105 protein-coding genes and 1 pseudogene (2 of these 106 only partly in view) are annotated in these 112,912 nt (G+C 62.8%); 39 read left to right on the top strand and 67 right to left on the bottom strand.

The window, feature by feature from the left end:
• Positions 1 to 805, bottom strand: the 5' portion of a protein-coding gene (locus GTP55_RS03835) for an AraC family transcriptional regulator (RefSeq protein ID WP_161043651.1). 110 nt of this gene lie to the left of the window's left edge; the window shows 805 of its 915 coding nt (coding positions 1–805); the start codon lies at positions 803 to 805; its stop codon lies beyond the left edge, outside the window.
• A gap of 96 nt (positions 806 to 901) precedes the next feature.
• On the opposite strand from GTP55_RS03835, the gene GTP55_RS03830 reads away from it, so the two are divergent.
• Positions 902 to 1,795 (top strand): SDR family oxidoreductase, encoded by an 894-nt coding sequence (locus GTP55_RS03830; RefSeq protein WP_161043650.1) that lies wholly within the window; start codon positions 902 to 904, stop codon positions 1,793 to 1,795.
• Here GTP55_RS03830 and GTP55_RS03825 read toward each other — a convergent pair.
• The 10 genes from GTP55_RS03825 to aptA all read right to left on the bottom strand — a co-directional run bounded on the left by GTP55_RS03825 (position 1,758) and on the right by aptA (position 15,900).
• Positions 1,758 to 3,140 carry a tetratricopeptide repeat protein gene (locus GTP55_RS03825; RefSeq protein WP_229257720.1) on the bottom strand — a complete coding sequence of 461 codons (1,383 nt, stop codon included), beginning with the start codon at positions 3,138 to 3,140 and terminating at the stop codon, positions 1,758 to 1,760. The two genes, GTP55_RS03830 and GTP55_RS03825, sit on opposite strands and share 38 nt — an antisense overlap.
• Before the next feature lie 7 nt (positions 3,141 to 3,147).
• Positions 3,148 to 4,821 (bottom strand): putative bifunctional diguanylate cyclase/phosphodiesterase, encoded by a 1,674-nt coding sequence (locus tag GTP55_RS03820; RefSeq protein WP_161043649.1) that lies wholly within the window; start codon positions 4,819 to 4,821, stop codon positions 3,148 to 3,150.
• Between the two features lie 81 nt (positions 4,822 to 4,902).
• Entirely contained in the window at positions 4,903 to 6,180 is a 1,278-nt protein-coding gene (locus tag GTP55_RS03815) for a Zn-dependent hydrolase (RefSeq protein ID WP_371868283.1), read from the bottom strand.
• Entirely contained in the window at positions 6,146 to 7,540 is a 1,395-nt protein-coding gene (hydA, locus tag GTP55_RS03810; protein ID WP_161043647.1) for a dihydropyrimidinase, read from the bottom strand. The genes GTP55_RS03815 and hydA overlap by 35 nt, the downstream gene beginning before the upstream one ends.
• An 11-nt stretch (positions 7,541 to 7,551) precedes the next feature.
• Positions 7,552 to 9,036 carry an NCS1 family nucleobase:cation symporter-1 gene (locus GTP55_RS03805; RefSeq protein WP_161043646.1) on the bottom strand — a complete coding sequence of 495 codons (1,485 nt, stop codon included), beginning with the start codon at positions 9,034 to 9,036 and terminating at the stop codon, positions 7,552 to 7,554.
• Positions 9,037 to 9,183: 147 nt separating this feature from the next.
• The gene (gene preA, locus GTP55_RS03800; RefSeq protein ID WP_161043645.1) at positions 9,184 to 10,473 is read right to left on the bottom strand and encodes an NAD-dependent dihydropyrimidine dehydrogenase subunit PreA; all 1,290 of its coding nucleotides are present in this window, start codon (positions 10,471 to 10,473) and stop codon (positions 9,184 to 9,186) included.
• Positions 10,473 to 11,840 carry an NAD(P)-dependent oxidoreductase gene (locus GTP55_RS03795; protein WP_161043644.1) on the bottom strand — a complete coding sequence of 456 codons (1,368 nt, stop codon included), beginning with the start codon at positions 11,838 to 11,840 and terminating at the stop codon, positions 10,473 to 10,475. The genes preA and GTP55_RS03795 overlap by 1 nt, the downstream gene beginning before the upstream one ends.
• A gap of 18 nt (positions 11,841 to 11,858) precedes the next feature.
• The gene (locus GTP55_RS03790) at positions 11,859 to 13,352 is read right to left on the bottom strand and encodes a CoA-acylating methylmalonate-semialdehyde dehydrogenase (protein WP_161043643.1); all 1,494 of its coding nucleotides are present in this window, start codon (positions 13,350 to 13,352) and stop codon (positions 11,859 to 11,861) included.
• Between the two features lie 22 nt (positions 13,353 to 13,374).
• A complete protein-coding gene (gene ald / locus GTP55_RS03785; RefSeq protein WP_161043642.1) occupies positions 13,375 to 14,490 on the bottom strand; it encodes an alanine dehydrogenase in 1,116 nt (371 codons plus the stop codon).
• A 93-nt stretch (positions 14,491 to 14,583) separates the two neighbouring features.
• A complete protein-coding gene (gene aptA, locus GTP55_RS03780) occupies positions 14,584 to 15,900 on the bottom strand; it encodes an omega-aminotransferase AptA (RefSeq protein ID WP_110847187.1) in 1,317 nt (438 codons plus the stop codon).
• Between the two features lie 190 nt (positions 15,901 to 16,090).
• Here aptA and GTP55_RS03775 point away from each other — a divergent pair, with 190 nt between their 5' ends.
• Positions 16,091 to 17,551, top strand: a complete 1,461-nt coding sequence (locus GTP55_RS03775; RefSeq protein ID WP_161043641.1) for an aminotransferase-like domain-containing protein — start codon at positions 16,091 to 16,093, stop codon at positions 17,549 to 17,551.
• On the top strand, positions 17,539 to 18,198 hold the full coding sequence (locus GTP55_RS03770) for a TetR/AcrR family transcriptional regulator (protein ID WP_161043640.1): 660 nt from the start codon (positions 17,539 to 17,541) through the stop codon (positions 18,196 to 18,198). The genes GTP55_RS03775 and GTP55_RS03770 overlap by 13 nt, the downstream gene beginning before the upstream one ends.
• Here the strand turns inward: GTP55_RS03770 and GTP55_RS03765 are convergent.
• Positions 18,158 to 19,216 (bottom strand): FxDxF family PEP-CTERM protein, encoded by a 1,059-nt coding sequence (locus GTP55_RS03765; RefSeq protein ID WP_161043639.1) that lies wholly within the window; start codon positions 19,214 to 19,216, stop codon positions 18,158 to 18,160. The two genes, GTP55_RS03770 and GTP55_RS03765, sit on opposite strands and share 41 nt — an antisense overlap.
• A gap of 375 nt (positions 19,217 to 19,591) precedes the next feature.
• Here GTP55_RS03765 and GTP55_RS03760 point away from each other — a divergent pair, with 375 nt between their 5' ends.
• Genes GTP55_RS03760 through GTP55_RS03745 form a run of 4 tightly spaced genes read left to right on the top strand, consistent with a single transcriptional unit; the run spans position 19,592 to position 22,023 of the window.
• The gene (locus GTP55_RS03760) at positions 19,592 to 19,843 is read left to right on the top strand and encodes a hypothetical protein (protein WP_161043638.1); all 252 of its coding nucleotides are present in this window, start codon (positions 19,592 to 19,594) and stop codon (positions 19,841 to 19,843) included.
• Positions 19,840 to 20,769 (top strand): sensor histidine kinase, encoded by a 930-nt coding sequence (locus GTP55_RS03755; RefSeq protein WP_161043637.1) that lies wholly within the window; start codon positions 19,840 to 19,842, stop codon positions 20,767 to 20,769. Before GTP55_RS03760 ends, GTP55_RS03755 begins: the two co-directional genes overlap by 4 nt.
• Positions 20,766 to 21,530 carry a LytR/AlgR family response regulator transcription factor gene (locus tag GTP55_RS03750; RefSeq protein ID WP_161043636.1) on the top strand — a complete coding sequence of 255 codons (765 nt, stop codon included), beginning with the start codon at positions 20,766 to 20,768 and terminating at the stop codon, positions 21,528 to 21,530. The genes GTP55_RS03755 and GTP55_RS03750 overlap by 4 nt, the downstream gene beginning before the upstream one ends.
• Before the next feature lie 55 nt (positions 21,531 to 21,585).
• Complete coding sequence (locus GTP55_RS03745; RefSeq protein WP_161043635.1) at positions 21,586 to 22,023, top strand: VOC family protein; 438 nt, start codon at positions 21,586 to 21,588, stop codon at positions 22,021 to 22,023.
• On the opposite strand, the gene GTP55_RS03740 is transcribed toward GTP55_RS03745, so the two are convergent.
• The 7 genes from GTP55_RS03740 to xapA all read right to left on the bottom strand — a co-directional run bounded on the left by GTP55_RS03740 (position 22,020) and on the right by xapA (position 30,713).
• Entirely contained in the window at positions 22,020 to 23,240 is a 1,221-nt protein-coding gene (locus GTP55_RS03740; protein ID WP_161043634.1) for a nucleoside deaminase, read from the bottom strand. The genes GTP55_RS03745 and GTP55_RS03740 overlap by 4 nt on opposite strands.
• A complete protein-coding gene (locus GTP55_RS03735; RefSeq protein WP_161043633.1) occupies positions 23,240 to 23,647 on the bottom strand; it encodes a cytidine deaminase in 408 nt (135 codons plus the stop codon). Before GTP55_RS03735 ends, GTP55_RS03740 begins: the two co-directional genes overlap by 1 nt.
• A gap of 93 nt (positions 23,648 to 23,740) precedes the next feature.
• Positions 23,741 to 25,066: a thymidine phosphorylase gene (gene deoA, locus GTP55_RS03730; protein WP_161043632.1), complete on the bottom strand. Its 1,326-nt coding sequence runs from the start codon at positions 25,064 to 25,066 to the stop codon at positions 23,741 to 23,743.
• A 118-nt stretch (positions 25,067 to 25,184) separates the two neighbouring features.
• A complete protein-coding gene (locus tag GTP55_RS03725) occupies positions 25,185 to 27,566 on the bottom strand; it encodes an aldehyde dehydrogenase family protein (RefSeq protein ID WP_371868280.1) in 2,382 nt (793 codons plus the stop codon).
• A 14-nt stretch (positions 27,567 to 27,580) separates the two neighbouring features.
• Entirely contained in the window at positions 27,581 to 28,543 is a 963-nt protein-coding gene (deoC, locus tag GTP55_RS03720) for a deoxyribose-phosphate aldolase (protein ID WP_161043631.1), read from the bottom strand.
• Complete coding sequence (locus GTP55_RS03715) at positions 28,540 to 29,733, bottom strand: phosphopentomutase (protein ID WP_161043630.1); 1,194 nt, start codon at positions 29,731 to 29,733, stop codon at positions 28,540 to 28,542. The genes deoC and GTP55_RS03715 overlap by 4 nt, the downstream gene beginning before the upstream one ends.
• Before the next feature lie 140 nt (positions 29,734 to 29,873).
• The gene (xapA, locus tag GTP55_RS03710) at positions 29,874 to 30,713 is read right to left on the bottom strand and encodes a xanthosine phosphorylase (protein ID WP_161043629.1); all 840 of its coding nucleotides are present in this window, start codon (positions 30,711 to 30,713) and stop codon (positions 29,874 to 29,876) included.
• 214 nt (positions 30,714 to 30,927) lie between these two features.
• Between xapA and GTP55_RS03705 the strand changes: the two genes are divergently transcribed.
• The 6 genes from GTP55_RS03705 to GTP55_RS03680 all read left to right on the top strand — a co-directional run bounded on the left by GTP55_RS03705 (position 30,928) and on the right by GTP55_RS03680 (position 35,634).
• Positions 30,928 to 32,058: a carbohydrate kinase gene (locus GTP55_RS03705; protein WP_161043628.1), complete on the top strand. Its 1,131-nt coding sequence runs from the start codon at positions 30,928 to 30,930 to the stop codon at positions 32,056 to 32,058.
• Positions 32,059 to 32,062: 4 nt separating this feature from the next.
• Positions 32,063 to 32,974, top strand: a complete 912-nt coding sequence (locus GTP55_RS03700; protein WP_161043627.1) for a pseudouridine-5'-phosphate glycosidase — start codon at positions 32,063 to 32,065, stop codon at positions 32,972 to 32,974.
• Between the two features lie 110 nt (positions 32,975 to 33,084).
• Complete coding sequence (locus GTP55_RS03695; RefSeq protein WP_161043626.1) at positions 33,085 to 33,993, top strand: LysR family transcriptional regulator; 909 nt, start codon at positions 33,085 to 33,087, stop codon at positions 33,991 to 33,993.
• A 99-nt stretch (positions 33,994 to 34,092) separates the two neighbouring features.
• The gene (locus tag GTP55_RS03690) at positions 34,093 to 34,854 is read left to right on the top strand and encodes an alpha/beta hydrolase (RefSeq protein ID WP_161043625.1); all 762 of its coding nucleotides are present in this window, start codon (positions 34,093 to 34,095) and stop codon (positions 34,852 to 34,854) included.
• Between the two features lie 103 nt (positions 34,855 to 34,957).
• On the top strand, positions 34,958 to 35,179 hold the full coding sequence (locus GTP55_RS03685; protein ID WP_161043624.1) for a hypothetical protein: 222 nt from the start codon (positions 34,958 to 34,960) through the stop codon (positions 35,177 to 35,179).
• Positions 35,173 to 35,634 (top strand): PIN domain-containing protein, encoded by a 462-nt coding sequence (locus tag GTP55_RS03680; protein ID WP_161043623.1) that lies wholly within the window; start codon positions 35,173 to 35,175, stop codon positions 35,632 to 35,634. Before GTP55_RS03685 ends, GTP55_RS03680 begins: the two co-directional genes overlap by 7 nt.
• 16 nt (positions 35,635 to 35,650) lie before the next feature.
• Here GTP55_RS03680 and pcp read toward each other — a convergent pair whose 3' ends face one another.
• Genes pcp through GTP55_RS03660 form a run of 4 tightly spaced genes read right to left on the bottom strand, consistent with a single transcriptional unit; the run spans position 35,651 to position 40,354 of the window.
• Entirely contained in the window at positions 35,651 to 36,301 is a 651-nt protein-coding gene (gene pcp, locus GTP55_RS03675) for a pyroglutamyl-peptidase I (protein ID WP_161043622.1), read from the bottom strand.
• 41 nt (positions 36,302 to 36,342) lie between these two features.
• Entirely contained in the window at positions 36,343 to 37,299 is a 957-nt protein-coding gene (locus GTP55_RS03670; protein ID WP_161043621.1) for a DUF979 domain-containing protein, read from the bottom strand.
• Complete coding sequence (locus tag GTP55_RS03665) at positions 37,296 to 37,985, bottom strand: DUF969 domain-containing protein (RefSeq protein ID WP_161043620.1); 690 nt, start codon at positions 37,983 to 37,985, stop codon at positions 37,296 to 37,298. The genes GTP55_RS03670 and GTP55_RS03665 overlap by 4 nt, the downstream gene beginning before the upstream one ends.
• Before the next feature lie 47 nt (positions 37,986 to 38,032).
• Complete coding sequence (locus GTP55_RS03660; protein ID WP_161043619.1) at positions 38,033 to 40,354, bottom strand: TonB-dependent receptor; 2,322 nt, start codon at positions 40,352 to 40,354, stop codon at positions 38,033 to 38,035.
• Positions 40,355 to 40,827: 473 nt separating this feature from the next.
• On the opposite strand from GTP55_RS03660, the gene GTP55_RS03655 reads away from it, so the two are divergent.
• The 4 genes from GTP55_RS03655 to GTP55_RS03640 all read left to right on the top strand — a co-directional run bounded on the left by GTP55_RS03655 (position 40,828) and on the right by GTP55_RS03640 (position 45,490).
• Positions 40,828 to 41,823: a BMP family lipoprotein gene (locus GTP55_RS03655; RefSeq protein ID WP_161043618.1), complete on the top strand. Its 996-nt coding sequence runs from the start codon at positions 40,828 to 40,830 to the stop codon at positions 41,821 to 41,823.
• An 88-nt stretch (positions 41,824 to 41,911) separates the two neighbouring features.
• Complete coding sequence (locus GTP55_RS03650; protein ID WP_161043617.1) at positions 41,912 to 43,441, top strand: ABC transporter ATP-binding protein; 1,530 nt, start codon at positions 41,912 to 41,914, stop codon at positions 43,439 to 43,441.
• Complete coding sequence (locus tag GTP55_RS03645) at positions 43,438 to 44,511, top strand: ABC transporter permease (RefSeq protein ID WP_202423517.1); 1,074 nt, start codon at positions 43,438 to 43,440, stop codon at positions 44,509 to 44,511. Before GTP55_RS03650 ends, GTP55_RS03645 begins: the two co-directional genes overlap by 4 nt.
• A gap of 7 nt (positions 44,512 to 44,518) precedes the next feature.
• Positions 44,519 to 45,490 (top strand): ABC transporter permease, encoded by a 972-nt coding sequence (locus GTP55_RS03640; RefSeq protein ID WP_161043616.1) that lies wholly within the window; start codon positions 44,519 to 44,521, stop codon positions 45,488 to 45,490.
• On the opposite strand, the pseudogene GTP55_RS03635 reads toward GTP55_RS03640, so the two are convergent.
• Positions 45,487 to 45,834, bottom strand: a pseudogene (locus GTP55_RS03635) (NUDIX hydrolase); the annotation flags it as partial. The gene GTP55_RS03640 and the pseudogene GTP55_RS03635 overlap by 4 nt on opposite strands.
• Between GTP55_RS03635 and GTP55_RS03630 the strand changes: the two are divergent.
• Positions 45,833 to 46,000 (top strand): hypothetical protein, encoded by a 168-nt coding sequence (locus GTP55_RS03630; RefSeq protein WP_202423515.1) that lies wholly within the window; start codon positions 45,833 to 45,835, stop codon positions 45,998 to 46,000. The pseudogene GTP55_RS03635 and the gene GTP55_RS03630 overlap by 2 nt on opposite strands.
• On the opposite strand, the gene GTP55_RS03625 is transcribed toward GTP55_RS03630, so the two are convergent.
• The 3 genes from GTP55_RS03625 to GTP55_RS03615 are packed head-to-tail and all read right to left on the bottom strand — an operon-like array spanning position 45,990 to position 46,915.
• Positions 45,990 to 46,364 (bottom strand): c-type cytochrome, encoded by a 375-nt coding sequence (locus GTP55_RS03625; protein WP_229257719.1) that lies wholly within the window; start codon positions 46,362 to 46,364, stop codon positions 45,990 to 45,992. The genes GTP55_RS03630 and GTP55_RS03625 overlap by 11 nt on opposite strands.
• The gene (locus GTP55_RS03620) at positions 46,365 to 46,610 is read right to left on the bottom strand and encodes a hypothetical protein (RefSeq protein ID WP_161043615.1); all 246 of its coding nucleotides are present in this window, start codon (positions 46,608 to 46,610) and stop codon (positions 46,365 to 46,367) included.
• Positions 46,607 to 46,915, bottom strand: coding sequence for a type II toxin-antitoxin system HigB family toxin (locus GTP55_RS03615; RefSeq protein ID WP_161043614.1), 309 nt, complete (start codon positions 46,913 to 46,915; stop codon positions 46,607 to 46,609). Before GTP55_RS03615 ends, GTP55_RS03620 begins: the two co-directional genes overlap by 4 nt.
• Before the next feature lie 47 nt (positions 46,916 to 46,962).
• On the opposite strand from GTP55_RS03615, the gene GTP55_RS03610 reads away from it, so the two are divergent.
• The gene (locus GTP55_RS03610; RefSeq protein WP_371868279.1) at positions 46,963 to 47,868 is read left to right on the top strand and encodes a transporter substrate-binding domain-containing protein; all 906 of its coding nucleotides are present in this window, start codon (positions 46,963 to 46,965) and stop codon (positions 47,866 to 47,868) included.
• A gap of 71 nt (positions 47,869 to 47,939) precedes the next feature.
• Here the strand turns inward: GTP55_RS03610 and GTP55_RS03605 are convergent, their stop codons facing one another.
• The 10 genes from GTP55_RS03605 to puuE form a co-directional block, all read right to left on the bottom strand.
• Positions 47,940 to 49,004, bottom strand: coding sequence for a S1/P1 nuclease (locus GTP55_RS03605; protein ID WP_161043613.1), 1,065 nt, complete (start codon positions 49,002 to 49,004; stop codon positions 47,940 to 47,942).
• Positions 49,001 to 50,224, bottom strand: a complete 1,224-nt coding sequence (locus GTP55_RS03600) for a phospholipase D-like domain-containing protein (protein ID WP_161043834.1) — start codon at positions 50,222 to 50,224, stop codon at positions 49,001 to 49,003. Before GTP55_RS03600 ends, GTP55_RS03605 begins: the two co-directional genes overlap by 4 nt.
• Positions 50,224 to 51,921 (bottom strand): bifunctional metallophosphatase/5'-nucleotidase, encoded by a 1,698-nt coding sequence (locus GTP55_RS03595; RefSeq protein ID WP_161043612.1) that lies wholly within the window; start codon positions 51,919 to 51,921, stop codon positions 50,224 to 50,226. The genes GTP55_RS03600 and GTP55_RS03595 overlap by 1 nt, the downstream gene beginning before the upstream one ends.
• Positions 51,922 to 52,053: 132 nt before the next feature.
• Positions 52,054 to 54,447, bottom strand: coding sequence for a TonB-dependent receptor (locus GTP55_RS03590; protein WP_161043611.1), 2,394 nt, complete (start codon positions 54,445 to 54,447; stop codon positions 52,054 to 52,056).
• Between the two features lie 444 nt (positions 54,448 to 54,891).
• Positions 54,892 to 56,328 carry an amidohydrolase family protein gene (locus GTP55_RS03585; protein ID WP_161043610.1) on the bottom strand — a complete coding sequence of 479 codons (1,437 nt, stop codon included), beginning with the start codon at positions 56,326 to 56,328 and terminating at the stop codon, positions 54,892 to 54,894.
• 12 nt (positions 56,329 to 56,340) lie between these two features.
• Positions 56,341 to 57,657, bottom strand: coding sequence for a guanine deaminase (guaD, locus tag GTP55_RS03580; protein WP_161043609.1), 1,317 nt, complete (start codon positions 57,655 to 57,657; stop codon positions 56,341 to 56,343).
• Between the two features lie 30 nt (positions 57,658 to 57,687).
• The gene (gene xdhC / locus GTP55_RS03575; RefSeq protein ID WP_161043608.1) at positions 57,688 to 58,731 is read right to left on the bottom strand and encodes a xanthine dehydrogenase accessory protein XdhC; all 1,044 of its coding nucleotides are present in this window, start codon (positions 58,729 to 58,731) and stop codon (positions 57,688 to 57,690) included.
• A complete protein-coding gene (gene xdhB / locus GTP55_RS03570; protein WP_161043607.1) occupies positions 58,731 to 61,064 on the bottom strand; it encodes a xanthine dehydrogenase molybdopterin binding subunit in 2,334 nt (777 codons plus the stop codon). Before xdhB ends, xdhC begins: the two co-directional genes overlap by 1 nt.
• A gap of 11 nt (positions 61,065 to 61,075) precedes the next feature.
• Positions 61,076 to 62,545, bottom strand: a complete 1,470-nt coding sequence (gene xdhA, locus GTP55_RS03565; protein ID WP_161043606.1) for a xanthine dehydrogenase small subunit — start codon at positions 62,543 to 62,545, stop codon at positions 61,076 to 61,078.
• A gap of 7 nt (positions 62,546 to 62,552) precedes the next feature.
• Positions 62,553 to 63,506 carry an allantoinase PuuE gene (puuE, locus tag GTP55_RS03560; protein ID WP_161043605.1) on the bottom strand — a complete coding sequence of 318 codons (954 nt, stop codon included), beginning with the start codon at positions 63,504 to 63,506 and terminating at the stop codon, positions 62,553 to 62,555.
• 110 nt (positions 63,507 to 63,616) lie between these two features.
• Between puuE and uraH the strand changes: the two genes are divergently transcribed.
• Positions 63,617 to 63,970: a hydroxyisourate hydrolase gene (uraH, locus tag GTP55_RS03555; RefSeq protein ID WP_161043604.1), complete on the top strand. Its 354-nt coding sequence runs from the start codon at positions 63,617 to 63,619 to the stop codon at positions 63,968 to 63,970.
• Here uraH and GTP55_RS03550 read toward each other — a convergent pair whose 3' ends face one another.
• On the bottom strand, positions 63,971 to 65,923 hold the full coding sequence (locus GTP55_RS03550) for an alpha/beta hydrolase family protein (protein WP_161043603.1): 1,953 nt from the start codon (positions 65,921 to 65,923) through the stop codon (positions 63,971 to 63,973). It lies immediately after the preceding gene.
• Positions 65,924 to 66,026: 103 nt separating this feature from the next.
• Here GTP55_RS03550 and GTP55_RS03545 point away from each other — a divergent pair, with 103 nt between their 5' ends.
• Both GTP55_RS03545 and GTP55_RS03540 read left to right on the top strand, forming a co-directional pair.
• A complete protein-coding gene (locus GTP55_RS03545; RefSeq protein WP_229257718.1) occupies positions 66,027 to 67,520 on the top strand; it encodes a tetratricopeptide repeat protein in 1,494 nt (497 codons plus the stop codon).
• Positions 67,511 to 68,143: a VOC family protein gene (locus GTP55_RS03540; protein ID WP_161043601.1), complete on the top strand. Its 633-nt coding sequence runs from the start codon at positions 67,511 to 67,513 to the stop codon at positions 68,141 to 68,143. Before GTP55_RS03545 ends, GTP55_RS03540 begins: the two co-directional genes overlap by 10 nt.
• Here GTP55_RS03540 and GTP55_RS03535 read toward each other — a convergent pair.
• On the bottom strand, positions 68,137 to 69,468 hold the full coding sequence (locus GTP55_RS03535; protein WP_161043600.1) for a chloride channel protein: 1,332 nt from the start codon (positions 69,466 to 69,468) through the stop codon (positions 68,137 to 68,139). The genes GTP55_RS03540 and GTP55_RS03535 overlap by 7 nt on opposite strands.
• A gap of 111 nt (positions 69,469 to 69,579) precedes the next feature.
• Here GTP55_RS03535 and GTP55_RS03530 point away from each other — a divergent pair, with 111 nt between their 5' ends.
• Positions 69,580 to 70,050: a MarR family winged helix-turn-helix transcriptional regulator gene (locus GTP55_RS03530; protein WP_371868278.1), complete on the top strand. Its 471-nt coding sequence runs from the start codon at positions 69,580 to 69,582 to the stop codon at positions 70,048 to 70,050.
• 2 nt (positions 70,051 to 70,052) lie between these two features.
• On the opposite strand, the gene GTP55_RS03525 is transcribed toward GTP55_RS03530, so the two are convergent.
• The gene (locus GTP55_RS03525; protein WP_161043598.1) at positions 70,053 to 70,694 is read right to left on the bottom strand and encodes an NrsF family protein; all 642 of its coding nucleotides are present in this window, start codon (positions 70,692 to 70,694) and stop codon (positions 70,053 to 70,055) included.
• On the bottom strand, positions 70,691 to 71,275 hold the full coding sequence (locus tag GTP55_RS03520) for a sigma-70 family RNA polymerase sigma factor (protein ID WP_161043597.1): 585 nt from the start codon (positions 71,273 to 71,275) through the stop codon (positions 70,691 to 70,693). The genes GTP55_RS03525 and GTP55_RS03520 overlap by 4 nt, the downstream gene beginning before the upstream one ends.
• A 115-nt stretch (positions 71,276 to 71,390) precedes the next feature.
• On the opposite strand from GTP55_RS03520, the gene GTP55_RS03515 reads away from it, so the two are divergent.
• From GTP55_RS03515 to GTP55_RS03485, 7 genes are all read left to right on the top strand, one after another.
• Positions 71,391 to 71,993 carry a cytochrome b/b6 domain-containing protein gene (locus tag GTP55_RS03515; RefSeq protein WP_161043596.1) on the top strand — a complete coding sequence of 201 codons (603 nt, stop codon included), beginning with the start codon at positions 71,391 to 71,393 and terminating at the stop codon, positions 71,991 to 71,993.
• Between the two features lie 73 nt (positions 71,994 to 72,066).
• A complete protein-coding gene (locus GTP55_RS03510; RefSeq protein ID WP_371868282.1) occupies positions 72,067 to 72,798 on the top strand; it encodes a molybdopterin-dependent oxidoreductase in 732 nt (243 codons plus the stop codon).
• 55 nt (positions 72,799 to 72,853) lie between these two features.
• A complete protein-coding gene (locus tag GTP55_RS03505; RefSeq protein ID WP_161043594.1) occupies positions 72,854 to 73,084 on the top strand; it encodes a pentapeptide MXKDX repeat protein in 231 nt (76 codons plus the stop codon).
• A 44-nt stretch (positions 73,085 to 73,128) separates the two neighbouring features.
• Complete coding sequence (locus tag GTP55_RS03500) at positions 73,129 to 73,458, top strand: FlxA-like family protein (protein ID WP_161043593.1); 330 nt, start codon at positions 73,129 to 73,131, stop codon at positions 73,456 to 73,458.
• Positions 73,459 to 73,587: 129 nt separating this feature from the next.
• A complete protein-coding gene (locus GTP55_RS03495) occupies positions 73,588 to 74,877 on the top strand; it encodes an HlyC/CorC family transporter (protein ID WP_161043592.1) in 1,290 nt (429 codons plus the stop codon).
• Positions 74,878 to 74,997: 120 nt separating this feature from the next.
• A complete protein-coding gene (gene pilB / locus GTP55_RS03490) occupies positions 74,998 to 76,728 on the top strand; it encodes a type IV-A pilus assembly ATPase PilB (protein ID WP_161043591.1) in 1,731 nt (576 codons plus the stop codon).
• A 12-nt stretch (positions 76,729 to 76,740) separates the two neighbouring features.
• Positions 76,741 to 77,964, top strand: coding sequence for a type II secretion system F family protein (locus tag GTP55_RS03485; RefSeq protein WP_161043590.1), 1,224 nt, complete (start codon positions 76,741 to 76,743; stop codon positions 77,962 to 77,964).
• Here the strand turns inward: GTP55_RS03485 and GTP55_RS03480 are convergent.
• A complete protein-coding gene (locus GTP55_RS03480; protein WP_161043589.1) occupies positions 77,947 to 78,726 on the bottom strand; it encodes a sensor histidine kinase in 780 nt (259 codons plus the stop codon). The two genes, GTP55_RS03485 and GTP55_RS03480, sit on opposite strands and share 18 nt — an antisense overlap.
• 156 nt (positions 78,727 to 78,882) lie before the next feature.
• On the opposite strand from GTP55_RS03480, the gene GTP55_RS03475 reads away from it, so the two are divergent.
• From GTP55_RS03475 to GTP55_RS03460, 4 genes are all read left to right on the top strand, one after another.
• Positions 78,883 to 79,755: a prepilin peptidase gene (locus GTP55_RS03475; RefSeq protein ID WP_161043588.1), complete on the top strand. Its 873-nt coding sequence runs from the start codon at positions 78,883 to 78,885 to the stop codon at positions 79,753 to 79,755.
• Positions 79,752 to 80,360 carry a dephospho-CoA kinase gene (gene coaE, locus GTP55_RS03470; protein WP_161043587.1) on the top strand — a complete coding sequence of 203 codons (609 nt, stop codon included), beginning with the start codon at positions 79,752 to 79,754 and terminating at the stop codon, positions 80,358 to 80,360. The genes GTP55_RS03475 and coaE overlap by 4 nt, the downstream gene beginning before the upstream one ends.
• A gap of 101 nt (positions 80,361 to 80,461) precedes the next feature.
• Positions 80,462 to 81,217 carry a cell division protein ZapD gene (zapD, locus tag GTP55_RS03465; protein WP_161043586.1) on the top strand — a complete coding sequence of 252 codons (756 nt, stop codon included), beginning with the start codon at positions 80,462 to 80,464 and terminating at the stop codon, positions 81,215 to 81,217.
• An 11-nt stretch (positions 81,218 to 81,228) separates the two neighbouring features.
• Positions 81,229 to 81,402 carry a DNA gyrase inhibitor YacG gene (locus tag GTP55_RS03460; RefSeq protein ID WP_161043585.1) on the top strand — a complete coding sequence of 58 codons (174 nt, stop codon included), beginning with the start codon at positions 81,229 to 81,231 and terminating at the stop codon, positions 81,400 to 81,402.
• 6 nt (positions 81,403 to 81,408) lie between these two features.
• On the opposite strand, the gene GTP55_RS03455 is transcribed toward GTP55_RS03460, so the two are convergent.
• The 6 genes from GTP55_RS03455 to argJ form a co-directional block, all read right to left on the bottom strand.
• Positions 81,409 to 82,125, bottom strand: coding sequence for an anti-sigma factor (locus tag GTP55_RS03455; protein WP_161043584.1), 717 nt, complete (start codon positions 82,123 to 82,125; stop codon positions 81,409 to 81,411).
• Positions 82,122 to 82,676 (bottom strand): sigma-70 family RNA polymerase sigma factor, encoded by a 555-nt coding sequence (locus GTP55_RS03450; RefSeq protein ID WP_161043583.1) that lies wholly within the window; start codon positions 82,674 to 82,676, stop codon positions 82,122 to 82,124. Before GTP55_RS03450 ends, GTP55_RS03455 begins: the two co-directional genes overlap by 4 nt.
• A gap of 19 nt (positions 82,677 to 82,695) precedes the next feature.
• The gene (locus GTP55_RS03445) at positions 82,696 to 83,232 is read right to left on the bottom strand and encodes a DUF3455 domain-containing protein (protein ID WP_161043582.1); all 537 of its coding nucleotides are present in this window, start codon (positions 83,230 to 83,232) and stop codon (positions 82,696 to 82,698) included.
• Positions 83,233 to 83,336: 104 nt separating this feature from the next.
• Positions 83,337 to 83,726, bottom strand: coding sequence for an NUDIX domain-containing protein (locus tag GTP55_RS03440; protein ID WP_161043581.1), 390 nt, complete (start codon positions 83,724 to 83,726; stop codon positions 83,337 to 83,339).
• Positions 83,723 to 84,592, bottom strand: coding sequence for an ATP-binding protein (locus GTP55_RS03435; RefSeq protein ID WP_161043580.1), 870 nt, complete (start codon positions 84,590 to 84,592; stop codon positions 83,723 to 83,725). Before GTP55_RS03435 ends, GTP55_RS03440 begins: the two co-directional genes overlap by 4 nt.
• Position 84,593: 1 nt before the next feature.
• Positions 84,594 to 85,844, bottom strand: coding sequence for a bifunctional glutamate N-acetyltransferase/amino-acid acetyltransferase ArgJ (gene argJ / locus GTP55_RS03430; protein ID WP_161043579.1), 1,251 nt, complete (start codon positions 85,842 to 85,844; stop codon positions 84,594 to 84,596).
• A 329-nt stretch (positions 85,845 to 86,173) separates the two neighbouring features.
• On the opposite strand from argJ, the gene GTP55_RS03425 reads away from it, so the two are divergent.
• The 3 genes from GTP55_RS03425 (at position 86,174) to GTP55_RS03415 (ending at position 89,885) form a co-directional block, all read left to right on the top strand.
• Positions 86,174 to 87,391: a porin gene (locus tag GTP55_RS03425; protein WP_161043578.1), complete on the top strand. Its 1,218-nt coding sequence runs from the start codon at positions 86,174 to 86,176 to the stop codon at positions 87,389 to 87,391.
• Between the two features lie 16 nt (positions 87,392 to 87,407).
• Positions 87,408 to 87,815 carry a type 2 periplasmic-binding domain-containing protein gene (locus GTP55_RS03420; protein ID WP_110847251.1) on the top strand — a complete coding sequence of 136 codons (408 nt, stop codon included), beginning with the start codon at positions 87,408 to 87,410 and terminating at the stop codon, positions 87,813 to 87,815.
• A gap of 111 nt (positions 87,816 to 87,926) precedes the next feature.
• On the top strand, positions 87,927 to 89,885 hold the full coding sequence (locus tag GTP55_RS03415; RefSeq protein WP_229257717.1) for a sensor histidine kinase: 1,959 nt from the start codon (positions 87,927 to 87,929) through the stop codon (positions 89,883 to 89,885).
• A 7-nt stretch (positions 89,886 to 89,892) separates the two neighbouring features.
• On the opposite strand, the gene GTP55_RS03410 is transcribed toward GTP55_RS03415, so the two are convergent.
• Positions 89,893 to 90,930 carry a DUF4351 domain-containing protein gene (locus GTP55_RS03410; RefSeq protein WP_161043576.1) on the bottom strand — a complete coding sequence of 346 codons (1,038 nt, stop codon included), beginning with the start codon at positions 90,928 to 90,930 and terminating at the stop codon, positions 89,893 to 89,895.
• Between the two features lie 163 nt (positions 90,931 to 91,093).
• On the opposite strand from GTP55_RS03410, the gene GTP55_RS03405 reads away from it, so the two are divergent.
• Positions 91,094 to 91,513 (top strand): DUF4019 domain-containing protein, encoded by a 420-nt coding sequence (locus tag GTP55_RS03405; protein WP_161043575.1) that lies wholly within the window; start codon positions 91,094 to 91,096, stop codon positions 91,511 to 91,513.
• Between the two features lie 13 nt (positions 91,514 to 91,526).
• Here the strand turns inward: GTP55_RS03405 and GTP55_RS03400 are convergent, their stop codons facing one another.
• Entirely contained in the window at positions 91,527 to 92,714 is a 1,188-nt protein-coding gene (locus tag GTP55_RS03400; protein ID WP_161043574.1) for a sensor histidine kinase, read from the bottom strand.
• An 82-nt stretch (positions 92,715 to 92,796) separates the two neighbouring features.
• Positions 92,797 to 95,580: a preprotein translocase subunit SecA gene (gene secA, locus GTP55_RS03395; RefSeq protein WP_161043573.1), complete on the bottom strand. Its 2,784-nt coding sequence runs from the start codon at positions 95,578 to 95,580 to the stop codon at positions 92,797 to 92,799.
• A 211-nt stretch (positions 95,581 to 95,791) separates the two neighbouring features.
• On the opposite strand from secA, the gene GTP55_RS03390 reads away from it, so the two are divergent.
• Positions 95,792 to 96,289 carry a DciA family protein gene (locus GTP55_RS03390; protein ID WP_161043572.1) on the top strand — a complete coding sequence of 166 codons (498 nt, stop codon included), beginning with the start codon at positions 95,792 to 95,794 and terminating at the stop codon, positions 96,287 to 96,289.
• Positions 96,290 to 96,293: 4 nt separating this feature from the next.
• Here GTP55_RS03390 and lpxC read toward each other — a convergent pair whose 3' ends face one another.
• The 16 genes from lpxC to GTP55_RS03310 all read right to left on the bottom strand — a co-directional run.
• Positions 96,294 to 97,229 carry a UDP-3-O-acyl-N-acetylglucosamine deacetylase gene (lpxC, locus tag GTP55_RS03385; RefSeq protein WP_161043571.1) on the bottom strand — a complete coding sequence of 312 codons (936 nt, stop codon included), beginning with the start codon at positions 97,227 to 97,229 and terminating at the stop codon, positions 96,294 to 96,296.
• 23 nt (positions 97,230 to 97,252) lie between these two features.
• Positions 97,253 to 98,095, bottom strand: coding sequence for a DMT family transporter (locus GTP55_RS03380; RefSeq protein WP_161043570.1), 843 nt, complete (start codon positions 98,093 to 98,095; stop codon positions 97,253 to 97,255).
• Positions 98,096 to 98,347: 252 nt separating this feature from the next.
• Entirely contained in the window at positions 98,348 to 99,223 is an 876-nt protein-coding gene (locus GTP55_RS03375) for an extracellular catalytic domain type 1 short-chain-length polyhydroxyalkanoate depolymerase (protein ID WP_161043569.1), read from the bottom strand.
• Positions 99,224 to 99,299: 76 nt separating this feature from the next.
• A complete protein-coding gene (locus tag GTP55_RS03370; RefSeq protein ID WP_161043568.1) occupies positions 99,300 to 100,502 on the bottom strand; it encodes a sensor histidine kinase in 1,203 nt (400 codons plus the stop codon).
• Positions 100,495 to 101,184 (bottom strand): response regulator transcription factor, encoded by a 690-nt coding sequence (locus GTP55_RS03365; RefSeq protein WP_161043567.1) that lies wholly within the window; start codon positions 101,182 to 101,184, stop codon positions 100,495 to 100,497. The genes GTP55_RS03370 and GTP55_RS03365 overlap by 8 nt, the downstream gene beginning before the upstream one ends.
• A 39-nt stretch (positions 101,185 to 101,223) precedes the next feature.
• Positions 101,224 to 101,727 carry a peroxiredoxin gene (locus GTP55_RS03360; RefSeq protein ID WP_161043566.1) on the bottom strand — a complete coding sequence of 168 codons (504 nt, stop codon included), beginning with the start codon at positions 101,725 to 101,727 and terminating at the stop codon, positions 101,224 to 101,226.
• Positions 101,728 to 101,808: 81 nt separating this feature from the next.
• Positions 101,809 to 103,035 carry a cell division protein FtsZ gene (gene ftsZ / locus GTP55_RS03355; protein WP_161043565.1) on the bottom strand — a complete coding sequence of 409 codons (1,227 nt, stop codon included), beginning with the start codon at positions 103,033 to 103,035 and terminating at the stop codon, positions 101,809 to 101,811.
• A gap of 171 nt (positions 103,036 to 103,206) precedes the next feature.
• Positions 103,207 to 104,439 carry a cell division protein FtsA gene (gene ftsA, locus GTP55_RS03350; RefSeq protein ID WP_110847264.1) on the bottom strand — a complete coding sequence of 411 codons (1,233 nt, stop codon included), beginning with the start codon at positions 104,437 to 104,439 and terminating at the stop codon, positions 103,207 to 103,209.
• A gap of 14 nt (positions 104,440 to 104,453) precedes the next feature.
• Entirely contained in the window at positions 104,454 to 105,257 is an 804-nt protein-coding gene (locus tag GTP55_RS03345; protein ID WP_161043564.1) for a cell division protein FtsQ/DivIB, read from the bottom strand.
• 7 nt (positions 105,258 to 105,264) lie between these two features.
• On the bottom strand, positions 105,265 to 106,224 hold the full coding sequence (locus tag GTP55_RS03340) for a D-alanine--D-alanine ligase (protein ID WP_161043563.1): 960 nt from the start codon (positions 106,222 to 106,224) through the stop codon (positions 105,265 to 105,267).
• Positions 106,225 to 106,227: 3 nt separating this feature from the next.
• Positions 106,228 to 107,619: a UDP-N-acetylmuramate--L-alanine ligase gene (murC, locus tag GTP55_RS03335; protein WP_161043562.1), complete on the bottom strand. Its 1,392-nt coding sequence runs from the start codon at positions 107,617 to 107,619 to the stop codon at positions 106,228 to 106,230.
• A complete protein-coding gene (gene murG, locus GTP55_RS03330) occupies positions 107,616 to 108,695 on the bottom strand; it encodes an undecaprenyldiphospho-muramoylpentapeptide beta-N-acetylglucosaminyltransferase (protein ID WP_161043561.1) in 1,080 nt (359 codons plus the stop codon). Before murG ends, murC begins: the two co-directional genes overlap by 4 nt.
• Complete coding sequence (gene ftsW / locus GTP55_RS03325) at positions 108,692 to 109,912, bottom strand: putative lipid II flippase FtsW (RefSeq protein ID WP_161043560.1); 1,221 nt, start codon at positions 109,910 to 109,912, stop codon at positions 108,692 to 108,694. Before ftsW ends, murG begins: the two co-directional genes overlap by 4 nt.
• Positions 109,912 to 111,501, bottom strand: a complete 1,590-nt coding sequence (gene murD, locus GTP55_RS03320; RefSeq protein ID WP_161043559.1) for a UDP-N-acetylmuramoyl-L-alanine--D-glutamate ligase — start codon at positions 111,499 to 111,501, stop codon at positions 109,912 to 109,914. The genes ftsW and murD overlap by 1 nt, the downstream gene beginning before the upstream one ends.
• The gene (mraY, locus tag GTP55_RS03315) at positions 111,501 to 112,670 is read right to left on the bottom strand and encodes a phospho-N-acetylmuramoyl-pentapeptide-transferase (RefSeq protein ID WP_110847271.1); all 1,170 of its coding nucleotides are present in this window, start codon (positions 112,668 to 112,670) and stop codon (positions 111,501 to 111,503) included. The genes murD and mraY overlap by 1 nt, the downstream gene beginning before the upstream one ends.
• A 2-nt stretch (positions 112,671 to 112,672) precedes the next feature.
• Positions 112,673 to 112,912, bottom strand: the end of a protein-coding gene (locus tag GTP55_RS03310) for a UDP-N-acetylmuramoyl-tripeptide--D-alanyl-D-alanine ligase (protein WP_161043558.1). 1,146 nt of this gene lie beyond the right edge of the window; 240 of the gene's 1,386 nt are visible here — the last part of the coding sequence; its start codon lies beyond the right edge, outside the window; its stop codon occupies positions 112,673 to 112,675.

Raw genomic sequence — 112,912 nt, 5'->3', positions numbered from 1 at the left:
CCGACACCGGCTGGCTGGAATGCACCAGCCGGTCGCCGGCCAGCAGCATGCGCCAGCGCGTCAGGTATTCCATCGGCGACGCGCCCACCGTCTGCTTGAACTTCAGCGCCAGCGTGGAGCGCGACATGCCGACGTGCTGCGCCAGCGTCTCCAGCGTCCAGCGCTGCGCCGGATCGCTGTGCAGCGCGCCGATAGCGCCGCCGATCTGCGGATCGGCCAGCGCATACAGCCAGCCGACGCCATTGCTCTCCTCTTCCGCCAGCACCAGCCGCAATGCCTGCACCAGCATCATGTGCGCCATGTGCTGCGCAATCAGCACGCAGCCGGGCCGGCGCTCCTTCAACTCCTGCACCAGCTTCTCCAGCGACCAGCGCAGCGATTCGCGGTCCGACTCCTTGTGCACGTGCGAGATCGGCGGCAGCGCCTCCAGCAGGATGCTGGTATGCCGGCCGTTGAACACGAAGTGTCCGCCGACCAGCATGCAATCGCCGCCGCCATTAATGACGCCTACGCCGGCCTCACGCCGCCGGCGCAGCAGTTCCAGCGCATCCTGCGGCGGCAGCGCCAGATCGCTGGCCAGGCGGAACGGCAGGCCGCGCGGCAGCAGGAAGCACTCGCCGGCCTTCAGCAGCACCGGCTCGGCCACGCCCTGCACCGCCAGCCAGCACTGGCCGGAGACCACGGCGTAACACTTGATGCCCTCATGTTTCTGGAATTGCAGCGACCAGTCGCCGCCGGCGTCAAAGCCGCCGGCCATATAGCTGCGCGGTTTGAGCAGGGAGAGTACGTCTGATAAGGGATCCATGATTCGGACGATCGCAAAGAAAATACGGATTCTATAGCATGGATCGTCCTGCACGTATCTTCTATCATGCATACCATCGACACCAGGGAGATGCACATGAAAGTATTCGTCACAGGCGCCACGGGCTGGGTAGGTTCGGCCGTCATTCAGGAACTGCTGGACGCCGGGCACGAGATATTGGGACTGGCGCGCAGCGAGGATGGCGCCGATACGTTGCGCCAGCGCGGCATCGCCGTGCATCGTGGCGACCTGTCGGACCTCGACGTGCTGGCCGCCGGCGCGCGGGCTTGCGATGGCGTGATCCACACCGCCTTCATCCATGACTTCAAGGACTTCAACGCCGCCGGCGAGACCGACCGCCGCGCCATTGAAGCCATGGGTGAAGCAATGGCCGGCAGCGGCAAGCCGCTGATCACCACCTCCGGCAGCGCGCTGCTGCCACATGGCCGCGTGGGCACCGAAAACGACGCGCCCGATCCGGCCGGCCCGGCGCAGCACCGTACAGCGTCCGAGCAGCTCACGCTGGCACTGGCGGCGCGCGACGTGCGCTCAACGCTGGTACGCCTGCCGCCGTCGGTGCACGGCGACGGCGATTACGGCTTCGCGCCACGGCTGGTGGACATCGCCCGCGCCAAGGGCGTATCGGCTTACATCGGTGAGGGCAATAACCGCTGGCCGGCCGTGCATCGGTTTGATGCAGCGCGACTTTACCGGCTGGTGCTGGAACATGGCACGGCCGGTGCGCGCTATCACGCCATTGGCGAACAAGGCGTCGCTACGCGGGAGATTGCGGAGGTGATCGGCAAAGGGCTTGGTGTTCCGATCGTCAGTCTCGCGGCGGAAGAAGCACTGGAGCACTTCGGCTTCCTGGCGCGCTTCTTTGGCGCGGACTGCCCGGCGTCCAGCGCGCAGACGCGCGAACAATTGGGCTGGCAGCCTGCCGGTCAGGGGCTTATTGAGGATCTGGCGCAGCACTACTTGCGAGACTGACCAGCGCCGCCGCCACCTGCTCGATGACCGGCGCCCAGCCGCCACCGCGCGGCTGGCGGAACAGGCGCATGGACGGATACCACGGCGTGTCGTCGCGGTCCGCCATCCAGCGCCAGTCGCAACGATAATCGGGTAGCAGCAGCCAGCAAGGCTTGCCCAGCGCGCCAGCCAGGTGCGCCACCGCCGTGTCCACGGCGATCACCAGATCGAGATTGGCGATCAGCGCCGCCGTCTCCGCAAAGTCCTGCAAGCGCGAGGCCAGCGGATGCACATACATGCCCACCGGCGGCGTCAACGCCTCCGCCTCGCCGGGACCTTTTTGCAGGCTGATGAAATGCACAGCGTCAGATGCTGCCCCCAGCGGGGCAAGCGCCATTAGCGATGGCAGCGAGCGGTCCGCATCATTCTCGAAGTTGGCGTTACCGCGCCACGCCAGGCCAACGCGCGGTCCCTGCTGCGGCAGCGCATCGCGCCATTGCGCGACCAATTGCGGCTCTGCGTGCAGATACGGCACGTCCGCCGGAATGCTGGCCATCTCCGTGCCGAACAATCCCGGCAAGCGCATCGGACGCGTCCAATAATCCCATCCGCCGGGCAGTGCATCACCCAGCGCATGCACGCGATCCACGCCCGCCAGCGTGGCGAACAACCGCTGCAAGCCGGGATGACAAACCATCTCCACCCGCTCCGCTCCGCGCGCCTTGAGCATGGCCGCATACCGGCAGAAATGAATCATGTCGCCATGCCCCGCCTCCAGCCCGATCACAATCGACTTGCCGTCCAGCGGCTCGCCATTCCAGAACGGACAGTCGAAGGACAGTGGAAAACGGTCGAACTGCCAGCGCGCCTCCAGCATGCGCCAGCCTTCTTCAAAGCGCGCCTGCCGCAGCAATAGATAACTGAGATTGAACTGCGCCCGCGCATGCTCCGGATCGAGCGCCAGCGCCTGCCGGTAGCAAGCCTCGCCCTCCGCCTCGCGATGCGTACACACCAGCACCGCACCAAGCTGGCTCCACGCGGTCGGCGAATCCGGCGCCAACTCCGCCGCCTTGCGCAGCGCCGCTTCCGACTCCGCCAACCGCTTTTCCTTGAACAGCAACGCGCCCAGGTTCTGATGCAGCTGCGCGTGATCCGGCATCAGACCAAGCGCCTGCCGATAATGAAACTCCGCCTCCGCCACCGCGCCCTGCTGCTCCTTCAGATACCCCAGATTGGCGCGCGCCGCGACATGCCAAGGTTGCAGCGCCAGCGCTTGCAGATAACAAGCCTCCGCACCGGCGTAGTCGCCGGCGGTCATGCGATGGTTGCCATCAATGTAAGCCTGTTGCGGATCGGTGTACATCATCGCGTATTCAACGGCACAGGAAGGCCGTCAATTGATCCTCGGGCAGCGGCTTGCTGAGCAAATAGCCTTGATAGAAATGGCATCCCTCCTCGGTGACAAACGCCAGCTGTGCCTCGGTTTCCACACCTTCCGCCAGCACCGTCATCCCCAGCGTCTTCCCGAGGGCGACGATCACGCGCACAATGGCTGCGCCGTGCCCTTCCGTCAAGGCGCCCCAGATGAAGGAACGGTCGACCTTCAACTGCGACAATGGCAGGCGATGCAGGTAGGACAACGATGAATAGCCGGTGCCGAAATCATCCAGCGCGAAACTGACGCCCACCGCGCGCAGGCGCTGCATCTTCGCCACCGTGCACTCCACATCATTGAGCAGCAGGCTTTCAGTCAGTTCCAGTCGCAACCGCTCCGGCCGTGCGCCGGTCTGCGCCAGCACCTCCAGCACTTGCTCGCAGAAGTCCGGACGATGGAACTGGACCATGCTGACGTTGACCGATATTTCCAGCGCATCGGTGGCCGGGTCACCAGCCCAGCGCACCAACACGCGGCAGGCCTCCCACAGCACCCAGCGTCCGAGGGGCAAAATCATATTGGTCTCTTCCGCCACCGGAATGAACTCCGCCGGCGACACCAGGCCGCGCTGTGGATGGCGCCAGCGGACCAGCGCCTCCACGCCCGCAATCTGCCCACGCATACCCGCCAGCGGCTGGTAATGGAGCTCGAACTCCTGGTTGGCCAGCGCACGCCGGATGTCGGCTTCCAGCTGCGCGCGCAGCGTCACGCGCGTCTGCATGGCCGGGTCAAATAGGACGAAGTTGTTACGCCCCGCCGCCTTGGCCTGATACATGGCGAGATCGGCGCGCTTGAGGATCTCTTCCACGCTGAGCGGCTCGCCGCAAAACAACGCCACGCCGATGCTGGGCGTGCTGTAATGTTCGATGCCATCGACATCGAACGGCGCATCAAACGCCCGCAAGACCCTGGCTGCGCGCTCTCGCGCCGAGGCCTCGCCATCCAGGCCAAGATCCGCCAGTAGCACCACAAACTCGTCGCCGCCAAGGCGCGCCACGGTATCGCACTCCCGCACCGCGTCATGCAGGCGGCCAGCCACCAGCTGCAACAGCATGTCCCCCTTGTCGTGGCCGCGCGTGTCGTTGATACTTTTGAAGTCATCCAGATCGATAAACAGCACTGCGCCGACGGTCCCGTCGCGCCGGGCCAGCGCGAGCGTCTGCTCCAGGCGGTCCATCAGCAGTTGCCGGTTAGGTAAGCTTGTCAGTTTGTCGTAAAACGCCAGGTGGTGAATCTCGGCCTCGATGGCCTTGCGTTCGCTGACGTCGCGGAAGTAGATCGTCAGTCCCTCTTCCGACGGATAGGCGCGCACTTCGGTCCACAGGTTCAGTGGCGCATAATGCTCTTCAAAGGTGACCGGCTTGTTGGTATCAATCGCCTCGTGATAGGCGCGGTAATACGTGCCGCCCACCGCCTCGGGGAAAATCTCCCAGACATTACGTCCCACCACATCGCCACGCAACACCTCCAGCAGCAGTTCGGCGTTGCGGTTCAGGTAGCGAATCTCCCAGGCATGGCCGAGCATCAATACCGCATCGGAGATGCTTTCCAAAGTGGCGGTAAGGCAGGCCGCGTGCAGCGCTTCCGTATGGGGCTTGGGAGGTGATTGCATAATAACCGGCCGGCATCGTGGCCGGCATTCTGATCTGATGCAATCAGTATGCGCCCGAGTGGTCCGGCGGTCAAACCGAGGTTACGCTACCCTGGCGCGTTCCAGCATGGCGTGCAGCAGCACATTGCAACCTGCTTCCAGATGCTCGGCCTTGGCATCCTCGATCTCATTGTGGCTGATGCCGTCCTTGCAAGGTACGAAGATCATGCCGGACGGCGCCAGACGCGCAGCATAGATAGCGTCATGGCCGGCGCCGGACACCACGTCCATGGTCGAATAGCCCAACTTTGCAGTCGCATTACGAACTGCATCCACGCACTCCGGATGGAATGGGCACGGCGGATAGTAGGATACGCGCTCGATCTCGATCTTCAATCCCGACTCGCTGCGGGTCTGGTCGATAAACGCCAGCATCTCCTCGTGCATGGTATTCAAAAGCTCATCGTTCACGTTGCGCAGATCGATGCTGAATTTGACTTCGCCAGGAATCACGTTGCGGCTGTTCGGGAACACCTGCACCATACCCACCGTGCCACGGCCATACGGCGGATAGCGATTGGCGATGGCAACGACTTCCTGCATGATCTTCGTAGCCACTTGCAGCGCATCCTTGCGCAGTCCCATCGGCGTCGGGCCGGCGTGGGCTTCCATGCCGGCGACCACGCAGTCATACCACGACAGCCCCATCACCGCCGGTACCACGCCGATCACCTTGTCGGCATCTTCCAGCACCGGGCCTTGCTCGATGTGCGTTTCGAAGTAAGCACCGATAGGATGATCGCCCGGCACCTGCGGGCCTTTGTAGCCGATGCGCTCCAGCTCTTCGCCGACGGTCTTGCCATCGACGTCCTTGGCCGCATACGCCGTCTCCAGCGAGAACGCGCCGCAGAACACGCCGGAACCCATCATCACCGGCACGAAGCGCGAGCCCTCTTCATTGGTCCAGAAGGCGACTTCAATCGGCGCCTCGGTCTTGATGTTCAAGTCGTTCAGCGTGCGCACCACTTCCAGCCCGGCCAGCACGCCGTAGTTGCCGTCGAACTTGCCGCCGGTCGGCTGGGTGTCGATATGACTGCCGGTCATCACCGGCGGCAGCGCGTTGTTAGCGCCATCGCGGCGCATGAAGACATTGCCGATCTGGTCGATGGTAATCGACAGACCCGCCTCCCTGGCCCAGCCGACCACCAGGTCGCGGCCCTGCTTATCCAGATCCGTCAACGCCAGGCGCTTGACGCCGCCCTTTTCCGTCGCGCCGATTTTCGCCAGTTCCATCAGCGATGCCCACAGGCGGTCACCATTAATCTTCATGTGCTGCTCCTTAACCTTAACGGGCCGACGTCGCCTTGAACGCCGGACGATTGATATAGCGGCCCGCGCCCTCCACCGCCATCAGCACGCCGCGATGGAAAACGACGTTACCGGCAGACAGCGTGGTGCTGGGAATTCCTCGTACAGTGCGGCCTTCAAACACGTTGAAGCCACCCTTGGCGAATTGCGTCAACGCCGAAATGGTGCGCGTCCCCTCGGGGTCCCACACCACCACGTCCGCATCCGCGCCCGGCGCGATCACGCCCTTGCGCGGATAGATATTGAAAATCTGCGCCGTGTTGGTCGACGTGATCTTGACGAACTCCGATGGCGTCAGCATGCCGCTGTTGACGCCCGCATCCCACACCACCGACATACGGTCTTCCACGCCGCCGCAGCCGTTCGGGATCTTTGTAAAATCATCCTTGCCCATCGCCTTCTGCGCGGCGCAGAAGGTGCAGTGATCGGTCGCCGTGGTATGCAGGTTCCCGCCGCGCAGCCCTTGCCACAAGGCCGCCTGGTGATGCTTGCTGCGGAACGGAGGACTCATCACGTGGCCGGCGGCGAATTCCAGGTCATCGCTCTGGTACACGCTGTCGTCGATCACCAGATGGCCGGCCAGCGCCTCGCCGTACACGCGCTGCCCATGTGCGCGGGCGCGGGTGATGGCTTCCAGCGACTCTGCGCACGACACGTGCACGATGTAGACCGGCGTATTCATCACGTTGGCGATGGCGATCGCACGGTTGGCCGCTTCCGCCTCCACTTCCGGAGGCCGCGACAGCGGATGCGAACTTGGCCCGGTCAGGCCCCGCTTGATCAAATCCTGCTGCAACTGGTACACCAGCTCGCCGTTCTCCGCATGCACGGTCGGCATCGCGCCCAGCTCCAGGCAGCGGCGGAAGCTCTTCACCAGCGTTTCGTCATCGGCCATGATGGCGTTCTTGTAGGCCATGAAGTGCTTGAAACTGTTGACGCCATGGTCGCGCACCAGGATTTCCATGTCGCGATGGACCGTCTCATCCCACCACGTAATCGCCACGTGGAAGGTGTAGTCGCCGGCCGACTTTTTGGCCCACTCGCGCCACTGGTGGTAGGCCTCGATCAGGTTCTGCTTCGGCGCCGGAATCACGAAATCGATAATGCTGGTGGTACCGCCGGCCAACCCAGCGGCGGTGCCGGTGTAGAAGTCATCCTGCGTCACCGTGCCCATGAACGGCAGGTTCATGTGCGTGTGCGGATCGATCCCGCCCGGCATCACATACTGGCCGCCGGCGTCGATCGCCTTGGCGCCGGATGGCACTTCCAGGTTCTCGCCGACGGCGACGATCTTGTCGCCATCGCACAGCACATCGGCGCGAAAGGCGCGGTCGGCGTTGACGACTGTGCCGCCACGGATGATAGTTTTCATAAAGCGTCTCCTTACGGGTGGGCCGCTGTCCGCACTGCGGATACGGTTTTCCCTTTCATCAGAACCCCATACACCACGGCCGAAATGGCGATGCCAACGAACCATGCATAGGTATAAATCGTTTTAAACGTTTCCGACACACCGGGGAAAGACGCCGGGAACGCCGCGTTGAGGAAGCCGGGAATATTCGGCAGCACGCCAATCACAAACGCCACCAGCGCCGCCGTATTCCAGCCCTTGCCATACGAGTATTGACCATCTGCGCGATACAGGTCGCCGACGTTCAGTTCCGTCTTGCGCACCAGGTAGTAGTCGACGATCAGCACACCGGCGATAGGCCCCAGCAGCGCCGAGTAGCCAATCAGCCAGGTGAACACATAGCCTTGTGTGGATTCGAGTATCTTCCACGGCATCATGAGGATGGCGATGGCGGCGGTGATGTAGCCGCCGGTTTTGTAGGTGATCTTGTTTGGCGCCAACGCCGAGAAGTCATACGCCGGGCCAACCAGATTGGCGGCCAGGTTGACCGACACCGTATCGATCAGCAGGATCACCAGCGCCACCAGCACCGCAACGCCGGTCATGCGGCTGGACAGTTCGACCGGGTCCCAGATCGCCTTGCCGTACAAGACCACGGTGGCCGAGGTCACGATCACCGCCATCGCCGCCAGCAGTCCCATCGGCACCGGCAGGCCGACGGTCTGGCCGATCACCTGGTCGCGCTGGGTTTTGGCGAAGCGCGTAAAGTCGGGAATATTCAGCGCCAGCGTAGCCCAGAAACCGACCATCGCCGTCAGCGAAGGCCAGAACGTGGTCCAGAACTGGCCGGCTTTCCTGCCGCCTTCGACAAACTGCGATGGCGCCGACAGCAGGTCGCCGAAGCCGCCGGCCTTGCTGTGCACCCAGCCAAGCAGCACGAAGCAGATGGCGATCTTCAGCGGCGCGGTATAGGTTTCCAGTTTGCGGATCGACTCCATGCCGTGCACGATGTAGTAGAACTGGATGGCCCAGAAAGCCAGGAAGCAAAGCAGCTGGCTGCCGTTGATGCCCAGGCCCGCGATCTTCGCGCCGCCAACTTCCCCGCCCATCATCACGCCGATCAGCGTGTAGATCATCGAGCCGCCGAACCAGGTTTGAATGCCGTACCAGCCGCAAGCGACGATGGCGCGCATCAGCGCCGGCAGCTTGGCGCCCGAGGTGCCGAACGACGCACGCGCCAGCACCGCATACGGAATGCCGTACTTGGTGCCGGCGTGGCCGATCAGCAGCATCGGCAGCAGCACGATGGCATTGGCCAGGAACACCGTCAGCACCGCCTGGTATCCCGACATGCCGCCTTCGATCAAACTGGCGGACAAAGTGTACGCCGGAATGCACATCACCATGCCAACCCACAGCGCCGAGAAGTGATACCAGCGCCAGGTACGCTGTGCCGCCGTAGTCGGCGCGAGGTCTTCGTTCCAGAGTTGCGTGCTGCCAGGGGATTCAATGCTCACGAGGCGTTCTCCAAAGGGTTGATGTCTCCGTACACCACTGCAAGTTCCGTACCTTGAGCTTGCGCTCGCCCCGCACTGCGGTCCGCCGGGGTCTGACCCCGCATGGGGTCAGACCCCTTTCTGCCTTGGGGTACGCATGTGCCGCCGCTACGCAGCCTCTACCACCTTTTCCGCACGCGGATTGCGTGGGTCCTGCGTCCAGTTCATGTATGGCTTGCCGGTATCCTGCGGCACCATCGTGATGCAACCCTGCACCGGACAGGTGATCTCGCACAGATTACACCCAACGCACTCCTGCTTGTTCACTTCATACGTGCGCACGCCGGTCACCGCATCGATCAGCTGATTGATCGACTGGTGCGACGTATCTTCGCACGCCACGTAACAGCGCCCGCACTTGATGCAGTCGTCCTGGTTGATCTGCGCGATCACCTGATAATTCATGTTCAGGTATTTCCAGTCGGTGGTGTTGGGCACCGCCTTGCCGACAAATTCGGCGACGCTCTTGTAACCCTTCTGATCCATCCAGCGCGACAAGCCGTCCTTCATCTCTTCAACGATGCGGAAGCCATGCAGCATCGCCGCCGTGCACACCTGCACGCAGCCCGAACCCAGCGCCATGAACTCCGCCGCATCGCGCCAGTTGCCGATGCCGCCGATGCCGGAAATCGGCAAGCCCGCCGTTTGCGGATCGCGCGCAATCTCGGCCACCATGTTCAGCGCAATCGGCTTCACCGCAGAACCGCAGTAGCCGCCGTGCGTGCTGGCGCCGCCGACGATCGGAAACGCCACCATCTGGTCCAGGTCCAGATGCGTGATCGAGTTGATCGTGTTGATCAGCGACACCGCATCGGCGCCACCCGCCTTTGCGGCGCGCGCCGGCGCGCGGACATCGGTGATGTTCGGCGTCAGCTTGACGATCACCGGCAGCCTGGTATTCTGCTTGCACCAGCGCGTGACCATCTCCACGTATTCCGGCACCTGCCCCACCGCCGCACCCATGCCGCGTTCCGGCATGCCGTGCGGGCAGCCGAAATTCAGTTCGATGCCGTCTGCGCCGGTAGCTTCCACCAGCGGCAGGATGTCGGCCCACAAGCGCTCCTCGCAAGGCAGCATCAGCGACACGATGATCACGCGGTCCGGCCAGTCCTTCTTCACCTGCGTAATCTCTTCCAGGTTCAGCGCCAGCGAACGGTCGGTAATCAGCTCGATGTTGTTGAAGCCGAGGACTTCGCGGTTCTTGCCGTAATGCGCCGAGTAGCGCGACGACACGTTGACGGCCGCCGGATCTTCACCCAGCGTCTTCCACACCACGCCGCCCCATCCCGCTTCAAATGCGCGCACCACGTTGTAGGCCTTGTCCGTTGGCGGCGCGGAGGCCAGCCAGAACGGATTGATGGACTTGATGCCGCAGAATTCTATGCTCAGGTCAGCCATTATGCAGCCTCTTTTAAACCGTTGATGTCTTGATGGATGGCGTGCGCCGCCAGCTTGCCGTGTTGGACCGCCTGCACCGTCAGATCCTGCCCCGGCGCCACGCAGTCGCCGCCGGCGTAGATGCCCGGCAGGACGGTGCGGAACTGAGCGTCGACATAGATCTTGTCACCGTCGCGCTTCAGCGTTTTCGCCAGCGAATCGCTGATGCTGACTTCATCCATGCTCTGGCCGATGGCCTTGAAGATGGCGTCGGCCGCGATCTCGAACGTCTCGCCGGTACCGGCCAGGCGGCCGTTGACCACCGCCGTTTTCTCGAAGCGCATGCCGCGCACGCGTCCCGCATCGTCCAGCAGCACCTGCTGCGGCTGTGCCCAGGTGCGCATGCGGACCTGATTCTCTTTGGCGATGTGCTGTTCGTGCTCGGTGGCGCTCATCGCCTCAAAGCCGCGGCGATAGACCAGCGTCACTTCATCGGCGCCAAGGCGCTGGATCTGCACCGCCATGTCGATCGCGGTATTGCCGGCGCCGATCACGATGGCGCGCGATGGCACCGGCAGCTTGCTCAGATCATCCGACTGACGCAGCTCGGCGATGTAATCGACCGCAGCCAGCAGGCCAGGCGCATCTTCGCCGGTCAGGCCCATTTGCTTGCTGGCGCCGAGGCCCAAGCCCAGGAACACCGCATCGTAACCGGCATGCAGGTCACGCAGCTGCACGTTGACGCCCAGCGCCTGGCCATGCTTGATGGTGATGCCGCCGATCTGCAACAGAAAATCAACTTCTTTCTGCGCGAAGTTATCGGTCAGCTTGTACTTGGCGATGCCGTATTCATTGAGGCCGCCGGATTTTTCGCGCGCCTCATAGATCACCACATCATTGCCCAGCATCGCCAGCCGGTGCGCGCACGACAAGCCGGCCGGACCAGCACCCACCACGGCGATCTTCTTTCCGGTGGCGGCAAAGCGCTTGAACGGATGCTCTTCCAGTTGCATATTGTCGATGGCGTAGCGTTGCAGCAGGCCGATTTTGACCGGCTGCCCTTCCGCATCGTGATTGCGCACGCAGGCGTCTTCGCACAGGATTTCGGTCGGGCAGACGCGCGAGCAGCTGCCGCCGAGGATGTTCTGCTTGAGGATGCCGACGGCGGCGCCGTTAATATTCTCGTCGTGGATGTTACGGATAAAACTGGCCACATCGATCTCCGACGGGCAGATGCGCGTGCACGGCGCGTCGTAGCAGTACAGGCAGCGCGATGCTTCAATCGCAGCCTGCCGCGCAGTCAGTGCCGGAGCCAGGTCGGTGAAGTGTTTAGCCAATGACTCATTGGCTTCCTTCGATGTCGGCAGATAGCTAATCGATTCGATCATGGTGTCCTCGGTGGCGAATTATTTCATCTGTGGGAATGCAAATTCCGCGCCAGCGCTGGCGGTGTTGGGCCAGCGCTGCATCACCGCTTTGTGGCGCGTGTAGAAGCGCACGCCTTCCGGACCATAGGCATGATGATCGCCAAACAGACTGCGCTTCCAGCCGCCGAAACTGTTGAACGCCATCGGCACCGGCAGCGGCACATTCACGCCCACCATGCCGACTTGAATCTGCCGCACGAATTCGCGGGCCACGCCGCCGTCGCGCGTGTAGATCGCTACGCCGTTGCCGTACTCGTTGCGGTTGATCAGCTCTACCGCCGTGCCCACGTCCGGCGCGCGCAGCATGCACAGCACCGGGCCGAAAATCTCTTCCTTGTAAATCGTCATATCCGGCGTGACGTGGTCGAACAACGTGCCGCCGATGAAGAAGCCGTTCTCGCGTCCGACCACCTTGTGATCGCGTCCATCGACCACCAATTTGGCGCCTTGCTCAACGCCCTCGCCAATCAAGCGCTCTATACGCTGCTTGGCTGCGCTGCTGACGACCGGCCCCATTTCAGCATCCGACGCCATACCGTCGCGCACTTTCAGTGCAGCGGTGCGCTTTGCCAGTGCATCGACAATCTTGTCGCCTGCATCGCCGACGGCGACAACCACCGAAATCGCCATGCAACGTTCTCCGGCCGAGCCGAAAGCGGCACCCATCAGCGCATCCACCGTCATCTCCATATCCGCATCCGGCATCACCACCATATGGTTCTTGGCGCCGCCCAATGCCTGCACGCGTTTTCCCGCAGCGCAGCCGCGCGAGTAGATATATTCCGCAATCGGCGTCGAGCCGACAAAGCTGATCGCCTGCACCACCGGATGATCGAGCAGCGCATCAACAGTCACTTTATCTCCCTGCACCACATTGAACACGCCATCCGGCAAACCGGCTTCCTTCAGCAGACGCGCATGCAGCAGCGACGCCGAAGGATCGCGCTCGGAAGGCTTCAGAATAAAAGTGTTCCCGCAGGCCAGCGCCACCGGGAACATCCACATCGGCACCATCACCGGGAAGTTAAACGGCGTAATGCCCGCCACCACACCCAGCGCCTGGCGCATCGACCACGCATCGATGCCGCGCGAAATCTGGTCGGTGAATTCGCCCTTCAGCATTTGCGGAATGCCGACTGCAAATTCCACCATCTCGATGCCACGCGCCACTTCGCCCTTGGCATCCTCGAAGGTCTTTCCATGTTCGCGCGTGATCATCGCCGCGAATTCGTCCACATGCTGCTGGCACAGTTGCAGGTACTTGAACAACACGCGCGCGCGCGTCAGCGGTGGCGTGGCGGACCACGAAGGAAATGCCTGTTCGGCGGCGCGCACGGCGGCGTCAACTTCTTCCGCAGTGCCCAGCGCCACCCTGGCTACCGGTTCGCCCAATGCTGGATTGAACACGTCTGCATGGCGGCCGCTTTGCGTATCGACGGTAACGCCGTTGATGAAATGGGTGATCGTATCCATGATGCTCTTTCAAGTGTACGGCTTAACCTAAGAGGCTGTCCGCGTCTACGTAGTGATAACCAAGGCCGTGCGCCACCGCTTCATAAGTGACCTTGCCCTGGCAGACATTCAAACCATTCTTCAGATGCGGATTGGCTTTCAGCGCCTTCTGCCAACCCTTGTCGGCCAGCGCTAGCGCATGGCCTATCGTTGCGTTGTTCAATGCGAAGGTCGAAGTGCGCGCCACTGCGCCGGGCATATTCGCCACGCAGTAATGCACCACGCCGTCCACCACATACGTCGGCTGCTCGTGGGTGGTGGCGTGCGACGTTTCAAAGCAGCCGCCCTGGTCGATCGCCACATCCACCACCACCGCACCCTGCTTCATGCGCGCGATCATGGACTTGGTCACCAGCTTGGGCGCCGCCGCTCCCGGCACCAGCACGCCGCCGATCACTAGGTCCGCATCCAGCACCGCTTCCTCGATCGAGTGCGCGTTGGAATACATGGTGGCGACACGGTTGCCGTACACGAGATCCAGCTGGCGCAGGCGGTCCACGTTTTTATCGAGGATGGTCACGCGCGCGCCGATGCCGACCGCCATCTGTAAGGCATTGGTGCCGACCACGCCGGCGCCGATGATGGCGATATGCCCCGGCGCCACACCTGGCACGCCGCCCAGCAGCAAACCCATGCCGCCCTTGGATTTCTCCAGGTGCGCGGCGCCGGCCTGGATCGACATGCGCCCCGCCACTTCGCTCATCGGCGCCAGCAGCGGCAAGCCGCCGTTAGGGCCGGTGATGGTTTCGTAGGCGATGCAGACCGCGCCCGACGCCACAAGAGCCCTGGTCTGCTCCGGGTCCGGCGCGAGGTGCAGATAGGTGTACAGAATCTGTCCTTCGCGCAGCATCGCGCATTCCTGCGCTTGCGGTTCCTTCACCTTGACGATCATCTCGGCGCGCGCAAAAATTTCTGCGGCGTCGGCGATGATGGTGGCGCCGGATCCTTCATACATTGCATCCGTCAGGCCAATGGCCGCGCCGGCGTTTTGTTGTACCAATACTTGATGACCACGCAAAATGAGTTCTTTGACGCTGGCCGGGGTAAGGCCAACGCGGGACTCCTGGTTCTTAATCTCTTTTGGGACGCCGACCAGCATGTTTGTCTCCTTATTGGTCGTCACTCCCGCGAATGCGGGAGTCCATGGCGGTTATGCTCAGCATGGGTCGCGGCTTTCGCCGGGACGACGTGGTTAGTCCAGGTTTTTAAGTACTTCCCTCAGCTTTCCGAACAACTCGTCAATATGTTTTTTCTCCAGCACCAGCGGCGGCGACAAGGCGATGATGTCGCCGGTCACGCGAATCAGGATGCCATCCTCGAACGCCTGCTTGAAAGCGGCAAACGCGCGCGCACCGGGCTTGCCGGCAATCGGCGCCAGCTCGATGCCGGCGATCAGGCCAATCGTGCGGATGTCGATCACGTGCGGCAGGCCTTTCAGCGAATGCACCGCGTCGGCCCAGTATTCGGCCATGCCGGCGGCGTGCTCCAGGATCTTCTGCTCCTTGAAGACTTCCAGCGTCGCCAGCGAAGCGGCGCAAGCCACCGGGTGGCCCGAGTAGGTGTAACCGTGGAACAGCTCAATGCCGGCCGGCGCGTCCATGAAGGCGTCGTGGATATGCTTTTTGCTGAATACCGCACCCATTGGAATGGTGCCGTTGGTGAGGCCCTTGGCGGTGGTCATCAGGTCCGGTTCGACGTCGAAGTAATCGGCGGCGAACGGCGTGGTCAGCCGGCCAAAGCCGGTGATCACTTCATCGAAGATCAGCAGGATGCCGTGCTTGGTGCACAGCTCGCGCAGACGCTTCAGATAGCCCTTCGGCGGAATCAGCACGCCGGTCGATCCAGCCACCGGCTCGACGATGACCGCCGCGATGGTCGAGGCGTCGTGCAGCGTGACGATGCGCTCCAGTTCATCGGCCAGGTTGGCGCCGTGTTCCGGCTCGCCGCGCGTGTAGGCGTTCTTCTCAAGATTGTGGGTGTGCGGCAGGTGATCGACGCCGGGCAGCATGACGCCATACGGCTTGCGGTTGCCGGCGATGCCGCCCACTGAAATGCCGCCGAAGCCGACGCCGTGGTAACCGCGTTCGCGGCCGATAAAGCGCGTGCGGCTGGCCTCACCGCGCGCCTTGTGATACGCCAGCGCGATTTTCAGCGCCGTGTCGACCGCCTCGGAACCGGAATTGGTGTAGAAGACGTGGCCGAAGCGATGGTTGGTGTATTCCATCAGCGCTTCCGCCAGGTCGAAGGCGGCCGGGTGGCCCATCTGGAAGGTCGGCGCGAAGTCCAGCTGGCCGACCATCTCGCGCACGGCGGCGACGATCTTCGGCTGCGCGTGGCCGCACGGCACGCACCACAGGCCGGCGGCGCCGTCCAGGATACTGCGGCCGTCCACGTCCTTGTAGTACATGCCTTCCGCCGATACCAGCAGGCGCGGATGCGCCTTGAAATCGCGGTTGTTCGTAAATGGCATCCAGAAGGATTCCATCGATACTGGTCGAGACTCGTTCATGCACCTCTCCTATGAAACAACTGCTTTCGGATTTTTTTGACAGACCGTAAAAAAATTTACCAGTTGGCAAAATGATGATGCAATAATAGACAGCGCAACAACTATGGCACAGATACACAATTCATCAAACTGTCCAACCGTACTGGCAACAAAAACACTACAGTTTCACTTTCGCTGCGTGGAGTCAAGGATGGAAGAGGCAAGTGCTGTCATCGATCAAACCGGCGGGCCGCCTAGCTGGCCCTGCGTCGCCATCGAACGCCGGCACAAAGACAGCCTGGTGGAGCAGATCGTGAGCGCCATCAGCAGCATGGTCGGCAGCCGGGAGTTGCGCGTGGGAACTAAGATGCCGTCGGTACGGCAGTTCGCCAAGTGTAATGGCGTCAGCACCTTTACAGTTGTCGAGTCCTACGACCGGCTGGTGACGCTCGGCCTGCTGTCGTCGCGGCGCGGCTCCGGCTACTTTGTCGCCCGCCAGGACGTGCCGGCCACGCTGCTGCAGGCTGCGCCCAGCGCCGCGCCGCTGGCCATCGACGCCCTCACGCCCGAGCTGTATTCCGGCGTGTCGGAGGCGCTGCCGGTGGGCGCCGGCTGGCTGCCGCCCGAGTGGTATGGCGAAGACACCATCCTCGACGCCGTGCGCCAGGCCATGAAGATTCCGGCCAACCGTCTGCGCGGCTACGGCCACCCGCTCGGCTTCCCAACGCTGCGCCAGCACCTGACCGCCACGCTGGGCGACGAGCTGTTCCCGGTCGAAGCCGAACAAATCCTGCTAACCCACGGCGCCACCCACGCCTTCGACCTGATTCTGCGCACGCTGACCAAGCCGGGTGACACCGTGCTGGTCGAAGATCCCGGCTACAGCAACCTGCTGTCGTTAATTCGCCACCATGGCTGCATCGCGGTCGGCATTCCGCGCGGCGAAAACGGCCTGGATCTGGATCTGCTGGCGCAGCAGGCCGCGCTGACGCAGCCCAAGCTCATGTTCGTCAACACCGTGCTGCAAAATCCGCTGGGCACCTCCTTGAGCGCAGCGCAGGCGCACCGGCTGCTGGCGCTGGCCGAGCAGTTCGACTTCTGGCTGGTGGAGGACGACATTTACCGCGAACTGGCGCCGCGCGGCGAGGCTTCGCTGGCGGCGATGGACGGCTTGCGGCGCGTGATCCGCGTCGGCAGTTTTTCCAAGACGCTGTCGCCGGTGCTGCGGGTCGGCTCGATCAGCGCCTCGTCGTCGCTGATCCCCGAACTGCTGCGGGTGAAAATGCTGACCGGCCTCACCACCTCCGAGATCAACGAACGCGCCGTCTACCACGCCATCACCGCCCGCCCCTACAAGCGCATGGTGGACAAACTGGTGACGCAGCTGGACGCCGGCCGCGAACGCGCCATGGCCAGCCTGCGCGACGTCGGCATGACCTTGCTGGCGCGGCCGCGCGGCGGCATGTTCGTCAGCGCCGGCTGGCACGACGCGCCCTCGCCCGCCTGGAACGGCAAAGTCATCGCCGACCTCGCGTTGAAACATGGCATTTTGCTGTCGCCGTGCGACTTCTTCATGCTGCGCGCGCCGGAAGCGATCTGGTTCCGCTTCAACGTGGCGTATGCCGACCACCCGCAACTGCTCAACTTCCTGAAACTGATATGCCGACAGTAAAAATCAACCGTCGCCTGCTCAACCGCGACAAGCTGGAAGCGGAGATCACCGCCGAAGCGGTGCGCGTGTTTGCCGAATGCGGCTACGAAGGCACCTCGATCGCCACGGTGGCGGAAAACGCCGGCCTGTCGAAACAGAACCTGATGTACTACTTCCCCACCAAGCAGTCGCTGTACCAGCGCGTGCTGGACGAAGTGCTGGACGACTGGCTGGCGCGCATGGAAAGCCTGGCGGCCGCCGACCAGGAACCGCGCGAAGTGCTGCGTACCTACGTCCAGGCCAAGCTGAAATTCTCGCGCGAGAATCCATGGGCGTCGCGCGTCTACGCGATGGAAGTAATCAGCGGCGCGCCGCTGTACGGTGGCCAGATACAGAACCGCGTGGTGCCGCTGGTGCGCAAGGATATCGAGGTATTTGAACGCTGGATCAGCGAAGGGAAAATGGCGCCGCTGAACGCGACCCATCTGCTGTTTGCGATCTGGGCGATGACGCAGTCCTATGCGGACTTCTCGGCCCAGATGGCGCTGGTGCTGAACCGCAAACAGCTGACCAAAAAAGATTTCGACGATGCCGAGAAGGTCATCGTCGATATGGTGCTGGCGGCGATCAGCGTGCCGGCGCAGCCTGCCGGCGGCGGCGCGCCATAAAGCCTACCATGCCCAGGCCAGCCATCAGCATGGCGTAGGTTTCCGGTTCCGGCACCGTCGCCGCCAGGGTTACCTGATGGATTTCGCCGGTCGAGATCACGTTCTTGGCATAGACGCCGCCGTTGACATTGGCGTTGAGATTGCTGAAAGTACCATTCGCTACCAGAATCTGGCCGTCAAAGGTCTTGTCGGCAGTGACGCTGGTGGCGCCGGCGAAGTTCCAGACCAGTTTGCCGCCGAGGTCGGCGCGGTTCACGTTGACGTTCAGGGTCAGATTCGCATCGTTAGTGTTGAATACCACGCCGGACGCGCCATTCAGGTTGAACTTAAAGTCGGTGACGGTGCTGTTGAAGATGTCGCTTTCCAACGAGGTCAGGTCAAACACAGCAACGCCGTTGGCGTCGGCCTTGGCGTTGAACGTCACGGTATGCTTGTCGGAGCTGATATCGACGGTGCCGCCGGTGGACTGGAGCAGGCTCAGATACGCCGAGTAGCCCTGCACAATGTTGGCCATGTCGTTGGTATTGCTGACGCCGGTGCTCTGAGCCGCATCCTTGTAGCCGGTTTGCAGCGCATTGGCGGTGGTCGACCGTTGCTGGTTGAGGTTGCCGCCACTGACGGTGCCGCCGGCGTAATAGTTGCCGCTGCCGTTGTAGCTGGTGTTGGTCGAATTGCCCTTGATATAGGACGAGCCGTTGTTGATGATCGAATTACTGATGCTGCCGGCATACACCCCACCGTTTTCAACGGTAGCGCCGCTCATGTTGCCGATGACGGTCAGACCGGCAAACGCCGATGCCGGCATCTTGCCGGATTCCTGGCTCAGCACGGCGCCATTGCCGATCAGGTTATTGCCGACGAAAGTGCGGCCCTGTACGTGCGAGGTGGTGGTGTAGTCGTTCCAGGCGATAACGTTAAACTGGGTCACGGCATCCTTCGCGGTCAGCGCGGTGGTTGCGTGTGCGGAACCAGCCAGCAGGGTGGCGGCGGCGATCAGGGTCAGGCTGCGTGCGGTCATGTGGGTCCTTGGGAGAAAACAGCGTTGATTTACGTTAAGTTACTCAAACATAAATTTAATTGCATTAAGTGTATCATGAGATACCGCAAAGAAAAATACGTTTTAGCATTTTTTTATCGCCGTCCGTAGCAAAAAAGCCATGATAAATTTTTCAAAAGAAACCCTACACTGCCGCATTTGTGCTTGCGTTAGCGGAATCAGGCCGATGCGCCGCCCCTGCGCGCATTGCTGCTGGCAAGGGAATGGCAAGCCGCCATTCATCCTGCGCAATAACCGGCCATGCCCGCGAAAGCGCAGTTGATCGGAATCCACTACGCGGCGTTGCAGGGCTTTGCTACAGTGCTCTCATCGCAACGCCTTTATGGAGACAACAAAATGAACCAAGCCACCGCCCTCATCGACGAAATTTTCCAGGCCCTGACCAATCTGCTGCGCTACGCCGGCCGCCTGATCGGCCGCATGTCGCCGCCGGCCCTGCTGGGTGCGGCGCTGGTGCTGGCCTTCCTGTTCTCGATCCTGCCGTTGGCGCTGGTGCTGTTCGTCGCCTTCATGCTGATCAAGGTGGCGGTCGGCGCCTGTGTCGTCAGCGGCCGCCGCGCCAAACGCGCCCAGGAGCACGTTGAATGAAAAAGCACCGGCTGGCCCAGGCCAGCTATAAAAATGCCAAGAGCCTGCTGGACATCGTCCGCGAAATCGGCGAAACCGCCGTCAGCGTCTGGTGGCATTTCTTCGACTGGCTGGCGCAGGTGGAGTGGCGCAAGCTGGTCATCATCTGGCTGCTGTTGCTGATCCTGTCGGCGTCGCTGTTCCACATGAACGACCAGACCTGGGGCTTCATCCTGGTGTCGTTCGGCCTGAAGGTGCTGGCCGGCGGCAAGCGCAAGGCCGAGCTGGAAGCGCGCAACGCCGAATCGCACGCCGACGAGGAAAGCATCGAACGGCGCGTGGTCGAGGCGCGCATGGCGGCCTTGCAGGCCCAGGTCGAGCCGCACTTTTTGTTCAACACCCTGGCGCTGATCGGCCAGTTGATCGAAACCGACCCGCCGCAGGCGGCGCGCATCCACCAGAACCTGATCGACTACCTGCGCGCCACGCTGCCGCAGATGCGCGCCAAGGGTTCCGGCACGCTGGGCCGGCAGATCGAGATGTCGCGCGCCTACCTGGCCATCATGCAGGCGCGCATGCGCTCGCGGCTGGCCGTGTCGATCGACGTGCCGGACGAGATGCTGAGCGCCACCTTCCCGGTGATGATGCTGCAGATCCTGATCGAAAACGCCATCAAGCACGGACTGGAGCCGAAGATCGCCGGCGGCCGCATCGACATCCGCGCTGCGGTCGACGGCCAGATGCTGCAAGTGGATGTATGCGACGACGGCGTCGGCTTCAACGCCTTCGCCGGCGACGGCCTCGGCCTGGCCAATGTGCGCGAACGCCTGCGCATCCAGTACGGCAACCGCGCGCAGCTGGTGATCGAAGCGCCGCTGACCGGCGGCACGCGCGCCAGCATCCGCGTTCCCTACGCCCCCGATATTTTTGCTGCGAGTTCCACATGACTGCTCCCACCGCCCTGATCGCCGACGATGAAGAAGGCATGCGCCAGCAACTGCGCAGCCGCCTGCAGGAAGCCTGGCCGGCGCTGAACATCGTCGCCGAAGCCGAGAACGGCATCGAAGCCGTGGCGCTGGCCGGCAAGCACCAGCCGGACATCGTCTTCCTCGACATCCGCATGCCGGGGCTGTCCGGCATTGAAGCGGCGCGCATGCTGTTCAACCGCTGCCACCTGGTGTTCGTCACCGCCTACGACCAGTACGCGATTGAAGCGTTCGAGCAAGGCGCGCTGGATTACCTGTTGAAGCCGGTCGGCGGCGAACGCCTGAAAACCACCTGCGCCCGGCTGCAATCGCTGATCGGCCAGCAGCCGTCCAACATCGAGCGGCAGCTGAGCCAGTTGCTGTCGCACCACAGCAAACCGGCAGCGGCCAGAACCGACTATCTGCGCTGGATCCAGGCCGTGGTCGGCGCCAACCTGCGCATGATCTCGACGCGCGAGGTGCTGTTCTTCCAGGCCGACGAAAAATACACGCGGGTGCAGACCGAGCAGTCGGAAGTCCTGATCCGCAAGACGCTCAAGGAGCTGGCGGACGAGCTGGACCCGGACGAATTCTGGCGCATCCACCGCTCGACCCTGGTGCGCGTGGATGCCATCGAAGAAGTCACGCGCGACCTGCGCGGCCGCCAGATGGTGCGCATTCGCAACCACCCGCAACTGTTGGAAGTAAGCCGCGGCCACACCCATTTATTCCAGCAAATGTAATCGCATCGGCGGGCCATCGGCGTATACTGGATTGCTTCACTCAAGGGAGGGAACGATGTCCAGCATACCCAAGCAAACGCTTTGCGGCGTCATACCATGCCTGCGCTACCGCGATGCGCCGGCCGCCATCGACTGGCTGTGCAGCACCTTCGGCTTTGAAGTGCAGTTCGTGGTACCCAACGAGGACGGCAGCATCGCCCACGCCCAGCTCACCTTCGGCAACAGCATGGTCATGCTGGGCTCCGTGTTCGACACCGAGTACGGCCGCCTGCTCAAGCAGCCAATGGAAACCGGCGGCTTTGTCACGCAGAGCGCCTACCTGGTGGTCAACAGCGCCGACGAAGTATATGGCCGCGTGCTGCAAGCCGGCGGCCAGATCGTGCTCGACCTCAAGGACGAAGACTACGGCGGCCGTGGCTTCACCTGCCGCGACCCCGAAGGTCACATCTGGAGCATTGGCACCTACGATCCCTATGCTCAGGCCGGAGTTTAAGACAGCGCGTTGACCAGCGCGGCGTCCGCCACTTGCGCCGGGTGGATGCGGATGATGTCGCGGTAGAGCGGTGGCATGGCGGCGCACAGGTCGGCCAGTTCGGCTGGCGGCAGCGATGGCAGCACGTACTGGAACTGGGTGGGATTTTCCAGCGGCAGCGGGCCTTCCATGGTGGAGCCGTAGGCGCCCAGGTTCATGTAGCTGACGGCGCTGGCGTCCGGCCCTTTGGCGAAGACGAAGGTGCCGTCTTTCGGATGGCCGAGGTAGCGGCGTACATCTTCCTGCTGCCCCCGCGAAACGCCATGCAGCAGTTTGTAGCGCAGCTGCGCGTAGGCGCGCGTGGTTTCCATGAAGGCGCTGCGGATACCCGACTGCGTCATCCGGCCCGCCATGCACAACAGCAGATTGCCGAACGAATCCAGCAAGGCCACCGCGTCCCCTGCCCCGCCATGTTCGCGGTCGCGCGCCATCGCCTGCAGCAGGAACGGCGCCAGGCCGGCATTGGGCCGGTGCGGCGCGCAGCGGTAAGTCAGCGCGTCCGGATACTGCTGCTTCAGCGCACGTACGATGGCGTGATCGGCCGGCAGCGTAGCCGGGTCTTTCAGCGCTGGCTGCGGCAGGTCGGTGTTCAGCATCGCCATCACGTCGGACGACGTGGCCTCAAACACCAGCGAGCACAAGGCCTGCGTCGGTTCTGAGATGGTTTTGCCGATGAAGAAGGACTTCGGCGTGGCGCCGGACGCAGCACGCGCGTACAGCGATGAGCCGAGAATGGCCGGGTAGCTGAAGCTGTCGACGGCCTGCGCGCGCAGCGCTGCCGGCAGCGCCTTGAAGCTGGCGCTATTGTCGTAATTGATGCCGGACGCATGGTCCGGGGCCGCCACCACCACGTTGAAGCCCCCCGCCAGAATCGCGCCGCTGCACATGCTGCACGGGTCGAGCGAGCTGACTATGGTGATGTCCTGCGGCGCTGGCAGGTGCCGCCCCTTGGCGCGTTCGGCGTAGTACCAGTCGATCAACTGGCGCTCGCTGTGCGCGGTGGGGTCGAACACCAGCCCGTCCTTGACGACGTTGTTGTGCAGCGACTGCAGCACATTGCCGTGCTGGTCGAGCATCAGGCCGCCGACGCCGAAGGTGCCTTGCGTCCTGGCGGCGATGGCTTCGGACGCCGCAATGGCGACCGCCGCCTGCACGTCAATCGTCTTCTTGTGGGCCATTACTTCTTCTTGAGGTCCGCACCGCCGAAGGCGTTCGGCAGTTGTTCGGCTGCGGTGGTCTCGAAGATGTCACCTTCCAGGTTGGTCAGCAGCACCGGCAGCTCGTTGCCGCCCAGTTCCAGGATCACCTGGCGGCAGGCGCCGCACGGCGCGATCGGGCCGTCGGTCTGGCCGATGACTACCAGCTGCTCGAAATCTCCCTGCTTGTAGCCGTGGGCGAAGGCGCTGAAGAACGCGGTGCGTTCGGCGCAGTTGCACAGGCCATAGGCGGCGTTTTCCACATTACAGCCATGGAACACCTTGCCGTCGTTGGTCAGCAGCGCAGCGCCGACCTTGAAGTTGGAGTAAGGCGCGTAAGCCTTCAGGCGCGCGGCGGCGGCTTCGGCGATCAGTTCTGATTTGTTCATATAGTTATCCTATGTGCCGTCATTCCGGCGGACGCCGGAATCCATGGCGAGCATGCGGGTTATGGGTCCCGGCTTGCGCCGGGAGGACGGGCGTTACGGGCGGATTGTGCGGTAGATAACTGGGTTGGCGGCAGGCGCGGCATCGGTAATCTCATACGCCGCCTGGATTTCACGAATGGCTTGTTCGGCCGCCTGCTGCGTGCGCGCGTGCACCATGGCCAGCGGCTGGCCGGCTTCGATCTTGTCGCCCAGGCCCGCCAGGTCGGTCAGGCCGACGGCGAAGTCGATCGGATCGGCGGCGCGACGGCGGCCGCCACCCAGCGATACCACCGCCAGGCCGATCTCACGGCAGTTGGCTGCAGCCGCATAACCCGACGTCAACGCCGGCGCCGGCACGATGATCGGCGAGCGTTCCAGATATTTGTCCGGATTGTCCATCAGGTCCGCAGGACCGCCCAGCGCCGTCACCATGCGCGCAAAGCGTTCGGCCGCTTCGCCGCTGTCCAGCGACGCTTGCAGCCTGGCGCGCGCCTCTTCTTCGGTCGCCGCCAGTTTGCCCAGCACCAGCATCTCGGCGCACAGCGCCATCGTCACTTCGTGCAGGCGCGCAGGACGCGACTTGCCAGTCAGGTAGTCGATCGCGCCGCGTACTTCGACAGCGTTGCCGGCGTAGGGCGCCAGCGATTCGTTCATGTCGGTCAGGATGGCGGAGGTCATCATGCCCGCGCCGTTGCCCACCTTGACGATGCTCTCGGCCAGTTCCACCGATTTTTCGTAGGTCGGCATGAAGGCGCCGCTGCCGACTTTGACGTCCATCGCCAGCGCATCCAGGCCGGCCGACAGTTTTTTCGACAGGATGGAGCCGGTGATCATGGCCACCGATTCGACGGTGGCGGTGACGTCACGCACGCCGTAGAAGATCTTGTCCGACGGCGCCAGCGACGCGGTCTGGCCGATGATGGCGACGCCGACTTCTTTCACCACCTTGCGGAACAGCGCATTGTCCGGCACCGTGGTGTAGCCAGGGATGGAGTCGAACTTGTCCAGCGTGCCGCCGGTGTGGCCCAGGCCACGGCCGGAGATCATCGGCACGTAGCCGCCGCAGGCTGCGACCATAGGACCGAGCAGCAGCGAGACGACGTCGCCGACGCCGCCGGTGGAGTGCTTGTCGACCACCGGGCCGTTCAGGTCCAGCGAGCGCCAGTCCAGCACTTCGCCGGAGTCGCGCATGGCCAGCGTAAAGGCGACGCGTTCGTCCATGGTCATGTCGTTGAAGTAGACCGCCATCGCCAGCGCGGCGATCTGGCTTTCGGTCACGCCGCCGGAGGTGATGCCGCCAACGAAGAACTGGATCTCCTCGGCCGACAGAATGCCGCCGTCACGCTTTTTGCGGATGATCTCTTGAGGTAGGTAAGACATAAAATTCTCCCGGAATTCAAAACGTCATTCCCGCGCAGGCGGGAATCCATGCTGAGCATCCGAAGCCGGCGTTCTATGGATTCCCGCGTACGCGGGAATGACGTGGGTAGTGCCGTTGTTAGACGCCGTAAGGAATCCAGATATTTTTGACTTGCGACGCATGCGCCAGCACGGCGCGGCCACCGGCTTGCGCGGTGCTGTACCAGTCGCGGCCTTTTGCGCCGCCCACCCAGGTACGCTTCAGCGACGATGCCGACAGACGCTCAACTTCAGCACAGCCTTCGGCCGAACCGTCATGACGCCAGACCGCATCGATATCGCCGTGCGTTGCCAGCGTGCGCGCCAGTTCATCGGCCGAACCGGTGATGATGTTGACCACACCAGCCGGCAGGTCCGAGGTATCCAGCACCTGATACAGATCGGTGGCAGACAGCGGATGCGCTTCCGACGGCACCACCACCACGCGGTTGCCCAGCGCGATCGCCGGCGCCACCAGCGAGATGAAGCCCAGCAGCGGCGACTCGTTCGGGCACACAATGCCGATCACGCCCAGCGGCTCGTTCAGCGCCACGGTAATGCCGTGCATTGGCGGCTGATGCGCCAGGCCGTCGTATTTGTCGGCCCACGCCGCCCAGTAGAACAGACGCTCGATCGATGCCTGCACTTCTTTCTCGGCGGTCTTGGTGCCGGTCATGGCGGCGATGCGGGCCGCGAATTCCTCGCCGCGCGCGGCCAGGTTTTCTGCGATGTAGTACAGCACCTGCGCGCGGTTGTGCGCAGTCGCCTTGGTCCAGCCGGTGGCCTTGTGCGCAGCTTCCACGGCGTTGCGGATGTCCTTGCGGCTGCCCTCGCCCACTTCGGCGATGAAGGCGCCGTCGGCGCCGTGAATCGCGCGGCTGTAGGCGCCATCAGGGCGGGCCTGTTTGCCGCCGATATACAGCTTGGCGGTGCGATCGACAGCGAACGGGCTGCCGGCCGGCGCGGCGGCTTTGGCCTTGGCTTTAGGCGCCAGCAGCGGCGCGGCAGGACGCGCATCTTCAGACAGCGCGGTCAGGTACTCGTACATGCCTTCGCGGCCGCCTTCGCGGCCGTAGCCGGATTCGCGGTAGCCACCGAAGCCGCAAGCGGCGTCGAACTGGTTGGCGGTGTTAATCCACACCACGCCAGCTTTGATGGCCGGCGCAACATCTAGCGCCAGCGAGATATTCTCGGTCCACACGCATGCGGCCAGGCCGTACACCGTGTTGTTCGCCAGTTGCACGGCTTCCGGCGGAGTGCGGAAGCTCATCGCCACCAGCACCGGGCCAAAGATTTCGGCCTGCGCCACGGCGGCGGCGGTCGAAGCGCCGGTGATCAGCGTTGGCGGGAACCACGAGCCGTCGGCCGGCAGTTCGCACGCTGGCTGGTACACAGTGCAGCCTTCGTCGCGCGCCGATTGCACCAGGCCTTCGATGCGCTGCTTCTGCACCGGATCGACCAGCGCGCCGATGTCCATCGACTTGTCCAGCGGCGAACCGAGGGTCAGCTTGTCCATGCGGGCGCGCAGCTTGGCCAGGAATTTATCCTGCACCGATTCCTGCACCAGCAGGCGCGAACCCGCGCAACACACCTGGCCCTGATTGAACCAGATCGAGTCGACCAGGCCTTCAACCGCAGCGTCCAGGTCCGCATCTTCAAACACGATGAACGGCGATTTTCCACCCAGTTCCAGCGACAGCTTCTTGCCGCTGCCGGCCGACGCTTCGCGGATCAAACGACCGACTTCGGTGGAACCGGTGAAGGCCAGCTTGTCGATACCTTCGTGCTTGACGATGGCTTCGCCCACTCGGCCATCGCCGGTGATGATGTTGACCACACCCGCCGGCACGCCGGCCTGCACGCAGATATCGGCGAACAGCATCGCGGTCAGCGAAGTAAATTCGGCCGGCTTGAAGACCACGGTGTTACCGGCGGCCAGCGCCGGTGCGATTTTCCACGCCAGCATCAGCAGCGGGAAGTTCCACGGCACGATCTGTCCAATCACGCCAACGGCGCGGTAGTCCGAGAATTCCTCGGCCTGCAGTTGCGCCCAGCCGGCGTGGTAGTAGAAGTGACGCGCGACCAGCGGCAAGTCGACGTCGCGGGTTTCGCGGATGGTCTTGCCGTTGTCCAGCGTTTCCAGCACGGCGAACAGGCGCGCGTGCTTTTGCATCAGGCGCGCAATCGCGTACAGCACCTTGGCGCGGCCATGGCCGCCCAGCGCCTGCCAGCCAGGTTGCGCGGCGCGCGCGGCGGCGACGGCGCGGTCGACGTCTTGCGCGCTGCCTTGCGTCAGGTCGGCCAGCTTGGCGCCGCTGGCTGGGTTGATGGACTCGAACAGCTCACCGGCCTCGCTCCATTCGTTGTTGATGAACAGGCCGAATTGGCGGCCGCGTTGTTCCAGCCACGCTTGCGCTTCTTTCGTGCTTTCCGGTGCTGGGCCGTATTCCATGGTGTTCAGGATCTCTTTGATGGTTGGCATGACTGTTCCGATTCTTATGGTTGCGCGTGGCGGTGAGCGGCCGAGTAGTTACCGGTCACGTAATGCTCCAGCTGACGCTCGATGTCGGTCAGCAGGCTGGAAGCGCCGATGCGGAACAGGTGCGGTTCCAGCCACTCGTTGCCCAGTTCTTCCTTCATCAGGGTCAGGTACTGCAGCGCGGCCTTGGCCGTGCCGACGCCGCCCGCCGGCTTGTAGCCGATCTTGAAGCCGGTCTGCTCGTGGTATTCGCGAATCGCGCGCACCATCGTCAGCGACACCGGGATCGTGGCGTTGACCGGCTCCTTGCCGGTCGAGGTCTTGATGAAGTCCGCGCCAGCCATCATGCACACCCACGACGCCTTGGCGACGTTTTCCAGCGTGACCAGTTCACCGGTCGCCAGGATCGCCTTGACGTGCGCTTCGCCGCAAGCCTTGCGGTAAGCCAGCATCTCGTCGTACAGCGCTTGCCAGTTGCCGGTCAAAACGTGCTGACGGGTGATGACGATGTCAATTTCGGAGGCGCCGGCGGCGACCGACAGTTCGATCTCGCGCACCTTGGTTTCCATGCTGGTCAGGCCGGCCGGGAAGCCGGTCGACACCGCAGCGATAGGCAGGCGGCCTTGCAGCACGTCCACCGCAGGCTTGATCATCTCGTGGTACACGCACACGGCGCCCGTGGCGAGGTTATAGTCGTCAAGGCCCAGTGCTTCCACCAGATCGGCGCGCAGCGGACGCAGCGCCTTGCGGCACAGGCGTTCAACGCGGCCCGGCGTATCGTCGCCGGACAGCGTGGTCAGGTCGATCAGGCCGATGGCCTTGACCAGCCAGGCGGCCTGGTATTCCTTCTTCACCGTGCGGCGGTTGGCCAGGCTGGCGGCGCGGCGGTCGGCGGCGCTCTTGTTCACGTGGATGTGATTGATCCAGCCCAGGTCCAGCGGGACGGCTTCATTGCGTTTGAAATCGGTAATGATGCTCATAACAGATTGGTTCCGTTTGCGAGTGGTTTGACGCCGAGGTGATGGGCCAGGGTCTGGCCGATGTCGGAGAAGGTTTCGGAAATGCCCAGCGACTGCGCTTTCACATTCGGGCCGAAGAAGATCATCGGGATGTGTTCACGGGTGTGGTCGGAGCCCGGCCAGGTCGGATCGCAGCCATGGTCGGCGGTGATCACCACCAGATCGTCCGGTTGCAGCTTGGCGATGAACTCCGGCAGGCGTGCGTCCATCTCGTGCAGCGCGTTCGAATAGCCATTGACGTCGCGGCGATGGCCGAAGGCCTGGTCGAAGTCGACGAAGTTCACGAAGGTCAGCGACTTGTCGCCGGCTTCGTCGGCCACTTTCAGCAGCGCGTCGAACAGCGCCATATTGTCCTTGCCCTTGACCAGGCGCGATACGCCCTGGGTGGCGAAGATGTCGCTGATCTTACCCAGCGCGATAACTTCGCCGCCGTCGTTCTTGACGTGGTCCAGCAGCGTTGGCGCCGGCGGTGCGACCGCGTAGTCGTGACGGTTGGTGGTGCGGGTGTAGTTGCCGTTCGCGCCCAGGAATGGACGGGCGATCACGCGGCCGATGTTGTACGGCTCAACCAGTTTAAAGGCGATCTCGCACACTTCGTACAAACGCTCCAGGCCAAACGATTCTTCGTGCGCGGCGATTTGCAGCACCGAGTCGGCGGAGGTGTAGATAATCGGCTTGCCGGTGGCGACATGCTCGTCACCGTGCTTGTTGATGATGTCCGTGCCCGAGGCGTGGCAGTCGCCCAGGAAGCCGGGAACGCCGGTCAGCTCCTGCAGCTTGGCGGTCAGCTCGGCCGGGAACGATGGCACGGTTTTCGGGAAATAGCCCCAGTCGAATTCCACCGGCACGCCGGCGATTTCCCAGTGGCCGGACTGGGTGTCCTTGCCGGTCGAACGCTCGCGCGCGGCGCCATAGGCGGCGGTGAAACCTTCGCGTTGCGTAAAGCCGGTGGCCCACTCGCCGCTGGCCAGATGGGCGGCGGCGGTCAGGCCCAGTTTTTCCATGGTCGGCAGCGACATCGGCTTGCCGCTTTTGGCGATGCTGGCCGCGATGTGGCCGAAGGTATTGGCGCCGACGTCGTTGTACTTCGCCGCGTCGGGCGTGGCGCCCAGACCAAACGAATCGAGCAGCAGGATAAATGCGCGTTTCATGATGAACTCCATTTCCTCCCGTCGTTCCCGCGAAAGCGGGAACCCATACAACGCCTGAGCGTACGCTCAGCATGGATTCCCGCCTGCGCGGGAATGACGGGCTAACAAAAAAGGGGCGGACCAGCCGCCCCTTGGGATCTTTACGCTTGCGGCGTTTTCGCCACATTGCCCAGGAAGCCCAGGATCACTTCAATCAGCGACGTCGCTGCGATCGCTGCGTATTTCAAGGTCTGGTCATGCGACAGCGGGAACGGCGACAGGCCTTCGGCCAGGTTGGTAATCGCCGACACACCGACCACTTTCAGGCCGCAATGACGGGCCGACACCACTTCCGGCACCACCGACATGCCCACCACGTCGGCACCCAGCGTCTTGAATGCGCGGATTTCCGCAGGCGTTTCAAAGTTAGGACCGGCGTAGGCGATGTACACGCCTTCATGCAGCGTGACGTTTTTCTCTTTGGCCGAGGTATGCAGCAACGCGCGCAGTTCCGCATCGTAGGCGTTGGCCATGCTGAAGAAGCGTGGACCGAACCGTTCATCGTTAGGGCCCATCATCGGGGTGCCCGGCAGGTAGTTGATATGGTCGGTCAGCGCAACCAGCGCACCGGCGTCCACTTCGGTGCGCAGCGAACCGGCGGCGTTGGTCACGAACAGCATCTCGCAGCCCAGCAGCTTCATGGTGCGCACGGCGCTGGTCATCACGCCCAGGCCGTAGCCTTCGTAGACGTGGCCGCGGCCTTTCATGCACACCACCGACACGCCAGCCAGGGTGCCGATCACCAGTTCGCCGGCATGGCCGTGCACGGTGGAGATCGGGAAGCCCGGCAGTTCGTCGTAGCCGATAGTGACCGCGTCGGTCATCTGTTCCGCCAGCACACCGAGGCCGGAACCGAGAATCATCGCAACGCGCGGCTTGAAGCCTTCTGGAAGACGGGCGCGAATAATGTCGGCTGCCTGGAATGGGGAGTTATTAGACATGGAAATCCTCGAATTTTTTGATGTGGCTGGGGAAGCTGGCACTATGCATCATCGTGCATATGTATGGCAAATACCATTTTTCTTAGCTATTTATATAAAAGTGATATAAATCGCGGGTATTATAAACCAAGCGAAACTTAGCCGTGGACCCGCGATTGACTCGATTCAAACTAATGTTTACCATTGAAGACAATTGTTTAAAAGGGCCACTACCGTGACCGAGTCCTCCAAGAAGGAACAGCTTTACCAGCTGATCCGTGCCAACCCCTTCATCTCCCAGCAAGACCTGGCGGTGGAACTGCGCCTGTCGCGTTCCGCCGTGGCCGGCCACATCGCCGGCCTGATCCGCGAACGCCGCCTGCTGGGGCGCGCCTACGTGCTGCCGGACAAGCGACCGGTGATGTGCATCGGCGCCGCCAACCTGGACCGCAAGCTGCGCACCATCCAGACGATGCAGCTGGGCACCTCCAATCCCGCCACCGCCGAGGAAGTCTACGGCGGCGTGGCGCGCAACATTGCCGAAAACTTGGCCCGTCTGAACCTGCCGGCGGCGCTGCTGACCGCCGTCGGCGACGACGGCGCCGGCCGCAACCTGCAAGATCATGCGGAAGCGGCCGGCATCGACACCCGTGGCAGCCTCAAGCTGCAAGACGCCGCCACCGGCACCTATACCGCCATCCTCGACGACAAGGGCGAGCTGGTGCTGGCCCTGGCCGACATGGCCCTGTACGACCGCATCACGCCGGCCTTCCTGGCCAGCCGCCTGCCCCAACGCTCAGCCGCCGCCATGACCGTGGCCGATCTCAACCTGCCTGCCGACAGCATCACAGCGCTCCTGGAAAGTGCGCGCACCGACAACGTGCCCCTGGTGATTGTTGCCGTCTCGCAGCCGAAGATGGCCCGGCTGCCGGCGGACCTGGGCGGCCTGCGGCTGCTGATCCTCAATCGCAGCGAGCTGGAAACCCGCGTCGGCCGCGCCCTGCCGACCGAAGCCGACGTAGGCGCCGCCTGCAACGAGGTCTGTGCGCAAGGCGCCAGGGACGTCATCGTCACCTGCGGCAGCCAGGGCGTGTACCACACGCGTGGCAATGCGCTGGTATGGCTGGCCGCGCACCAGGTGGAGGTGGTGGATGTGACCGGCGCCGGCGACGCCTTTTCGGCCGCAGTCTGCTGGTCACTCTATCAAGGCAGCGACGATCTGACGCTGGCCTGCCGCCGCGGCCTGAAAGTCGCCGCCATGACGCTGGAAAGCCCGGAGACCGTATCGCCGGTGCTGGCCGCCGACGTCCTCGACGAAATACACGATTTTGATCTCAGCGCTCCGCTGTTCCCCAGTAAAGGATAAGACCATGCACCAATACCTGTTGTTCTCGCCGGAAGTGGCTGCCGCTCGCGCCGCCGGCAAACCGATCGTCGCGCTGGAATCGACCATCATCTCGCACGGCATGCCGTATCCGCAAAATGTGCAGATGGCGCGTGAAGTGGAACAGATCATCCGCGACGGCGGCGCCGTGCCGGCCACCATCGCCATCATCGGCGGCAAAATCTGCGTCGGCCTGTCGGACGAGCAGCTGGAGTTGCTGGGCACCGCCGGCGACGCGATCAAAGTGAGCCGCCGCGACCTGCCCTACGTGCTGTCGCAGTCCAAGCTGGGTGCGACCACCGTGGCCGCCACCATGATCTGCGCCGAGCTGGCCGGCATCCAGGTGTTCGTCACCGGCGGCATCGGCGGCGTGCACCGTGGCGCGGAAACCAGCTTTGATATTTCGGCCGACTTGCAGGAGCTGGCGCAGACGTCGGTGGCGGTGGTATGCGCCGGCGTCAAATCCATCCTCGACATCGGCCTGACGCTGGAATACCTGGAAACCCACGGCGTGCCGGTGGTCAGTGTCGGCCAGCGCGGCTTCCCGGCTTTCTTCACCCGCGAGAGCGGCTTCAATGCCGACTTCCAGCTCGATACGCCGGCCGAGCAGGCGGCCTTCATCGCCACCAAGTGGGCATTGGGCCTGAAGGGCGGCATCGTCGTCAGCAATCCGGTGCCGGCCGCCGAGGCGATGCCGAAGGAAGAAATCGACCGCATCACCGAACAGGCGTTGCAGGAAGCGGATCAGCAAGGCGTCACCGGCAAGAACGTCACGCCGTTCCTGCTGGCGCGCATCAAGGCGCTGACCGAAGGCCGCAGCCTGGTGACCAACATCGCGCTGGTGAAGAACAACGCCCGTTGCGGCGCCGCGCTGGCGGTGGCCATGCAGCATAACTGATCGTTCCGCCACCGTCAGTCCGGCGCACGCCGGAATCCATACGGCGTCGCCGCACCCGCTCAGCATGGATTCCTGCTTGCGCAGGAATGACGGCATCACTTAAGGCCACTATGTCCATCGATCTGAAACAACTCAAGTACTTTCTCGCCGTCGCCGAAGAAAAGAGTTTCAGCCGCGCCGCTGAGCGCCTGCACATCTCGCAGCCGCCATTGAGCCAGCAGATCATGAAGCTGGAAAGTGAACTGGGCGTCAAACTGTTCGCCCGCACCACCCGCACCTTTGAACTGACGGTGGCCGGCAAGGCGCTGATGAACGAAGCGGCCGAGCTGCTGGCCAAGATGCGCATGACCATCGACACCATCCGCCAGATCGACCGCGGTGAAGTGGGCCGGCTGCGGGTGGGCATCGTCGGCTCGGCCATGTGGGGACCGATTCCCAGCCTGCTGGAAGAATTCCAGACCAAGTTCCCGCGCGTGACGTGGACCCTGCATGAGCTGGGGCCGACGCTGCAATACGATGCGCTGCGCGCCAAGCAGATCGACGTCGGCTTCTGGCGCGAGCCCAGGCTGGACGAGGATGGATTGAAGAGCGACAACCTGCGCCAGGAACTGTGCTTCCGCGAAGACGTGTGCGTGGCGCTCAACGAGCATCACCCGCTGGCCAAGCAGGATGCGATAGAACTGATGGACATCGCCGACCAGCCGATGCTGACGCTGGCGCTCGACAAATCGGCCTTCCCGCGCTACCTGATACAGTGCTGTGTGAAGGCCGGCTTCCAGCCGACGATATTCCAGGAAGCGTCCGAACCGCAAACGCTGCTGGCCATGGTCGGTGCGGGACTGGGCGTGGCGCTGATGCCAGAGACCACCAGCCGCATCGGCTGGCCGGGCGTGGTGTTCGTGCCGATCCGCAGCAATCCGCCTTCGGCCAACCTGTACATCACCTACACCACCACCGACGATGCGCCGGTGGTGCGGGCTTTCCTCAACATCCTCAATCCGCCATCACGGGAGAACTGACCATAACTATGACTGGCACTCATAGGATAACAACACGCCTTCTTCGCCCGGCTTGATCTCCATACACTGGCCTCACTTAACCAACTTTGGAGAATCAACATGAACACCCTGACCCGCATCGCAGCAGCCCTCGCCCTGACTTCCGCTACCATCGCCGCACCGGCCGCCATGGCGGCACCGGTCAAGAACATCGTCCTGGTCCACGGCTTCTTCGCCGATGGTTCCGGCTGGCAGGGTGTGGCCGACATCCTGACCCGTGACGGTTTCAACGTCGCCGTCGTGCAGCAACCGGAAACCTCGCTGGCAGAAGACGTCAAAGCCACCAACAGCATCGTCAACGCGCTGGATGGCGACAGCATCCTGGTTGGCCACAGCTATGGCGGTGTGGTCATTACTGAAGCCGGCAATAACGCCAAGGTCAAAGGCCTGGTCTACGTCGCCGCATTCGCGCCGGACGCCGGCGAAAGCCTGCTGACGCTGGTCAAAAAGACGCCGCCGGCAAGCGAAGGCGTGAAAGCCACGGCCGACGGCCAGCTGTACTTCGACCACGCCCTGTTCCACGCCGACTTCGCCGCCGACCTGCCGGCCGCGCAAGCCAACTTCATGGCCCGGGCCCAGGTTCTGCCGGCAGTCCAGACCGCCGCCGCGCCGGTCACCCAGGCCGCCTGGAAAACCAAACCGAGCTGGGCCATCGTATCGACGGCTGACCGCACGGTGAATCCAGACCTGGAACGCTTCATGGCCAAACGCGCCGGCAGCAAAATCACCGAAATCAACGGCAGCCACGCAACCTTCATCGTCCACCCAGCCGAAGTGGCCAAAGTGATAGAACAAGCCGCGGGCTTTACTGGCAACAACTAAACTGGCGAGAAACCTGCTGCGCAAACGGTACGCACAGCAGGCATATGGTGTGTGGGCATGGTATTGTATTCGCCACAAGCGCATCAATTTTAGTGAGGCACATATGAGCACACCTGCCAAAATCCCGAAGCGAAAGTTGCGAAAAATCGCAGCTCAAACCATTGCTGATAGCCCAAACGCAGCAGTTGCCCCGCATGTCCCAAACAATGCTGATCAAGAAAAGCGCATGCAGGCGCTGGACTTGGTCTTCGGCATGTGGAGAGACCGTGATGACGTGCCAAAAGACGGCCTCGCCTTTCAGCAGGAGATGCGCAAGGAATGGTAACCAAGGTACTTGTTGACACGAATATTCTCATCGACTTGATGAATGGCGTGCCAGAGGCCAAGGCGGAACTCGGATATTTTTCCGACTTCGCTATCAGCTCGCTTACCTGGATGCAGGTCATGGTCGGGTGCAGGACCCAGGCCGACACCTTAAAGTTCGAAACATTCTTGAAAATGCTGAACGTCCAGGTTGTGCACCCCGACGACGCCATCATGGCGACAGCAGTAACTATTCGTTCAGCCGGCCTGGCTAGAACGCCCAAGCGCAAGATCAAGGCGCCCGACGCGATTATTGGCGCTACAGCCAAAGTACTTGGCCGCTTGGTCATCACGCGCAATCCAGCCGACTTCGAACCAAGCCAGCTACGCGTCCCATACAAGCTGAAGTATGAGAAGGACGACAAGGGCAACATCACAGGCTGGATAGCCTCTGATGTTGCAGACGCGCCCGAATGAGCGCCTGCCACCAGCCTTAGTGCGTCAAGCCGCCCGCCTCGCGCACATCTACTGTGTGGGCGAGCGTGGTGCGGACAGCGATGCGCAGGCCTTCCACGACATCTTCGAGTTTCATGCTGGCGGTGCCGGGATGCCGCGCCGCCTGCTGCGGCAGGTAGGGAATGTGAATGAAGCCGGCACGCATGGTGGTGCCCCACTCATGCGCCTGGTGCATCAACCCGTAGAACACGTGGTTGCACACAAAGGTGCCTGCCGATTGCGATACCGATGCCGGCAGTCCCGCTTCGCGCAGTTCGTGCACGATGGCCTTGATCGGCAAGGTGGAGAAGTAAGCCGCCGGACCGCCATTGACGATCGGCTGGTCGATCAGTTGCCGTTGCTGGTTGTCCGCATACGGCGCATCATCGATATTGATGGCGATGCGCTCCACCGAAATATCCATTCGCCCGCCGGCCTGCCCCACAGAGATAACGATACTCGGCTGCAGTTCTTCCACCGCCCGATGCACCGCTTTCAGCGCGCGACCGAACACGCATGGCAGCTGCCGCGCATGGACCACAAACTCGCCTTCGTGCCAGCCATCCAGCTGCCTCACTGCTTCCCAGGACGGGTTAATGGTCTCCTTGTTAAATGGCTCAAAGCCAGTTAACAATATTATCTTTTTCATCTTGACTACTCCGGGATTCTGCTATCTAACCCGGAAGACTCTCACAGATTCATGAAAAAATAAAGCAGTGCTACATTCACTAGTAATAACGGCAACGCCGTCGGCACCTGCATTTTGACCACGGCGTTTTTGTCCGGCAGCTCCAGCAGCGCGGCGGGAACGATGTTGAAATTGGCCGCCATCGGCGTCATCAAGGTGCCGCAGTAGGCGCTGAACATGCCGATCGCCGCCATCACCGCCGGATTGGCGTGATAAACGCCGACCAGCACCGGAATCCCCACGCCGCCCGCCATCACCGGAAACGCCGCAAAGCCATTGCCCATGATGATGGTGAACAGCGCCATGCCGATGCAGTACACCGCCACCGCCACCAGCCGCACGTCCATATTGATGTACGAGGTGACAACATGCGCCACCGCCTTGCCCATGCCGGCGTCGGTGAACAGCAGGCCCAGCACGGCCAGCATATGCGGCAGCACCACCGCCCAGCCCAGATGATCGATCAGCCGGCGCGATTCGCGCATCGCCTGCAATGGCGTGGAGCGCGTCAGCCAGCAGGCCGTGGCCACCGCGAACAGCGAGCCGCAACCCAGGCTGACCAGCGTGATGTTCTTCGGATCAAGCAGGAACAGGCCATCCCATTTCACGTCCTTGAACAGCGTCGAGCCGATCACGGTGGTGAGGGGAATCAGCAGCGCCGGTATCAGCAGCCTGTGGCCGAGGCGTTGCGCGCTGCCGCGCCGCTCTTCCGCCGTGCGCTCGGCGTAACGACCCAGGGTGACACCGCCGAAACCGGCGATCAGCGCCATCGCCACCATCATCAGTCCCGCCGCCACCGGCGGCAGCTGTTCGCCGGCCAGGTAGATCACCGCGTACAAGGCCCAGAACAAGGCGCTGCTGTAACGCCGCGGATTATGCCGGTCGCGCAGCGCCATCCAGGCCACCATCAGCAGCATCGCGCCCAGCACATAGTAGAAGTAGTCGACGGTGAGTATCATGCCGCGCTCCGCGCCAGATAGCGGTCCAGCCGGTACAGCCGCCACGAATGGATGATGAAGGCGCAGATGGCGGTCGGGATGCCCCACAGCGCCATGTGCAGCGGATCGACTTCCAGCCCTTCGCCGCGCAGGATGGTCTGCATCAGCACAATCGCACCGAAGGCGACGAAGATATCCTCGCCGAAGAACAGACCGACGTTGTCGGTGGCGGCGGCCATGGCGCGGATGCGGTAGCGCATCTCCATCGTCACATTCGGGTAACGCACCTCGGCGGCGCCTTCCGCCATCGGCGCGATCAATGGCCGCACCATATTGGGATGGCCGCCGATGCTGGTCAGGCCGAAGGCGGCCGCCAGTTCGCGGATCGCCAGGTAAACAATCAGCAGCCGGCCGGTTGTGGCGGACTTGATGCGCGCGATCGACGCCTGCGCATGCTCCTTCAATCCATGCCGCTCCAGCAGGCCGATGGCGGCAATCGGCAGCAGCAAAATCATCGGCAGGTTGCGCGTCTTGACGAAGGCCGTGCCCAGCGTGGCCAGCAACTGCTCGACCGGCATGGCGGCGGTAAAGCCGGTGACAAAGCAGGCGGCGATCACCACCAGCACCGGATGCGCGCGCAGCACGAAGCCGGCGATGATGACGGCCACGCCCAGCAGCGGCCACAAATTAACGACAGTCTGATTCACACTTTGCTCCCAAAGAAAAATCCCCGCACGGAGCGGGGATTCTAACCTTAGAAGTTGACCTTGAAGGTCGCACCGTAGGTTCGCGGCTCATTCAGCATGCCGGTCAGGTTGTCGAACTCGATCGCGCTCAGCAGTACGATCTTGTTGGTGATGTTGCGGCCGAAGGCAGCCACTTCATACTTGCCATCGCCCCACTTGTAGCCCACGCGCAGGCCGCCCTCGGTCAGCGGCTTGGCGGTGTACTCGGTGGCGGTGTACAGGAAGAAGTTGTACTTGCTGCGGTAGGTCCAGTCGGTCAGCGCATACAGTTCACCATTCGCCACTTCGGTGCTGTACTTCAGCGTGAAGTTGGCCTGGTGACGCGGCGCGCGCGGCAGGTCGTTACCGTCGATCAGCGAGTAGCCAGGGAAGCCAGGCGCTGGAGCATTGGTCGGGGTGCAACCCATGCCGGCGTTGTTGGCGACGTTCCCGCAATACTGCACGCGCACGTTCTTGTCCTTGATCTCGGTATCGTTGAAGCTGTAACCGGCCGAGCCGCTGAAGCCGTAGCCCAGGTTGGCTTGCAGATCGAGTTCGATACCCTGGCCGGTAACCTTGTCGGCGTTGATCAGGCGGTTCATGTTGACGGTGCCGCTACCGGCGGTCAGCTGCTTGTCTTTCACGCGGTACTGGAACACGGCAGCGCTCAGACGGGCGCGGCGATCGAACAGGTCCTGCTTGACGCCGGCTTCAAACGACAGCGCTTTTTCGGCGCCGGCCTGGGTCGGCACGTCGGTCAGTGCGCTCAGGCGGCCCTGCATCGACGGTGCGCGGTAGCCGGTGGCGGCGCGCGCAAACAGGTTGGTGTTCTTGTCCAGTTCATAGGTGCCGCTCAGATCCCAGCTGACGTTGTGGGTCTTGCTGTTGAGCGTGTGCGGCACGGTCACCAGCGTGTTGGTGGCGTCGAAGTCGGTGCGCGAGGCGAAGAAGTCTTTCTTGTCGTCGGTGTAACGCAGGCCGCCGCGCAGTTTCAGCTTGTCGGACACGGCATAGTTCAGCGAGCCGAAGGCCGCCCACGATTTCGATTTCTGGAACTGGCGTGCATACGAAGGCACTTGCGGGTTGCCAGGCGACAGCGTGTCGAAGGCGATACTGTCGATCTGGATCGATTCGTTGAAGTAGAACAGGCCGCCGATCCATTGCAGTGGCCCCTTGTAGTTCGACTCGGCGCGCAGCTCTTGCGTGAACTGCTTGTGGTTAGGCAGCAAGTCGGCCGTTTCGACCGGGAACGGAATGCGGCCCGGACCATACGGCGGCGCGAACACGGCGCCATAGCCGCCATCGACGTCGGCGCGGCTGTTGAACTTCAGTTTTTCGTAGCCGGTGATCGAGTGGTAGGTGATGTCGCCCAGGTTGTACTTCAGGCGAATGCTGCCGCCCTTGGTTTCCAGCTTCTGGTAGTTGACGCCGTCGGTCGGGTAGGAACCGTAGTCGAAGCCGTCGACGATATCGTTGGTGCCCTGCTTGATGATGTTGGCGCGGAACAGCGTGGCGCTGCCGTGGTAGTTACGCTGATGGTAGTTGAACAGCGCATCGAAATCCTGGTTCGGCTTGACCAGCGCCTGCAGGCGGAAGGCATTGTCGCCGTAGCCTTCAAAGTCCTGGGTACCCTTGCCGGCGGTCGGATTGGTGTTGTGCACGCGGTCGTCGCGGTGCTGGCTGGTGCCGGAGAAGCGCAGCGCCACGGTGTCGCTGACCGGGAAGTTGAACGCGCCTTCGGCATTCTTGGCCGAGTAGTTGCCGATGCCCAGCGTGACATAGCCTTCCTGCTTGAACACCGGCTTGGCCGAGTCGAACTTGATCACGCCGGCCGGCGAGTTACGGCCGAACAGCGTGCCCTGCGGGCCGCGCAGCACCTCAACCTGGTCGGTATCGAAGATCGGGAAGCCCTTCAGCATGGCGTTTTCCTGGACGATGTCGTCCATCACGTAGCCGACCGGCTGCGAAGCGTTCAGGTCGAAGTCGGTGTTGCCCAGGCCGCGGATGTAGAAACGCGGGAAGGCGCGGCCGTAGTCGGACTCGATGTTCAGCGACGGCGCGCGGCCGGACAGCACGCGGATGTCGCCGGCGCCGGCGGTCACCGCGTCCAGCTTGTCGCCCTTGATGGTGGCGATCGACATCGGCACGTCCTTGATGTTCTCCGCGCGGCGCTGGGCGGTGACGATCACCGTTTCCAGCTGGTTGGCGGTGGAAGGCGTGGCGCTGGCGGCCGGGGTGTCCTGTCCCTCAGCGGCTGCCGCTACTTCGGTGGCCAGGGCCGATTGCAGCGGAAAAGCGCTGGCGATGGCCAGGGCGATCATCGATCGCACTGCGAAACCTTGTTTGCTCATTGTGTCCTGCTCCCTGATATGTCGTTGTGGTATTTGTTAATTACAAATCATGCTAGCACGGAAAAATGATGCAAGAAACGTACCTTTTGTATGACTTGATTCATATCTATTTTGAATAAATACGCAAGAAAAAACGAATTTGTCGTACATATTCGGGGTGATGCATAGTGGGGAATTGACCGCAACACGGGGCAAATAGCCGCTTGCCCTATGAAGCAGGGTGATGGACCGGAAGCTGCCGAGACGGTTTATTTTTTCCAAACGGACAAAAAAGCAACAATATAAAAATATTTAATTTGGTGGCCGCTGTTGTTGCGGTGCGACATGAAAGCCCACGCTATCAATGTGGCAATCTTTTAGCAAGTTGCTAGCACTTACTACGTGGAATCAGGGATTTAGAGGAATAAACCGACCGCGATTTGCATCTAACGGCCAATAAAAATATACAATACCGTTCTTCCAGGAGCCTATTCATGAAACTTTCACAACTTAGTTTGACGGTTGCAGCACTGTTTATCGCTGCCAGCGCGTCCGCGGCTGACCCAAAACTGGGCATCGTGTATGACGCAGGCGGCAAATTCGACAAGTCGTTCAATCAGTCCGCTTTCGAAGGCGCCACGCGCTTCAAAAAAGAGACCAACATCAATTTCATCGAGGTGCAAGCCTCCAGCGACACTCAGGCTGAACAGGTACTGCGCGGCCTCGCCCGCAAAAACCTCGACCTGATCGCCTCCATCGGCTTCGCCCAGCAGGCCGCCGTGCAGAAGGTCGCCAAAGAATTCCCGAAAGTCCGGTTCGTGCTGATCGACGGTGTGGCGCCAGGCGCCAACGTCAATTCCATCACCTTCAAGGAAGAAGAAGGTTCGTACCTGGTGGGCGTGGCTGCGGCCATGGCGTCGAAATCGAAAAAACTGGGCTTCATCGGCGGCGTCGATATCCCGCTGATCCGCACCTTTGCCTGCGGCTACGCACAAGGCGCGAAAGCCGTCAATCCTAAAGTGGACGTGACCTCGAACATGGTCGGCACCTCCTCGGATTCGTGGAACAACCCGGCCAAGGGCGGCGAGCTGGCACGTTCGCAGTTCGACCGGGGCGTGGACGTGGTGTTTGCCGTGGCCGGCGGTTCGGGCCTGGGCACGCTGCAAACCGCCAAGGAAAAAGGCAAGCTGGCGATCGGCGTCGATTCCAACCAGAACAGCCTGTACCCTGGCTCGATCCTGACCTCGATGGTCAAGCGCGTCGACAACGCCGTGTACGACTCCTTCATGCAGATGAAGAACGGCACCTGGAAAGCCGGCGTCACCGCCAAGGGCATCAAGGAAGGCGGCGTCGATTGGGCGCTGGACGAGAACAACCGCAAGCTGATCACGCCGGAAATCGAAAAGCGCGTGCTGGGTGCGCGCAAGGATATTATCGATGGCAAGATCAAGGTCATCGACATCCGCTCGGGCGCTGCCTGCCCGGTCTAAAACCTGTTTGAACATTAAACGCGCCGCCGGGGAGTACGCCCGCGCGGCGCGTTTAGTATTTTACACAACTGAAATAAAAAACGATCCTATGCAGCCAGCAGTAGAATTTCGCGGCATCTCCAAGCATTTCGGAGCAGTCAAAGCGAACACGGACGTCAACTTCACCATCGCCAAGGGTTCCATCCATGGCCTGGTGGGCGAGAACGGCGCCGGCAAATCGACCCTGATGAGCATCCTGTACGGATATTACCGCGCCGACGGCGGGGAAATCCTGCTCGATGGCCAGGCGCGCCGCATCCACAACAGCCAGGAGGCGATCGCCCTCGGCATCGGCATGGTGCACCAGCACTTCATGCTGGTCGAGAACATGACCGTGCTCGACAACGTCATGCTGGGCAGCGAAGGCGGCGTACGGCTCAAGGCCAAGCGCGCCAGCGTGGAAGCGGAACTGCGCGAGATCTGCGCCCGCTACCGGCTGGACGTCGATCCGCTGGCCACCATCCACGACCTGTCGGTGGGTGCGCAGCAGCGGGTCGAGATCCTCAAGCAGATCTACCGCAGCGCCAGCATCCTGATCCTGGACGAACCGACCGCCGTGCTGACCGCGCAGGAAACCGCGTCGCTGTTCGAGATCCTGCGCCTGTTCAAGGAACAGGGCAAGACCATCATCCTGATTACCCACAAGCTGCAGGAGATCCTCGACATCACCGACACCGTGACCGTGATGCGCGGCGGCCGCGTGATCGGCGCCGTGCCGACCGCCGGCACCACCAAGGAAGCGCTGGCCAATATGATGGTCGGCCGTCCGATCGAGAACAACCTGCCGCGCGCGCCGTACAACCCTGGCGCGCCGGTGCTGCACGTCGAGAACCTGCAACTGCGGGATGACCAGGACGTCAAGCTGCTGGCCGATATCGGCTTCACGCTGCGCGCCGGCGAGATCGTCGCGATTGCCGGCGTGTCCGGCAACGGCCAGAGCGAGTTGATGGAAATCCTGGCCGGCATGCGCGTGCCGACTTCCGGCAAGCTGGCCTTCCTCGGCAAGGACCTGCCGTTCAACGGCCGCTCCGATCCGGACGGCCTGCCGCGCACCTTCCGCGAACTGGGCATCGCCCACGTGCCGGAAGACCGCCTGCGCGACGGCGTGGTGAAGGCCTTCTCGGTCATGCACAACACCATCCTCGGCTACCAGGACAAGCTGAAAAACAAGTGGGGCCTGCTCAACTTCAAAGCCATCGCGGCCCGCTGCGACGCCTTGATGAAGAGCTTCGACGTCCGTCCCAACAACCACGACCTGCGTATCGGGCTGCTCTCCGGCGGCAACCAGCAGAAGGTGGTGATCGCCCGCGAAGTGCTGGCGCAGCCGAAGCTGATGCTGGTCGGCCAGCCGACGCGCGGGGTCGACATCGGCACCATCGAAAGCATCCATGCGCAGCTGCTCAAGCTGCGCGACGAAGGCGTGGCGATCCTGCTGGTCTCCGTGGAGCTGGAAGAAGTGCGCGCGCTGGCGGACCGCATTCTGGTCATGTGCGGCGGCCGCATCACCGGCGAACTGAAAATTGAAGAATTCGACACTACCCGCATCGGCCTGCTGATGGGGGGCGAACACAAATCATGAATAAAGACCTGCCACGCTGGGCAACCGGCTTTGTAATGCCCCTCCTGAACCTGCTGTCGGCACTGTTGGTGACGGCGCTGGTCATTCACCTGCTGGGCGAGAGCCCGACCGAATCGCTGGCGATCCTGGTCAACAGCGCCGTGGTCAATCCGGAAGGCTTGAGCTACACGCTGTTCTACGCTTCGACCTTCATCTTCACCGGCCTGGCCGTGTCGATCGCCATGGAAGCGGGCCTGTTCAACATCGGCGCGGAAGGCCAGATGTACTTCGCGGGCCTGGGCCTGACGCTGGCCATGCTGACCTTCGACAGTTCGCTGCCGGCATGGCTGCTGATCCCGATCGGCATGCTGGGCGCGGCGCTGTTTGGCGCGCTGTGGGCCTTTGTGCCCGGCTACCTGCAGGCAAAACGCGGCAGCCACGTGGTGGTCACCACCATCATGTTCAACTACATCGCCGGCGCCTTGATGAACACCATCATCGTCAAGCTGGTGCCGGCCGGCGAGCAGAATCCGGCCAGCCGCGCGTTTGCCGCCGCCGCCGAGATGCCGCGCCTGAACCAGTGGTTCCCGATCCTCGGCGAGACGCCGCTCAACATCAGCTTCTTCCTGGCGATCATCGCGCTGGTGATTTATGGCGTGGTGGTGTCGCGTTCCTCGTGGGGCTTCAAGCTGCGCGCCACGGGCCTGAACAAGCACGCCGCCCACTACGCGGGCATCCGCATCAGCAAGATGATCATCATCGTCATGCTGATCTCGGGCGCGCTGGCCGGCCTGGGTTCGGTCAACTCCATCATGGGCTCGACCCACTACCTGTCGCTGAACTTCGTCGGCGGCGCGGGCTTCATCGGCATCGCGATTGCGCTGATGGGCCGCCAGCATCCGGTGGGCATCTTCCTGTCGGCGGTGCTGTTCGGCGCGCTGACCCAGGGCGGTTTCGACCTGTCGCTGGAAAAGCAGAACATCCCGCCCGAGATGGTGATCCTGGTCCAGGGCCTGATCATCCTGTTCTGCGGCGCGATGGAAAACCTGTACGGTCCCGCGATCGCCAAAATGCTCAAACTGAAGAAGTGAGAACGATATGACTTTTGACGACCTCCATATCGGCAGTATCCTGGTATCCACCGTGCGCAATGCGCCGGTGCTGATTTTCGCCGGCATGGCCGGCCTGTTCGCCGAACGTTCGGGCGTGATCGACATCGGCCTGGAAGGCAAGATCCTGGCCTCGGCCTTCGTCTCGGCCGCCGTCGGTTTCGCCACGCAGAATCCGTGGTACGGCGTGATGGCCGGCATCGTGGCCTCGATGCTGCTGGCCAGCCTGCAGGCTTACATCGCCATCACCCAGAAGGGCAACCAGCTGGTGGCCGGCATCGCCATCAACATCGCCATGAGCGGCCTGACCTTCGTGGTGGCGCAGTACTTCTTCCAGCAGGGCGGCCGCACGCCGGACCTGGGCTCGGCGCGCCTGTTCGACGTGGTGCTGCCCGGCTCCGCCGCGGTGGAACACATCCCCTTCCTCGGCTGGTTCTACGCCCACCTGATCGGCGGCCACTCGGTGCTGGTGTACCTGGCGTTCGCGCTGGTGCCGCTGGTGCACTGGATCGTGTATCACAGCCGCTTCGGCCTGCGCCTGCGCGCCTGCGGCGAGAACCCGCATGCGGCCGATGCGGCCGGCGTCAATGTCGAACGCCAGCGCTACATGGCAATGCTGATCGCCGGTTTCCTGTGCGCGTTCTCGGGGGCTTACCTGTCGATCGTGCAAAGTGGCTTCTTCCTGCGCGACATGTCGGCCGGCGCCGGCTACCTGGCGCTGACCGCCATGGTGTTCGGTAACTGGCGTCCGCTGTACACCTTCCTCGGCTGCCTGATGTTCGGCTTCTTCGGCGCGGTGCAGATCCAGATCGAAGGCGTGGAACTGCCGGTGATCGGCCGCCTGCCCGGCGCCATGATCCAGATGGTGCCGTACGTGCTGACCGTAATCGTGCTGGCCGGCCTGATGGCCAAGTCGGTGGCGCCGAAGGCGCTCGGTTCACCGTTCGTCAAGTCGCGTTAAGCCGCCAGCAAATGCAATGCTGCGTATTGCAGCAGCATGATGGTTTTGCCGTCGGCGATCCGGCCGTCGGCAACCATCGCCATGGCCTCGGCCATCGGCAATTCCAGCACCTCGATATCCTCGCCCTCCTCCGCAATGCCGCCGCCGTCGCCGGTGCGTGACGCCGCATCGTATTCGCCAACGAAGAAGTACAGCCGCTCGGTCACCGAGCCGGGACTCATGAAGGCTTCGAACACCTTGCGCACTTCGCTGACGCGGTAGCCGGTTTCCTCTTCCACCTCCGCTTTGATGCGCTCCTCCGGACTGGCGTGGTCCAGCAGGCCGGCCGCCGTCATCAGCAATATGGCCCAGCGCACCGTGGTGCTGGCATCGCCGGAAAAGCTGGACACCGCCTCGCCCTATCAGATCGCGCCGCTGTCGCAAGTCAGCGCCATTGTGGTCAACAGCGACGCGCCGGAGGCACTGCTGGCGCGCTACCGCGCCATGGGCATCGACGTTATCAAGGCTTGAAGGTCTTCAGATACGACATCACATCGGCGAGTTGCTGTTCGTCCTTGATGCCCCAAAAGCGCATGCTGGTCCCTGGCACCACATCGTGGGGCGCGCGCAGATAGGCGCTCAGGGTTTTCTCGTCCCACGTCAGCCCGGACTTCTTCATCGCATCGGAGTACTTGTAATCCTTGGTCGACGCCGCGCGCCGGCCGACGACGCCATTCAACTGCGGCCCATAGCCGCCACTGGCGAACGGCCCCACAGCATGACAGGACGCGCAACGCTGAAACAGCAACGCGCCACTCTTCGGATTTCCCACCGGCGCGGCGCCGGCATGCATTGCCAGCATGAACAAGAAGAGCAACAGGCATCGTTTTATCATTTACAGCTCTTCAATTGAGTAATGCTCCTTATCGTAGCTGCTGACCATCAACGCCAGTAATTCAAGTAGCCCGGCTAGAGGATGCTGTTCGTTTTCGCCCATTATATCGAGCACATGATTCATCAATGTAACCGTGCGATCATACTCAGCCTCATTGGTGATGGGCCGCAGCTCAACTAGTCGACTAAGCTCCAGCCAAGCCGCTGCCAAATCGCCGCCATCAACATTATCCACTAAGCTATTCATTTTTTGATCTTTCCTTGCAGGTAGCGCCTAGTCCATTTATCGTATTCAGCATGCGTTAACATCCACCTGATGAACACTGCCCCGCTTGCATAATGGACAGTGGCGATTAGCCGAAACTTATTGCCACCGAGGTTAAAAACGGTGAACGGAGAAATATGATCAACACTTCCGAAAAAGCTGCGCAGCTCGCTAAAGTTACCCGGCGTGATGGAATCGATGCGTTGTGCCCATTGCCGAACACTGCCACTCGCGTCGGGGCGGCGGCTACAGAAATCCTTCAATACTTTTAAAGATACGAGGCGCATGCGCCACTGTATGACTCTACTACTTTTATCATTTGAGGGCACGCAAAGTGCATAGCCGAAATCTCAAGCTTTCGGTCACAGCTTTGCTATGGGCGGCTTTATGGCTGGCGGCCGGCGCGTGCGGTGCGACGACGCAGGTGGTGTATCCGCTGACCAGCCTTGACGATGCGGATAGCCGTTACGAATACGATTGGGCGGTGCTGCGCGTGGCGCTGCAAAAGACCACCCCGCGCTATGGGCCGTTTGAACTCAAACAGTCGACTCAAGCGATGTCACCGCAGCGCGTGGCGCAGGAGCTGCTCACGCCAGGTGGCCGCATCAACGTTTTTGCGCGCGCCACGTCGCCGGAGCTGGAGCAGCAATACATCCCGGTGCGCCTGCCCATCGACAAAGGCCTGCTGGGCTACCGCATTTTCCTCGTGCGTTCCGCCGACCTGCCGCGCTTCGCGGCCGTGCACACAGTGGACGATCTACGCACGCTGCGCGCAGGACAAGGCAAGGACTGGGTGGATGTGCCGATCCTGCGCAACGCCGGCTTCACCGTGGTGGAAGGCACCAGCTACCGGGGACTGTTCGCAATGCTGTCGGCCGGCCGCTTCGACTGGTTCTCGCGCGGCATTGACGAAGCACAGCGCGAGTATATGGAACGCCGCCCGAGCTATCCGGACATGGCGATGGAGCCGGCCTTGCTGCTGCAGTATCCGCTGCCGCTGTACTTCTTCACGCGGCGCGACGCTGAAGGCAAGCTGCTGGCGCAGCGCATCACGGACGGCATGGAAATGATGATCAAGGATGGTTCGCTCAACACCCTGTTCCAGCAGTTCAAGGGCGAGAGCATCAAGGCGGGCGGGCTGACGAAGCGGCGCGTGCTGCACATCAAAAATCCGCACCTGCCGCCAGAGACACCGCTGTCACGCGGCGAACTCTGGTTCGATCCCGTGAAAGGCAAATAAGCATCGCCGTCATTCCCGCGCAGGAGGGAATCCATACTCAGCATGGACTCCCGCGTGCGCGGGAGCGACGGTTACGGCCAGATGGCTTTCAGCACGGCGGCCAGGTGATAGCCGCCCTGGATCAGCTGCGCCTTGGCGGCGGCCGACGATGGTACCGGATAGTTGTCCGGAATCGCCAGCGGCCACACGTTGTAGACGTCACCGTTCTTGCTGGTCTGCTGCGCCATCGGGCCCGGCACCACGTCGGCGTAGGCCAGCTTGGCGACCACCAGCGTCTGATCTGCCCACTCATATGGCCACGTTACCGGATCGCCGCTGTTGGGCGACACCACCGGATTGCCGGCGATGACCATCTGCGCGAACTGCTCCGGCGTGCGCGCGCCGATGCGGCGGAACGCATAGTTGACGACCGTGGTGTCCCAGTACGAGTGGAACGCGCGCGTGGTCTGCGGCGGGCGGGCTGGCGTGGCCGGCGCTGGCTTGCTGTCGTCCGCCGGTGCAGCGGGAATCTGCTGCGTGCTGTTGGCAGTCAGCTTGATGTCGTCCAGTTGCAGATTGTTGCCGCCCTGCGTCGCAAAGGCTTCCTTGTCGTCCAGCTGCTTCTGCGTCGGCAGCACGAAGCCGCCGTTCTTGCCGACATAGCCCTCGCCCACATGCAGCGGCTGCGCGATATCGCCGGTCAGGTGGGTCAGCATCAACAGCGCCTGGCGCGGCGTGAAGTTGTGCGGATTGGTGGTCGCGTTGCCCTTCCCTTGCAACACCGCGATGCACTGCTTCAGGGTCTGCACGATATCGTGGTCGGTGGTGCCGACGCCATGGTCCTGGTAGTGCGACAGCTGGAACGGCACGTCGGTGTAGTGGTACTCGCTGTGCTTCGGATTGGCGGTGGTGTAAGCCACCATCTCCTCCGTTTGCGGGCCGCAGTAAGTGCCCTTGACGCAGTCGGCCCACGACGCCACCTTGGCCAGGCTCTCGCCCGGCAGCAGCAAGGCCTGCACCTGCTTCTCGGCGTTGCTGCCGACGATCAGCTGGTCGGCAATCGCGCCAACCGCGCGGTGGCCGTCATTGCCCCACGCGTGGGCGTTGACGGAGACGAAGGCGCTGCTGAGCGCCAGTATGCATGCAAGCTTTTTCATTCAGGACTGCCTTTCGCTGGCTTTGGATATTGTTTGTTGATGTCGAGCGCTTGCGCGTACGACGACGACCAGGTCTGCTCATGCAGCGCGGCCAGGCGCTGCGCCATTTTCTCATTGCGCATCACCACTTCCAGATTGCGCGACAAGTCCATATAGCCGCCGCTCCAGTTGCTGGTGCCAACCCAGGCGATCTGGTTGTCGATCACCATGGTCTTGCTGTGGATGACGCGCGCGAACGGAATAAAGCCGGTCGAGGCCACCGGCAGCGTCACCACGCGAATTTCCACGTTCGGAAGGATCGCCAGGCTTTTCAGGTAGACCTGCGCCGGATTTTCCAGGTTCCAGTTGGAGACCATCAGCTTGACCTTGACGCCGCGATTGGCCGCCGAACGCACCGCGTTGTCGATCACCGCGTAGTAAGGCCGCGTGCCTTTCGGGCCGTAGCTCAGCGGCGCGTAGTCCAGCAACTGGATGCGCACTTCGTTTTTAGCTTCCGCCAGCAGCGCCGGCAGGCCGGCCTCGGAATTGCCCACGCCCGCAGGATTGTATTGCTGAGGGCTGGCCAGCAGGAAGGTACCCTGATGAATGTCCGGCGCCGCCGGCGTCGCATTCAACACCGGCACCGGTTTGCCTTGCGAGATCAGCGCCTGCGCATTCCAGTCCTGATTGAAGATCGCCTGTACTTGCGCCACCATCTTCGGATCGGTGATGCGCAAGCCGGTTTCGTGGATGTGCTCAAACGAGCGCCAGTCGAAATTCTGGCTGCCGATGTAAGCGGTCATGCCATCCACTACCAGGTACTTGGCGTGGATGATGCCGTTGCCAGTCAGCTTATTCACGTCCAATATGCGGAAGTCCATATTCGGAATCGCCTTCAGGCGCTCGATGGTCGGCTTCTCCGACAGGCCCACGCCTTTCTGATCCAGCAGGAAGCGGATCTTGACGCCGCGCTTGCCGGCGGCCTCCAGATGCTCCACCACTTTTTCAAACACGCTGCCCGGCTTGATGACGGCGTAGAACTGGCCGATGACGATTTCGCTTTTGGCGTTGTCAAACAGCTCGCTCCACACCTGCGCCGGATTGCGCAAGTCATCGCTATGCAGCGGCGTTTCCACCGGCGCGGTCTGCACCAGCTCAAAGCCGGGAATCGAAAACTCCGCGCGGGCCGGCGCGGCCAGCACGCTGGCCGCCACCAGGGCGGAAAGTAAAAGTCGACGCATCATTGGTCCTTTTGTACGTAACGCTTGAGCGGCGCAGCAGCGCCGGCTGGTTTGCCATCCTGTTCGCGCCTGGCCAGATACTGGGTCAGCGCGTCGATGTCACGGATGCCGGTCGGCGCGCGGTTGCTGCCGTTCTTGAAAGCCGGGAAACCGTCGCCGCCTTCGGCCAGGAAGTTATTGGTCACCACGCGGTACGAGGTGTCCATGTCCAGCTTGACGCCGTTCAGCTTCACGCTGCCCGGCACAATCTTGCTGCCTTCCGGCTTGCTGGCGTCCCACTGATAGGTAAAGCCTTCCGACAGTTGCAGCAAGCCGCGCTTGGCGTCGCGGTCTTCCAGCCACTGCTCTTCCAGCAGCTGGATAATTTGCGATCCGCGCAGGTTCATCGCCACCAGCGTGTTCCCGAATGGCAGAACCGCCATCGCCTTGCCCAGCGTGACGCGGTTGCCGGCTACTGTCTCCAGATCCTGGCGGATGCCGCCCGGATTCTGCAGCGCGATCTGCGCACCGTACGGACGGCCCGCCGCCAGCATCGAGTCCGCCACCAGATCGCCCAGCGCCGACTCGTCGACGTGGTCCTTGGCGCGCTTTACGCTCGGCACGGCGATGACCGCCACCGGACGCGCCAGCGCGGCAGCGCTTTGCTCACGCGCCTTGTTCAGGTATGCCGTCAGCGCTGGATCGGCCGGCCACGTGCCAGGCACCATCACCTCCTGTTTGGCGCTGACCTCGCGCACGGTGTTGGTGGCGGTGTCCACTTGCAGCGTGATGCGGCCCAGCACATGGCCGCCCATATCGGACTGCGTCACCAGCCGGCCATCCACCCTGCACAGATAGCCCTGGTGCGAGTGGCCGCTGATTACCAGGCGAATCGACGGATCGAGGCGCTGGACCACATCCACGATCGGCCCTTTGAGATTGCCGCAATCCTGCTGGTCGAATTTATCGGTGGTGCGGCCGCCCTGGTGGATCAGCACCACGAACACGCCCACGCCTTGCTTGCGCAATTCCGGCAGCTGGCGGTTGATGGCGTCCGCTTCGTCGACGAACTCCAGGCCGGCGATGCCCGAGGCCAGCGCCGATTCGGCCGTCTCGCGCAACACGGTGCCGATGAAGCCGACCTTCACACCATGCACAGTCTCGATTTTATACGCCGGCAGCACCGGCTTGCGGGTGCGCATGTCGATCACGTTGGCGGCCAGGTACTGGAACTGCGCGCCTTGATATGGACCGTCGAATTTGCACGCCTTGTCGGCGCGCGGCGAGACGCAGCCGCCCTGCTGCTGGCGCAGCAGCTCAATGCGGCCCTGATCGAATTCATGGTTGCCGACCGACGTCACGCGCAGGCCGAGCAGATTCATGGCGCCGATGGTCGGCTCGTCGGCCCACATCGACGAGATGGCCGGGCTGGCGCCGATCAGGTCACCGGCGCCGACCACCATCAGTTCCGGATCGTCCTTGCGCCACGCCTTCAGCGCAGCGCCCAGCGTGTCGATGCCGCCGGCCTGGATGGTGCGCTCGCCGCCGCCGGCCGCGCTGTCCCAGACGTATTTGCTGGCTTCCAGATTGCCGTGGAAATCATTCAGCGCCACCAGCTGGACTTCCGCCACGCCCGGTGGCAGCGGCTGGCGCCATGCGCAGCCGGTCAATGCGGCCAGCAGGGCCGCAGTGATGAGGGTAGAGGTATGTGTTTTCATAAGGTGTGCAGCATAGCGTATTCAAGGTTCCGCCAGCAGTATGGAAACATTGCGGATACAAAGAAAAACAGGCCCTTGCGGGCCTGTGTCGTACTCACGATATGACGGGCCGGAAGCCCGCCACCGGGACGATTAGTAGTCGCCCGAGAAGGTCAGCGACAGGAAGCGTGGTGCGCCAGCATAGTAGTAGATCTTGTTGGCGGTCACACCTGGATAAGCCAGGGCGTTGGTAGCGGTTGCCGAGGCCGGGTTCAGGTACTGCTTGTTACCCAGATTGCTCACGTTCATGGTGATCTTCGGACGTTTCAGCCAGCCCTGGTTAGGGAAGGTGTAGCCAGCGTCCAGACCCAGCAGGGTGTAGCCGCCAACGTATTCATCGTTGGTCATGGTGCTGTACTGACGCGCGGTGGTCTTCGCTTTCAGACGGCCGTAGAATGCGCCATCCTGGTACTCGGCGCTGACGCCGACTTTCCATTTAGGCGTCAGCGGGAACTCGTTACCCTTGGTCTGCAGTGGCGCAGCGCCTTTGGTGGTGGCCAGGTTGTCCTGCATTTCCGATTTCGAGTAACCCAGCGAGCCGTAGAACGCCCAGCCGTTGATCGGGGTATTACCCAGTTCAACTTCGAAGCCGTTGTTACGCACGTTGCCGACGTTGGTGGTGGCCTTGGTGTCGGTCACTGGATCATACGCGGTTGCCAGACGGTCCTTGAAGTAGATCGAGTACACGTTGAAGGTGGCGATGAAGTTCTTGTCCTGGTGACGGTAGCCGACGTCCAGGTTCCACGATACTTCTTCTTTCACGTCATTGACGACGGTTGGCACGCCATTAACCAGCGCAACGTTACCGTTGTTTGGCAGGTAGATGAAGTTGCCAGGGGCCTTCATGTTCTTGGCCAGCGATGCGTACAGTTGGTCGTCGTTGGTGACCTTGAAGCGCGCGCCCAGTTGCGGCAGGATATCGTCATAGGTACGCACAACGCTGTACTGTTTGCCCGACAGCGGCAGCGAACCTTCGTTGGCGAAGTTGGTGAAGTCGCGCTTGATGTGCGGGGTACGCACGCCGAAGTTCAGGGTCAGGCGGTCATCCATTGCCGTGTAGGTGTCCTGCACGAATGCCTGGTAGGCGGTCGATACGGTCTTCACGTCACGGTACACTTGCAGCTTGGTGCCGTCTGGACGGTAGATGTTGTTGGCTTGCAGCCACGGATCGTACGAACCGTCGTTGTTGATGGCGACCATCGGCGAGGTTTGCTCGTGGTTGGCGCGCTCGATCCAGGCGCCGGCCAGCAGCGTGTGGTTGCCCATGGTGTGGGTGATCGCGGCGCTGAAGCCCGGACGGCTGGTGCGGGTGAACGAACCTTCGGCCATCAGGACTTTATCCTTGGTGTCGCCGTCGCCGTTCAGGTCGATCGACCCGGTCTTGACGCCGGTGCCGGCGCCTTTGACGATGGCCACGTTGGCTTCGGTGATCAGCTGCTGCTGGGTACCGCCGGTGCCGTAGCCGTACCACCAGTATGGTACCAGCTTGATGTCGGTGTCTTCGTTCAGGCGGAACTTGGCGGTGGCCGAAGCGATCACGTTACGGAACGGGTTCAGCGCCAGGCCGTAGTAAACCGGCGATGGGGCGGTGTCGTTCTGCGCGCCTGCGCCCGGGGTCACGTGGCCAGGGAACTTGGTGGTGTAGTCGTAGAAGTAACCGTTCGTCGCCAACTCAGCCTTGGTCATGCTCAGGAAGTTGTTGTTGATGGCTTCGTTGTACAGAATGGTGCCGTGGATGTAGTTAAAGCGATCCCAGTCGTAGTTGAAGCCGGCGTCGATGTGGTCGCGCTTGGCGCCGCCCTCACCCTTCCACTTGTCCGCTTCGGCGTGCGAGGCGGAGATGAAGAACTTCGAGCGCTTGTCCGAGAACAGGCCGCTGTCGAAGCGGATGTAGGTTTTGGTCAGGTTCAGCTGGCCCAGGGTCTGCATCACGCGCACGCGTTGCTTGTCTTCCGGGTTGCAGGTGGTGATGCCGAAGTTACCGCCGGTCGCGCCAACCTGTGGCGAGTCAACGTCGGTCGAACCTTGGGTCACGGTTTCGGAGCAGGTGTTTTCCTGGTCCACGTATTCTTGTGGGTAGACAGCGAACGAACCCGAGTCATTGACTGGCACGCCGTTGATGGTGGCGCCGATCTGGTCGGAGTTGAAGCCGCGCAGGGTCAGGCCGCCGCCGAACAGGCCGGTTGCGTCGTAGTTGAAGCTGTTCACTGCAGGCAGCATTTCCAGAGCTTCATAAGCGTTGCCGGTTGGGCGCTGCTTTTCCAATTCTTCCGCGGTAATCGTCGAACGTGCTTTTGGCGCGTCTTCGGTCACCATCAGGCCCATACCCAGCTTTTTGCCGGTGATGACCACTTCGGCCTTGCCTGGAGTAGCAGCAGCTGGCTCGGCAGCTTCCTGTGCGAAAGCAGCGCCGGCCGACAGCGCGGCCAGGTGAGCTGCTACGGCGATTACGCTCAAGCGCAAGACCGGAGATTGTTTGGATTGCATTCAAAACCCCTTAGAGTGTTATATAAAAACGTGAGAAAACTTCCGAATTCGATACCGAAGAGCTAATTTTTCTCTGCACAAAGGCGAGAGTGTAATGACCGAAAATGACACTGGTGTGACAACAAAAGTTGCCAATTTGCTCTAACTATCTACCACTATTGCATGTCAAAACCGGTCGCGACAAATACGTTTTTGCTACACCATTCAGTGGAAAAACATATAAATGCGCGTGAAATGCTGATTAATTAGCAAGTTCAGAGTGATGCTGAGGTAGGGGACGGGCGGAATTATAAGAGCATCAGGTGCCGATGAATTTTGTTCATGGCAACTATTAGAGAGAAAACTCTGATCTGTAGTAAAACTGCGACAGAAAACCGGGACAATTTTGACAAAAAGCAAAGCCGGCGGAAGACGCCGCCGGCTTTTCTGAAGATTGTGGAACTTTTAACGTTTGGCTTTGGCGTCGGCGCCGGCGATCTCCGCCTCAAATTTGGCGAATTTACCGTCCAGGGCTTTTAAAAGACGTTGTTTATCTGCATCGGCCAGGAAAGAATAGCGAATACTGTCATACGACAGTTTTTTCACTTCCGCGTAATCCGGCTGGTAGCGCGCCGCATACAGCACATATTCCCCGGATAAATTGTTACGCGAGACGCCGGCGTCGTCTGTGGACAACACATACGGCACGCCATATTTGCGGTACAGCGTCACCGGATGCGCCTGGTCCTTGATGCCGAGGATGAAGTCGTTGCTGCTCAGGTTGACCTCGACCGCGATCTTTTTATCATGCATTTCTTTCATGATCGCCAGCGGATTGCTCTCATGGGCGATGTCCATGCCGTGGCCGATGCGGCTGGCGCCGGCCACCTCGATGGCGTCCTTGATGTGGAAGGTCAGGCCTTCCGGCGGCACCATGCCGAGCGACAGCTCGCCGGCGTGCAGCGCCAGTTTCACGCTCGGGTACTTCGTCTTCAGGAATTTGAACATCTGCATGTGCAAAGCGTAGTCGCGCATCGAGACATTGACGCTTTCCTGTCCGACAATATTAACGCCGACGATTTTCGGATTCGAGGTCGCCAGCTTGAAGCTGGAAGCGATCTGCGCAAACACCTGCGACGGCGCCAGGAAGCGCAGCGCGAACGGCTGGTAGCGCAGCGTGAAGTTGGCGTCGTCGATGCCGGCACTGACGGTTTCCACGTTTTTCAGGTAGGCGCCGATCCAGCCCTGGTAGGCCTGGTCCTGGTCCAGCTTGGCGCTCAGCGCGGCGAAGTCGGCGTCGCTGACGCCGCCCGTCAGCGCCTTCTTGTCGAAGTCGGCATCCTGCGCGATCGGCGCGATCTCGTAGATGGTTTCAATGTAGCTCAGGTTTTCCTGGATGGCGCGTTGCTTCAGGCGCTGTATGCCGTCCACCGCGTTGGTCGACGCCACCGGGTTGAAATAGGCGAAGGTGTCGAAGAACTGGCGGTCCGGCGGCGACTGGATGCCGCTATGGTTGTAGAAGTCCTTGTCCGACCAGCGCTGCAACAGGTTGGCCAGCACGGTGTTGTCGTTCATGACGTCCTGGCCGGACAGGCAGCCGGCGGCCGGCTTGGTCTTCTCGATGGTGTAGCTGGTCTTGTTGACGCAGAAGCCTTCCTTGTCGACCCACTCAAGGTACTGCTCGGCGTAGATCGCGCCCGAATAGTGGTGATGCAGGTCGCCGCCCTTCGGCATCATGGTGAAGAACATCGTCAGTTCGGCCAGTTTCGGCTCCTTGCCCGGCGCGACCAGCGCGGCGAAGTGGCGCTTGGTGGCCTCCTCGTTGGCGTTGGCGGCGTGCGCCTGCGGCATGGCGCACAGCACGGCGGCGGCCAGCGCCAGGGCTTTGATGTTGTTCTTCATGAGTATCCTTAATTAAGTCGTTTCACGGACATGCACCTGGCGGCCCGCCGAATAAGTCGCGGCGATCGCGCGGTCGTCGCCCAGCAACGCCAACGCGAACAGCAGCTCTTCCAGGCTCTCCCCGCGTGCGGTACGGCGCTGCAGCAGCGGCGTGGCTTGCGGATCGACGACGATAAAGTCGGCCTCCGCGCCAACGGCGAAATTGCCGATCGTGCCTTCCAGCTGCATGCTGCGCGCCGCGCCCAGCGTGGCCAGGTAAAACATCCGCAAGGCCGGCAGGTAACTGCCCTTCAAGCGCGCTACTTTATAGGCTTCATTCATCGTTTGCAACATGGAGAAAGAAGTACCGCCGCCGACATCGGTGGCCAGCGAGAGTAGCACGCCGGCGTCGTCGGCGCGTTCAAAGTCGAACAGGCCGCTGCCGAGGAACAGGTTGGAGGTCGGGCAGATGGCGGCGGCGGACTGGGTTTCGGCCATGCGCTGGCGATCGCGTTCATTGAGCCAGATGCAGTGGCCATACATGGCGCGCGGACGCATCATGCCGTAGCTGTCGTAGACGTCGATGTAGCTGCGCGAATTGGGGAACAGCTCGCGCACCCACGCGCATTCGGCTTCGTTTTCCGATACGTGGGTCTGGATAAAGGTGTCCGGATAAGCCGCCGCCAGTTCGCCGGCCAGTTGCAGCTGGCGTTCGGTGGAGGTTGGCGCGAAGCGCGGCGTGATGGCGTACAGCGCGCGGCCACGCTTGTGCCAGCGCTGGATCAGCGTCTCGGTGTCGCGCGCGCCCGATTCGGCGGTGTCGCGCAGGAAGTCGGGGCAGTTCCGGTCCATCATCACCTTGCCGGCCACCATGCGCAGGCCGCGCTGTTCGCTGGCGGTGAAGAAGGCGTCCACCGATTGCGGATGTACGGTGCAGTAAACCATGGCGGTGGTGGTGCCGCAGCGGAGCAGCTCATCGAGGAAGAACTCGGCCACGTTGGCGGCATGCGCGGTGTCTTCGAACTGGCGCTCGGTCGGGAAGGTGTAGGTCTCCAGCCATGGCAGCAGGCCTTCTGCCGGCGAGGCGATCATGTCGGTCTGCGGGTAATGGACGTGGGTGTCGATAAAGCCGGGCATCAGCAGCTTGCCGCTGTAGTCGTGCACCACGGTGTTCGGTGGCAGCGTGGCGTGCAGCGTGGCGTAGTCGCCGGCGGCCTGCACTTTGCCGTCTGCGACGATCAACAGGCCGTCTTCGTGCCATGCGTGCGACGGGTGCGACTCGTCGCTGAAGGCCGGATCGGCGAGAAAGTGCAGCAAGCTGCCACGGTAGGCTTGCAGGTTGGTGGTCATGATGAGCTTTCTTGAATCTGAATGCGTAGTTTAGCTTGCGACGGCCAGTCTTGCTGGCGCGCTGAGGGCGGCGATTTGCTGCTGTTCCCACACCATCAGCAGCTGCGCGCACACGGAGGCGGCGATGGCGGCGGGGAGTTTGCTGGAGATGCCCGGCAGGCCGATGGGGCAGACCATGTTATCGATACGGTCTTGCGGCAATCCACGCGCGGCCATGCGGCGTTCGAACTGCACGCGTTTGGTGTTGGAGCCGATCAGGCCGAACCAGCCGACGTCGTCGCGGGCCAGGATGGCTTCGCACAGACGCTGGTCCAGCGCGTGGCTGTGGGTCATGACGAGGTAGCTGGCGTGGGCCGGGGCGGCGGCGACTGCGGCTTCAGGCATGTCGGTGGCTTCAACGGTGACGTTGGACGGCAGGGTGGCAGGGAACATGTCTTCTCGCTCGTCGACCCAGATGACGGTGCACGGCAACTCGCCCAACATGCGCACGATGGCCGCGCCAACGTGGCCTGCGCCGAACAGCACCAGATGGGCGCGCGGCGCGAAGCAAGGGTCGGCAAGCCAGCGGCGGCCGGCCGTGTCGCGCAGGACGTGGGTGCCGCGCTCGCGGTCCACCGCCGGGAAGGCCGGGCCGAAGGCGCCTGCTTCTCCTGGCGCTGCGCCGGCGACGATTGCGCCATCCGCGCCAAGCAGCAGCGCGACCGGTGCGCCGTCGATGGCGCTGAGCCGCCAGTTGTCTTCACGGCGGCGCGCGCGCAGGCCGCCCAATACAGCCGCGAGCGACGCATCGACCGGCTCAAACGACAGATGCACCACGCCGCCGCAGCACTGCCCCAGCGTCGGCCCGAGCGCATACCGCTCCAGCCGCGCAGCCGGTCCATCGCTGGAGGCAAGCATCTCGCGCGCCAACTCCACCGCGCACATTTCCAGATGTCCGCCGCCGATCGTATCGTGCTGGCCATGCGCCGTCACCAGCATCTTGGCGCCGGGCTCGCGCGGGCCGGAGCCCTCCACGATCGCCACGGTCACCAGCACTGCCGGTTCCACCACCTGCGCTGTCAGCCACTCGTTCATTACGAAGCCATTTCCACTGCGGACACCGCCCGCAATATCTCTTCACTGGTCGCCGGCGCGTTCAACGGCGGATTCACGCGATGGCCGCCGACTGCGGAAATCGCATCCCGAATCGCAAAGAACACCGAAAACGGCAGCAGCAACGGCGGCTCCCCCACCGCCTTCGAGCGATGAATACTATCCTCCACATTGCCGTTGTCGTACAGTTTCACGCGGAAGTCCTCGGGACAATCGGAGATGCCAGGAATCTTGTAGGTGGACGGCGCATGCGTCATCAACTTGCCCGCCGCATTCCACCACAACTGCTCCGTGGTCAGCCAGCCCATGCCCTGAATGAAAGCGCCCTCCACCTGGCCGATATCGATGGCCGGATTGAGCGAACGTCCCGCGTCGTACAACGCATCGGCGCGCAACAGCTTCCACTCGCCGGTCAGCGTATCCACCACCACCTCCGACACCGCAGCGCCGTAAGCATAGTAAGAAAACGGATGCCCGTTCATCGTCTTCGGATTCCAGTGCAGATGCGGCGTTGCGTAGAACCCGTCAGACCACAACTGAACCCGCGCCAGATAAGCCTTCTGCACAAGTTCCGCAAACAACACCTTGTGGCCGTTCACATGAACATGGTTATCGAAGAAGCGCACCGGCTGGCCGTCCTCATCGCCATACAGCTTGACCGCATACGCCGCCAGCCGCTCGCGAATCTGCCGTGCCGCATCCTGCGCCGCCTTGCCGTTCAAATCCGCGCCGGTGGATGCCGCCGTCGCCGAGGTATTCGCCACCTTGCTGGTATCGGTCGCCGTGATGCGCACGTGTGAGAGGTCCAGGCCCAGTTCATGCGCCACCACCTGCAGCACCTTGGTGTTGATGCCCTGCCCCATCTCCGTGCCGCCGTGATTGACCAGTACCGAACCATCCACATACACATGCACCAGCGCGCCGGCCTGATTCAAATGCGTGACGTTGAACGCAATGCCGAACTTCAGCGGCGTGAATGCCAGCCCTCTCTTCAGCACGGGACTGCTAGCGTTGAACGCCTCAATCGCCTTGCGCCGAGCGCGATACTCGCTGGTCTGCTCCAGCTCCGCCGTCAGCGCCTCGATGACGTTATCGACAATTTCCTGGCCATACGGCGTCACATTACGCTCGGTCGTGCCATAGAAATTCTGGCGGCGAATATCCAGCGCATCGCGTCCCAGATTGCGCGCGATTTCGTCAATGATGTACTCAATCGCAATCGCGCCTTGCGGACCGCCGAAGCCACGGAACGCCGTATTCGATTGCGTATTGGTCTTGCCGCAGCCGGCGCGAATATCCACGTCCGACAGATAGTAGGTGTTATCGAAATGGCAGACCGCGCGCGTCGCCACTGGTCCCGAAAGGTCCGCCGAAAAACCGGCGCGCAACGTCATATCTACCTTGGCGGCGAGGATCTTGCCGCTGTCGTCGTAGCCCACTTCATATTCATAGAAGAAGCAATGGCGCTTGCCGGTAACCAGCATATCGTCATCGCGATCCGCGCGCAGCTTGACCGGGCGGCGCAGCCTGGATGCCGCAATGCCGGCCGAAGCAGCCCACAACGCCGACTGCGACTCCTTGCCGCCGAAGCCACCACCCATGCGGCGGCACTCCACCTGCACCTTGTGCGAATGCACGCCGATGGCATGTGCCACCACGTGCTGCATCTCGCTCGGGTGCTGCGTCGAGCACTGCACCAGCAGGCCGTTGTCTTCCTTGGGGATCGCGTAGGCGATCTGGCCTTCCAGGTAGAACTGCTCCTGGCCGCCGACGAACAACTGGCCCTTCACCACGCGCGGCGCCATCTCGAAAGCGGTCTGGTAGTCGCCCCGTGTCAGCTGCATCGGCGGCAGCACATACGAATTGGCAGCCTTGGCTTCCTGCGGCGTCAAAATCGCCGGCAGCTCGTCATAGGCGATTACCGCACGACGGGCGGCGCGGCGCGCATTGTCGTGCGTATCCGCCACCACGATAAAGATCGGCTGGCCGACATATAGCACCTCGCCGGCCGACAAAATAGGATCGTCATGGATGATCGGACCGCAGTCGTTGGTGCCGACGATATCGGCGGCAGTGTACACCGCCACCACGCCCGGTGCGCTGCGCACCGGCGCCAGATCCATCGCCGTGATGCGCGCATGCGCCTTGGACGACAAACCCAGCGCCGCATGCAGCGTGCCTTGCAGCTCGGGGATGTCGTCGGTGTAAGTGGCCTGGCCCAGCACATGCAGCTCGGCCGATTCGTGCGGACGCGAGACGCCCACGGCCTTCCATGCCGATTCCGCAATCGCGGCGGGAGCAACGGGTTGATTCATGATGGCTCCTTTCAGGCGCGGCAAGCGAAAGCGTTGACGGCGTCGGCCGCAAGCGGCGCATCGGCGCGCGTCTCCAGCCAGAAGCGGCGCAGCAGATTCTGCGCCGTCTGCATGCGATAGGTGCTCGACGCACGCATGTCCGACAACGGCGAAAAGTCCTGCGCCAGCTGGTCCATCGCCACGCGCAGATTGGTTTCGCTCCAGGTCAGGCCGGTCAGCGATGCCTCCGCGCGCGGCGCGCGGCGCGGCGTGGCCGCCATGCCGCCGAACGCGATACGCGCATCCATCACCTTGTCGCCGTCCAGCGTGAAGGCAAAGGCCGCGCACACCGCCGAGATATCCTGGTCAAAACGCTTGGCCAGCTTGTAGGTACGGAACTGCACGTCAGCGCGCGGCAGCGGCACGCGCACGGCGGCGACGAATTCGTCGGCCTGCATATCCTTTTTCTGATAATCGAGATAGAAGGCTTCCAGCGCCAGCACGCGGCGGCCGGACGGGCCTTGCAGCACCACTTCGCTGCCCAGCGCGATCATCCACGGCATCGAATCGCCGATCGGCGAGCCGTTGGCGACATTGCCACCCAGGGTGCCGGCATTGCGGATCGGCAGCGACGCGAAGCGCTGCCACAACTCGCCCAGCTGCGCCGGATACAGCTTGCACAGCGCCTCGTACGCATCGTTGAGCGACACGCCGGCGCCGATTTCCAGCATGCCGTCGTGCTGTTGCACGCTTTGCAGCGCGCTGACATGGCCGAGATAAATGATGTCGCCCAGTTCGCGCATCTGCTTGGTCACCCACAGGCCGATGTCGGTCGAACCGGCCAGCAGCGTCGCTTTCGGATGCGCAGCGCGCAGCGCCACCAGTTCTTCCAGCGTGCGCGGCGCGTGGAACGACTGGCCGCGCGCGGTGTAGGTGGAGCCGGCTTCGCGCTGCAAGGCTTGCAGCTGCTGCGTCAACGCCGGGCGGTCGAACGACACTTTCGGCAGTTCGGTCATGCGGTGCGCCGCATCGATGATCGGGCGGTAGCCGGTGCAGCGGCACAGGTTCCCGGACAGGCAGTCGTCGATCTCCTTGCGCTGCGCCGGCTTGCCGTCCTTGTCGAGGTACATGCCCCACAAGGACATGACGAAACCCGGCGTACAGAAGCCGCATTGCGAACCATGGCATTCCACCATCGCCTGCTGCACCGGATGCAGCGCGCCATCCGGCTGCTGCAGATCCTCCACCGTGAACAGCGCCTTGCCGTCCAGCGTAGGCGCGAACTGGATGCAGGAGTTCACTGCCTTCATCTCCAGCTGGCCGGCCGCATTCAGGCTGCCGACGACCACCGTGCAGGCGCCGCAATCGCCTTCGGCGCAGCCTTCCTTGGTGCCGGTGCAATGCAGATCCTCGCGCAGATGCTGAAGCACGGTGCGGGTTGGCGCGGCGTCATGAATTTCCTGCACGGCGCCACGGAAGTAAAAGCGAATCGGTTCGGACATCACAATCTCATTCAGCAAATGGGTGGACCTTGCGCCAGTGTTCGGCGATATCGATACGGCGCGTGATCCAGACCTTGTCGTGGCTTTGCACGTAGTCGAGGAAACGCGCCAGCGCAGCCGCCCTTGCCGGCCGGCCGACAATGCGGCAGTGCAGGCCGATGGACAGCATCTTCGGCTGATTCAATCCTTCCGGATCGCCCTCGGCGTACAGCACGTCGAAGGCGTCCTTCAGGTAATCGAAGAACTGGGTGCCGGAATTGAAGCCCTGCGCGGCGGCGAAGCGCATGTCGTTGGTGTCCAGCGTGTACGGCACGATCAGCTGCGGCGCGCTGACCGCCACGCCGTCGCTATTGGTGTAGCCGACCTTCTGCCAGAACGGCAGGTCGTCGCCGTAGTTATCGGCGTCGTAGCGGAAGCCGCCGTGCTCCATCACTAGCCTGCGCGTCTGCGGCGAATCGCGGCCGGTGTACCAGCCTTGCGGCGCGCTGCCGGTCAGTTCGCGGATGATGTCCACCGCTTCCTTCATGTGCGCGCGTTCGGTGGCTTCGTCCATGTTCTGGTAGGTGATCCAGCGCAGGCCGTGGCAGGCGATTTCGTGCCCCAGCTGCTGGAACGCCGCCACCGCCTCCGGATGGCGCTTCAACGCCATCGATACGCCAAACACCGTCAGCGGCAGCTTGCGTTCTTCGAACATGCGCAGCAAACGCCACAAGCCGGCGCGCGAGCCGTATTCGTACAGCGACTCCATGCTCATGTGGCGATTGCTGAACGAGGCCGCGCCGATGATCTCGGACAGGAAGGTCTCGGAGCCGGCGTCGCCGTGCAGCACGTTGTTCTCGCCGCCCTCTTCGTAGTTCAGCACGAACTGCAGGGCCACGCGGGCCTGGTTGGGCCACTGCGCATGCGGCGGTTTCGGGCCGTAGCCGATCATGTCGCGCGGGTAGTTGTCGTAAGTGGTCATGGCGCAGGCAAGTCTATGGGGAATATATCCTTAATCATATATGCCAACGCGCATGGCGGTATATGATTTGTACAATAGATACTCGTCACCTACGGATATAGGACCACACTATGGGCAAACTCAGCACGCACGTTCTCGATATCACCCAGGGCAAGCCGGGCGCCGGCGTCAAGGTGGCGTTATACGCGGTGGGACCGCAGGGCCGTGAGCTGCTGAAGTCGGACGTGACCAACGCCGATGGCCGCTGCAGCACGCCGCTGCTGGAAGGCGACGCACTAAAACAGGGCAAATACGAACTGGTGTTCAGCGCGGGCGCCTATTTCGATGCCCAAGGCGTCACGCTGCCCGAACCGAAATTTATCGACGAAGTGACGCTGGCTTTCGGCGTTGCCGACGCCAGCCAAAATTACCACGTGCCGCTGGTGGTATCGCCGTGGGCGTATTCGACCTATCGCGGCAGCTGATCAGCGCTGCTTGCCAAGATACTTGGCAAAGAAGGTCTCCAGCCGGCGGTAGACTTCCGCCTGGTTTTCGGTGTCGTAGAAACCGTGGCCTTCGTAATCCACGTAGTACCACTCCGGCGGATGGCCGGCTTTTTCCAGCGCCGCCTTCATCAGGAAAGCATGCTCCTTCGGCGCGCGCTTGTCCTTGCCGCCGTGGATCAGCAGCACGCCGGCTTTGATGCTGGCCGCCTGCAGGTTCGGCGAATAGCGGTTCCACTCCGCCTTGTCCTCGCCAAATATGCGCTTGTTCCAAGCGATCCGGCGGCTGTTACCGGCGACGCCGTCCTCGGTTTGCATCAGCGCGATGTCGTACACACCGGCATAGCCGACCGCGCACTTGAACAGGTCCGGTTCGCGCGCGGCCAGCATCAGCGCCGAATAGCCGCCGAAGCTGGCGCCGTAGACGCACATCTTCGCGCCGTCGACGTCGCCCTGGGCGACGGCCCATTTCACGCCATCGACCAGGTCGTCCATGATCTTGCCGCCCCACTGACGGTAGCCCTGACGTTCAAAGCCCTCGCCACGGCCGCCCGAGGCGCGGAAATTCACTTGCAACACGGCGTAGCCACGATTGGCCAGGAATTGCGCATCGCTGTCGAAGTACCAGCTGTCGCGGCTGCCGTACGGACCGCCATGCGGGATCAGGATCAGCGGCGGCTTGTGCGCCGTCTTGAACGCCGGCAGCGTCAGGTAGCCATCTATCTCCTGGCCATCCCGCGCCTTGAACAGGACCGGCCGGCGCGCCGCCATGTGCTCCGGCTCAATCTCATCCATCGAGGCGAACAGCATGTCGGCCTTGTTGGCCTTGCGGTTGTACAGATAATAGGCGCCGGGGTCGCGGTCGCTCATCACCCAGAACAGCACCTGGTTCTGGTCGGCCGACTCGCTCACCATCCGCACCGTATGGTCCGGGAACTGGCGCGCCATGTCCTGCATCAGCGGCGTATCCGGATTGGCCGGGTCCAGGTAAGTGACCTTGGGCCGGCCGACGGCGGAATATACCGCCAGCGGGGTGGCGCCCGGCCCGCCCAGCTCGATCGAGCCGACACTGCCGAGCGTATCTTCGGCCAGCAGTTTGCGGTTACCGCCGGCCACGTCTTCGCTGATCACCTTGACGCGCCCTTCCGACTCCGCATGCCACGCGTAGAAGGTTCGGTTGTCGGGCGAGAAGCCGAACGGCGTCAGGCGCGTATCGCCCTTTTGCAGCTGGAATTCCTCCCACGCCGAGGTGGCGTCGTTCAGGCGCCACACCAGGTCGTAGCCCTCTTCATCGGTGCCGGTGGCAAAACGCGGCTTGCCTGCGTTGTCGACGACGAACGACGCCCTCGGCGACTTCAGCGTGGTGACCAGCTTGCGCAGGCCATTACGGCTGTCAAAATCGTACAAGGCGCTCTGGTCCAGGTCCCACTGGTAGGTGCCGACCAGCAGATGGTCATTCACCTGCTTGTAGACATAGGCCGGATAGGCATAGCCCTCGTCGGGGTTGTAACGGTTGCGTCCATACATGCCGACGTTCCAGCCGTACAAATACGTTTGATGGCTACCGTCGAAATCCATGGCCAACAACTCGCCGGTGATCTGCGGCCGCTCGCGCGACCCGACCTCGATCGCCTTTTGCACCACCACCCGCGTGTTGCCCACCCAGGTATAGCTGGCCGGCACCTCGAACGCCGGCATGCGCACCGTGCCCTCCAGCTTCAGATCCGGCAGGCTGTAGAAGCTGACCATCGGCACCGTGCGCGCGCCAACCGGCACCCGCACCGTAATCGCCAGGTGCTTGCCATCGGGCGACATCACCGGATTGTAGTACTGGTCCATTTTTGCGAAGCTGGTCACCGGCACCAGCGGTGGCATTGTCTGCCCCGAAGCCAGCAGGGGCAACGCGGCGGCAAGCATAAACAGAGGAAGGCGCATGGCGGCTCAATGAAGTTGCAATTAGTCAAATGCCAACACGCTGAAAAATATTGTCAAATTGAAATAATTGGAGAGAATTCACGCATGGGCTAAGATGCGGACTATGACTGAATCCCTGCTTGCCTCCCTCCTCCAACAGGCCGTCGAACTGCACCAGCAGGGCCGGCTCGAACCGGCGCAAGCCCTGTACCGCCAGGTGCTGGACCTTGATCCGCGCCGCTTCGACGCCTTGAATCTGTTAGGCGTGATCGCGCGCCAGCAGGGCGACGCGGCCGGCGCCATCGCGCTGATCTCGCAAGCCATCGCGATCGACAGCACGCGCGCCAACGCCCATTGCAACCTCGGCGTGGCCTGGCTGGACGCCGGCGACGCCGAACAGGCGCTGGCCAGCCACGAGCGCGCACTGGCGCTGAACAACTCCTATGCGCTCGCGTGGAGCAATCGCGGCAACGCGCTGCGCAAGCTTGGCCGCCTCGACGAAGCGCTGGACAGCTACCAGCAGGCGCTGCGCATCCAGCCGACCTATGCGGAAGCGCACAGCAATCGCGCCATCGTGCTGCAAGACCTGGGCCGCTATCTCGACGCGCTGGGCGCGGCCGAAGCTGCGCTCAACCTCAAAGACCGCCATGCCGAGGCCTGGCTGGCGCGCGGCAACGCCCTGCACTGCCTGCGCTACCTGCCGGAAGCGGTGGAAAGTTTCGACCGCGCCATCCACTTGCGTCCCGACTGGGCCGAGGCCTACAGCGCGCAAGGCGCGTCGCTACAGCGCCTGGGCGAATTTGAAGCGGCGCTGGACAGCTTTGACCAGGCCCTGAGGCACAAGCCGGATTACGCGCTGGCCCACTACCAGCGCGGCAACGCCCTGCGTTCGATGGCGCGGCGCGACGAAGCAATTGCCGCCTACCGCGCCGCGCTGGCGCATGGCGACGATCCGCAAACCATCGCCTTCGCGCTGGCCTCGGTCGGCGCCGGTGAAACGCCGGCCACGCTGCCGACCGACTACGTGCGCTCGCTGTTCGACCAATACGCCAATCACTTCGACCAGCATCTGACCGAAGTGCTGGGCTACCAGACCCCGGCCGTGCTGGACGCGTTGCTGCGCCATGTGGCGCCGGCGTCGGAGTTGTCCACCGTGGACCTGGGCTGCGGCACCGGCCTGTGTGCGACGTACCTGCGCGCCTATTCGCGCCGCCTGGACGGTGTCGACCTGTCGCAGCAGATGCTGGACAAGGCGGCCGGGCGCGGCCTGTACGATTCCCTGGCTTGTGCCGACCTCACCAGCTACCTGCACGGCCGCGACGCCAGCTGGGATCTTGCGGTGGCGGCCGACGTCTTCGTCTACATCGGCGACCTGGCGCCAGTGTTCCGCGCGGTGCATGCGGCGCTGCGTCCCGGCGGGCGGTTCTGCTTCTCGGTCGAAGCCGGCGATGGCGCCGACTATGTGCTGCGCCCGTCCAACCGCTACGCCCACACGGAAGATTACCTGCGCCGCCTGGCCGCCGACACCGGCTTCACCGTGCTGGCCACGCAAGCGCTGGACGCGCGCCAGGAAAATGGCGCACCGATTGCCGCTCACGCTTTCCTGTTATGCAAATAGACCACATCTTCATCCGCGTATCGCCCGGCGGCGCCGAAGCCGAACTGCTGCGGGCGTTCGGCCTGAGCGAAGGCAGCGGCAACACGCATCCCGGCCAGGGCAAGGCTAACCGCCGCTTCTTCTTCGCCAACGCGTTTATTGAATTGTTGTGGATTGCCGATGCGGAGGAAGTCGCCAACGCGCAGACCCGGCCGACCATGCTGCGCGAACGCCTGTCGGCCGACGATACTGGCGCAGCCTCGCCGTTCGGCATCTGCTTCCGTCCCGCCGTGCCGTTTGCCACCTGGGATTACACGCCGGCCTATCTGCCGCCGGGCATGACCATCGGCATCGCCGACGCGCCGCTGTCCGAGCCGATGTGGTTCTGCACCTCGGCCGGCAGGGCGCCGCAGCAATTCGCCGCCGACCGCCGCCAGCCGCTGGATCACGCCGCCGGCCTTGGCAGCATCACCGGCCTGCGCTGCACCATGCCGTCACTGGCCGCCCTCTCGTCAGCCGCACTGGCCAGCGGCATCGAGTTCGAGGAAGGCAACGCGCATCTGTTGGAAATCAGCTTTGACCACGCAGCGCGCGGCTTGAGCCACGACCTCCGCCCCGCCCTGCCGCTGGTCTTCCACTATTGAGCGACGGGCCCGGAGCTAGTCGCATTGCTGAGTTGCTGTTGCGCCAGCACGCTGTACAGCGGCGCACTGATCACGCGCGACACGGTACGCGCCACCATCGCGCACGCCATCAGACTCAGCACCATCGAATGGCCATCGACCATCTCCATCACGATGATGAACGAGGTCAACGGGGCCTGCGTGGCGGCCGCCAGAAAGCCCACCATGCCAAGCGCAATCAGCGCGGTCGCATTGGGTGAATGCAACAACAACGCAATGTCATTGCCGATCGCCGCACCGATGGCCAGCGACGGCGCGAAGATCCCGGCCGGTACGCCCGACCAGGTGGTCAGCCAGGTGGCAACAAACTTTAACAACAGGAACAGAGCGGGCAAGGTCTCCTGGCCGGCCACCATGTCGCGCGTGTGGCTGTAGCCGCTGCCAAAGGTGGCGCCGCCTGACACAAAGCCGATCACGGCCACCAGCAGCCCACATACGGCAGCGAACAACACCGGATTGGCCCCGCGCAGGCGCGACATGACGTCGCGCCCCTTACCGCCGAGCGAGGCCTGCAGCAGGCGCGAAAACAGACCGCCCAGCCCACCGCTGACCACGGCCACCAGCAAGCCGGGCAGCAGCAGCGACAGGTCGATCCCGCTCGCATGAATGATCCCGAAATAGGTGGCGTTGCCATACACCGACACCGCCATCAAACCGGCCAGCACGATGGCCGACATCAACAGCCCGCTGCTGCGCTGTTCCGGCGTGCGCGACAACTCCTCAATCGCAAACATGATACCGGCCAGCGGCGTGTTGAAGGCGGCGGCGATGCCGGCCGCGCCGCCCGCCACCAGCAAGCCGTGCGGTGTGACGGCGGTGCGCTCAGGCAGCCAGCGCCGTGCCGTCAGCATGATGCCGGCGGCAACCTGTACCGACGGTCCCTCGCGCCCCAGCGATAGCCCGGCCAGCAAGCCCCAGGTCGTCAATGCCACCTTGGCCACGCTCAGCTTGAAGGAGACCAGCCTCGCCTGCACCGGCGCCGACGCGGCGGGGTCCAGCGCCGCCATCACTTGCGGAATGCCGGACCCGGCCGCCGCCGCAAAGTAACGGCGCGTGACCCAGACGATTGCTGCTGCACACAGCGGCGTCCATACCAGCGTGACCCAGGGGTGGATCTGCACAACGTCCATGAACAGCCCCAGCGCCTCCTCTCCCAGCCAGGTAAAGGCGACCACCGTCAGGCCGGCAACGCAAGCGGCGGCGACCACGATGGCGCGGGTCGCCCACAGGCGCCAATCGCGAAATTCACGGTTGAAGGACGCGGTGATGTTGTGCTTGGTTTTCATGGGCGAAGGAGAAATACATTTGTACAAATATACTTTGCACTAAACCATGCTGTCAATTAAACTCGACATCAATCGTCTTTTTGTCAGTACCAAGCCATGCAAGAGAATCAAGTGGACGCGGCGGCGCCGCCATCAACCCGCGTGCTGCGTCAATTCCGTGTTGTCTTTAACGCGGTCAAAACCCATTTCCGCAACGTTGAGAAAGCCGCCGGCATTGGCGGCTCACAGCTGTGGGCGCTCAGCGTGATCCAGCAACATCCCGGAATCGGCGTCAACGGACTGGCGGGCAAGATGGATATTCATCAGACCACCGCCAGCAATCTGGTCAAGACGCTGCTGGGGCAAGGATTGATTGAGCAGGCAAAAAGCAGCAGCGATCGCCGCATGGTGACGATGACGCTCTCGCCCGCCGGGGAGCGCAGTCTTGAAAAAGCGCCGATGCCATTTGCCGGCGTGTTGCCCGATGCGCTGGCGTCGATCGACGCCGCCACCCTGGCCCGGCTGGAACACGATCTCAACATCCTGATTGCGGCGCTGGAAGCCGGCAACGCCGGCGCCGACACGCCGCTGTCCGACCTGTAACGCTACCAGGCCAGCACCCGGCGGCCGATCAAGGCGCCGAGCGCGGTCGGGATCAGCATGCCCAACAGATACCAGAAGCCGACGAATACCGGACTCATTTCAGGGCAATGAAGGCAGTACACCAAGGCTGCCGTGGCGCCAGCCGCAAAACCTGCTGCGGCCCCGGCCAGACGCAAGCGCGTCGGCGCCAGGCTGCGCATGACCCGCAGTGCGGCAACGAACAGCGGCATGGACAGCAGCGCGATCAGCAAGGGGCAATAACGCCACGTCGCGCCCCAGAACAGCGGCGTGCGCGCCTCTGGACCAGCTTGCCACAGCAGGATCGCCGCGACGCACCACAACGCCACCACCGGCGCACCAAGATACAAGGGCAACGCAGCAGTGCGTGCGCCCGGCGCCGCCAGACGCTTCGCCGCCAGCCAGCCGGCCCATGCCAGCAAGGCCGAGAACGACACTTTCAGCCAAAATGCCGGCAATGCCGTCGCCTGCATCAGATCGCTGCGAACACCCAGCAACACCAGCATCAGCACCACGCAAGCCAGCAAGCCAGCGGACAGCGGCAACAAACTGGCCGTGAGCGGCCGCGGTGCGGGACGCACGTCCGGCCCGCTGGACAACATCATGATCAGGTCATCGGTCTTCATGTCGCTTCTCTTAAAATAGTCGCCAGCGCTTTCAAGCCCCGGTGTACCGAGACCTTGATCGATGCATCGGACATCTGCAACGTGTCGGCCGCCTCGCGTACCGACAAACCTTCCAGCTTGGTGAGAATGATCGCATCGCGCTGCCTGTCCGGCAGCAGCGCAAGTAATTTGGCCAGGTCGCGCCGGGCGTCGCCGGCCGCTTCGTCGCTACTGGAAAACAGCGCGTGTTCGCCTTCGTCGACATCGTCCAGTGAATCATGCAGGCTGTCCTGCCGGGCATGCCGCCGCAGCCAGTCGATCAGCTTGTAGCGCGCAATCGCATACACCCAGGACGTCAATGGCACGCCGGTATCGTAGCTGAGGCGCTGATTGTGGATCGCCAGCAGCGCCTCCTGCACCAGATCCTCCACCTCATCCGGCCAGCGGCTCAGGCGCCGCCGCAAAAAGGCGCGCAGATGCGTTGCCGTCGCCTGCAGGAAGCGACGGTATGCCAGGGCGTCACCGGCCGTGCCCTGCAAGAACAGGGCATGCAGGCGTAATTCAGTGCTGCGTAAAGGATCCACCTCAGGTATTCGTTGCATCGCCGCCTTAGGTTACAGCCTGTGGCAAAAAAAATTTTATTCATTCCCCTGTAACCGATGCCGGTGCGGCTGCGAACTACCTGTTATCGCCAACGACAATCCCGACCGGTTCCGTATGAATGCCATCGCCACACACAGCACCATCCACCCGCTCTGGCTGCGGCTGACGCATTGGCTCAACGCTACGGCGGTGCTGTTGCTCATCGCCAGCGGCTGGCGCATCTACAACGCCACGCAATTTTTCGACTTCGCCATTCCGCGCGGTATCACGCTGGGCGGATGGCTGGGCGGCGCGTTGCAGTGGCATTTCGCGGCGATGTGGCTGCTGTTCGCCAACGGCATCCTGTATTTGCTGATCAACCTGTTCTCTGGCCGGCTGCGGCGGCAGTTTTTCCCGATTATGCCACGCCAGGTGCTGCGCGACCTCGGCGCCGCCTTGCGCGGAAAACTGGCCCATGCCGATCCGCGCCATTACAACAGCGTGCAGCGGCTGGCCTATGTGTTTGTCATGCTCGACAGCGTGGTACTGGTGCTGTCCGGGCTGGTGCTGTGGAAGTCGGTGCAATTCCCGCTGTTGCGCGAACTGGTGGGCGGCTATGAGGCGGCGCGGCGCGTCCACTTCTTCGCCATGGCCGGCCTGTGCGGCTTCATCGCGGTGCACGTGGTGATGGTGGCGCTGGTGCCGCGCACGCTGCTGGCCATGCTGCGCGGCCGCTAACCATCCAATTGGAGACCTTCTGATGCAACGCTTCAAGAAACGCCAGATCGAGATTCCCGCCGAGGGCGCCGCCATGCTGACCGACGCCATCGGCCGCATCGCCCAGCCATCGCGCCGCGCCTTCCTGCAGCGCAGCCTGACGCTTGGCGGCCTGACGCTGCTGACCGGTTGCGCGCCCGACAACCAGGAAAGCATCGATGCGGCGCTGACCGGCATCTCGCGCTTTAACGACCGGGTCCAGGGCCTGCTGTTCGATCCCAACCGCCTGGCGCCGACCTATCCCGATTCCATGATCGCCCAGCCCTTCCCCTTCAACGCCTACTACGGCGAAGAGGAAATCCGGGAGATCGATGGCGACAGCTGGCGGCTGGAACTGAGCGGCATGATCGCCGACCGCAAGCCATGGACGCTAACCCAGCTGCGCGCCCTGCCCCAGCAGTCACAGGTCACGCGCCACATCTGCGTCGAAGGCTGGAGCGCCATCGGCAAATGGGGCGGCGTGCCGTTCTCGCATTTCCTGCGCCACGTGGGCGCGGACCTGAGCGCGAAATATGTCGGCTTCAAATGCGCCGACGACTACTTCACGAGTATCGACATGGCCACCGCGCTGCATCCGCAAACGCTGATGGCGCTGAGCTATAACGACCAGACCCTGCCGCCACGCTATGGCTTCCCGATGAAGCTGCGCATGCCGACCAAACTGGGATACAAGAATCCGAAACACATCCAGGCCATTTTCGTTACCAATACCTACCCCGGCGGGTATTGGGAAGACCAGGGCTATAACTGGTTCGGCGGCAGTTGACTGCCATGCAGTAGCAGTACCCACGTTGTCTAATTTTACTCACAGAGGAAACATCATGAACAAAATCACCACCACCCTGATCGCCGCTTGCCTGATGATGTCCGGCGCCGTCTACGCCCAGGACGCGATGAAGAAAGACGAGATGTCCAAGGACGCCATGGCCAAGGACGGCATGAAAAAAGACGCCATGAAAAAGCCGATGCACAAGGACAAAATGGCCAAGGACGAGATGAAAAAGGACGACATGAAGAAGGATGACATGGCCAAAGACGCGATGAAAAAATAATCGCCGCGCCCGGCCACCACGCCGGGCACGCCTGAGAATCCGCCATGTCATCATCCCTGACAGTTGCCGCTTCCGCGACCACCTCGGCCGCCTCTACCGCTTATGGTGGAGGGGCGCCGTCCGCCACCAGTTTGCAGGCGCAGCTAGAACGGTATCAAAAGCAGTTGTCCGACTGCGTCAATTGCGCGTCCGCCAAAACACCGCAAGGCAAGTCGGATATTCAAGCCATATCGGCGCGCATCAGCCAGATTGAACAGCGTATCGCGCAGGCGGAAAATCGCCCTGACCGCCAGACAGCCCCGCCGGTAAACCCACCAGCGGCGGCCTCATCCGCAATAACGGGCTATGGCAGCCTGATCGATGTCTTTGCCTGAGACGGACGCACCTGCCGCATAGACAAACTTGCATCCAACTCATCATTGACTTAGAATTCGAGACTGTTGCTTTCTGCTGGCGCCTGACCGGTTCGCCACCTTCCCATGCAAGATTCTTTACGGTGACCCTTGGATACCGTGCCCCTTTGGGTGCAATTGCTTGCACTCTTCTTCCTGATCCTGTGTTCAGCCTTCTTCGCGATGGCGGAAACCGCCTTGATGGCGGCCAATCGCTATCGCCTGCGCCATGAAGCCAAACGCGGCAGCCGTCGCGCCGCCACCACGCTGTGGCTGCTGGACCGCACCGACAAGCTGCTGTCGCTGGTGCTGATCGCCAATACGCTGTTCAACGCCGCCGCCACCGCGCTGGTCACCTCGCTGGCGATCCAGACTTTCGGCCACGACGACAACGTCATCACCGTCTCCACCGGCGTGGTGGCCTTCCTGTTGATCGTGTTCGCCGAGATTTCGCCGAAAGTCATCGGCGCCACCTTCCCGGAAAAAATCGCCCTGCCGACCAGCATGATCCTCAAGCCGCTGATGGCGCTGGCCAAGCCGATGATCTGGTTCGTCAACCTGTTCGTGTCGCAGCTGCTGAAAGTGTTCGGCATCAAGGCCGGCTCGCACGCGCACGACCCGCGCCTGTCGCCGGAAGAGCTGCGCTCGATCGTGCTGGAGGGAGGCAATTTCATCCCCCAGAAGCACAAGAGCATCCTGCTCAACCTGTTCGACCTGGAGACCGTCTCGGTCGAAGACATCATGACGCCGCGCGCGCAGGTCGAGGCGCTCAACCTGGAATTGCCGGTCGAGGAAATCAAGCGCGAGCTGACCACCTGCTACCACAACAAGCTGCCCGTCTACGAAGGCGAGATCAACCGCATCGTCGGCATCCTGCACGTGCGCAAGGCGGTGGCGCTGCTGAACCAGGAAGAAGAGCTGACCATCGAGCACTTCCGCGAACTGTTGACCACGCCCTACTTCATCCCGCAGGACACCCGGCTGTTCACCCAGCTGCAGTACTTCCAGGAGAACAAGGAACGGCTCGGCATCATCGTCGATGAATACGGCGAAGTGCAGGGCCTGGTCACGCTGGACGACATCATCGAAGAAATGATTGGCGAATTCACCACGTCCACGCCGGGCGCCGCCAAGGCCGACAGCTTCGGCTGGGACGCCAGCGGCGAATGCCTGCTGGACGGCGCCACCCCGCTGCGCGACGTCAACAAGCGCCTCGGCCTGTCCTTCCCGCTCGACGGTCCCAAGACCCTGAACGGCATGCTGCTGGAACTGTTGCAAGAAATTCCAGACGCGCCGATCAGCATCAAGGTCGACCAGTGCATCATTGAAGTGGTACAGGTCCACGACCAGGCCATCAAAGTCGTCAAATTGCGACGTCCGCCCGGCCAGTCGCACCGCTAAAACCGCGCAAACGCGTGGGCGGGCGCAACAGAGCGGAGTAAAATCGGGTAAGCAGGCTTTACAAAAATAATGCCTGAGAGCATGATTGTGAGATTGCCTCCCAACCTGACCGACGCTTCTATGGCCGCAGTCCTTCCGAACGCAGTGCCAGGCGCCCCGATGCCGGGACTGGCGCGGGCATTGATGCAAGCAGGACGGCTCTCCGCCGTCCAGGCCGAAGCCTTGCAAAAAAAATCCGTCGCGGACAAGCTGGCGTTCATCGATGTGCTGCTGTCCAGCGGCGCGATTGACTCGAAGGCGCTGGCCGCCTTCTGCGCCGACACCTTTGCCTACCCACTGCTGGATGTCAACACGCTCAGCGTCGAGGCACTGCCGGCCAAGATCATCGACAACAAGCTGATGCAGACGCAGCGCGTGATTGCGCTATCCAAGCGCGGCAACCGGATGTCGGTGGCGATTTCCGATCCGACCAATACGCAGGCGCTGGACCAGATCAAGTTCCAGACCGAGTCCACGGTCGAGCCGGTAATCGTGGCGCACGACGCGCTGCTGCAGCTGCTGGCGCGCCTCAACCAGAGCAGCGAGCAAAGCATCGCCGACCTGGCCGGCGACGAAGCCGAAATCCAGTTCGCCGAGGAAGAAGAAACGTCCAGCGCCGCCGCCGACAACGCCGCCAACGAAGTCGAGGATGCGCCGGTGGTGCGCTTTCTCAACAAGATGCTGATGGACGCCGTCAACCTCGGCGCCTCCGACTTGCACTTCGAACCGTTTGAAAAGTTCTACCGCATCCGCTTCCGCGTCGACGGTGTGCTGATGGAACACGCGCAACCGCCGATATCAATCAAGGAAAAACTCGTCTCGCGCATCAAGGTGCTGGCCAAGCTGGACATCTCGGAAAAACGCGTGCCGCAGGACGGCCGCATGCGCCTGATCGTCTCGCCGACCAAGACCATCGACCTGCGCATCTCGACGCTGCCGACCTTGTTCGGCGAGAAAACCGTGATGCGGATCCTGGACGCCACCCAGGCGCAGATGGGCATCGACTCGCTCGGCTACGACCCGGACCAGCGCGAACTGCTGCTGGACGCCATCCAGCGGCCCTACGGCATGGTGCTGGTGACCGGGCCGACCGGCTCCGGCAAGACGGTGTCGCTGTACACCTGCCTCAACATCCTGAACAAGCCCGGCATCAACATCTCCACCGCCGAAGACCCGGCCGAGATCAACCTGCCCGGCGTAAACCAGGTCAACGTCAACGACAAGGCCGGCCTGACCTTCCCGGTGGCGCTGAAGTCCTTTCTGCGCCAGGATCCGGACATCATCATGGTCGGCGAGATCCGCGACCTGGAGACCGCCGACATCGCCATCAAGGCGGCCCAGACCGGGCACATGGTGTTCTCCACGCTGCACACCAACGACGCGCCGTCGACGCTGACGCGGCTGATGAACATGGGCGTAGCGCCGTTCAACATCGCCTCGTCGGTGATCCTGATTACCGCCCAGCGCCTGGCGCGCCGCCTGTGCAGCTGCAAGCAGCCGGTCGACATCACGCCCGAGCTGCTGATCAAGGCCGGCTTCAAGCCGGAAGAGCTGGACGGCAGCTGGAAACCCTACGGGCCGGTCGGCTGCGAGCGCTGCAACGGCGGCGGCTACAAGGGCCGGGTCGGCATCTACCAGATCATGCCGATCACGCCCGCGATCGAGGGCTTGATCCTGGCGCACGGCAACGCCATGCAGATCGCCGCGCAATCGGAGGCGGAAGGCGTCAAGTCGCTGCGCCAGTCCGGCCTGGTCAAGGTCAAGGGTGGCCTCACCAGCCTGGAAGAAGTGCTCGGCTGCACCAACGAATAACGGGACAAGATCATGGCACTATCGCGCGGCGCGGGCAATCAGGTCAAGGAATCGGTCTTCGCCTGGGAAGGCAAGGACAAAACCGGCAAGACCGTGCGCGGCGAACTGCGCGCCGGCGGCGAGGCGGTGGTCAACGTCACGCTGCGCCGCCAGGGCATCATGGTCACCAAGGTCAAGAAGAAGGTGTACCGCTCGGGCAAGAAAGTGACCGACAAGGACATCACGCTGTTCACGCGCCAGCTGGCCACCATGATGAAAGCCGGCGTGCCGCTGCTGCAATCGTTCGACATCGTCGGCAAGGGCCACGCCAATCCGTCGGTCTCCAAGCTGGTGATGGACTTGCGCGCCGATATCGAGACCGGCACCAGCCTCAACCAGGCGTTCCGCAAGTTTCCGCTGTATTTCGATCCGCTGTTCTGCAACCTGGTGGGCGCCGGCGAACAGGCCGGCATCCTGGAAGACCTGCTGACGCGGCTGGCGATCTACAAGGAAAAGACGATCGCCATCAAGAGCAAGATCAAGTCGGCGCTGACCTATCCGGTATCAATCCTGGCGGTGGCCTTCCTGGTCACGGCGGTGATCATGATCTGGGTGGTGCCGGCCTTCAAGGAAGTGTTCACCAGCTTCGGCGCCAACCTGCCGGCGCCGACGCTGTTCGTGATGGCGCTGTCGGAATTCTTCGTCAAATGGTGGTACATCATCTTCGGCGGCCTGTTCGCCGCCATCTACTTCTTCTTCCGCGCCTGGCAGCGGTCGCTGCAAATGCAGCGCTTCATGGACAAGCTGCTGCTGCGCCTGCCGGTGTTCGGCGAAGTGATCCGCAAAGCCACCATCGCCCGCTGGACCCGCACGCTGTCGACCATGTTCGCGGCCGGCGTGCCGCTGGTGGAGTCGCTCGACTCGGTCGGCGGCGCGGCCGGCAACGCCGTCTACCTGGACGCCACGCGCAAGATCCAGACCGAGGTCAGCACCGGCACCAGCCTGACAGTGGCGATGCAGAACGCCGACGTGTTCCCCAACATGGTCACGCAGATGGTCTCCATCGGCGAGGAGTCCGGCTCGCTGGACGCCATGCTGGGCAAGGTGGCCGACTTCTACGAAGACGAAGTGGACGAAGCCGTGGCCTCGCTGTCGGCGCTGATGGAGCCGGCCATCATGGTCATCCTGGGTGTGCTGATCGGCGGCCTGGTGGTGGCCATGTACCTGCCGATCTTCAAGCTAGGGGCGGTGGTCTGACGGCCGCAGCCACGCCGCCAGCCGGTGACGCCAGCCCAGCTGGCGCGGCGTCTGGTAGCACACCGCGCCGGGCACTTTCAGCACCAGCTCGGTGCCCTGATCCGGCAAGGTCAGCACATCAACCGTGCCGGACAGGCGCGCCGCCCGTTCGCGCATCGCCGCCAGCCCGCCGAGCGGCTTCGCGGTGGCGGCGCCGTTGTCGCGCACATACACCGAAAAAAACTCGCAGCCGAACACCATCTCGAGCTCGACGCTGCTGGCCTGGGTGTGCTGGAACGCGTGGTACAGCGCTTCGCGGGCGATGGCGTACAGGTCTTCGCTGCGGTCGCCGTTGAGCGGCGTCGGCCGGCCGCTGACGGTCATGCTGAAGGGAATGGCGAAATTATCCTGCAGCGACTGGCCGATGGCGGCCAATGCCTGGCTCAGTTTGTCGCCGTACACCACCGGCACCCGCAGCGCCAGGATCTGATGCCGGCCCTCGGCCAGCACGTCGTCGGCCTGGTCGAGGATATGCTCGATGGTGGCGCGTTCCGGGCTGTCGATCGCCAGCCGGTGGCCGACGCCCTGGAAGCGCAGGATCATGCCCTGCATGCTTTGCAGTAGCGTGTCGTGCAGGCTGGCGGCCACGCGTTCCCGTTCCTCCAGCTGGCGCTGGCGGTCTTCGTAGACGCGCCGTGCGCGCCGCCAACGCAGCAACCCGGCGACGCCCAGCGCCACACAGGTCAGCAGTAGCCCGAGCAGCAAAATAATAGGTGACGACAAAGTTTGCTCCGAGCTTATAAACGGAGCAACCACCTTGCCATTGAACCAATGTTTTGACTATCTCCCGGACGGGGTAGTGCAATCCGAAAAAGCAGCCGCAATGTTGCAGCAATGCTTTACACTGGGCGCCTGATCATTCATGCTTGTTGACGCCCCATGCTGCAATCGACCCTGCTGTTTGCCCCTGCGGGCGACCTCGCCATCAGTCTCATCGCCGGATTGTTCGGCCTGCTGTTCGGCAGTTTCCTCAACGTCGTGATTCACCGCCTGCCTATCATGATGCAGCGCGAATCGGACAACTATGTGGCGGAAGAAAGCAACAAACCGCTGCCGCACACCACCCGCTACAACCTGATGGTGCCGCGCTCGGCCTGCCCGCATTGCCAGCACCAGATCACCGCCATGGAAAACATTCCGGTGCTCAGCTGGCTCGCGCTGCGCGGCAAATGCAGCAACTGCAAGGCGCCGATTTCACCGCGCTATCCGCTGGTCGAGCTGATGACCGGCGCGCTGTCGGCGCTGGTGATCTGGCGCTTCGGCAGCGGCTGGTCCGGTCTGGCCGGGCTGCTGTTCCTTTACCTGCTGATCGCCCTCACCTTCATCGACGCCGATACCCAGCTGCTGCCGGACGACCTGACCTATCCGCTGCTGTGGGCCGGCCTGCTGATGAACGTCAACGGCACCTACGTGCCGCTGCAGGACGCGGTGATCGGCGCGGCGGCCGGCTACCTGGCGCTGTGGGCGGTGTACTGGCTGTTCAAGCTGGCCACCGGCAAGGAAGGCATGGGCTATGGCGACTTCAAGCTGCTGGCCGCGCTCGGCGCGTGGATGGGCTGGACCATGCTGCCGGCCATCATCCTGCTGTCCTCGCTGGTCGGCGCGCTGGTCGGCATCGGCCTGATCGTGTTCGCCAGGCGTGGCCGCAATAACCCGATTCCGTTCGGCCCCTACCTGGCCGCAGCCGGCCTGATCGCCATGCTGTACGGCGCGCCGCTGACCGCGCTCACCATGGGCATCGTCCATCCATGAGCAGCCTCCCGTTCGCCGTTGGCCTGACCGGCGGCATCGGCAGCGGCAAGAGCACGGTGGCCGACATGTTTGCGGCGCGCGGCGCCACCATCGTCGACACCGACCTGATCGCCCACAGCATGACTGCGCCGCAGGGTCCGGCCATGCCGGCCATCATCGCCGAATTCGGCCCAGAATTTGCCGACGCCAGCGGCGCCATGGACCGCGCCCGCATGCGCGAACTGGTGTTCAGCGACGCCGGCGCCAAGGCGCGGCTGGAAGCCATCCTGCATCCGCGCATCCGCGACGCCGCGCTGGCGGCCGGCGCGGCCGCCACCGGCGCCTACGTGATCTATGCGGTGCCGCTGCTGATCGAATCGGGGACATGGCGTGCGCGGGTCACGCGCGTGCTGGCGGTAGACTGTGAGGAACAGGTGCAAATTGCCCGCGTGATGGCGCGTAACAATTTGCCGGAAGCCCAGGTCCGCGCCATCATGGCGGCGCAGGTGAGCCGGGCGCAAAGGTTGGCGGCGGCGGATGACGTCATTGTCAATAATGCAGGAATCGCGGAACTGGAGGCCCAAGTCGCGCGTTTGCATGCCTTATATCTGCAAATTCGCTGGTAATTTCGCAGATTAAGGCAATAATGCCTTCGCAACGTTTGTAATTTTGCTTGGCTTGCTTCAAAATCACGAGAATTCAGGTCCATCTATAGAGGGATGTTATTTTGATCGTCTACGAATATCCTTTCAACGAGCGCATCCGCACGTTGCTGCGCCTGGAGGATTTGTACGAGAAATTCAAGTTCTTTGTGCATCAAGAACATCCGATGCAGCACCACGTCGCGCTGTCCACCATCTTCGACATGCTGGAAGTCGCCGGCCGCGCCGATCTGAAATCCGACCTGCTGCAAGAACTGGAGCGCCAGCGCCAGACGCTGCTGGGCTACCGCATGAATCCCAACGTGGCGCCCGAGATGCTCGATGCGATCCTGGCCGAAGTGGACGGCGTCAGCAGCGCATTGGTGGCGGCGCAGGGCAAGACCGGCCAGAACGTGCGCGACAACGAGTGGCTGATGAGCATCCGCGGCCGCACCATCATACCCGGCGGCGCCTGCGAGTTCGACTTGCCGTCGTACTACGCCTGGCAGCAGCGTCCGGCCGAGGCGCGCTTTAACGACATCATTACCTGGTTCACGCCGCTGGCGCCGCTGTTTGACGCGCTGGCCCTGGTGCTGCGCCTGCTGCGCGATTCGGGCGGCCCGGTCAAGATGATCGCGGTGGCCGGCAGCTATCAGCAGATGTTGCAGGGCAAGGTGTATCAGATGCTGCGCCTGACGCTGGACGAAGCGCAGGGCGCGATTCCGGAAATTTCGGCCAACAAGTACATGCTGTGGGTGCGCTTCACCTCGCAAGGCGGCGACCTGAAACCCAAGCCACTGGAAGATGATGTACCATTCGAGCTCACGCTTTGTAACTTCTAACGTACGCTCTCATGACCACTGTTGTTGAATGCCCGACCTGCTCCGCCAAAGTTGAGTGGAAACCGGAAAACAAGTTCCGCCCGTTCTGCTCGGAGCGCTGCAAGAAAATCGACCTGGGCGCCTGGGCCGAGGAAAAGTATGCCATCCCGGCCGCGCCGCCAAAAGATCCGCTCGAAGAAGAATAAACCGCGTCACATCACCTTGACGGCGGTACCGATATACAGCACCGGGCCGGTCGGCTTGCCGGTCGGCGAACCGGTGGCCGGCTCCAGCGTGATTTCAAACAGCTGATCCGGCTCGACGGGCGGCAACTTGTCCAGCGCCAGCTTCAGCGAACGATTCGACTCCACCAGTCCCAGTGACATCGGCCGGCTCCAGCCCGGCGCCTTGGTCCAGAACTGCAATGCCTTGCGGTCCGGCACCACGGTGCCGCGCAACGGCGTCAATGTCAGTTGCCGGTTCATGCTGGTCTGCACCACCCAGCCGGCGCCGCGATCCTGCGGCGCCACCAGCACCACCATGTAGGCAGCCTCCGGCGTCGGCGGCCGCAGCGCCAGCACCGTGGCCAGCACCAGGCTGGCCGCCACCGCGCCGCCGGCCAGGCTGCGCCACACGCGCACGTCCTGCCACCAGCGACGCCAGCCGGTCGCTGCCGCCTCGCGCCAGTCGCTGGCTGAAGGTCGCGCCTGCACGCTGGCGGCGATGCGCGGCCACAACCCCGTTGATGGTTCGACTGGCAGCGCCAGCGATGTCAGCGGCAGCAGACGGCGTTCCCATGCATCGACCTCGGCGCGCAGCAGCGGCTCGCGCGCCAGCCTTTGCCCGGTCTCGCGCCGCGCGTCGCCCAGCAGCGTGCCCAGCACATATTCGCCAGCCAGCTGCTGTAATTGTTCCGGTGTTTCCTTCATCCCATGCACTCCCGCAATGCAGCGAGGCCCCGCTTGAGCCAGGCCTTGACCGAGCCCAGCGGCGCCTTCAGGCGTTCCGCGATTTCGCGGTGGCTGCAGCCGTCGACATACGCGCACACAATGCTGTTGCGCTTGGCGCTATCGAGGTGGGCCAGGCATTCGTGCAGCCGCCCCATGGTCGCTTGCAGTTCGAACTGCTCGACCACCGTGTCGGCTTGCGCCTCCTGCAACGCATCGAGCAGGTCGGAATCGGCCGCGACTTCGCGCTCGCTGCCGCGCAAGGCGTTTAACGCCTGGTGCCGCACCACACTGTACACCCAGCCCCGGCCGGCGCCGCGGCCCGCATCGAAGCTGGCCGCCTTCTGCCAGATGCTGACAAAGGCATCGTGCAGCACGTCTTCCGCCACATCGCGGCGGCGCACGATGCGCAGCGCCACGCCGAGCAAGTGCCGCCCGTCCTGCTGGTACAGGCGATGCAGGGCATGCTGATCGCCCTGCGCGCAGGCGGCCAGCACGGCATCGTAGTCGAACAGGTCGGGCGAGCTGGGCATCAGCCGATTATAGCCGTACTCATGCAGCCTTCCAGAAGATATAGTCGGCCTGGTACTGCACTTTTTCCTTGCTGCCGGCGTTGGCTGCGGTGCAGTTGGCGGCCGGCGCCACGCCGCCCCTGGTGGCGACGCGCTGGATGTAGGCGACGCCGAACATGGCGCCCATGCCTACCGAGGGATTGGCCCGCACCAGTTGATGGGGAATATTGCCGGTGCCGGCCGGCGCCACCGCGAGCTGGGTGGCGGTGACCTTGGAGCCGTCATTGCTTTCCCAGGTGGCTGGCGGGCCGAAGTATTTGCCGACGGCTTTGCCGCTGCGGTCATTCAGCACCGCATCCGGCCCGATGAAGGTCCACTCGAACTGGCCGGCCGCGTCTTTCCTGGCCTTGCATTCATAGGTGATGTCACCGACGCCGACGGTTTGCATGGCGACGCGGTGGCCGGCCGGAACCTGCACCGCTTGCGGCAGGACTTGCTGGTCAAACTGCGGCGCGCTGGCGCAGGCGGACAGCATCAGGAAGGCGGCGGCAACAGCGGCGGTATGAGTGGCTTGCATGGATGGCTCCTGGTAGTTGTAAGGGATCAGCGAACGAAAATCGCTGCTGATACCTGTACTACCCGCCAGCACGCAGTTTGGATGCAGTGCGGTGCAAAAATATTTTAGTAGCGCACCTGCTCCAGCCATTCCAGCAAGGGAATGGTGGCCGGCAGCAGCGGTTCCACGCCGACCGTGCCTTGCCAGGCGAACGCCTGCCCTTCCAGGCTTTGCGGCTCGCCCGACCAGTCGCGGCTGATGTAGAAGTGCAGCCGCACATGCGCGTGCGGATACACATACTCCACGCCGCACCATTCCTCGGCGCTATGGATCTGCAAGCCCAGTTCCTCGACGAACTCGCGCTTCAGCGCTGCGAGGATCGTCTCGCCCGGATCGACTTTACCGCCCGGGAATTCCCAGTAACCGTCATACGGCTTGCCGGCCGGACGCTGCCCCAGCAGCACATCGCCATTCGGCTTGACCAGAATCCCTACTGCCACATCGACCGGCTTCATGCCAGCTTCCCCGCGTAATCCTTGGCGAACTGCCATGCCACGCGTCCCGAACGCGAACCGCGCTGCAAGGCCCAGCGCAAGGCATCGCCGCGCGCCGCCTCGATCTGCGCCTCGCTGCAGCCCAGCGAGGCCAGCCAGTGGCCCACAATCGCCAGATAATCATCCTGGCGGAACGGATAGAACGTCAGCCACACGCCAAAACGCTCGGACAGCGAAATCTTTTCCTCCACCGTCTCGCCCGGATGCAGGTCGCCGTTCTCGTCGTGCTTGTAGGTCATGTTGTCCGACATGCGCTCCGGCAGCAGGTGACGGCGGTTCGAGGTCGCGTAAATCAGCACATTGTCCGACTGCGCCGAGATGCTGCCGTCCAGCGCCACCTTCAGCGCCTTGTAGCCGCTCTCGCCTTCTTCAAACGACAGGTCGTCGCAGAAGATGATGAAGCGCTCCGGCCGCGCCGCCACCAGGTCGACGATGTCCGGCAATTCGGCCAGGTCGGCCTTGTCCACCTCGATCAGGCGCAGGCCGTCCCTGGCGAACTGGTTCAGGCATGCCTTGATCAGCGACGATTTGCCGGTGCCGCGCGCGCCGGTCAGCAGCACGTTGTTGGCCGGCTTGCCGGCGACGAACTGGCGGGTGTTCTGCTCGATCTGCTCTTTCTGCGGACCGATGTGCTGCAAGTCGTCCAGCGCGATGTTGGACACATGCGCCACCGCCTGCAGATAGCTCGGGCCGTTCGCCCGTTTGCGCCAGCGGAACGCAAAGCCACGCTCCCACTCGGGCTGCGGCGCAGCCGGCGGCAGGATGGCTTCCACGCGCGCCAGCAGCGCCTCGGCGCGCGCCAGGAATTGGTCGAGGGCGGCCGACATCTTACGAGCGGTAGTCGGCGTTGATCGAGACGTAATCGTGCGACAGGTCGCAGGTGTACACGGTGGCCGTGGCCGCGCCGCGCGCCAGCTTGACGCGCACCGTGATCTCGCTCTGCTTCATGATGCGCTGGCCGTCTTCTTCCTTGTAGTCCGGATTGCGGCCGCCGTTCTTGGCCACCCAGACGTCGTCCAGGTAGAGGTTCAGCTTGCTGACGTCGAGGTCGTCGACGCCAGCGTAGCCGATCGCGGCCAGGATCCGGCCCAGGTTGGGGTCGGAGGCGAAAAAGGCGGTTTTCACCAGCGGCGAGTGGCCGATCGAATAGGCGATCTTGCGGCACTCCTCCACGCTGGCGCCCTCTTCCACGATGATGCTCATGAACTTGGTGGCGCCTTCGCCGTCGCGCACGATGGCTTGCGCCAGGAACAGCGACAGTTCGGTCACGGCGTCGCGCAGCTGTGCGTATTCCGGCTGCTCGACCGAAGTGATCTCCAGCGCGCCGGCGCCGGTGGCGATCAGCATGAAGGAATCGTTGGTCGAGGTGTCGCCATCGATGGTGATGCAGTTGAACGAGTGATCGGCCGCATGCTTGACCAGCTGGTCCAGCACCGGCTGCGCCACCTTGGCGTCGAACGCCAGGTAGCCCAGCATGGTCGCCATGTTCGGCTTGATCATGCCGGCGCCCTTGGAGATGCCGGTCATGGTGACCGTGTGGCCGCCGATGGTGACGGTGCGCGAGCCGGCTTTCGGCTGCGTGTCGGTGGTCATGATGGCTTCGGCGGCGTTGTACCAGTTGTCGGCCTTCAGGCCGGCGATGGCCTGCGGCAGGCCGGCGATCACCTTGGCGGCCGGCAGCGGCTCCAGGATCACGCCGGTCGAGAACGGCAGGATCTGCGCCGCGTCCACGCCCAGCTGCGCGGCCAGCGCGGCGCAGGTCTCGTTCGCCAGCGACAGGCCCAGCTCGCCGGTGCCGGCGTTGGCGTTGCCGGTGTTGACCAGCAGCGCGGCAATCGGCTTGCCGCTGGCGCCGGAGTTAGCCCTTGCGGCGGCCAGGTGGGCCTTGGAGATCTGCACCGGCGCCGCGCAGAAGCGGTTCAGCGTGAACACGCCGGCCACGGTGGCGGTCGGCGCCAGTTTCATCACCAGCACGTCCTTGCGATTCGGCTTCTTGATGCCGGCTTCGGCATAGCCGATTTCAATGCCGGCTACGGGCTTCAGGTCGGCGGCGATGGGCAGGGGGGAGTTGACGGCCATATTCGTGATCTCGTGGGTGAAAAGAGGGAGCCGCTATTGTAATACCTGATCTGCCGGCCGCGTGGCAGTAACCACCAGTACGCCGATAACAGAACATCAAATTTATTAAAAGATCACTGTAGAGATATCGTACAACCTGCTGTTTTTACAGGGATTTTCGCAGAAAAACCACATAATTTTAGTACGATCGTTCGGTTTATCGTTTTCCTCTTTCATGCTTTGAGGAAACTGATTTAAGGTGAGAACCGAATGCCCCATCCCCGCATTGTTCATAAATACAAAAGACGGCACAACCGTCACACCGACAACTACCCCCTAGGATTGATCACATGAAAAAGCAACTTTTAGTAGCTGCCGTATTGGCCGCCACGGCCGCGATGCAGGCGCACGCTGGCGCAATGGATGACGGCAACCTGAGCATCAGCGGCTTCGGCACCGTGGGCGTGGCCAAGAGCAATACCGACGACGTGAAGTTTGCGCGCTACAACCAGGCCGACGGCGTCGGCGACAGCACCCGCATCGGCCTCGACACCAACCTCGGCCTGCAAGCAACGTACAAGATCAACGACTGGCTGTCCGGCACCGCGCAGGTGCTGACCCGCAAGGCTACCGAACACAGCTTCACCACCGACCTGACCTGGGCCTTCCTCAAGGCCCGCATCAACGATGAAGTGTCGGTGCGCGTCGGCCGCGTAGTGGTGCCGACCTTCCTGATTTCCGACTACCAGAACGTCGGCTACGCCAACACCATGATGCGTCCGCCGATCGAAATGTACAGCCAGAACCCGATTGAGAACTCGGACGGCGCCGACATCAACTACCAGCATGCCTTTGGCGAACTGAACTTCACGGCCCAGGCCTTTGCCGGCGTCAGCCGCGGCAAGCTGTTCGTCTCGTCCGGCGCCGGCTCGACCGCCACCTACCGCGCGCCCGCCGCCGGCCTCAGCGTGTCGGGCGAATACGGTCCGTTCCTGCTGCGCTTCGCGCACGCGCGCGCCGACATGCACATCAACGACCTGCAACCGATCAACGGCCTGACCACCACGCTCAACACCGTCGGCTTCAAGCAACTGGCGTCGGACCTCACCTTCACCACCGGCAAAAAGATCGCCTTCACCTCGATCGGCGGCACCATGGACTGGAACAACATCGTCGCCCAGGCCGAATACGCGCAGCGCCGCGCCAAGGAAGCGGTCTACCTGCCGGACACCAACTCCTGGTACACCATGGTCGGCTACCGCATCGGCAAAGTGCTGCCGTACTACGCGCATGCGTCGGCCAAAGGCGCCGGCAGCTCGGTCACCACGCCAGCCGCACTGGCGCGCGTGCCCGCCCTGAACACCGCCGTCACCGGCCTGCTGGCGTCGGCCGAGCAAACCTCGGACATCGTCGGCGTGCGTTGGGACTTCGCCAAATCGGTGGCGCTGAAAGTGCAGGTGGACCGCGTCAAGCCGAAAGCCAAATCGGGCCTGCTGATCAACGTGCCAGCCGCCGGCTACAACAAAGACGTTACCGTGGTCGCTGCCGGCCTGGACTTCGTATTCTGATCGGGAGACAACCATAATGAAAAAATTACTCAGCGTTCTGCTGCTGTCCGCCCTTGGCGCAGCTGCCCTCCCGGCCTCGGCCGAAATCGTCGTCATCGTCAGCAAGCAGAATCCGGCCACGCGCATGTTCTCGGAACAGGCGTCGCAATTCTTCCTCGGCAAATCCAACCTGTTCACGCCGGTTGACCAGGCCGACGGTTCCGCCATCCGCAACGAGTTCTACAAAAAAGTCGCGGACAAGGATGCGGCGCAGGTCAAGGCGCTGTGGTCCAAGCTGGTGTTTACCGGCAAGGCCACGCCACCGAAGGAGTTTCCGAACAGCGCCGACGTCAAGAAAGCAGTTGCTGCCGATCCGAAAGCAATCGGGTATATTGACAAGTCGGCAGTTGACGATACCGTCAAAGTGATTTTGACGCTGCCTTAATCAGGTCGCCCTGCCAGCCTGCCGCGCCATCCGCGCGGCAGGCGCGTGCGCTCCTGGCCCCGCCACCAAGGAGTGACCGTTTTGAGTTTATCGCTACGCGCGAAGTTTCTGATGCTGAGTGCCATCGTGCAGGCGCTGGTGGTGGGCCTGCTGATCTGGAACGGCCTGCGGCTGATGAATCACGCCGTCAACAGCAATGCCGAACGCGTGGCGCAGGAATATGCGGTCACCCTCAACCTCTCCCTCAGTCCGTACGCCACGCGCGGACGGCTGCCCGAACTGAATACCTACCTGGCCGAAATGCTGTCCGATCCGGACGACAGCCTGCTGCGCTATCTCACCATTCTCGACGAGCACGAGAGTCCGATCATCGCGGTCGGCAAGCGCGACCAACCGCTGCCGCCGCAACTGCGCCAGGCCGGGGACAATCTCAAAGGCGCGCACACGCTGCTCGACGGCGCTACCCTGCACGCGCGCGCACCGCTGCTGCTGGCCGATAACCGCATCGGCAGCATCAACTTCGGCGTCAGCACCAAAGACCTGCGCCAGGCGCGCGACGAAGTGCTGGTGCAAAGCTGCGTCATTGCGCTGGCCGGCTTTGCGCTGGGGGTGCTGATGTTCTACATCTTCACGCACGGCATCGGCCGCCGGCTGCAGGCGCTGACCGGCGAATCGCAACAGATGGCGCTGGGCGATTACAGCAAGGCGCTGCCGGTGCATGGCGACGATGAAATCGCCATCTTCGCGCGCACGCTGAACACCATGAGCGCGGCGCTGCGCGAACGCATTGCGCAGCTGGAACAATCGCAGCGGCGGCTGTCGGAGTCGGAGGCACGGTTTAAAACCTTGTTTGACATGGCGCCGCTGCCGCTGACCGTGTCGGACCGCGAAGGCCGCATCGTCGCCGCCAACCGCGCGGTGCGCCACACCTTTGGCAGCGCGGCCGACAACCTCATCGGTAAGCGCAGCAACGAAGTGCCGTTCTGGGCCAGCGCGGTCGAGCGCGAACGCATCTGGCAAATCTACCGCGAGGAAGGCGCCGTGCAAGGCGCGATCGCCGGCGTGCTGCTGCCCGACGGCAGCGTCGGCAGCGTGGCGATCTGGTCGTCGTCGCTGACGTTGGACGGCAACGACGCCATCATCTGGGCGCTGCTGGACCTGACAGAGGAACTGAACGCCAAGCGCGAACTGAAGGATCTCAACGTCTCGCTGGAAAGCCGGGTGCGCGAACGCTCGGCCGCGCTGGAGCGCGCCAACGGCGAGTTGAACGCCACGCTGCAAACGCTGCGCCATACGCAACATGAACTGCTGTCGTCGGAAAAGATGGCGTCGCTGGGTTCGCTGGTGGCCGGCATCGCGCATGAACTGAATACCCCGATCGGCAACAGCCTGCTGGCCTCCACCGCCCTGCACGACCGCGTGCTGGACTTCGGGCAGCAGGTCAGCGCCGGCAGCTTGCGCCGTTCGCAACTGACCGCGCACCTGGACGAGGTGTGCACCGCCAGCACCTTGATCTCCGGTTCGCTGCACAAGGCGGCCGAGCTGATCTCGTCGTTCAAGCAGATCGCGGTCGACCAGACTAATGACCAGCGGCGCGCATTCGACCTGCTGGCGGCGGTGCAGGACGCCATCGCCACCTACATGCCGCGCCTGCGCCGGGTGCCGTGCGAAGTCACGCTGCAGATCCCGGCCGGGCTGGTGCTGGATTCGTATCCGGGCGGGCTGTATCAGATTCTCAACAACCTGATCACCAACGCCCTGACGCATGCGTTTGAACAGCGCCAGGGCGCCGCCATCACCGTCAGCGCCGAGCGGCTGGAAGGCGACATCATCGCGCTGGCGTTCCGCGACAACGGCAGCGGCATGGGCGACGACGTGCTCAGGCGCGTGTTCGATCCCTTCTTCACCACCAGGATGGGCCAGGGCGGCACCGGGCTGGGCATGAACATCGTCTACAACATCGTCACCGGGGTGCTGGGCGGGCGCATCAGCATCGACTCTGCGTTGGGCGCCGGCACCACCATCCGCATGCTGCTGCCACGCGTGGCGCCGCAGCGGGAGGCGAAATAAGTGGTGCTTAGTCGAACAGCTGATTCAGCGATTGCGATTCCGGTAGCGCATCGCTCCAGGCTTCCAGCTGCTCCAGCGTTGCTGTCGCCAGCTTGCTCCGCGTAGCCTTCGGCAACGCGCCGAAACGGCGCGTAAGCTGCCGCTCAAGCAGCGCCAACGCACCCTCCTTGCGCCCCAGCGCCAGGCCCTGCTCAATCCCTCGTTCCAAGCCCTGCTCCAGGCCTTGTTCGCGCCCCCGCTCCATGCCTTGCTCGATGCCTTGCTTCAGGCCTTTGCGCCAGCCTTTGTCGATGAACGACTGTTCCAGTGGGCTGATCCATTCCATCTTCCGCTCCCTTTCCAGCTTTAAAAGAGCCCGCCAGTAACGCTCCTGATACAGCTCAGGCAAGGCCATCATCCAGTCGATTACTTTGAACAGCACAATTATGCGCTGTTTGCGCCACCCATGTTGATACAGAAGTTTGGTCAACTGCCACTTGGCCGCGTAGAGCTGAGCAGGGTCATGCCGGGCCTGCTGCGTGCGCAGGTGGGCCAACGTGATCCAGGCGAACGGGTTGTGCGAGACGAGCAATTCATCGCGACGCGCCGCGTAGGACATCAGCTTGGCGCTGGCGAACGAGATGCCCATCACCGTGCCCAGCACTTCATTATGGAATGCATGCGGAAGCCAGTGCGGATCATCATCGGCCAGTAATACCAGGCTGGCGACCGGCTGCGCATATTGCGTGAAAATTCGGTAGTTGTAGTCAAGCACACGCCGCGCCAGCGTCGCATCGCGCTGGGCCTGCACTTCCACATGGACCAGCACCCACTGTATCCGGCCGTTGCGCAGCGCCACTTCCACCAGTTTGTCAGCCACAACACCATCTGGCTTGCCGCCGAGGTTGATCCCGGCCAGTTCCTTATCACGGAAGCGCGGCCGTTTAGTCCAGTCGATCTCGGCGGCCAGTTCGCGGAAAAAGAAACACATGAAGGCCCGGAAGGCATGCGTCAACGCCGCCTTCCAGGGCGAGTCATAGCGGGCGGATGGGGTGGCGTTCGGCATCCGGCCAGTATCACCGAGCGCGATTGGACCGCTTTGACGCAATACAAAATCCCTGCGAACCCTACAGCTGGGTAGCCATTTTTTGCAGTTCATCGCATGCGGGTAACTTGGCTGGGCAATCCGGCTTAGGATGTACTGAGTTCATTTACCCGGAGATTTTCTGATGAAAAAACTGTCTTCCCTTGTGCTGGCCGGTATGCTGTTGGCCAGCGGCGGCGCTTTCGCCCAAGGCGCCGCGGAGGTGAGCGATGCGCGTGCCGCCACCGAACGCTTCATGAAGCTGATGGATGCGGAGGAATATTCCGCCGCCTGGAACAGCGGCGCCGAAAGCGTGCGCAAGGATATGCCCAAGATCGCCTGGAACTTGTTGGCCAGTACCGTTCATCTGCCGCTGGGCGCGCTGAAGGGACGCAGCTACAAGTCGGCCAGCGTCAAGCCGGCCACCATCACCTTCGAGTACGTGGCCGACTACGAGAACAATCACAACGTCCACGAAAGCGTGACCACCGTGCGCGAGAAGGATGGCGTATGGCGCGTCTCCGGGTACGGCATCCTGGCGGACGACAAGAAACCGGCCAAGTAAGGAAATTACGCTATCACGCCTGAACCGGCCCGGCGATGCGGGCACGGTAGGTGAAGGTGGTGGCGTTGTCAGTCGATATCACCTCCAGCACGCCGCCGTGCGAGATGGCGATTTCCGACGCGATGAACAGACCCAGTCCCAGCCCTTGGCCGCCGGTCGCATTGTCCGCGCGCCAGAACGGCTTGAACAGCTGCGCCTGCTTTTCCTCGGGAATGGCCGGTCCGCTATTGCGCACCGACAGTTCAAACATGCCGTTGGCCTGCTGCACCTCCACCTGCACCGGCGCCGCCGGGCTGCCGTGGATGATCGCGTTCTTCAGCAGATTGGACAGCAGCTGCACCAGCCGCGGCGCATCGCAGAACAGCGCGATGCCGTGCGGTAGTTCGGCGACAATCTGACGTTGCGGGAACACGCTTTGCAGCTCAGCAATCGCCTGCTGCAGCGAGGTTTCCAGATGGCTCTCATGGCGCAGGTTGAGCGAGATACCGCCCCCCATCCGCCCGCGCGTGAAATCGGTGACATCGTCGATCAGCGAGGCGATGCGGTGGCTGCTGCGGTGCATGGTGTCCAGCAGCGGCTTCAGCGATTCCGGCGCGCGCAGCCGCAGGATTTCGGTGCCGTTCATGATGGTGCTCAGCGGCGTGCGGATATCGTGCCCCAGCATGGCGATGAACTGTTCGCGCAGCTTGGCCGTCTTCATCTCGTCGCTGAGGGCGGCCTGGGCCTCGTCCAGCACCACTTCGCTGGCCAGCTGGCGGCTGATCAGGTCGGCAAACAGCATCAGCGTGTTGCGCGTAGCCGCTTTGTTGAGCTCGGCTTTTTCGCGGTGCAGTCCGCACAGGGAACCGAAGTACTCGCCGCTGGGACGATACAGCGGGATCGAGAAATAGCTCTCGAAACCGTAGATCCGGGGTGTATGGTGATCGCGGTATTGCTCGCTCTCGCTGACCGAGTCGATGATGACCGCGCAGTGCGTATGTTGCACTTCCTGGCACAGCGTGGTGCTGATATCGAGTTCACTGCCGGGACCCAGACCGTAGCCGAGTTTATCCAGCACGGCGCAGGCATGCCACGAGGTCGGCGTGACCCGCGCGATGCCGACAAACCCCAGTCCGGTCAGCTCGGCCACCGCCTCCAATATCGTCGGCACCGCGCTGATTTTCGCGATTGTCGCGATATCCGCATCCAAAGTCTGCTGCATGGCGCGCCTCCGCTATCTTGCCAAATAAAAAACCCGTAAAGCTTTGCAGCGTTACGGGTTCATTGTCTAACAGACCGGCTTGTTACGCCAGCTTGCCGTGGCAGGCTTTGTATTTCTTGCCACTGCCGCATGGGCATGGATCATTGCGGCCGACTTTCAGGCCCAGTTCCATCAGCTGCTCGCCGCTCAGGTTTTGCAGTTCCGGCGGCAGGCCGGTGTATTGCGGTGGCGCCAGCAGGTCTTCCGGCGCCGCGCTCGGGTCGAAGGCGGCGTGCTGGTAGCTGACGTTTTCTACGTGCGACTGCTGCATCGCCGCTTCCGCCGCATCGATCTCTTCCCGCGACTGGATGCGCACGGTCATGATCAGCTTGACGACTTCGTTCTTGATCATCTCCAGCATCTGGCCGAACAGTTCGAACGCTTCGCGCTTGTATTCCTGCTTCGGATTCTTCTGGGCATAACCGCGCAGATGGATACCCTGGCGCAGGTGATCCAGCGCCGCCAGGTGCTCGCGCCAGTGCGAGTCGACCGATTGCAACATCACGTTACGCTCGAAGCCGCCGAACGATTCCTTGCCGACGATGTCGATTTTCGACTGGTACAGCGCATCGGCAGCAGCGATCACACGTTCCAGAATGTCGTCGTCGTTCAGATTCGGCTCGGCTTCCACCATCGACACCAGCGGCAGGTCGATCTGCCATTCGGCTGCCAGGGCGGCTTGCAGGCCTTTCAGGTTCCACTGTTCTTCCACCGATTCGGCCGGCACGTATTCGCGCACCAGGTCGGTAAAGGCGCCGTGACGCAGCGACTGGATCAGTTCCGAAATATCGACCGCTTCCAGCAGCTCGTTACGCTGCTGGTAAATCACTTTACGCTGGTCGTTGGCGACGTCATCGTATTCCAGCAGTTGCTTACGGATATCGAAGTTACGCGCCTCAACCTTGCGCTGCGCCGATTCGATGGAGCGCGACACGATGCCCGCCTCGATCGGTTCGCCTTCCGGCATCTTCAGGCGGTCCATGACGGCGCGCACGCGGTCGCCGGCAAAGATGCGCAGCAGCGGATCGTCCAGCGACAGGAAGAAGCGCGACATGCCCGGGTCACCCTGACGGGCGGCACGGCCACGCAGCTGATTATCGACGCGGCGCGATTCGTGACGCTCGGTACCGACGATATGCAGACCGCCAGCCGCCACCACTTGTTCGTGCAGCGCCTGCCAGCCGTCGCGCAGCGCCTGGGCCTGGGCCGCCTTGTCGGCGTCGCTCAGATCCGGATTGGCTTCGATGAACTGGATTTGTTTTTCAACGTTACCGCCCAGCACGATGTCGGTACCGCGGCCGGCCATGTTGGTGGCGATGGTGATGGCTTTCGGCGAACCGGCCTGGGCGATGATCTCGGCTTCGCGGGCGTGTTGCTTCGCGTTCAGCACGTTGTGCGGCAGACCGGCGGCGGTCAGAATGCTCGACAGCAGTTCCGAGTTTTCAATCGACGTGGTACCCACCAGCACTGGCTGGCCGCGCTCGTAGCACTCGCGGATTTCCAGCATCATGGCGTTGTACTTCTCTTGCGCCGATTTGTACACCTGGTCCTGGCGGTCCTTGCGGGCCGATGGACGGTTCGGTGGAATCACCACGGTTTCCAGGCCATAAATTTCCTGGAATTCGTAGGCTTCGGTATCGGCCGTGCCGGTCATGCCGGACAGCTTGGCATACATGCGGAAGTAGTTCTGGAAGGTGATCGAGGCCAGCGTCTGGTTCTCGTTCTGGATCTTGACGCCCTCTTTCGCCTCGACCGCCTGGTGCAAGCCGTCGGACCAGCGGCGGCCGGTCATCAGACGGCCGGTGAATTCATCGACGATCACCACTTCATTGTTCTGCACCACGTAGTGCTGATCCTTGAAGTACAGCGCATGCGCGCGCAGCGCGGCATACAGGTGGTGCACCAGCGTGATGTTGGCCGAGTCGTACAGCGACGCGCCTTCCGGCAGCAGACCCATCTGGGTCAGGATGGCTTCGGCTTTTTCGTGACCGGCTTCGGTCAGCAGCACCTGGTGGGCTTTTTCGTCCTTGGTGTAATCGCCTGGGACTTCAACCTTGCCCTTGCCGTCCGGGGTTTCTTCGCCAACTTGCAGCGTCAGCAGTTTCGGCAGTTCGTTGATCTTGTAGTACAGATCGGTATGATTCTCGGCCTGGCCGGAGATGATCAGCGGGGTTCGCGCCTCATCGATCAGGATCGAGTCGACCTCATCGACGATGCCGAAGTTCAGCACGCGCTGCACGCGGTCCTTGGCGTCGAACACCATGTTGTCGCGCAGGTAGTCGAAACCGAATTCGTTGTTGGTGCCGTAGGTGATGTCCGACGCGTAGGCGGCCTGCTTGGTGGCGTGCTCCATCTGCGACAGGTTGATGCCGGTGGTCAGGCCGAGCCAGCTGTACAGCTTGGCCATGGTCTCGGCATCGCGCTGCGCCAGATAATCATTGACGGTGACGATGTGCACGCCCTGGCCGGACAGCGCATTCAGGTAGGCCGGCAGGGTCGCGGTCAGGGTTTTGCCTTCACCGGTGCCCATTTCGGCGATTTTGCCGTAATGCAGCACCATACCGCCGATCATCTGCACGTCGAAGTGACGCATCTTCATCACGCGCTTGGACGCTTCGCGGCAGACCGCAAACGCTTCCGGCAGAATCTGGTCCAGCGTCTCGCCATTGGCGATGCGCGCCTTGAAGGCGGGCGTTTTGGCTTGCAGCTCGGCGTCCGACAGTTTTTCCATTGCCGGTTCGAGCGCATTGATCTCGCGTACCGTTTTTTGGTATTGCTTGAGCAGGCGCTGATTGCGGCTGCCGAAAATCTTGGTCAGAAAAGACATGCTTGAGTTCTTGAAAAAACGCCGTTAAAAAAAGCTCTGCGCCTTGACGCACTGAGTTGGACTATGGCAAAAGACGGTGATTTTATCACGCGTCCGCTGGTACATTGGGATATTGGCCTATATAACAATAGCCGCTAGGTGAACAATGTCACAAAATCAACCCGATTTTAACCGCTGGTCAGCATTTTAGGGAGAGGCGGCGATCTGTGATATGTTTCGCCGCATGCGCTTCAACTCCTCCAATATCTCACTCAAACGCCCTACTGCCGTCGGCGCCACCGACTTTCTGCGCCGCAACGACCGCATGGCGGCGCTGCTGCCGGCCATCGAGCGCATGGCGCGCCTGCAGAAGGATTGCGCCGACTGCCTGCCGGCCATGTTCAAGCACTGCGAGATCCTGGCGTTCGAGGACAGCCAGCTGATCCTGTCGGTGCCGACCACGGCGCTGGCGGCCAAGTTGAAGCAGCAATTGCCAAAGCTGCAAGATACGCTGGCGCGGCGCGGCTGGCAGGTGGCCGCCGTCAAGCTCAAGGTCCAGATGACCAAGGCGGTCGAGATCAAGGAAAAAATGCGGGCGCTGGAACTGCCGCCGGCGGCGGTGGAAGCCTTCGATCAGCTCAGCAGCTCGCTGGAAGCCAGCCCGCAGAACAGCCCGCTGATCGACGCCGTCAAAGCCATGGTGGCGCGCCGCCGCGCGGGCGGCGGTTAACCACTTAAGTTAGTGCCCACTCACGCGCCATCTGGCGCACATAGGATTGCGGTGCGGCGTCGTTGTTGTCGAAGGTGACGATTTCGTAGGCGTCCGGATGCTTGAGCAACTCCAGCAGCAGCTGGTTGTTCAGCGCGTGGCCGGATTTGTGCGCCTCGTAGCTGGCCAGCAGCGGATGGCCGACCAGGTACAGGTCGCCAATCGCGTCGAGGATCTTGTGGCGCACGAACTCGTCTTCATAACGCAGACCGTCCGAATTCAGGATGCGGTACTCGTCCATCACAATCGCGTTTTCCAGCGAACCGCCGCGCGCCAGGCCGATGCCGCGCAGCATTTCCACGTCCTGCATGAAACCGAAGGTGCGTGCGCGCGCCACGTCGTGCACGTACGAGACGTCACCGAAATCCACATGCGCGCGCTGCTGCGTGCCGTCCACCGCCGGGTGGTTGAATTCGATGAAGAAGTCCAGCTTGAAGCCGTCATGCGGCAGCAAACGCGCCCATTTTTCCCTGTCGCCCGTGCCTTCGCGGATTTCGACCGGCTTCAGCACGCGGATGAATTTCTTCGCCGCCGGCTGCTCCAGCACGCCCGCCTGTTGCAACAAGAATACAAAGGACGACGCCGAGCCATCCATGATCGGAATTTCTTCGGCGCTGACTTCGATGTACAGATTGTCAATCCCGAGCCCGGCGCAGGCCGACATCAGGTGCTCGACGGTGGAGACGCGCGCGCCATCCTTCACCAGCACCGAGGCCATGCGGGTATCCCCCACCGCCATCGCGCTCGACGGGAATTCCACCATCGGGTCGAGGTCGACGCGGCGGAACACGATGCCGGTATCCGGCGCGGCCGGGCGCAAGGTCAGTTCGACCTTGGTGCCGGAGTGCAGGCCCACACCCGTGGTGCGGACCAGTTCTTTGATAGTGCGTTGTTTTAACATCAGGCGATTATAGCGAACTGTGGTCAAGGATGCTCGGCTTCAACATGGACCGCTTCGCGCCGCACAAGGTAGACGCCGCTGGCGATGATGATGCCGGCGCCCAGCAGCGTATAGCCGTCCGGCAGCGCCTGCCACAACAGCCAGTCGATCGCCACGCCCCAGGCCAGCGCCGTGTACTCAAACGGCGCCACGATCGACGCCTTGCCGGTGCTGAACGCCTTGGTGATCGCCAGCTGGCCGAAGAAGCCGGACAAGGCCAGCGCCAGCAGTATCCAGCCATGCTCGGCGCGCACCGGCACCCAGATGTTGTACGACAGCGCCACCGCGCCGGCCGCCATCAAGGTCAGCAGCCAGAACATCATCGACTCGGTACTGTCGGTGCGCGCCAGCACGCGCGCGCTGATGGCCGACACCGCATAGCAGGCCGCCGCCGCCAGAATCGCCAGGCCGCCCAGCGACAGAAAGCCCGTGCCTTCAGGCCGCAGCACCACCAGCACGCCCAGCAACCCGACCGCGATCGCCACCCACTGGCCGGCCACCACGTGCTCTTTCAGCACCCATACGGACAGCGCCGTAATCAGCGCCGGTGCGATGAAGAAGATCGAATACGCCTCGGCCAGCGACAGCGACTTCAGGCCGTAGGCAAAGGTGGTCAGCATGGCGATGCCGAGCACAGCGCGGAACACGTGCATCGGCCAGCGCACCCGCAGCACCGTCTTGAACGCGCCGCGGTACAGCATGTAGCCGCACAGCAGCGGCAGCGAGCTGAGCGAGCGCAGCGCGGTGACCTGCATGGCGGGGTAATGGGCGGACAGCAGCTTCATGCTGGTGTCCATGAACGAGAACATGGCAACGGCAATCAGCATCGCATAGATGCTGTGCAGGTTTTCTTGACGGGAGGACAGAAGCGGCTCCTTGACGATCGGTCCGGGCGGACCACTGGGAACGTCATTATGGCGACGTCCGGAGCCAGCACAGCGTTGCGCTGTCCTTGTGATTATAGCAAATGGCGCCACAAGCGAGCAGCAGCACCGGTCCTAGATGGTGCCACGCGGCCGGGTCCGACCTGGTTGAAACCCTGTTCGCCGATGCGAGGATGGGGATGCGCCTGCGGCAGCCTAACGGGCGTGTTTTGCGAAGAACTGCCAGATGATTTCGTTAGCGTCGATGTCGCGGGTGGTTTTGCCGATGGGTAGGCCAACGTTGAACGGATCGGCGCCGGGCCAGGTATGGCCGCCTTCGCTGACGGTCGCCAGGGCCACGCTTTGCTTGCCGTCGCTTTGCTCAATCCAGTTCACCTGTGTGCCATCGTCTGCGTCGTTGTCGATGAGGCGGCGGCTGGCGGCGACCGCGCTGATGTCGTTCCGTTTCAGCCAGTAGTGGTAGCTGTCGTGGGCCGACAGGTAGCCGCCAGGCTTGCCGCCGTAGGCTACGACCTGGTCCGCCGTACCGTGAATCAGCAGCACGCCGACCTTATCTGGCCTGGTGTGGTGCTGCACCACCGGCTCGGGCATCGGTCCGCCGACCGACGCGACGGCCGCGAACAGCTGCGGCAACTCGGCCGCCAGGCGCAACGTGAAAAAGCCGCCGCGCGACAGGCCGGTGGCGTATACCCGCCGGCTGTCGATGCGGTAATCCTGCTGCAATCGCGTCAGCAACGCTTCGGTAAATCCGATGTCGTCCGTGCCCTCAAGATAAGACATGCCGAAACCGACATTCCAGTCCTGCTTTATCCCCAGCGGATAGACCACAATGAACTGGTGGCGGTCCGCCGCGCGATTCATCTGCGTATACAGCATTTGCTCCGCCATGCTCATGCCGCTGCCATGAAAGTTGAACACCACCGGAAAGGCCCGGTTCGGCTCGCTGGCATAGGAGGCCGGCGTGTACACCAGATAACGGCGCTTTTCCTCCTTGTGGAGTAGCGATTTGACCTGCGCAAACGCGGACAGCGAAACGCATGCGAGGAAGATGAAGCTGATCAGGATTTTCATGCTGCGGACCCGGGAACGTTGAGGAATACGCAGGATAGCCGCGCTGCGGTGAAATCCCGGTGAAATCGGCCCGGCTTCAGTGCGCGCGCAACGGCGTGATGTCGACCCGATAGGCCGCCGCACCGGCGTGGAACCCGAGGTCCCACCGCATAGCATCAGCAATGCGCCGCAGCAGGTGCTGGCCGTGCTGAAAGCCCTGCATCGCGCCGGCGCGGGCAGGATCAAGCGAATTTTCCACGCTGAGCACACCATCAGCAAACGACAAGCGCAAGCGCGCGCCCGCACCGCCATGGAACAGCGCATTGCCCAGGCAATTATTCATGAGTAGCATGACCAGCTGGCGATTGCCCAGTACCTGCAGCCGCTCGGGCAAGTGCAGTTGCAGACGGTCAGTATCGTCGAGCAGGCGCAGCAGGCTCTCCTCGATGCAGCCGCGCAGATCGACTAGCTCCTCAGCGATGTGTTGCGCGCGCGCCAGCGCAAACAATACGTCAATGGTGCTGGCCATCTCATCGAGCCCGCTCTGCAGCAGCGCCGTTTCCTGCGCCTCGAGCGGGCGTGACGCCGCCTGGTGCAAGGTGTTGCGCATCACCGTCAGCGGCGTGCGCAACTCGTGGCTGATGTCCCGCGTGAACGCATGCTCGCGGTTCAGCGTCGCATGCAGTTCGCTGACGGTGGTGCTGAGTTTTTGCGCCAGATAACCGATCTCGTCGCGCCGATGCCGTCCGCTAAACGCCACCGGGCCAGTCGGCGCCTGGCTGCGCACCTCCTGCGCCAGCACCTGCAACGGTGCGACCAGCCGCCGGGATAGCAGATAAGCGAGCAGCAGCGCCGCCGCAATCAGGCCCAGCGCGATCGCCGTCAGCAAGCCGCCAACATCCTGGAACAGCTTGGACACCACCAGCAACGGCTGCACGTCGGCCAACAGATAAATCCGCTGCCCGCCCGGCAGATCGAGCGTGCGCAAATGGTAGTGCTGCCCGGTGCCGGTGGCAATCTCGGCGCGCTCATGGCCGGCGGCAACCTGGGCGCGCGCCACCGGCGGCAGCGCGTCGACGTCGGCATAGGCATGGATCAGCTCATCGGCAGGTTGCTTGAGCACGCCATGCTGGCGGAAATGCACCGTCATGGCGGCCGCTTCCCTTTTCAGCAGATGATCGATCAGCATGTCCTCGGTCACATAGGAAATAACCAGCGCCAGTCCGGTGTAGCACAGACAAATGAAGATGGTGAAGCCGGCCAGTGCGGCGAACAGGCCGCGGCGGATCGAGCTAGCCATGCACGTCCAGCCGGTAGCCCAGCTGCGGTAGGGTGACAATCATCTGCAGCGCGCCGGCCAGCTCCAGCTGCCTGCGCAAGGCATAGACGTGCGATTTGAGCGCATCGCTGTGCGGCGGATCGGCGCCCCACAACTCATGCAGCAAGGCCGAGCGCGAAACGGCATGCGGATACGCCTTGCACATCTGCAGCAGGATTTTGAAACCGGCCTGCGTCAGCGCCACCGGCGTGTCGTGATAGAGCGCGCGCTTTTCGCGCAACAGCAGCGTCAACGGGCCGACCTGCATTTCCTGCTTGAGATGCAACTGCCCGCGCCGCGCCAGCGCTTCACATCGCAAGGCGAGCTCACGCAGGTCGAACGGTTTGGTGAGGTAATCGTCGGCGCCCTGCTTGAAACCACGCGCCTTGTCTTCGAACGCATCGCGCGCTGTCAACATCAGCACCGGCACATTGCGCGGCGCCCGTTCCTTGATAGCGCGGCAGACCTCCAGCCCGTCCAGATCAGGCAGATTCAGGTCGAGCAGCACCACGTCATACGTTTCCCGCATGACCAGATCGATGGCGAGCGCGCCGCTGGCCGCATGGTCGGCCTGCCACTTCAGCCCATCGAGAAAGGCGACGATCTGGTGGGCGATAATCGGATGGTCTTCCACCACCAGTATGCTCAGCGAGCGGGTTATCATAGGGAAAAATAAAACGGCGCCGCAGCGCCGTTTGACTGATTACAGCTGGCCCAGCAGGGTTTCAGCGTTCGACACTTCGAACTTGCCGCCCTGTTCGACGTTCAGCTGCTTGACCACGCCGTCCACCACCAGCAGCGAGTAGCGCTGCGAGCGGGTGCCCATGCCGAACTTGCTGAAGTCGGCGTCCAGGCCCAGTGCTTTCGAGTATGCAGCGTTGCCGTCAGCCATGAAGCGGACGATGCCGGTGGCTTTCTGGTCGCGGCCCCAGGCGCCCATCACGAACGCGTCGTTGACCGAGATGCACCAGATTTCATCCACGCCCTTGGCCTTGAATTCGTCCGCGTGCTGCACATAACCCGGCACGTGCTGGGCCGAGCAGGTTGGCGTGAACGCGCCTGGCAGGCCGAAGATGGCAATGGTCTTGCCCTTGACCAGATCCTGCACGTTGAAGGTGTTCGGGCCCAGCGAGCAGCCTTCGGTTTCGATTTCGATGTATTCGGACAAGCTGCCTTCTGGCAATTGGTCGCCGATTTTGATGGTCATGGATGACTCCTTTATCTGCATGAATATAAAAAAGCCGCACCCGAGGTGCGGCTCTTCCCGGAATAGAACCGGCAGTATGCCTTAATCGGCCTGTTTGCGCAGGAAGGCGGGAATGTCGTAGGTTTCCATGCCGTTCTTCTCCATCGCGCGCACCTGCTCGGAAGCCGATTCGCGACGCCATACCGCCGGCGCCTTCATGCCGTCGAAGGCCGGCGATGCACCGCCGCCCAAGCCGCCGGTGGCGCCCATCGACATGCCTTGCGCTGCCGCCGCGCCGCCCATCGCAGCCGATGGCATCATCGGGCTGTTGTGGGTGCCGGTACGCAGCATTTGCTGCGGCACCAGTTGCACGTGTTTCTTGGCTTTGCCCAGGCCGGTCGCAACCACGGTCACGCGGATGCTGTCGCCCATGTCGTCGTCGTAGGCGATACCTTGGGCGATCGACGCATCCGGCGCCGCAAACGCGCGCACGGCCGCCATGACTTCCTTGATCTCTTTACCTTTCAGGCCACGCGAGGCGGTGACGTTCACCAGCACGCCGCGGGCGCCCGACAGGTCGACGCCGTCCAGCAGCGGCGACGCCACGGCCTGTTCGGCGGCGATGCGCGCGCGGTCCACGCCGGACGCGGTAGCGGTGCCCATCATAGCCTTGCCCTGCTCGCCCATGATGGTTTTGACGTCGTTGAAGTCGACGTTGATGTGGCCCGGCACGTTGATGATCTCGGCGATACCGGCAACGGCATTGTTCAGCACATCGTCAGCGTGTTGCAGCCATTCGATCAGCGATTCGTCTTCGTAGATCTCTTCCAGCTTCTCGTTCAGGATCACGATCAGCGAGTCGACGTTGGCCGACAGCTGTTCCAGGCCTTCGTCGGCGATGTCCATGCACTTCTGGCCTTCGTGCGAGAACGGCTTCGACACCACGGCCACGGTCAGCGCGCCCAGCGACTTCGCCACTTCGGCGACGATCGGCGCGGCGCCGGTACCGGTGCCGCCGCCCATGCCGGCAGCGATGAACACCATGTGTGCGCCGCGCAGCGAGTCTTCAATGCGCTGGCGCGATTCTTCCGCCAGCTTGCGGCCGACGTCCGGTTTCATGCCTGCACCCAGACCGGTCTCGCCGATCTGGATGATGTTGTCGGCCTTCGAGGTGGCCAGTGCCTGCGCATCGGTGTTGGCGGCGATGAACTCGACGCCCGACATGCCCTTGTTGATCATATGCTGCACCGCATTGCCACCCGCACCGCCAACGCCGACGACCTTGATGACGGTGCCTAAAGCTGCGTTATCGACCATATCGAACTCCATGATGTGACTCCCTATCAGAATGCGGTTTCCAAGCGCCAGTCCTCATAATTGTAGGAGAACTGGAGATTGAAAACTGCGGTTTAATATAAAAAATTTAGCTACGTGTCGTTCCCGCTCAAGCGGGAACCTATACTCAGCATGGATTCCCGCCTGTGCGGGAACGACACGCTGTCAGAAATTACCTAAGAACCATTCCTTCATGCGCTGCCAGACTGCCTTTACCGATCCATCCTGCCGCGTGACGATGTGGCCACGCAGGTACTGCTTTTTCGCTTCCTGTAACAGGCCAAGCACGGTCGCGTAGCGCGGACTGCGCACCACGTCGGCCAGCTGGCCACGGTAGTCCGGCGTGCCAAGGCGCGCCGGCTTGAGGAATATGTCTTCCGCCATTTCGACCATGCCTGGCATGATCGCGGTACCGCCGGTCAGCACGATGCCCGAGGACAGCACGCCTTCATAACCCGACTCGCGCACCACCTGGTGCACCATCGCGAACAGCTCTTCGACGCGCGGCTCGATCACTGCGGCCAGCGCCTGGCGCGACAGGTTGCGCGGACCGCGGTCGCCCAGGCCCGGCACTTCCAGCGATTCGCCCGGATCGGCCAGCACCTGCTTGGCCACGCCGTAGCGGATCTTGATCTCTTCCGCTTCGGTGGTCGGCGTGCGCAGCGCCATCGCGATGTCGTTGGTGATCTGGTCGCCGGCGATCGGGATCACGGCCGTGTGGCGGATCGCGCCGTCGGAGAACACCGCCACGTCGGTGGTGCCGCCGCCGATGTCGATCAGCACCACGCCCAGTTCCTTCTCGTCGCCGGTCAGCACCGCATCGGCGGAGGCCATCGGTTGCAGGATCAGGTCCGACACTTCCAGGCCGCAGCGGCGCACGCACTTGACGATGTTCTGCACCGCCGATACCGCGCCCGTGACGATGTGCACTTTTACTTCCAGGCGGATGCCGCTCATGCCGATCGGCTCGCGCACATCTTCCTGGCTGTCGACGATGAACTCTTGCGGCACGGTGTGCAGCAGTTGCTGATCGGTCGGTATGTTAACCGCCTTTGCCGTTTCAATGACGCGCGCTACGTCGGTCGCCGTCACCTCCTTGTCCTTGATCGCCACCATGCCGCTCGAATTGAAGCTGCGGATATGGCTGCCCGCGATGCCGGCGTAGACATTGCGGATCTTGCAGTCGGCCATCAGCTCCGCTTCTTCCAGCGCGCGCTGGATCGATTCCACGGTCGCTTCGATGTTGACCACCACGCCCTTCTTCAGGCCTCGCGATTCGTGCTGGCCCAGGCCAATCACTTCGTGGCGTCCATCGGCCATCACCTCGGCCACCACGGCCACCACTTTGGAGGTGCCGATATCGAGGCCGACGATCAGGTTTTTCGCGTCTTTAGTCATTTCTTCTCTGCCTGCTAGTTATGCTTGGTGTCCGGTTTTTTCACTAATGGTTTTGGCTTCGCGCCTTCCGCTGGAATCTTCAATCCCTGCGCGCTCAACGCCAAACCGTTCTGGTACCGCATGTCGATCGTTTCTATATTGGGCAGATGCTCCACCAGCTGCGGATAAATGCCCACCAGCCGGTCTACCCTTTCCTTCAACGTGGTGCTGGTCTGTTCCCGTCCCAGCGCCACGCTCATTCCGTTATCCAGTCTCACCGTCCACGCATAGCGGCCCGACAGCGACAGCGCCTGCGGCACCAGCTTGAGCGGCGCAAACCAGTGGCGCAACTCGTCGTACCGCGACAGCACTTCCTTCTCGCTGCCGTCCGGTCCATCAAACTCCGGCAGCGCATGATCCTCTTCCGCCTCGGCCAGGTTGGCGGTGAACACATCGCCCTTGGTCGACAGCAGGCGGCCATCCTCGCCCCAGGTACCCAGCGCCTCATGCTCTTCCAGCGCCACGATCAACTGGTCCGGCCACTCGCGGCGTACCGTTGCGCGGCGGACCCAGGGCACCGACTCAAACGCCTGGCGTACCGCATCCAGGTTGGTGGTGAAGAAGTTGCCCTTGATCCGGCCCAGCGCGTTGTTACGCAGCGTCAGATGATTCACATGCCGCAAATCGTCCTGCGGCCCGATACTCTCGATACGGATGGTGCGCAGGTTGAACATCGGCCGCTGCGACACCCACCACACGCCGGCTGCTATGCAGGCCAGCAGCGTCATCGCAACGATGCCGCTGGCGGTTGCATTCAAAGCCTTCGCGTCTTGCCACATCTACTGCTTATCCCTTCAACTTCAAACGGGCGGTGCGCAGGATTTCCACGCACAGATCCTCATAGCTGATGCCTTCCGCGCGCGCCGCCATCGGCACCAGCGAGTGGCTGGTCATGCCCGGAGATGTGTTCACCTCCAGCAGGAACGGCTTCTGGTCACGCTCGCGCAGCAGCACGTCGACGCGTCCCCAGCCTTCGCAGCCCAGCGTACGGTAGGCTTCCACCGCAATGCGTTGCATCTCGGCGGTCAGCGCGTCCGGCAGCACCGCCGGGCAGTGATACTTGGTGTCGTCGGTGAAGTACTTGTTCTGATAGTCGTAATTGCCTTCCGGCGCGACGATCTCCACGATCGGCAGCGCGCGCGCCGTGGCGCCGCCGCCCAGGATGGCGACCGTGAATTCGCGGCCGGTGACAAATTCCTCCGCCAGCACCGAATCGTCCAGCGCGGCGGCGATGTCGTAGGCGGCCTGGAAGGCGCCGGCTTCGCTCACTTTGGTGATGCCGATGGTCGAACCTTCATGCGGCGGCTTGACGATCAGCGGCAGGCCCAGATCGGCGGCGGTGGCCGCCAGGTCCGATTGCGCGTTCAGCACCGTGTAGCGCGGCGTCGGCAAGCCGGCGTTCAGCCACACGATCTTGGTGGTGATCTTGTCCATGCCCACCGAGCTGGCCATCACGCCGCTGCCGGTGTAGGGAATGCCCAGCAGTTCCAGCGCGCCTTGCAGGCTGCCGTCTTCGCCGTAGCGGCCGTGCAGCGCGATGAACACGCGGTCGAATTTTTCCGCCGCCAGTTCGGCCAGCGAGCGTTGGCCCGGATCGAAGGCGTGGGCGTCGATGCCCTTGCTCAGCAGCGCAGCCAGCACGCCGGCGCCGGACATATTGGATACTTCACGTTCCGCAGAACGGCCGCCAAACAGCACGCCGACCTTGCCGAATGATTGTGCGTCTTGAAGGTTCAGGGTACTCACGATTCAGACCTTTGGATAATTAGTCAGTTTGGCCGGGACGCCGCTGATCGAGCCTGCGCCCATGGTCATGACGACATCGCCGTCACGCACCACGCCCATGATGGTTTCCGGCATATCGCCGATCGCCTCAACAAAAATCGGTTCCGTCTTGCCGCGTGCGCGCAATGCATGCGCCAGCGCGCGGCCGTCGGCTGCCACCACCGGCGCTTCGCCGGCGGCGTACACCTCGCCCAGCACCAGCACGTCCGGCGCGCCGAGAACCTTGACGAAGTCTTCAAACAGGTCGCGCGTGCGGCTGTAACGGTGCGGCTGGAACGCCAGCACCAGGCGGCGGCCCGGATAGGCGGCGCGCGCGGCGGCCATGGTCACTTCCATTTCCAGCGGGTGGTGACCGAAGTCGTCCACCAGCGTGAAGGTTCCGCCGCCAGGAATGGCGACATCGCCGTATTTAGTAAAGCGGCGGCCAACGCCGGCAAAGCCAGCCAGGCCGGCTTGCGTGGCGCTGTCGGGAATATTGATCTCGCGGGCGATGGCGATCGCCGAACAGGCATTCTGCACATTGTGCAGGCCTGGCTGGTTCAGCACCACGTCCAGGTCCGGATAGCCTTCCTGGATAACGGTGAAGTGCATTTCCACGCCGACGGCGCGCGCGTTCACGGCGCGTACTTCAGCGTCTTCGGCAAAGCCGTAGGTGGTGACTGGCTTGGTCACCTGCGGCAGGATCGAGCGCACATGCGGATCGTCGATGCACAGCATGGCGCGGCCGTAGAACGGCAGGCGGTGCGTGAAGTGAACGAACGCCTGCTTGAGCTTCTCGAAATCGTGCTCGTAGGTTTCCATGTGATCGGCGTCGATGTTGGTGATCACTTCGATCATCGGCGTCAGGTTCAGGAATGAGGCATCCGATTCATCAGCTTCCGCCACCAGGTATTCGCCGGTGCCCAGTTTGGCGTTGGCGCCGGCGCTGGTCAGGCGGCCGCCGATGACGAAGGTCGGATCGAGACCGCCCTGCGCCAGCACCGACGCCACCAGACTGGTGGTGGTGGTTTTACCGTGGGTGCCGGCGATGGCGATGCCGCGCTTCAGGCGCATCAACTCACCGAGCATCAGCGCGCGCGGAACGATCGGCACTTTGCGGCCGCGTGCCGCCACGACTTCAGGGTTGTCCTGCTGCACAGCGGTGGAGGTGACGACGACATCGGCCTTGCCGATATTTTCCGCCGCGTGTCCCTGATACACGATCGCGCCCATATCGGCCAGGCGCTGGGTGACAGCGTTGCTGCCCAGGTCCGAGCCGGATACGGTGTAGCCCAGCGTCAGCAGCACTTCTGCAATGCCGCTCATGCCGCTGCCGCCGATGCCGACGAAGTGTATGTTCTGTACTTTGTGTTTCACAGCTTATCCAATGCTAATGCTTCCAATACCTGTGCGATTGCTTCATTCGCATCGCGCTTGCCGACCTCGCGCGCCGCCGTGGCCATGGCCAGGCAGGCGGCGCGGGTCAGCGTTTCCAACAGCGTCGCAACTGCTTGCGCGCTCAATTCCGTTTGCGGCATGTGAATCGCCGCCTTCTGCGCCGCCATCCACTGCGCGTTGTCGCGCTGGTGGCTGGTGGTCGACGCCACGAACGGCACCAGCACGCTGGCCACGCCCGCCGCCGTCAGTTCCGACACGGTGATGGCGCCGGCGCGGCAGATCACCAGATCCGCAACGCTGTAGGCAGCCGCCATGTCGTCGATGAAGTCGACCACGTTGGCCGTCACGCCGGCCTGCTGATACGCCGCGCGCAGCGCATCGATATTCTTCTTGCCCGACTGGTGAGTCACCAGCGGACGCTGAGCTTCGGGAATCAGCGCCAGCGCTGCCGGCAAGCTGTCGTTCAGCGCTTTCGCACCGAGGCTGCCGCCCACCACCAGAATGCGCAGCGGACCTTCGCGGCCGGCGAAGCGTGCTGCCGGCGTTGCCATGTCCAGGATTTCCTTGCGCACCGGATTACCGGTGACCACCGCTTTTCCGGCGGCCGTGCCGAAGTTGGCCGGGAAGCCGAAGCACACCTTGTCCGCGAACGGCACCAGCGTTTTATTCGACAGCAGCAGCGCCGCATCGGCGTTCACCAGCACCAGCGGCGTACCGCGCATGCGCGACATCAAACCACCCGGCACGGTGACATAACCGCCCATGCCCATCACCACGTCCGGCTTGCGGCGACCAATGAAGCTGAAGCAATCCTTGAACGCCTTGACCATCTTCAGCGCGCCGCCCAGCGAGTGCTTGATGCCCTTGCCGCGCATGCCGGTGAAGTGGATGCTGTCCATCGCGATGCCGTGTTTCGGCACCAGGTCCTGCTCCATACCGGTGGAAGTGCCCAGCCAGCTCACTTCCCAGCCGCGCGCGCGCATGGTTTGCGCAATCGCCAGGCCCGGGAAAATGTGACCGCCCGTGCCGGCCGCCATAATCATTAATCGTTTCATAGTCTGCCACCACGCATCAGGACCCGGTTCTCGTAATCGATCCGGAGCAGGATCGCGAGTCCGACGCAGTTAATCACAACACCCGTGCCGCCATAGCTCATCAGCGGCAGGGTCAAGCCCTTGGTTGGCAGTAAACCCAGATTCACGCCCATGTTAATAAACGTCTGCACGCCGATCCAGATGCCGATCCCCTTGGCGGTAAGGCCGGCAAAGGTCTGGTCGATGGCGATGGCCTGGCGGCCGATATCGAAGGCGCGCTTGATGATCCAGTAGAACAGTGCGATCACCACCAGCACGCCGGCCAGGCCCAGTTCTTCGCCGATCACTGCCAGCAGGAAGTCGGTATGCGCTTCCGGCAGGTAATGCAGCTTCTCCACGCTGCCGCCAAGGCCTACGCCGAAAATCTCGCCACGCCCGAAGGCGATCAGCGAGTGCGTCAGCTGGTAGGACTTGTTCATCGCATTGTCTTCTTCCCACGGATTGAGGTAGGCGAAGTAACGCTCGCGGCGGAACTTGGACAGCGCGATGATGGCGCCAAAGATCATCATCAGCACGGCGCCGATACCGCCGAACCAGACGGCGTTGATCCCGCCCAGGAACAGAATGCCCATGGCGATGCAGACGATCACGCCGAAGGCGCCGAGGTCCGGCTCCAGCAACAGCAACAGGCCGACAAAGCCGATTGCCGCCGCCATCGGCATGAAGCCCTTGGTCAGCTTGTGCATGTATTGCTGCTTGCGCACCGTGTAGTCGGCGGCGTACAGCACGGCCACGACTTTCATCAATTCAGATGGCTGAACGTTGAAAACCTTCAGCGACAGCCAGCGGCGGCCACCGTTGACCACCACGCCCAGGCCGGGAATCAGCACCGCCACCAGCAGCACCAGCGTGCCGATAAACAGGTACGGTGCGGCCTTCTGCAAGTCGGCGATGCGGATGCGGAACACGAACAGGCCTGCGACCAGCGACACGCCGATGAACATCGCCTGGCGTTGCAGGAAGTAGGTGTTCTGCCAGCGGACGTAATTGGCGAACTTCGGCGAATCCGGCAGCGAGATGGAGGCCGAGTACACCATCACCATCCCCAGCAGCATCAGCAACAGCGTGACCCAGACCAGTGGCTGGTCGTACTCCATCATCTTCGACTGCCGCGCGCGGCTATCCATCGGCGATTCAGCCGACTTGGCGCCAAAGCGGAAGGGCAGCTGGAGCGGCATCAGATCTCCTGTCCAGCGTCGAGGGCGATGTCACGCACGGTGTCGATGAACACCTGGGCGCGATGCGCGTAGTTCTTGAACATGTCCATGCTGGCGCAGGCCGGCGACAGCAGCACGGCGTCGCCGGCTTGCGCCAGTGCGCTGGCGCGCTTGACGGCCTGCGGCAGGTCGGTGCCGCAGTCTTCCAGCTCGACTCCGGTGTTTTGCAGCGCGGCGCGGATCTGCGGCGCATCGCGGCCGATCAGCAGCACGGCACGCGCAAACTGCGCGGTTGGCTCAGCCAATGGCGCGAAGTCCTGGCCTTTGCCGTCGCCGCCCATGATGACCACCAGGCGCTGGTTGGCGCCGGTGAAGGCCTTGCCCAGGCCATTCAGCGCGGCCACGGTGGCGCCGACGTTGGTGCCCTTGCTGTCGTCGTAATATTCAACTTCATTGATCGCGCTGACCAGTTCCACGCGGTGCGGCTGGCCGCGATATTCGCGCAGGCCGTGCAGCAGTGGCGCCAGCGGCAGGTCGATGGCGCGGCACAGGGCCAGCGCGGCCAGCGCGTTGGCGGCGTTGTGGACGCCGCGGATTTGCAGCGCGTCGGCCGGCATCAGGTTCTTGACGATGCATTCCACCGGCGGTGGCGGCGGATCGTTCTTTTTGCGTTTCTTCGGTTCACCCTCTTCTTCGGCCGGAACGGCGGTGGCCAGCCACAGCACGCCGCGCTCGTTGTTCAGGCCCAGGTCGTCCCGCAGCACTGGCGCGTCGGTGCCGAAGGTGACGTTATGGCCGGTGGCGCTGGCCATGCGCATGGTGGTGGCGTCATCGCGGTTCAGGACGCGCACGGTATTGGCGGCGAAGATGCGGTGCTTGGCGGCGGCGTACGATGGCATGTCGCCGTGCCAGTCCAGGTGATCTTGCGTCACGTTCAACACGGTCGCCGCGTCGGCTTCCAGCGTGAAGGTGGTCTGCAGCTGGAAGGACGAGAGTTCGAGTACCCAGATTTCCGGCAGCTGCGCGGCGGGCGACGGCGCGGCGGCAGCGTCGGCTGGTGCGGCATCGGATGCGTCGTGGCCGGCCGGAGCGGCGGGCGCTGGCGACGCGTCCAGCACTTCGCGCAGCACGTCCAGTGCGGCCGGGCTGATGTTGCCGGCCACGCGCACAGTCTTGCCGGCACGTTCGCACAGTTGGCCGACCAGCGTGGTGACGGTGGTCTTGCCGTTGGTGCCGGTGATGGCAATGACTTTCGGTGAGTAGCCGCGTTCCGTCTTCAGCGCTTCCAGCGCCTGCGCGAACAGTTCAATCTCGCCCCACACTTCAATGCCGGCGGCAGCGGCGGCCGGCGCAATCTCTTTCAACTCTCGGCCCGGCGCCAGGCCTGGGCTGACGGTGACGAAGTCCACGCCTTCCAGCAGTGACGCGCCAAACGGGCCGGCGACGAATTCAGCATCCGGCACGGCTGCGCGCAGCGCCGGCAGACGATCCGGCGACTCACGCGTATCGGCCACGCGCACGCGCGCGCCGCTGCGGGCGAGCCACAGCGCCATCGCCAGGCCGGATTCTCCCAGCCCTAATACCAGTGCGTTTTTGCCGTCGTAAATCATCAGCGCAGTTTCAACGTCGAGAGTCCAACCAGGACCAGAATCATCGTCACAATCCAGAAGCGAACGACAACCTGGGTTTCTTTCCAGCCTTTTTGTTCAAAGTGGTGGTGCAGTGGCGCCATCAGGAACACGCGCCGGCCGGTGCCGTAGCGCTTCTTGGTGTACTTGAACCACACCACCTGAATCATCACCGACACCGTCTCCGCCACGAAGATGCCGCCCATGATGAACAACACAATCTCCTGACGCACGATCACCGCGATGGTGCCCAGCGCGCCGCCCAGCGCCAACGCGCCGACGTCACCCATGAACACCTGCGCCGGATGGGTGTTAAACCACAGGAAGGCCAGACCCGCGCCAGCCAGCGCGCCGCAGAAGATAATCAGTTCGCCCGCGCCAGGAATATGCGGCAGGAACAGATACTTCGAATAGTTGGCGCTACCGGTCAGGTAAGCGAACAGGCCGAGCGCCGAGCCGACCATAATCGTCGGCATGATCGCCAGGCCATCCAGGCCGTCAGTGAAGTTAACGGCGTTGGACGAGCCGACGATGACACAGTAGGTCAGCGCGATGAAGCCCCACACACCCAGCGGATAGCTGATGGTCTTGAAGAACGGCACAATCAAGTCAGCCTTGGGCGGCAGATCCATCTCGAAGCCGGAACGCACCCAGGCGAAGAACAGCTCGAACACCTGCGAGGTGCTCGGCGCCGACACCGAAAACGCCAGGTACAGCGCGGCGGCGATACCGACCAGCGACTGCCAGAAATACTTCTCGCGCGAGCGCATGCCTTCCGGGTCCTGGTACACCACCTTGCGGTAGTCATCCACCCAGCCGACCGCGCCAAAGCCCAGCGTGACGATCAGCACCGGCCAGATCAGGCGGTTCGACAGATCGCACCACAGCAGCGTGGAAATCGCGATCGACAGTAGGATCAGCACACCGCCCATGGTCGGCGTGCCCTGTTTTTTCAGGTGGGTCTGCGGACCATCGGTACGCACGGCCTGGCCGTATTTCATCGCGGTCAGCTTGCGGATCACGAACGGACCCGCGGCCAGGCCGATGAACAGCGCCGTCGCGGTGGCGAACACCGCGCGGAAGGTAATGAAGTTGAATACCCGGAGTAACCCGACGTCCTGCTGGAAAAATTGTGCGAGCCAGAGCAGCATGATTAGTGACTTTCCTTGTTAGCTTGTTGCGACCCAATCAAATGCTGCACGACCCGCTCCATTTTCATGAATCGGGAGCCCTTGATTAATACAGTTGCATCAGGCGATGCCGCTGCTTCGACAGCAGCCAGCAAATCGCCAAAGTTTTCAAAATGACGAACATTTGCGCCGTGGATGTGCACAGCCAGTTCGCCTGTAACCAGCACCGTTTCGATGCCTTTTGTTTGCGCGTATGCGCCGAC

The organism is Duganella margarita (assembly GCF_009857535.1).
In the GTDB taxonomy this organism is placed as follows: Bacteria; Pseudomonadota; Gammaproteobacteria; order Burkholderiales; family Burkholderiaceae_D; genus Rugamonas; species Rugamonas margarita.
This window is presented reverse-complemented; position numbering and strand designations above follow the sequence as displayed.

What these genes read in the sequence shown, in the direction of transcription:
- GTP55_RS03695 (WP_161043626.1), top strand. Translation starts at nt 33,085, where the DNA reads ATGTCCATCGATCTGAAACAACTCAAGTACTTTCTCGCCGTCGCCGAA.
- GTP55_RS03500 (WP_161043593.1), top strand. Translation starts at nt 73,129, where the DNA reads ATGTCATCATCCCTGACAGTTGCCGCTTCCGCGACCACCTCGGCCGCC.
- GTP55_RS03535 (WP_161043600.1), bottom strand. Translation starts at nt 69,468, where the DNA reads ATGAAAACCAAGCACAACATCACCGCGTCCTTCAACCGTGAATTTCGC.
- pilB (WP_161043591.1), top strand. Translation starts at nt 74,998, where the DNA reads ATGGCCGCAGTCCTTCCGAACGCAGTGCCAGGCGCCCCGATGCCGGGA.
- deoA (WP_161043632.1), bottom strand. Translation starts at nt 25,066, where the DNA reads ATGTCTTACCTACCTCAAGAGATCATCCGCAAAAAGCGTGACGGCGGC.
- GTP55_RS03440 (WP_161043581.1), bottom strand. Translation starts at nt 83,726, where the DNA reads ATGAAGCCGGTCGATGTGGCAGTAGGGATTCTGGTCAAGCCGAATGGC.
- GTP55_RS03735 (WP_161043633.1), bottom strand. Translation starts at nt 23,647, where the DNA reads ATGAACAAATCAGAACTGATCGCCGAAGCCGCCGCCGCGCGCCTGAAG.
- GTP55_RS03690 (WP_161043625.1), top strand. Translation starts at nt 34,093, where the DNA reads ATGAACACCCTGACCCGCATCGCAGCAGCCCTCGCCCTGACTTCCGCT.
- GTP55_RS03820 (WP_161043649.1), bottom strand. Translation starts at nt 4,821, where the DNA reads ATGCAATCACCTCCCAAGCCCCATACGGAAGCGCTGCACGCGGCCTGC.
- GTP55_RS03625 (WP_229257719.1), bottom strand. Translation starts at nt 46,364, where the DNA reads ATGATAAAACGATGCCTGTTGCTCTTCTTGTTCATGCTGGCAATGCAT.
- GTP55_RS03745 (WP_161043635.1), top strand. Translation starts at nt 21,586, where the DNA reads ATGTCCAGCATACCCAAGCAAACGCTTTGCGGCGTCATACCATGCCTG.
- murD (WP_161043559.1), bottom strand. Translation starts at nt 111,501, where the DNA reads ATGATTTACGACGGCAAAAACGCACTGGTATTAGGGCTGGGAGAATCC.
- GTP55_RS03770 (WP_161043640.1), top strand. Translation starts at nt 17,539, where the DNA reads ATGCCGACAGTAAAAATCAACCGTCGCCTGCTCAACCGCGACAAGCTG.
- GTP55_RS03680 (WP_161043623.1), top strand. Translation starts at nt 35,173, where the DNA reads ATGGTAACCAAGGTACTTGTTGACACGAATATTCTCATCGACTTGATG.
- GTP55_RS03410 (WP_161043576.1), bottom strand. Translation starts at nt 90,930, where the DNA reads ATGCCGAACGCCACCCCATCCGCCCGCTATGACTCGCCCTGGAAGGCG.
- GTP55_RS03760 (WP_161043638.1), top strand. Translation starts at nt 19,592, where the DNA reads ATGAACCAAGCCACCGCCCTCATCGACGAAATTTTCCAGGCCCTGACC.
- lpxC (WP_161043571.1), bottom strand. Translation starts at nt 97,229, where the DNA reads ATGTTAAAACAACGCACTATCAAAGAACTGGTCCGCACCACGGGTGTG.
- GTP55_RS03460 (WP_161043585.1), top strand. Translation starts at nt 81,229, where the DNA reads ATGACCACTGTTGTTGAATGCCCGACCTGCTCCGCCAAAGTTGAGTGG.
- GTP55_RS03345 (WP_161043564.1), bottom strand. Translation starts at nt 105,257, where the DNA reads ATGTGGCAAGACGCGAAGGCTTTGAATGCAACCGCCAGCGGCATCGTT.
- GTP55_RS03510 (WP_371868282.1), top strand. Translation starts at nt 72,067, where the DNA reads ATGCTGACCGACGCCATCGGCCGCATCGCCCAGCCATCGCGCCGCGCC.
- GTP55_RS03650 (WP_161043617.1), top strand. Translation starts at nt 41,912, where the DNA reads ATGCAGCCAGCAGTAGAATTTCGCGGCATCTCCAAGCATTTCGGAGCA.
- GTP55_RS03630 (WP_202423515.1), top strand. Translation starts at nt 45,833, where the DNA reads ATGGCCCAGCGCACCGTGGTGCTGGCATCGCCGGAAAAGCTGGACACC.
- GTP55_RS03585 (WP_161043610.1), bottom strand. Translation starts at nt 56,328, where the DNA reads ATGAAGAACAACATCAAAGCCCTGGCGCTGGCCGCCGCCGTGCTGTGC.
- GTP55_RS03380 (WP_161043570.1), bottom strand. Translation starts at nt 98,095, where the DNA reads ATGCTGATTGCCGTTGCCATGTTCTCGTTCATGGACACCAGCATGAAG.
- GTP55_RS03540 (WP_161043601.1), top strand. Translation starts at nt 67,511, where the DNA reads ATGCAAATAGACCACATCTTCATCCGCGTATCGCCCGGCGGCGCCGAA.
- GTP55_RS03750 (WP_161043636.1), top strand. Translation starts at nt 20,766, where the DNA reads ATGACTGCTCCCACCGCCCTGATCGCCGACGATGAAGAAGGCATGCGC.
- GTP55_RS03620 (WP_161043615.1), bottom strand. Translation starts at nt 46,610, where the DNA reads ATGAATAGCTTAGTGGATAATGTTGATGGCGGCGATTTGGCAGCGGCT.
- GTP55_RS03475 (WP_161043588.1), top strand. Translation starts at nt 78,883, where the DNA reads ATGCTGCAATCGACCCTGCTGTTTGCCCCTGCGGGCGACCTCGCCATC.
- GTP55_RS03375 (WP_161043569.1), bottom strand. Translation starts at nt 99,223, where the DNA reads ATGAAAATCCTGATCAGCTTCATCTTCCTCGCATGCGTTTCGCTGTCC.
- GTP55_RS03595 (WP_161043612.1), bottom strand. Translation starts at nt 51,921, where the DNA reads ATGAAAACACATACCTCTACCCTCATCACTGCGGCCCTGCTGGCCGCA.
- GTP55_RS03435 (WP_161043580.1), bottom strand. Translation starts at nt 84,592, where the DNA reads ATGTCGGCCGCCCTCGACCAATTCCTGGCGCGCGCCGAGGCGCTGCTG.
- GTP55_RS03455 (WP_161043584.1), bottom strand. Translation starts at nt 82,125, where the DNA reads ATGAAGGAAACACCGGAACAATTACAGCAGCTGGCTGGCGAATATGTG.
- GTP55_RS03715 (WP_161043630.1), bottom strand. Translation starts at nt 29,733, where the DNA reads ATGAAACGCGCATTTATCCTGCTGCTCGATTCGTTTGGTCTGGGCGCC.
- GTP55_RS03830 (WP_161043650.1), top strand. Translation starts at nt 902, where the DNA reads ATGAAAGTATTCGTCACAGGCGCCACGGGCTGGGTAGGTTCGGCCGTC.
- GTP55_RS03360 (WP_161043566.1), bottom strand. Translation starts at nt 101,727, where the DNA reads ATGACCATCAAAATCGGCGACCAATTGCCAGAAGGCAGCTTGTCCGAA.
- GTP55_RS03505 (WP_161043594.1), top strand. Translation starts at nt 72,854, where the DNA reads ATGAACAAAATCACCACCACCCTGATCGCCGCTTGCCTGATGATGTCC.
- uraH (WP_161043604.1), top strand. Translation starts at nt 63,617, where the DNA reads ATGGGCAAACTCAGCACGCACGTTCTCGATATCACCCAGGGCAAGCCG.
- GTP55_RS03590 (WP_161043611.1), bottom strand. Translation starts at nt 54,447, where the DNA reads ATGCAATCCAAACAATCTCCGGTCTTGCGCTTGAGCGTAATCGCCGTA.
- GTP55_RS03550 (WP_161043603.1), bottom strand. Translation starts at nt 65,923, where the DNA reads ATGCGCCTTCCTCTGTTTATGCTTGCCGCCGCGTTGCCCCTGCTGGCT.
- GTP55_RS03545 (WP_229257718.1), top strand. Translation starts at nt 66,027, where the DNA reads ATGACTGAATCCCTGCTTGCCTCCCTCCTCCAACAGGCCGTCGAACTG.
- argJ (WP_161043579.1), bottom strand. Translation starts at nt 85,844, where the DNA reads ATGGCCGTCAACTCCCCCCTGCCCATCGCCGCCGACCTGAAGCCCGTA.
- GTP55_RS03655 (WP_161043618.1), top strand. Translation starts at nt 40,828, where the DNA reads ATGAAACTTTCACAACTTAGTTTGACGGTTGCAGCACTGTTTATCGCT.
- GTP55_RS03795 (WP_161043644.1), bottom strand. Translation starts at nt 11,840, where the DNA reads ATGATCGAATCGATTAGCTATCTGCCGACATCGAAGGAAGCCAATGAG.
- GTP55_RS03370 (WP_161043568.1), bottom strand. Translation starts at nt 100,502, where the DNA reads ATGGCTAGCTCGATCCGCCGCGGCCTGTTCGCCGCACTGGCCGGCTTC.
- murG (WP_161043561.1), bottom strand. Translation starts at nt 108,695, where the DNA reads ATGAAACGATTAATGATTATGGCGGCCGGCACGGGCGGTCACATTTTC.
- GTP55_RS03445 (WP_161043582.1), bottom strand. Translation starts at nt 83,232, where the DNA reads ATGCAAGCCACTCATACCGCCGCTGTTGCCGCCGCCTTCCTGATGCTG.
- GTP55_RS03790 (WP_161043643.1), bottom strand. Translation starts at nt 13,352, where the DNA reads ATGGATACGATCACCCATTTCATCAACGGCGTTACCGTCGATACGCAA.
- deoC (WP_161043631.1), bottom strand. Translation starts at nt 28,543, where the DNA reads ATGAGCATCATTACCGATTTCAAACGCAATGAAGCCGTCCCGCTGGAC.
- GTP55_RS03725 (WP_371868280.1), bottom strand. Translation starts at nt 27,566, where the DNA reads ATGCCAACCATCAAAGAGATCCTGAACACCATGGAATACGGCCCAGCA.
- mraY (WP_110847271.1), bottom strand. Translation starts at nt 112,670, where the DNA reads ATGCTGCTCTGGCTCGCACAATTTTTCCAGCAGGACGTCGGGTTACTC.
- ftsZ (WP_161043565.1), bottom strand. Translation starts at nt 103,035, where the DNA reads ATGGAGTTCGATATGGTCGATAACGCAGCTTTAGGCACCGTCATCAAG.
- GTP55_RS03420 (WP_110847251.1), top strand. Translation starts at nt 87,408, where the DNA reads ATGAAAAAATTACTCAGCGTTCTGCTGCTGTCCGCCCTTGGCGCAGCT.
- GTP55_RS03605 (WP_161043613.1), bottom strand. Translation starts at nt 49,004, where the DNA reads ATGAAAAAGCTTGCATGCATACTGGCGCTCAGCAGCGCCTTCGTCTCC.
- preA (WP_161043645.1), bottom strand. Translation starts at nt 10,473, where the DNA reads ATGGCTGACCTGAGCATAGAATTCTGCGGCATCAAGTCCATCAATCCG.
- GTP55_RS03525 (WP_161043598.1), bottom strand. Translation starts at nt 70,694, where the DNA reads ATGAAGACCGATGACCTGATCATGATGTTGTCCAGCGGGCCGGACGTG.
- GTP55_RS03765 (WP_161043639.1), bottom strand. Translation starts at nt 19,216, where the DNA reads ATGACCGCACGCAGCCTGACCCTGATCGCCGCCGCCACCCTGCTGGCT.
- GTP55_RS03400 (WP_161043574.1), bottom strand. Translation starts at nt 92,714, where the DNA reads ATGCAGCAGACTTTGGATGCGGATATCGCGACAATCGCGAAAATCAGC.
- hydA (WP_161043647.1), bottom strand. Translation starts at nt 7,540, where the DNA reads ATGAAAACTATCATCCGTGGCGGCACAGTCGTCAACGCCGACCGCGCC.
- GTP55_RS03740 (WP_161043634.1), bottom strand. Translation starts at nt 23,240, where the DNA reads ATGGCCCACAAGAAGACGATTGACGTGCAGGCGGCGGTCGCCATTGCG.
- GTP55_RS03700 (WP_161043627.1), top strand. Translation starts at nt 32,063, where the DNA reads ATGCACCAATACCTGTTGTTCTCGCCGGAAGTGGCTGCCGCTCGCGCC.
- coaE (WP_161043587.1), top strand. Translation starts at nt 79,752, where the DNA reads ATGAGCAGCCTCCCGTTCGCCGTTGGCCTGACCGGCGGCATCGGCAGC.
- ftsW (WP_161043560.1), bottom strand. Translation starts at nt 109,912, where the DNA reads ATGCCGCTCCAGCTGCCCTTCCGCTTTGGCGCCAAGTCGGCTGAATCG.
- aptA (WP_110847187.1), bottom strand. Translation starts at nt 15,900, where the DNA reads ATGAACGAGTCTCGACCAGTATCGATGGAATCCTTCTGGATGCCATTT.
- GTP55_RS03640 (WP_161043616.1), top strand. Translation starts at nt 44,519, where the DNA reads ATGACTTTTGACGACCTCCATATCGGCAGTATCCTGGTATCCACCGTG.
- xdhA (WP_161043606.1), bottom strand. Translation starts at nt 62,545, where the DNA reads ATGTCCGAACCGATTCGCTTTTACTTCCGTGGCGCCGTGCAGGAAATT.
- GTP55_RS03485 (WP_161043590.1), top strand. Translation starts at nt 76,741, where the DNA reads ATGGCACTATCGCGCGGCGCGGGCAATCAGGTCAAGGAATCGGTCTTC.
- xdhC (WP_161043608.1), bottom strand. Translation starts at nt 58,731, where the DNA reads ATGAACGAGTGGCTGACAGCGCAGGTGGTGGAACCGGCAGTGCTGGTG.
- GTP55_RS03660 (WP_161043619.1), bottom strand. Translation starts at nt 40,354, where the DNA reads ATGAGCAAACAAGGTTTCGCAGTGCGATCGATGATCGCCCTGGCCATC.
- GTP55_RS03365 (WP_161043567.1), bottom strand. Translation starts at nt 101,184, where the DNA reads ATGATAACCCGCTCGCTGAGCATACTGGTGGTGGAAGACCATCCGATT.
- ftsA (WP_110847264.1), bottom strand. Translation starts at nt 104,439, where the DNA reads ATGACTAAAGACGCGAAAAACCTGATCGTCGGCCTCGATATCGGCACC.
- secA (WP_161043573.1), bottom strand. Translation starts at nt 95,580, where the DNA reads ATGTCTTTTCTGACCAAGATTTTCGGCAGCCGCAATCAGCGCCTGCTC.
- xdhB (WP_161043607.1), bottom strand. Translation starts at nt 61,064, where the DNA reads ATGAATCAACCCGTTGCTCCCGCCGCGATTGCGGAATCGGCATGGAAG.
- GTP55_RS03405 (WP_161043575.1), top strand. Translation starts at nt 91,094, where the DNA reads ATGAAAAAACTGTCTTCCCTTGTGCTGGCCGGTATGCTGTTGGCCAGC.
- GTP55_RS03390 (WP_161043572.1), top strand. Translation starts at nt 95,792, where the DNA reads ATGTTTCGCCGCATGCGCTTCAACTCCTCCAATATCTCACTCAAACGC.
- GTP55_RS03755 (WP_161043637.1), top strand. Translation starts at nt 19,840, where the DNA reads ATGAAAAAGCACCGGCTGGCCCAGGCCAGCTATAAAAATGCCAAGAGC.
- GTP55_RS03425 (WP_161043578.1), top strand. Translation starts at nt 86,174, where the DNA reads ATGAAAAAGCAACTTTTAGTAGCTGCCGTATTGGCCGCCACGGCCGCG.
- ald (WP_161043642.1), bottom strand. Translation starts at nt 14,490, where the DNA reads ATGCTGGTCGGCGTCCCAAAAGAGATTAAGAACCAGGAGTCCCGCGTT.
- GTP55_RS03825 (WP_229257720.1), bottom strand. Translation starts at nt 3,140, where the DNA reads ATGATGTACACCGATCCGCAACAGGCTTACATTGATGGCAACCATCGC.
- guaD (WP_161043609.1), bottom strand. Translation starts at nt 57,657, where the DNA reads ATGACCACCAACCTGCAAGCCTACCGTGGCAGCTTGCTGCACTTTCTC.
- GTP55_RS03515 (WP_161043596.1), top strand. Translation starts at nt 71,391, where the DNA reads ATGAATGCCATCGCCACACACAGCACCATCCACCCGCTCTGGCTGCGG.
- GTP55_RS03615 (WP_161043614.1), bottom strand. Translation starts at nt 46,915, where the DNA reads ATGCGCCTCGTATCTTTAAAAGTATTGAAGGATTTCTGTAGCCGCCGC.
- pcp (WP_161043622.1), bottom strand. Translation starts at nt 36,301, where the DNA reads ATGAAAAAGATAATATTGTTAACTGGCTTTGAGCCATTTAACAAGGAG.
- xapA (WP_161043629.1), bottom strand. Translation starts at nt 30,713, where the DNA reads ATGTCTAATAACTCCCCATTCCAGGCAGCCGACATTATTCGCGCCCGT.
- GTP55_RS03450 (WP_161043583.1), bottom strand. Translation starts at nt 82,676, where the DNA reads ATGCCCAGCTCGCCCGACCTGTTCGACTACGATGCCGTGCTGGCCGCC.
- puuE (WP_161043605.1), bottom strand. Translation starts at nt 63,506, where the DNA reads ATGACCACTTACGACAACTACCCGCGCGACATGATCGGCTACGGCCCG.
- GTP55_RS03645 (WP_202423517.1), top strand. Translation starts at nt 43,438, where the DNA reads ATGAATAAAGACCTGCCACGCTGGGCAACCGGCTTTGTAATGCCCCTC.
- GTP55_RS03600 (WP_161043834.1), bottom strand. Translation starts at nt 50,224, where the DNA reads ATGCGTCGACTTTTACTTTCCGCCCTGGTGGCGGCCAGCGTGCTGGCC.
- GTP55_RS03520 (WP_161043597.1), bottom strand. Translation starts at nt 71,275, where the DNA reads ATGCAACGAATACCTGAGGTGGATCCTTTACGCAGCACTGAATTACGC.
- GTP55_RS03415 (WP_229257717.1), top strand. Translation starts at nt 87,927, where the DNA reads ATGCTGAGTGCCATCGTGCAGGCGCTGGTGGTGGGCCTGCTGATCTGG.
- GTP55_RS03685 (WP_161043624.1), top strand. Translation starts at nt 34,958, where the DNA reads ATGAGCACACCTGCCAAAATCCCGAAGCGAAAGTTGCGAAAAATCGCA.
- GTP55_RS03670 (WP_161043621.1), bottom strand. Translation starts at nt 37,299, where the DNA reads ATGATACTCACCGTCGACTACTTCTACTATGTGCTGGGCGCGATGCTG.
- GTP55_RS03775 (WP_161043641.1), top strand. Translation starts at nt 16,091, where the DNA reads ATGGAAGAGGCAAGTGCTGTCATCGATCAAACCGGCGGGCCGCCTAGC.